Source organism: Streptomyces sp. SS8, assembly GCF_054072955.1.
Genome location: NZ_JBSVCZ010000011.1, coordinates 1 through 115,343, shown reverse-complemented (window position 1 = coordinate 115,343; position 115,343 = coordinate 1). Strand labels below are relative to the sequence as shown.

Below are 115,343 nucleotides of genomic sequence, written 5' to 3'. Positions count from 1 at the left end.
CCGTCCGAGGTGTACTCCTCCGACGAGGTGTTCGACGCGCTGGACACCCTGGTGGCGGAGAAGCGGATCGCGGCGTACGCGGTGAGTGTGGAGACCTGCGCGCAGGCGCTGGAGGCGATCGCGCGGCCGGGCACGGCGAGTGTGCAGATCATCCTCAACCCGTTCCGGCTCAAGCCTGTGGAGGAGGTCCTTCCGGCGGCGGCCGAGGCGGGGGTGGGCGTCATCGCGCGGGTGCCGCTGGCCTCGGGGCTGCTGTCGGGCCGCTACACCCGCGAGACGGTGTTCTCGCCGGACGACCACCGCAGCTTCAACCGGCACGGTGAGGCGTTCGACCAGGGCGAGACGTTCTCGGGCGTGGACTACGAGACGGGGCTTGCGGCGGCGGCGGAGTTCGCCGGGCTGGCGCCGGAGGGGATGACGCCGGCGCAGACGGCGCTGCGCTGGGTGATCCAGCAGCCGGGGGTGACCTCGGTGATCCCCGGTGCGCGCAGCACCGGGCAGGCGCGGGCGAACGCCGCGGCGGCCGGGCTGCCGCCGCTGCCGGGGCAGACGCTGGAGGCGATCGCCGCCCTGTACGACCGCAGGATCCGCGCGCAGGTGCACCACCGCTGGTAGGGGTGCCCGCGCCGTGGACGGGCGGCGGGGCCGGCCGAAGTGGATGGCGGCCGGCCCCGCCGCCCTTTTCTCCCTCTTCACACCGTCGGCACCTTACCTCCGCTTGTCTCCGCCAAGGTCCCCGATGACACCGTGTGAGTGAATGCTCACTGTTGTCCCGGGTAGCCGGAAGGACTCCTGAGGAACCGGCACGAGGGAGTTGTTTCAGTGAGCCAGGCGAACGTCTTCGTCATCGGACTGGACGAGGAGAACATCGAGACGCTGCGCGCGGTGCCGCACGCGGTGGAGTACCGCTTCCACCCCCTGCTGAGCGTCGAGGAGCTCCAGCACGGCGAGATCCCGGTGGCCGACCTGCTGGAGAAGGCGTGCAAGGAGCTGGACGCGTTCGACGGCGGCATCGACGCCATCGTCGGCTACTGGGACTTCCCCGTCAGCACGCTGGTGCCGATCCTGGCCGAGCGCTACGGGACGCGCGCCACCAGCCTGGAGTCGGTGGTCAAGTGCGAGCACAAGTACTGGAGCCGGCTGGAGCAGCGGAAGGTCGTCGACGAGCACCCGCGTTTCGCGCTGGTGGACCTGGAGGGTGAACCCCGCCCGCCCGAGGGCCTGCGTTTCCCGATGTGGCTGAAGCCGGTGAAGTCCTACTCCTCGGAGCTGGCCTTCGGGGTGAAGGACGAGGAGGAGTTCGCGGCGGCGGTGGCCGAGATCCGCGAGGGCATCACCCGTATCGGGCGGCCCTTCGAGTACGTGATGCGGCGCCTCCAGCTTCCGCCGGAGGTGGCCGAGGCCGGCGGGCAGGCATGCCTGGCCGAGGAGTCCCTCAAGGGCGTCCAGGCCGCCGTCGAGGGCTATGTGTACGACGGCGAGGTCACCGTCTACGGCGTGCTGGACTCGATCAACTACCCCGGCACCTCCTGCTTCCTGCGCCACCAGTACCCCGCCTCCCTGCCCGAGCCGGTGCAGCTGAGGCTGCGGGACGTCTCCAGGCGGGTGATCGAGCAGATCGGCATGGACTGGGCCACCTTCAGCATCGAGTACTTCTACGACGCGGCCACCGGCGAGATCAACCTGCTGGAGATCAACCCGCGCCACTCGCAGTCCCACGCCGAGCTGTTCGAGTACGTCGACGGCGTGCCCAACCACCACGCCATGCTCAGCCTGGCGATGGGCCGCGACCCGGACCTGCCCTACCGGGCGGGCCCCTACGCGGTGGCCGCCAAGTGGTACCACCGCCAGTTCGCCGACGGGCTGGTGACACGCGTGCCGACGGCCGAGGAGATCGAGCGCGTGGAGCGCGAGGTGCCCGGTGTGCGGATCACCGTCAAGCCGAGCGAGGGGCGGCGGTTGTCGGACATGCCCGGCCAGGACAGCTACAGCTTCGAGCTGGCACATGTCTTCGTCGGCGCCGACAGCGAGGAGGAGATGCGGGCCAAGTACGACCGCTGCCTGGCGATGCTGCCGTTCGAGTTCGCCGAGGAGAGCGGCGGGGACGGCGGCCGGGAGAGCGGGAGCGAGTCCGAGCAGGCCGCCTGAGCGGGCGGGGAGAGGAGGTGGTCCGGCCGTGCGCCATGTGACCAGCCTGCCGTACGCGATCAAGGAAGAGGAGCACGTGTGGATCCCCGTCTCCGACGGGACCCGCCTGGCGGCCCGGATCTGGCGGCCGGTCTCCTCCGACGGCGAACCGGTGCCCGCGGTGCTGGAGTACATCCCCTACCGCAGGCGCGATCTGACCTCGGTGCGCGACTCGATCCACCACCCCTACATCGCGGGCCACGGCTACGCCTGCGTGCGGGTGGACATCCGCGGCACCGGTGAGTCCGAGGGGGTGCTGCGCGACGAGTACCTGGAGGTGGAGCAGACCGACGCCGAGGACGTGCTGGCCTGGCTCGCCGAGCAGCCCTGGTGCGACGGGCGGACGGGGATGATGGGCATCTCCTGGGGGGCCTTCGCCGCCCTCCAGGTCGCCGCGCGCCGCCCGCCGAGCCTGGGGGCGATCGTCATCTCCTCCTTCACCGACGACCGGTACGCCGACGACATGCACTACATGGGCGGCTGCCTGCTGTCGGACAACCTGGCCGAGGCGGGCACGATGTTCGCCTACGGCACCTGCCCGCCGGACCCGGCGCTGGTGGGCGAGCGGTGGCGCGGGATGTGGCTGGAGCGGCTGGAGAACACCCGGCCGTGGGCGCTGGAGTGGCTGCGCCACCAGCGGCGCGACGACTACTGGCGGCACGCCTCGGTCTGCGAGGACTACTCGGCGGTGAACGTGCCGGTGCTGGCCTCCAGCGGCTGGGCGGACGGCTACTCCAACGCCGTCACGCGCCTGCTGCAGAACCTGGACGTGCCCCGCAGGGGCCTGATCGGGCCGTGGTCGCACAAGTACCCGCACCTGGGGCAGCCGGGCCCGGCCGTCGGCTACCTCCAGGAGGTGGTGCGCTGGTGGGACCACTGGCTCAAGGGCGCCGACAACGGGGTGATGGAGGGGCCGATGCTGCGCGCCTGGATGCAGGAGAGCGTGCCGCCGTCGACCTCGTACGAGGAGCGGCCCGGCCGCTGGGTCGGCGAGCCGTCCTGGCCGTCGCCGCACATCACCCCGACCGTGCTGCCGCTGGGCGCGCACCGCCTCCACCGGCCGGACGAGGAGCCGCACCGGGCGGAGCTGACGGTGCAGTCGCCGCTGTCGGTGGGCCAGTTCGCCGGCAAGTGGGCCTCCTACAACGCGCCGCCCGACCTGCCCTACGACCAGCGAGAGGAGGACGGCGGGTCGATGGTCTTCGACACCGAGCCGCTGACCGAGCGGGTGGAGGTCCTGGGCGCGCCGAGCGTGGAGCTGGAGCTGTCGGTGAGCGAGCCGGTGGCGATGGTCGCGGCCCGTCTGTCGGACGTGGCCCCCGACGGCCGCGCCACCCGCGTCACCTACGGGCTGCTCAACCTCACCCGGCTGGGCGGCCACGAGGCGGAGCCCGCGCCGCTTCAGCCCGGCCGCCGCTACCGGGCGACGGTGCAGCTCAACGGTGTGGCGCAGGTCTTCCCGCCGGGCCACCGCATCCGGCTGTCGCTGTCGACGTCGTACTGGCCGCTGGCCTGGCCGCCGCCGCGCCCGGCGCTGCTGAGCGTGTACGCGCCCGGCAGTTCCCTGACGCTGCCGGTGCGCCCGGTGGCGGAGTCCGACGAGGTGACCGGGGAGCCGTTCGGCGAGCCCGAGGGCGCCGAGCCGATCCGCACCCGCCAGGTCGAGCCGCCCGAGCAGCGCTGGGAGGTCTCCCGGAATCTGGTGGACTACGGGTCGGCGCTGGAGATCGTCAAGGACGGCGGGACGGTCCACTTCGAGGACATCGACCTGGACGTGCACCGCCGCGCCTACGAGCGCTACGACTCGGCGGCCGACGACTTCACCTCGGTGCGCGGTGAGTCGCAGTGGACGATGGAGTTCTCGCGCGGCGACTGGAACGCGCGGACGGTGACCCGCACGGTGCTCAGCTGCACCGAGGAGGAGTTCGTGCTCGACGCCACCCTCGACGGATACGAGGGGGAGCGCCGGGTGTTCTCCCGCACCTGGAACGAGACGCTGCCCCGCGACCACGTCTGACCGCGCCGACCGCGCCCCTCCCCTCCCTCCCGGGCCGGGCTCTCCCGGGCCGGGAGGGAGGGGAGGGAGGGGAGGGGAAGCCGGGTGCCGGGGCTCAGAGCTCGAGCGACCACTGGGCCGGCTCGGTGGTGAAGTCCAGCAGGTCGACCTCGACATCGAGGTTCCCGGCACTGGCGGGGGCGTCGAAGGCGAACCGCGCGGTGGCCTTCCTGCCCGGCAGCAGGGTGCCCTCGAAACCGGAGCCGATCTCGTCGTCGAAGACCTGCTCGGCCTCCACACCGTTCTCGCCGGCGCGGGCGGAGAGGGTGATCAGGCCGATGTCGGTCTTCTTGTCGCCGGTGTTCTCCAGGGTGACGGTGATCTGGTGGGCCTTGTTGCCCTCGGTGTGGCCGAGGGCGTACTCGCCCGGGGTGTAGGAGGAGGCCTCGGAGACGGTGATCCGCAGGCCGCTGCTGTAGGAGGCGGTGTCGCCCGCGGACAGCGGGCCGTCCCCGCGCTCCTGCCCGGCCCCGGAGTCCTTGGCGTCCCCGGCGTCCTTGGAGTCCTCCCCCTTCGAGTCACCGCCGGACGAGGCCTTGGTGACGGCCGGCTCCTCGGCCGCCCCGCAGGCGGTCAGGCCACCCATGGCGAGGACGGCGACGGCCGCGGCGGCGATCAGGCGCTTGCGGGCGGTGCGGGACTGCTGTGCGGGCATGCGGGAACCTTCCGGGCATGCCGGGCCGGGCGGCCCGGACCTTCGAATCGGTGCGACCACTACAGCAAACCTTGTGAATAGAGTCAACCGACGTAGAGTTGCCCGGTGAAGTCAACTCTTGTTGTAGGCGTTCGGGCTGTCACGAACCTGCTCGGGCGCTCGGCGCGGGGAGGAACCGGCCCGATGGCGGACGAGGCGACACGGGCCGGCGGGGCCGCGGCCGCCGGGCCGGCCGGGGGCGAGCACCCGCCGCGCGCCCACGGCGGTCCTCCCGAACCTCCCGAACCTCTCGAAGCGATGTTGCCCGAGCGGGTCTGGCGGGAGATCGCCGGAGCCCCCGGCGGAGCCACCGCCGCCCTGGTGCGCGCCGGCGAGGAGCTGCTGCTGGGCGGCGGGCGGCCCGTTCCCGGCCCGCTCGGTGAACTCGCCGGTGGGCTCGGGGCCTGCGGGGCGTACTCCTTCCTGCTCGACCGCCACCTCGCCCCCGTCCCGCCCGGCGCCGCCGCGCTGATGGCCGCCCTGGCCGGCCCCGCGGCCACCGTGCTCGACCCCGTCTGCGGGTCCGGCGCCCTGCTCGCAGCCGCCTTCGCGTCCGCCGCCCCCGGATCCGGCGGCCGCGCCCGGCCCGCACGGCTGTACGGCCAGGAGGCGGACCCGCATCTCGCCCGGCTCGCAGCCCTCCGCCTCGCGCTGCTCGGCGCCACCGCGCAGGTGCGCGCTGGCGACGCCCTGCGCGGCCCCGGCCCGGGCGCGGACGGCCCCGGCACGCTCGTGGACGCCGTGCTCTGCCGGCCGCCGTCCGGTGAACGTGACTGGGGATACGAGGAGTTGGCGTACGACCCCCGCTGGGAGTACGGGCTGCCCGCGCGCGCCGAGTCCGAACTGGCCTGGGCGCAGCACTGCCTGTCCCGGCTGCGGCCGGGTGGCACCGCCGTGCTGCTGATGCCCCCCACCGCCGCCTCCCGGCGCACGGGCCGCCGGGTGCGTGCCGCCCTGCTGCGCCGGGGAGCGCTGCGCGCGGTCGTCGCGCTGTCCGCGGCGGCCGCACGCCCGGACGATCCCCCGCCGCACCTGTGGGTGCTGCGCAGACCGGGCGGACCGGAGGACGCCCCCGCACCCGTGCCACGGCTCCTGCTCGTCGACGCCGGGGCCCGCCGCCGGGCCGGGGAAGAAGGCCGGACGCCGCCGTGGGAGGAGGCGTGCCGCACCGTGCTGGAGGCCTGGCGGGCCTTCGAAAGCCGCGGTGACATTCCCGGGGAGCCCGGCGTCAGCGCCTGCGCCGCCGTCATCGGCCTGCTCGACGAGCACGTGGACGTATCGCCCGGCCGGCACGTGCCCGCTGCCGGGGGGACCACCGCCCCGGACTGAGGGCCGGGCCGGGACGCGGCCGGGCATCGGAACGGTATCGGCCGGCGAACACCGGACCGTACTGTCCGCGTCGGTGTATACCCTTCGCACCGAACGACGTCGCAACAGGGAGTCAGAGCGCTGATGTACGGTCCGCCGGCCACCCCGCCCCCCGCACCGTCCCGCCGCGGGCCCGGGGCCGGGGGCATCGCGCTGCGAGTGCTCTTCGCCTCCTTCCCGGTGTGGTCGCTGGGGCTGCTGGCCTGGGTCCCGTCGCTGCGCTTCGCGATCATCCGCAGAAGGCCCCTGGACTGGGCGGTCCTCGCGGTGAGCGTGGTGCTGACCGTGGTCTACGTGGTGCTGCTGGTCAACGTCCCCGAGAGCGAGCCGGGCGAGGACGGCACGGCCCAGGCCGGGGCCGGTCTGTACATATTCCTGCTGATCGTCGGCTCCGTGGTCCACGCCGTCCTCGGCGACCGCTTCCCGCGCGATCCCGCCCCGTACCGGGCGGCCGCGCCCGTGCCGGGCGCCCCTCTGCCGGGCACTCCTCCGCGGGGCGGCCCCCACGCATCCGCCTACCCGGCCCCGCCCGCCCCCGGGTTCGCCGAGGCGCCCACCGCCTACGGCCACCCGCGGCCCCCGGCGTACGGCTACCCCCAGCAGCCGCAGGTCCAGCCTCAGCCCCAGTCCCCGCCCGCACAGCCCCCGCAGTCGCCGCGCATGCGCCAGGTCGCCTCCGAGCTGGACGAACTCGGCGAACTGCTGCGGGGGCGCGACGGGCACGAGGACGGACACGGTGGCGGGCACGGCGGCGACGGACGGTACGGCCGGTGAACGGACGCCTGATCTCCGGCCGCTACCAGCTGACCGAACCGCTGGGCCGGGGCGCCATGGGCCAGGTCTGGGGCGGCCACGACCTCGGTCTCGGCGGCCGCCGGGTCGCCGTGAAGCTGATGCACTCCGGACAGGTCGCCTCCCTGTCCGGCGGTACGGACCCGGAGGAGCTGCGCGAGCGGTTCGAGCGCGAGTGCCGCGTCACCGCCCAGATCGACCACCCCGGCCTGGTCGCCGTCCACGACGCGGGCCGGGACGGCGACGAGCTGTACCTGGTGATGCAGCGCCTGGAGGGCAGCGACCTGCGCGACCACCTCGCCGAGCGGGAGCCCTACCCGCCGCAGTGGGCCGTGGCCGTCGCCGCCCAGATGTGCTCGGCCCTGGCGGCCGTGCACGAGGTCGGCATCGTCCACCGGGACCTCAAGCCGGGCAACGCCATCGTGCGGCCCGACGGCCGGGTGGTCATCCTCGACCTGGGCATCGCGGCCGTGCGGTCGGCCGGGGACACCACCCGGCTGACCCGCACCGGCTCCCTCATCGGCACCCCCGTCTACATGGCGCCCGAGCAGGCCATGGGCGGCAGCCCCGTCGGCCCCCGCTCCGACCTGTACGCGCTGGGCGTGCTGCTGTACGAACTCCTCACCGGCCAGGTCCCCTTCGACGCCCCGGAGCCGACCGGGCTGCTGTACAAGAAGCTCCACCACACGCCCCCGCGGGTGCGCGAGCTGCGCCCGGACGCGCCCGCCGAGCTGGACGAGCTGGTGCGGCGGCTGCTGGACAAGGAGCCCGAGGGGCGCCCCGCGGACGCCCACGAGGTGTACGCGTCCCTCGCGCCGCTGCTGCCCCGGCCGGGACAGGGCGGCCCCGCCCTGCCGCTGGACCCGAGCCGCCCGTTCCGCCAGCCCATGGCCCCCTGGCCGCCGCGCGGCCGGGCCGCGGGGCCGCGCCCGGCTTCGGGCCCGGCGCCCACGGTGGTCGTACGGCCCTCCGTGCCCCCGCCCGGCTCCGACGCCGGTCCCGGGTACGGCGCCCCGCCGCCGTCCGCACCCGGCTCCCTCACCGGTCCCGGGCCCGCCCCCGGCTTCGGACCGCCCCCGCCGCAGGCCGGTCTGGGCGCCACCCTGGAGGAGGTCCGCGCCCTGCTCTCCTCCGGCCACTACACGCGTGTCGCCGACCTCCTCGGCGACGCCCTCCCGGCCGCCGTCGCCGAGCACGGGGCGCACTCGCCCGTCGTCCGCAGCCTGCGCAAGCAGTACGCGACGGTGCTGCTGGACACCGGCCAGTACGCGCGGGCGCTGCCCGAGATCAGCCGGCTCGCCCAGGAGTACACCGCCGAACGCGGCCCGCACGACCCGGTGGTCGTCCAGCTCCGCCAGGACGAGGCGCTGTGCCTGGAGCGGCTCGGCCGCTGACCGGCCCGGCCGGACCCCGGCCGGGCGGCTCGCCGGGCAGCCCGCCGGGAGGCCATCCACCGGACGTACGTTCAGAGTTCACCCGGGTGTCCCCTCGACGGCACCCGGCGTGACCGGCGCGTGACTAGCCTCCGCCCGAGGGGCCGGCGGCCGTGGACCGCGGGCGTCCGGCCCGCCGCCCTGTCCGCAGCGTCTGGAAACCACGTGCCGAAGCTCTCAGTGATCGTCCCCTTCCACAACGTCCAGGAGTACGCGCAGGACACCCTGCGCAGCCTCGCGGCCAACGCGCGGCCGGGTACGGAGTTCGTCCTGGTCGACGACTGCTCCACGGACGCCACCGCGGAGATCCTCGACCGGGCAGTGAAGGACCTGCCGCGCGCCCGGCTGGTGCGGCACGAGGAGAACCGGGGGATCGCGCAGGCCCGCAACACCGGCATCGAGGCCGCCGAGGGCGAGTACCTGACCTTCCTCGACGGCGACGACTGGTACGCGCCCGGCCATCTGCGGGAGCTGCTCCACGCCGCCGAGGAGCTGGACTGCGACTTCGTGCGCACCGACCACGTGCAGTCCACCGGACGCGACCGCACCGTCAAGCGGGCCCCGGCGCGGCGGCGGGACGCGGTGCTGAGCACCCGGGACGCCATCGCGCCGGCCGAGATGGAGACGATGGTGGACTATCCCTTCGTCTGGGCCGGGATCTACCGGCGCGGCCTGTTCGAGACCGGCGGCGACGGCCTGGGCATGCGGTTCACCACCCATCTGCGCACCGCCGAGGACCGCGTCTTCGTGTGGCAGCTCCACCTGCGGGCGAAGACGTTCGCGACGGTCGGCCTGCTCGGCGTCTTCTACCGGCGCGGGGTCACCACCTCGCTGACCCAGATCCGCGACGCCCGGCAACTGGACTTCATACCGGCCCACGACCTGATCCTGGCCGAGGTGGCCGCCGACCGGGAGGCGGAGCGCTTCCTGCCCAAGATCGTGCGGACCTACTGCGCCATGATCGCCTTCCACGCGGTGAACGCCCACCGCTACGAGCCCGCCGCCGCGCGGCGGCTGAAGCACGAGTCGGCGGCGGCGCTGCGCCGGATGCCGCGCGAGGTGCTGGAGCGGACCCTGACGTCGATGGACCACGAGCGCGCCAGAACGCTGCGGCGGCTGCTGGGCGGCACGGCACGGAAGGCGGCCTGACATGGCTGGCACCACGGACACCACCGGCACCACCGGCGGCGGGAGCGGAAGCGGCGCGGACGGGGGCGGCCGCGTCCAGATCTTCGAGGTCTCCACCCTCTACGGCGCCGCCACGCTCGCCGCCGCCCTGGACGCGGGCCTGTTCGGGCCGTGGCACCGGACGCGGCGCGTACTGCTGGTCTCCAACAACGCCGAGGTGCCCGAGACCGCCTCCCGGCTGGACGGCATGCGCGGCTGGCGCCGGCTGGCCGCCCGCTTCGACCGGGTGGTCGACTGGAACGACGCCATCCGCCCCCACCACCCCAGCACCTGGGGCCCGGCGGGCAACGACTGCCCGCTGTGGGAGCGGATGTTCCGCGCGAGCTGGGACCTGGGCGACGGGCCGGTCGACCTCGTCGTGGAGTCCGTGCACGTCAGCCCGGCCAGAGCGCTGGCCTCGATTTTCGCGAGCGCCTCCGTCCACGTCTACGCCGACGGCCTGATGAGCTACGGCCCCACCCGCGAGAAGCTGCCGCAGGCCCTGGCCTGCCGCATCCAGCGGCTGCTCCACCTCGATCTGGTGCCCGGCCTGACGCCGCTGCTGCTGACCGAGTACGGGGTGCCGTCCGAACTGGTGCCGAACGAGGTCTTCCGCTCGGTCCTGGACGAACTCGACGACACCGCCGCGGGGGACGACGACCTGGCCGCCGAACTCGACCCGGACGGCGAGGGCATGCCCACCGCCGTGCTGCTGGGTCAGTATCTGGCGGCGCTGGGCATCCTCACCGCGGACGAGGAGGAGGCGCTGCACGAGCGGATGCTGCGCGGCGCCGCCGCGGCCGGGCACCGCACGGTCCTCTTCAAGCCCCACCCCACCGCGCCCGCCCGCTACTCCAGGGTGCTGGACAAGGCCGCCGCCGACACCGGCGTGCGGCTGGTGGTGCCCAAGCGGCCGATGCTGGCCGAGACCGTCTTCCGGCGGTGCCGCCCGAAGCTTGTCGTGGGCTGCTTCTCCACCGCGCTGCTCACCGCCTCCGCCCTGTACGGCGTGCCCGTCGCCCGGGTGGGCACCGGGCCGCTGCTGGACCGGCTGACGCCGTACCAGAACAGCAACCGCGTCCCGCTGACCCTCGTCGACGCCCTCGTGCCCGACCTGGAGGCCCCGGGGGAGGGGGAGGGCCCGCGCGGCGAGGCGGTCACCGGGTCCGCGGAGGCGGTGCGGCGGGCCGAGCCGCTGGTGCGGGCCGTCGGGTACTGCATGCAGGCCGAGCGTTACCCCGCGCTGCGGGCCGAGGCCGAGGCGTGGCTGGCGGCCCATCTGGACGACACCACGGTCCGCTACTTCAAGCGGCGCCGGCTGACCGCGCTCGGCCTGCCCGGGGGGCTCGCGCCCGGTCTGGTGCGCCGTCTGCCGGGCAGTGACCACGCGCTGCGCGCCGCGCGCCGGGTCAGGCGGGCGGCGGCCGCCCGCGCCCGCGGGAAGTGAGCGGACCGGAGACCCGGAACACCGGGGCCGGGCCGGGGCCGTGGTCCGGCCCCGGTCCGGCCCCGGGATTCGTGTGGCCGTGCGGCCGTGAGCCGGGCCCGACGCGCCTTCGAACCGCACCCGGACCGCGCCCGGACAGGACCGCGGGCCACGCGCCGAGAACCGGCACGGGGGCCGGGCCGGCTAACCCAGATACCTGCGCAGCCCCAGCCGCCCCCACAGCAGGCTCGCGCCGAACGACACCACGACCGTGGCGGCCAGCAGCACCACGAACAGCGGCCCGGCCACCGCTCCCGGCACGTCCGCGGAGACCAGCGGCTCCACGATCGCCGAGATCACCATCACATGCACCATGTAGGCGCCCAGCGCCGCCCCGGCCAGCTTCGACAGCGACGGGACCCACCGCCGCGGCACCCGCACCCGGGTGACCATGAGCAGCACACAGCCGGTCATGACGGCGACCAGGAGGTGCGCGTTGGGGATCACGTAGTGGACCCGCGTGTGGTACCAGAGCACCCCGGCCGCCGTCAGCGCCATCGGCACCGCCCACACCCACCGCCGTCCCGCCAGGCGGCCCAGGGCCCCGGCCGGCAGGGCGAACAGCATCGCGCCGCCCAGCGCGTACGCCACCTGGTAGACGCCGAAGCCCCAGCCGAAGCGCGGCAGGTCCCAGCCGGTCCACCGCTCCAGGTCGCCCATCAGGGAGGGCGCCGACGCGAGCACCAGCAGCGCCGCGCCCAGGCCCCACGGCCGCTTCCCGGCCCGCACGAGCACCACGAAGGCCAGGGCGGCGATCAGCGGGATGTAGGCGTACATGAACCACAGGTGGTACGCGGGCCGCACCGACCCGAACAGGGCCTCCACCGCCAGCCGCGACACCGGCCCGTCGTTGGTGCCCCACGCCCGGCCCCACAGCAGGTACAGGGCGCTCCAGACGAACAGCGGCACCGAGTTGCGCACGATCCGCTGCCACATGCGGCGGCTGTCGCGCGGCGGTGCGCCGACCAGCACCGCCCATCCCGCGATGGCGAAGTACATCGGCACCGCGAACGGGTTGAACGCCTCCACGACGTGCCCGGTCCAGTAGGCGCCGGGCCCGTTCGCCTCCTGCCGGTCGACCGCGGCGATGAACACCCCGCCGACGTGGCCCAGCATCACCGCGACCGAGCAGATCAGCCGCATCAGGTCGATGTCGTGCCGGTGCTCGCGCGGTGCGGGCCCGGAAGCGGGCCCGGCTCCGGGAGCGGGGGAGGACGAGTGGGCGGCGGGCGCCGGAACCCCGGGGAGGGCCGCTTCCCGCGTGAGGTCGCTCTGCCCGGAGCCCGCGCCGGCGTCGGGGCCGCGCTCCGGGGACTGCACGGCTGTTTCGTTGGACACGGGGGCCACTCTCGGGCACCCGGGTGTACGGAACGGTAACGACCGGCGAACACTGCCCGAGCCACCCCCGCCCCGCCCCGCCCCGCCGTCCGTCCCGCGGCCCGTACCGCCGTCCGGCCCCGGGACGAGCGGTACGTATCCCCCAGGCCGCCCGCTCGTTTGCCGAAACAGTGCCGAAACGGTGGTGGGAGTCACGCCGACTGCCTAGCATCGATCATCGCCGGGACGGCATTGCACAGGTGTTCCCCAGCACCGTCCACACCACCCGTTCCACAGCCGCACTCAGGAGGCTCAATGTTCCGCCGCAGGACCTCGCTCTCCCTCTCAGCCGCGGCGGCGGTGCTCGTCGCGGCGCCGCTGCTGACCGCGTGCGGCAGCGAAGCCCACCCGGGTGCGGCGGCCGTCGTCGGCGGCGAGCGGATCACCATGGAGCAGGTGCAGTCGCAGGTGCGGGCCGTACGGGCCGCGCAGGGCGAGTCGGACCGTGGCTCCGAGCTGATCCGGAACACCGAGCAGCTCACCCGCGGCACGGTCGGTTCCCTGGTCTTCGAGCGGGTGCTGGAGCGGGCCGCCGAGGACGCCGGGGTGACGGTGAACCGCGGCGAGGTCCAGCGGGCGCGCGAGGAGGCCGAGCGCAACGTGGGCGGTCCCGAGCAGCTGGAGGCGATGATGCTCCAGCAGCGGGCCGTGGCCCCCGACGAGATCGACCAGGCGGTCCGCTCCCAGCTGCTGGTCCAGAAACTGGCCGGGAAGCTGGGCGCCAACCTCCAGACGCCGCAGGGCCAGCAGGAGATCACGCAGGCGCTGACGGAGGCCTCCGAGAAGCTGGACGTGACCGTCAACCCGCGCTTCGGCGCCTGGGACGACAAGCAGATCACCCTGACCGACGCCGAGGAGCCGTGGATCAGGAACGTCTCCGACCCCGAGCCGCAGCAGCCCGCCTGACGGCCGCCTCCGAACCGGCCCGCCGGTCCTCGCCGACGGTTCCGTCACTGTTCACCCGGAAGCCGACGCGGCGTCACGCGCGCCGCGCGGCGGTCGGGCACTGTTCGGCCTCCCGCCGCCGAACAGTGGAGAGACATGAGGACGAAGAGGCCCGGGGCCGCGCCGCGGGCGTGGCCGGGGATCCCGCGCCTGCGGCCGGGCGCCGCGCGCGAGGCCGAGGCGCGCACCGCGCTCACCGGATGCGTCCGCGCCTGTGCGGACCGGCTCGCCGAACTCACCGGGCCGTCCGCCGGGCCCGGCGGACGGCCGGATCCGGGGCGCACCCGTCTGGTCGCCGCGTTCGCCGCCCTGGTCGCCGCGCACACCGCCCGCGCCGAGACCACCGGGCGCTCCTCCGGCCCGGCCGCGGACAGGGCGGGCAAGGAGGCCTTCGACACCCTGCTGCGCGCCGGTGACGCGGCGCTCGACGCGGCGTTCGGCGCGGGGGCGCGCCCGGCGGGGGAGACGGCCGGACGCGCAGCCGGGCACACCGCGGCGGACGCCCGCGACCTCCGGCTCGCCCTCCTCCTGTCCGACACCGCCCTGACCGTCCGCCGCAACTCCAGGGCCGCCTGGCTGCTGCGCGCCCGCGCCCTGGAGGGACTGGGACGCCGCGCCGAGGCCGCCGGGGCGTACGAGCGCCACCTCGCCCTGTCCGAACCGGGTCCGGGCGCCCGTGCCGTCGCCGCCCACCTGGTCACGCTCACCGAGCGGCAGAAGTGCCTGACCGACGCCCTGCGGCTGTTCCCCGCCGACGACTGCTCCCAGGCCCGCGCCTTCGCCGGGGCTGCCGGGGGCGACCTGCCCGCGGCCGAGGTCCGCGCCGCCTTCACCGCCTACATGGACCACCGGCTGCGCGAGCGCGGCGCGGCCGACCCCGCCGTACGGGACCTCGCCGCGCTGTACGCCGCGTACTGCCGACTGGACGGGCGGGACCGGATGCCCGACCCCCTCCTCGGCGGCGGGAGCGGCAGGGGCGAGGGCGCCGGCGACGGGGAGCCGCTCGCGGTGGGCGACCTGCGCAACGCCGTGGCGGGCCGGACGGTGTGCCTGGTGGCGAACAGCCCCCGGCTCGCCGACCACGTGCCGGACGCCGGGATCGACGCCTACGACCTCGTCGTCCGCTGCGACGCCTTCCCCCTGGACGCCCCAGGAGCCGGGGAGCGCACCGACATCCACGCCCTCTCCCACCGCACCACCGCGCGCCTGGACCACCGGGTCGGCGTCCGGCTGGTGTTCGGCGATCCGGCCGAGGAGTGGCTGAGCGCGGTACGGCGGCTGGTCCCCGGCGCGCAGCGCCGTGTCGGCGACGCCTCGCTCCGCCACCCGGTGACCGATCCGGCGCTGATCGGCGAGAGCGCCGCGGACCCCGGCCCGACCACCGCCTTCACGGTGCTGCGGCTGCTGGACTTTCTGGACGTCTGCCCGGTCGTCGACCTGATCGGCTTCGACCTGCCGGGCCCCGGCCGGCTGCGCCCCGCCGAACGTGCCTGGGCCGAGGCCCGGGCCGAGGACAGCACACGGACGAGGATCTCCCTGCGATGACCGCCTCCCGCACCGTCGGCACCGAAGCCGCCGACGCCACCGCCGCCCTGACCGGCAGGCGCCGTATCGCCTTCGCCTGCCACGCCGACGAGGACACCCTCCCCGGCCTGCTGACCCTGCTGCGCAGCCTGGCGCTGACCAACCCCCGCGTCTGCGAGGACTTCCTCCTCCTCCACCCCGGACTGCCCGAATCCGCCCTGGACGCCGCCCGGCGCCTGCACCCCCGGATCACCGCCCGCAGGACACGGCTCGGACGGTGGGAGGCGCTGCGGGCGCACGGGTACGACACCGTGATCGTGCTGGGCCCGGACATGGTGGTGCTGGACGACATCGGCCCCCTCCTGCGGCTGCGCCACGGTGTGGGCGCGGTCCCGCAGCTCCCCATGCCCTCCGGCGAGCCCCGCGTCCAGGCGGACGAGGGCCTGCTGGTCCTCCAGAGGGAGCGTCTCGACGACTCCACCCGCGCCCTGCTGGCCGGCGACGGCGTGCCCGGATGCGTGGTGCCCCTCGACGGCCGCCACGACCTGCCCGTCCGGCGCCTGCACGGCGGTCTGCCCGTGCCCGGGGGCACGGTGGTCCTGCGGTTCGGCGGTGCGGAGGGCACGGGCGCCGGGGACGGGGAGGAGCACGCCCCGGCGGTACGCGCCCGCGCCCGCTACGAGATGGCCGACGACGACTTCCGCACCGCCTACTGCTCCCTGCCCGGCCCCAAGCACCCGGCCCTCCTCACCCACCTCGCCCGCCCCCTGCTGGAGCGTGGCGCCACCGTCGACCTGGCCCGCGCCCTCGCACTCGTCCACACCGAGGAGGGCCGCTACCGCGAGGCCGTCGAGGTGCTGCTGTCGGTCACCCCCCGGGCCGACCAGCCGCGCTTCCACGAGACGCTGGGCAGCGCGCTGATGGCCGAGTCCCGCCACGCCGAGGCCGAGACCCACCTGCTGCTGGCCACCGCCTCGCCCGCGGTCGCGCCGAAGGCGTTCAGCCGGCTCGCGCGGCTGGCGTGGCTGCGCGGCGACGACGACGCGGCCCGCGCGTACGCCCGCGAGGGGCTCGACGCCGAACCCGTCAACCGCACCTGCCGCGACCTGGCCCTGCTGCCCGGCGAGCCCGCGCCCGACGTCCCCGGCGACGGGCAGCTCGCGCATGTGGCGCTGTTCGCCTCCGGCCAGGAGAACGCCGGCGACAAGGTGCTCCCCGAGGCCGTACGGCTGTGCTTCGGCGCCGACACCGGGCCGCGCCGCTGGCTGCCGGTGCCGGTACACCGCCTCTTCGACGAGGTGGCCCTGGAGCGCGTGAACGCCCGCCGCGCCCTGGTCGTCGGCGGCGGCGGACTCTTCCTCCCCGACACCTGGCCCAACGGCAACAGCGCCTGGCAGTGGAACGTCCCCGACGCGATGCTGGAGCGGATCACCGTGCCGCTGGCGGTCCTCGCGGTCGGCTACAACGTCTTCGACGGCCAGGCGTACCGCCGCACCCGGTTCACCAAAAGCCTGCGGACCCTGGTGGAGAAGTCGGCGTTCTTCGGCCTGCGCAACCACGGCTCGGTCGAACGCGTCCGGGTGCTGCTGCCCCCCTCCCTGCGGGAGAAGGTGCGCTACCAGCCGTGCCCCACCACCGTGCTGCGCAGGCTCTCGCCCGGCTGGACCGACCCCGTGCGGCGCGACGACACCGTGCTGGTCAACTGCGCGTACGACCGCGCGGGCCTGCGCTTCGGCCACGACTACGGCCACTTCCTGACCGAGATGGCCGCCGCGGTGCGCGAGCTGGGCAAGCGCGCGGAGGTGCGGTACGCGCCCCACACGCCCGCCGACGAGCGCTTCGTGCACGACCTGCGCCGGGAGCACGGCATCGCGCTGCCCGTCGAGCCGCTCTACGACCTGCCCAACGCCGAGATCTACGAGCGCTTGCGCCGCACCCGCCTGGTCGTCGGGATGCGCGGGCACGCCGGGATGATCCCCTTCGGCTGCGGCACCCCGGTCCTCAGCCTGATCTCGCACCCCAAGCTGGCGTACTTCCTGGCCGACATCGACCGCCCCGGGTGGGGGCTGTCCGTGCACGACCGGGACCTGGGCGCGAAGCTCGCCGAGCGGGCCGCGGCCCTGCTGGACGACCACGACGCGGCGGTGGCCGACGTCCTGGGGAGGCAGCGGCTGCTGTGGGAGACCACCCGCGCCAATCTCGCCGAGCTGGAACGGTGCCTGGGTGTCCCTGTGGAGGCCGCCCGCCTCACAGGCCCCGCCTCACAGACCCCGGCGCACCCGTCCCCGCACGGGGACCGGCCCCCATCGGTTACGTTCGGGGCGTGAACCTCTCCAGCCCCGCGCCGGCCCCCGCCACCGGCCGCATCGTCCTGCTCACCACCAGCCACCGCGTCGCGCCCGGACTGCTGTCCTGGCCCGCCTGGCGGGCGTTGCGCACGGCCGACCGCGTCCTGTGCCCGGACCCCGGCCACCCGCAGCTCCCGTACGTCCGGGAGGCGGGCGTCGAGGTGGAGACCGCCCGGCCCACCGCCCGCGAACTGGTGGACGCCTGCACGGGCGCGGACGGCGGCGGCCCGGCGGGCGGGAGCGGCGACGGCGCCCCGGCGGGCGGCGGGCGGACGGTGGTGGTCCTCGCCGGCGCCGAGGGCGAACCGGAACTGACCGACGGGCTGGCCCGCATGGCCGGCTCCGGCCGTGAGGCGATGCCCGAACTGGAGCTGCTGCCCGGCTCCTACGACCTGCCCGGCGCCCGCCTGCTGGACCTGGTGCAGGTCATGGACCGCATCCGCGCCGAGTGCCCCTGGAGCGGCACCCGCACCGGCGAGGACCTGGTCAAGTACGGCGTCGAGGAGATGTACGAGCTGGTCGAGGCCATCGAGGAGGGCGACCGCGAGGCCCTGCGCGAGGAGCTGGGCGACGTGCTGCTCCAGGTGGTCTTCCACGCCCGCATCGCCCAGGACGACCCCGACGAGCCGTTCTCCGTCGACGACGTGGCCGCCACCATCGTGGAGAAGCTGGTCCACCGCCACCCCCACGTCTTCGGCGACGAGACCGCCGGGACGCCCGAGGAGGTCAAGGCGCACTGGCTGCGCACCAAGGCGGTCGAGAAGCGGCGCGAGTCGGTCACCGAGGGCATTCCGCTGGGCCAGCCCGCCCTCGCCCTGGCCGCGAAGCTGGCCGGCCGGGCCCGCGCCGCGGGCATCGACGCCCTCCCGGCCGGCGAGGGCGCCGGCTACGAACTGCTGGCCCTGGCCGCCCGCGCCGAGGCCGAGGGCACCGACCCCGAGACGGCCCTGCGGGCGGCGGCCCGCACCTACCGGGACGCCATACGGGCGGCCGAGAGCGCGCTCGGGGCGGGCACGGCGGCCCCGGGAGCCGGGGACCGGCAGGAGCCCGCCCCGGGCCGAGTGACCGGGCCGCACGGGGGTACCCGAAGGCCATGAACGGCATCTACGCAGCGGATCACATCCCACTGGCCGCTTCCGATCTGACGATCGGCATCGGTCCCCTCATCGCGGGAATCGTGGTGGCGGGCCTGCTGGTCCTGGCCGTGGTGTACGGGCTGCGCATCCTCAAGCGCGGCGACGAGGGGGTCTCCACCCCGACCGAGCGCCCGGACGAGCCGATCGTCTACGAGGACGGCGTCCGGGACGACGAGGAACTGCCCCGCGACGGCAGGCGCAGGCTCCCGTACGAGCTCCAGGAGCACGAGGACACCCACCCCGTCGACCCCGACAAGCGCCCCACCTGGAGTCCCGGCAGCAGCGGTGGCTTCGGCTCCGGCGGCCCCGGCCACACCTGATCCTCCGGCCGCACCGGGCCGTATCCGGCCGTACCGGGCCGCATCCGTCCGGCCGGGCCATTGAAGCGCGACGCCGGGACCGCCACACTGTGCCCCCATGACGATCTTCGCGACGGCTCTGGAGCGCGGCGCGCGCCGCACCCGCCGGGCGGCGGCCCGGCTCACCCGCCCCGACGGGCACGGCCGGGGCGCGCTGGTCGCCTTCGGCGCGCTCGCGGCGGCCGACCTGCTGGCCACCGCCCGCCGCCCGCGCGGCGCCGCCCGAGCCGGCAAGCCGCTGCTGATGCCGGCGCTGGCCGCCCACGCGCTGCGCCGCCGCGAGACGGCGGACGCCCCCGCCCCGAAGGCCCTGCTGGCCGGGCTGGCCTGCGCCACGGCCGGGGACACCGCCCTCCTCGCCGACGAGTACGAGCCCGCCTTCCTCCTGGGCATGGCCGCCTTCCTGGGCACCCAGGCCAGCTACACGGCCGGCTACGTGCGCCGGGGCGCGCTGAAGGGCCTGCGCCGCCGCCCATGGATCGCGGCGGCCGGCCTGGCCGGCTGGGCCGCGGCCAACGCCGCCATCGCACCGGGCCTGGAGAGGCGGCTGCGCCTGCCGGTCGCGGGCTACAGCCTCGCCCTGACCGCCATGGCCGTCACCGCCCTGGGCACCGGCGCCCGCGCGGGCACGGGCGCGCTGGCCTTCCTCGGCTCGGACCTGCTCATCGGCCTCCAGGCCGCCGGGCACGTCTTCCCCGGCCAGGAGGTCGCGATCATGGCGGGCTACCTCTTCGGCCAGTACCTGATCACCACCGGCTGGCCCGTCACGCCGGTGTGACATGCGCGGCTCATGCCACACCGCATGGCGGGGTTACGGCTAAACCCGGACCCACTGCACCGGGGATGTGCGTCCCGTCGACGCTGCCGCACAGAGCTCGGGTACGTGGGAACCGTCAGAGGAGACGACCTTTACGGGGCCCGTGACACTGGCTGCCGTGGCGACGACCAGTGAATCCACCACGCACTCGTGACCGTCCAGACCGGTTTCCTCCAGCAGAGCGGCTGCCAGGTCCGCGGTCTTCTCGGTCATGGGCGCCACAGTGAGGCGCGATCTCAGCCATCGCAGCCTCTTCTCCGCTTTTCCGGTCCGTCTCACCTCCGCGATCGTGACTGCGCTGATCATCGGTGCGAAGCTCTCCTGACGGGCGATCTCGAGCAATGCGACCATGCGGTGGTCGTCTTCGGCGAGCAGGGAGAGGGGCTGAGCGTCGAGGACGAACCGCGGTCCGGTCAGCATTGCGCTGTGGTCGGTTACTCGCCTCGCCATGCACGCCTCGCATCGTCCAGCGCGGCGTCGGGCAGAGGTCCTGTGCGGCGTTCGTGGTCATCCACGATCTCCTGTGCCCTCAGCAGGGCCAGCCAGTGTTCCGCCGCAGCGTCTATGAAGCTGGAGAACCCGCGGGCTCCGGCGCGCTCCTCGATCTCCTCGGCCACCGACCGCCGCAGGGTGATCGACTTCTTTACCGTCGTCTCATGGGTTCGGGGTTGCTTGGTCGTGCTGTTGGCAGCCATGAAACCACTATGCCACTAGTGGTGGGATTTATCTGCTCGTTGTTCTCTCGGGCGGAGGACCGCACGAGCCGGGTGGGCGGGACTCATGTTCGCCAAGGCGCTTCCGGCTCAGCGCCGCTCCAGCTCGTCGCGGAAGTCCCGCTCGCACTGCTGCTCCTCGGCCGCGCTGCCGGCGTTCCGCAGGCACTCGTCCAGGTTGCCGAACTCCTCGGAGTTCAGGAAGGAGACCCCGGCGGCGATGACGGCGACGGACGCCACCAGCGCGATGGCGCCCGTGATCGCGCCGATCAGGGCCATCGCGCCGTTGGTCGCCTCGCCCCTCTTGACGCGGCGGTGGCCGACGACGCCCAGCACGATGGCCGCGATGCCCAGCAGCACACCGCCGATGAGGGTCCAGAACAGCAGCAGGCCGGCCACGCCGACCACGAGGGCGGCGATGCCCAGCCCGTTGCGGGGCGGCCGCCCGGCCGGCCCCGGGGCGCCGGGGTGGCCCTGCGGAGAGGAGTACGAAGCCACTGCGAGTCCTTTCGGTCGGGTGAGTCGGGTGAGGGGAGGGGAGCGCGTCACCCCGCCGCGGGTTTCCGGCGGCTCTGCCCGGACGGGGCGCCGGCGCGGGAACCCGCTCTCCCCCGCTCATACGGGGAACTGTCAACAGGCCCGTGTGAGAAGCGTGTTGGCTGAACAACCGGCTTCCCTCCGGCCGCCGCCGCAAACGGACGCCCGGCCGGGGCCGGCCCGCGCGTACGACGGCGCGGAGCCGCCACGGGCGCCGGTCCGTGATCCGGGTCCCGCAGGGGGCTGTTTCAGGACGATTCCGCGCGGCGGTGACACGCCGTGGGCGGGTGCGGGCCGGACGCCGGGTGCGCAGGTGGCCGGACCCCTGCCCGGTGACCACGGCTTCGGGGCTCGCGCCGCCGATGGCGCACTTCCGACTTGCGCCGCGCCGCCGGTGGGGACGATGACGGTGGGGGCCGCGCGACGCGGTGCCGTACGGGGAAGGGGAAGGGGGACGGACGGGGATGCGGACGAGGCTGGGGATCCTGGCGCGGACCGCGCTGGCCCTCGTTCTGGTGGGGGGCTTCCACGTGGTGTCGTGGGCGCTGGTGCTGGGCTACGCCGCGCTGTCGGCCGGCGTGCTGTGGGTGCTGGTGGCCGACGGCACCCGCATGACCACACCGGCGCCGCTGTACGCGGTCGCCTTCGGCCTGCCGGCCGTGCTGGCGGTGCTGCGCGGGATGTTCTCCGGCGGCCGCGCCCCGGCCGCCCGCGGGGGCCGGGCGGTCACCCGGCGGCAGGCCCCGCGGCTGTGGGAGACGGTCACCGCTCTGGCGCGTGCGGTCGGCGCGCCCGGACCGACCGAGATCCGGCTGACGCTGGAGGCCAACGCCTCCGTCGCCGAGGACACCCGTCTCGGCGCGGGAGTGGCCGCCCGGCGCATGGAGATCGGCGTACCGCTGCTGGTGGGGCTGAGCGAGGACGAGCTGCGGGCGGTCCTCTGCCACGAGCTGGGCCACTACGCGCGCCGGCACACCCGGTTCGCGGCCACCGCCCACCGGGGCTCGGCCGCCCTGCGCACGGCGCGCGACGGCATCACCGAGGCGGCGGGGGGCAACGTCCTGGTGGCGTCCTACACGGGTTACCAGCGCTGGGTGCTGGGGGTGTACGCGTGGCTGTTCGACGCCGTCACCTTCGTCGTGCGGCGGCGTCAGGAGTTCCAGGCGGACGCGGCCGCGGCGGCCGTCGTGGGGCGGGAGGCCACGGCGTCCGCCCTGACCGCCGTCCACGCCGTCGGCGCGGCCTGGGCCGACTACCGGGCCCGGCTGCTGGACCCCATGGCCGGGCGCGGGCTGACGCCCGACGATCCGCTGCGCCCCTTCGCCGAGATGCTGGCCGACCCCGGGTACGCCGAGGCGCTTGAGGAGTGGCGGCGCAGGATGCCGGAGCCGCCCCGCTCCCGGCTGGACTCCCACCCGCCGCTGAGCCGCCGTCTGGCCGCCCTCGCCCGCGAGGAGGGTGCCGCCGGCGCGCCGCCCGTCCCGGAGACGGCGGTGGCGGCGGACGCCGCCTGCCTCCGGCTCCCCGCGGGGGTGTGGGGCTCCCTGCTGCGCCCGCTCCTGCCGCCGTCGGGACCGTGCGGGCCGGGGCAGCCGTGGCGGGAGTGGCTGGACGACGCCGCCGAGGCGCAGATGGTCCAGGCCCTCGAGGACCTGCGCGAGCCCCTGGCCCGGCTCCGCGGGCCGGACGTCCCGCCGGAGCCCACCGTGGACACCGTACTGGGGCTGCTGGAGGACGGGCGCGGTGCCGAGCTGGCCGAGGCACTGCACCAGACGGGCTGGGGCATGGACCAGTGGGGTCTGCCGGGATCGCCCGCGCAGGCGCTGGAGACCCTGGTGGGTCAGGGGCTCGCGGGCGCCGGGCGGGCGGGGTGGAGCCTGCGCTGGACGGAGCCCAGCGCCCTGGTCGTCCACGACGACGAGGCCCGGGAGACGGTGGAGCTGGCGCGGGCGGCGGCGGCCGATCCCGCGGCCGTACCCCTGCTGCGCACCCGTCTCGTCCTGTGCGGCGTCAACACCGCGGCCCCGCTGGACCGCACCGGGCCGATGGCCCGTCCGCCCGGCTCCGGCCCCGCCACAGCCACCGGCTCCGCCACCGGTTCCGGAGCCGGAACCGGTGGCGGGAAGTCCGGCCGGCTGAACGGCAGGCCGGGGATGCTGGTGGCCGCGGCGCTGGCCACGGCGGTGTTCACCTGGAACCTGCTCACCGGGGAAGACGTCACGGAGCGGCCCCCCATACCGGGCACACCGGTCAACCCCCTCTCCCCGCGCCCCTCCCCGCCCCTGCCGCATCCGCCGGCCCCCGCGCCTCTTCCGACCGGGCCGGCGGCGCGGTGCGGGCCGGGGGAGATCCGGCTGGCGGGCGACTGCGTGCGGATCGGCGACCTCGTCGCCACACCGAAGCCCGTCATCACGCCGGACCCCGGCGCCGCGCTCCGGTCGCCGGGGTGAGCGGGCCGGAGCGGGCGGGCCGCCGGAGGACGCATGCCCGGCGGCCGGTCCCGGGCGGCCGGTGGCGGCTCCTTAGCATGGGTGCCATGGACAAGCGTCCGGCCGAGGCCGAGCAGACCAGGGCGACACCGGCACCCGGCCCGGCCCGGGCGCCGTGGCTGATCGTGCTCGCCGCGTGCGCGGGCCAGTTCCTCGTCGTCCTCGACGTCTCCGTCGTCAACGTGGCGCTGCCGTCCATGCGCGCCGGGCTGGGGATGGACGCCGAGCAGCTCCAGTGGGTGGTCAACACCTACACACTGACCTTCGCCGGGTTCATGCTGCTCGGCGGGCGGGCCGGCGACCTCTTCGGGCGCAAGCGCGTCTTCCTTGCCGGGCTCGGCCTGTTCACCGCCGCCAGCCTCGCCGGCGGGCTCGCGCAGGAGCCCTGGCAGCTGCTGGCCGCGCGGGCCGTGCAGGGGACGGGCGCGGCCGTCCTCGCCCCGTCCACCCTGACCCTGCTGACCACCTCCGTCCCGGAGGGGCCGGCCCGTGCCCGGGCCATCGGCACCTGGACGGCGGTGGGCGCCGGGGGAGGCGCGGCGGGCGGGTTCGTCGGCGGTGTGCTCACCGACGCGCTGTCCTGGCGCTGGGTGCTGCTGGTCAACGTGCCCATCGGCGTGCTCGTGCTGCTCGCGGTGGCGCTCCGGCTGTCGGCGGACCATCCGGACGGTGGCGCCCGGCGCCTCGACGTGCCCGGCGCGGTGCTGGTCACCGGCGGTCTCGGCGCGGTGGCGTACGGCATCGTGCAGACGGAGGCGGCCGGCTGGGCGGAGCCGGTCACGCTCGTGCCCCTGCTGGGCGGGCTGGCGCTGCTGGGGGTGTTCGTCGCGGTGGAGTCCCGGTCCGGGGCCCCGCTGATGCCGCTGCGCCTGTTCCGGCTGCCGTCGGTGTCGGCGGCCAACGCCGCGATGTTCGTCTGCGGCGCGGCGCTGGTCTCCTCCTGGTACTTCATGTCGCTGTACATGCAGAACGTGCTGCTCTACACACCCCTCCAGGCGGGCCTGGGCTTCCTGCCGCACTCGCTCAGCGTCGTCGCCGGATCCAAGCTCGCGCCCCGGCTGATGCACTGGGCCGGGGCCCGGAACACCGCGCTGACGGGCGTGGCGCTGGCGGCGTGCGGCTTCCTGTGGTTCAGCTCGGTCATGGCCGCCGACGGCGGCTACGCGGCCACGGTGATGGGGCCCGGGATGACCACGATGCTCGGCACCGGGCTGCTGGCCACCCCGCTGGCCTCCCTGGCCACCTCCGGCGCCCCGCACCGGGACGCGGGCGTGGTCTCGGCGATGGTGAACACCTCCCGCACCATGGGCGGCTCACTGGGCCTGGCGGTGCTCTCCACCGTCGCCGCCTCCCGGATCACCGGCGAGACCCCGGACGCCCTCGCCCCCGGCTACGCCCTGGCCTACCGCACCGGTGCGGTGGTCCTGGGATGCTGTCTGCTGCTGGTCGCGCTGACGCTTCCGGGGGAGGGCCGCCGGGCCCGGTGAGGCGGCGGGGGCGCGGAGCCACGGGCCCGGCGGCGGGCGGGCGCGGCCCGCGTACGCCGTGTGCCCTCACCAGTACCGGTCGCGCAGGTCGTCCACGCACTCCTGGCTCTCGGCGGAGGTGTCGGCGTTCCGCATGCAGTCGCGGAAGTCGTCGACCTCGTCGGAGTTGAGGAAGGCCACCGCGGCGGCGATGACGGCGGTGGAGAGGGCCAGCCCGAGGAAGCCCGTGATCGCGCCGGTGAGGGCCATCCACCCGTTGGTCGCCTCGCCCCGCTTGACGCGGCGGTGACCGACGACGCCGAACACGATCGCCAGCACCCCCAGGACCACACCGAGCAGGGCGGTCCAGAACATCACCAGGGCGATCAGGCCGAGTACGAGGGCGGCGACGCCCATCCCGTCGCGGGGCCGTGCCGGGGGCTCCGGGGGCGGCGGTTCGGGCGCCGGCTCCCCGTAGTGGCCCCAGTCCTGCGGAGGAGGGTAGGAGTGCGAGGGCACTGTGTCCCCCTTTCGGAGGTTTCGCCGTATCCGTCCTTCCGCCGTACCCGTCCGCCGGGCCGCCATGCCGCCGCGGGTCCGGCCCGGAGCGCGGACTGCCCGGACCCCCTCGGCCGGGCGTGCGCGGGCCGCGTTAGCGTCGAAGGCGTGGACCACGAGAACGCCGGCGCCGACCGCACCCCGCCCCCGCCCGAGCTGTTCTCGCACGAGTTCGCCGACGACCCCTACCCCGCGTACGCGTGGCTGCGCGAGCACGCGCCCGTGCACCGCACCGTGCTGCCCAGCGGGGTGGAGGCGTGGCTGGTGACGCGGTACGCGGACGCGCGCGAGACGCTGGCCGACCCGCGGCTGAGCAAGAATCCCGCCCACCACAGCGAGGCCGCGCACGGCAAGGGGAAGGTGGGCATTCCCGGCGAGCGCAGCGCCAACCTGATGACGCACCTGCTCAACATCGACCCGCCCGACCACACCCGGCTGCGGCGGCTGGTGTCCAAGGCGTTCACCCCGCGCCGCGTGGCCGCCTTCGAGCCGCGGGTGCGGGAGCTGGCCGACCGGCTCGTCGACGGTTTCGCGGAGCGCGGGAGCGCCGACCTCATCCACGAGTTCGCCTTCCCGCTGCCGATCTACGCCATCTGCGACATGCTCGGCGTCCCGGCCGAGGATCAGGACGACTTCCGCGACTGGGCGGGCATGATGATCCGTCACGGCGGCGGCCCGCGCGGCGGGGTGGGCCGGGCGGTGAAGCGGATGCGCGCGTACCTGGCCGAGCTGATCCACCGCAAGCGCGGCGACCTGGGCGACGACCTGATCTCCGGGCTGATCCGGGCGAGCGACCACGGCGAGCACCTGACGGAGAACGAGGCCGCGGCGATGGCCTTCATCCTGCTGTTCGCCGGCTTCGAGACCACCGTCAACCTCATCGGCAACGGCACCTACGCGCTGCTGCGCCACCCGGAGCAGCGGCGGCGGCTCCAGGACGCGCTGACGGCGGGCGACACCGCACTGCTGCGGACGGCGGTGGAGGAACTGCTGCGCTACGACGGGCCGGTCGAGCTGGCGACCTGGCGGTTCGCCACCGAGCCGCTGGAGATCGGCGGGCAGCGGATCGGCGCGGGCGACCCGGTGCTGGTGGTGCTGGCCGCCGCCGACCGCGACCCGGCGCGGTTCGCCGACCCGGACACCCTGGACCTCACGCGCGGTGACAACCCCCACCTCGGGTACGGCCACGGCATCCACTACTGCCTGGGAGCGCCGCTGGCGCGGCTGGAGGGACGGATCGCGCTCACGGCCCTGCTGGGACGCCTTCCCGACCTGCGGCTCGCGGCGGAACCGGCCGATCTGCGCTGGCGGGGCGGCCTCATCATGCGCGGACTGCGCGAACTGCCGGTGGAATTCGAGCCGGTGCGCGAGTGACGCACGGTCATGCATGTGATCTGTGCGTGATCTGCGAGACATTGACTTGTGATGATCGGCCCGGTGGCGCTACGTTCAGCCGTCAACCGCGTAGCCCTGTCATCTGTCCACGTACGAGAGGCCCCACACATGCTTTCCGGGAACGGTAGACACCGCCGCCCCCGCCAGGCTCCCGCCATCTTCGTCACGGCCGGAGTGACCGGCGCGGGATTCGCCATCCCCCTGCTCGGGGCGGCGGGCGCGCAGGCTGCGGACCTCGACACCTGGGACCGGGTGGCGCAGTGCGAGAGCGGCGGCCTGTGGAGCGCCGACACCGGCAACGGCTACTACGGCGGCCTCCAGCTCACCCAGGAGGTCTGGGAGCGGTACGGCGGCACGGCGTACGCCGAGCGCCCCGATCTCGCCAGCCGCAGCCAGCAGATCGCGGTGGCCGAGAAGATCCTCGCCGACCGGGGGCCGGAGGCCTGGCCCTCCTGCGGCGTCAACGCCGGGCTGCGCCACGACACCACCGGCGAGGCCCCGGCCATCGACCCTGACAACCTCCTGCCGGAGGACGGCGGGAGCGGCGGCGGGAGCGGGAAGGGCGGGGGCCTCCTGGACGGCATCCTGCCGGGCGGCGACGCGGAGCAGGAGGAGTCCCCGGCCGAGGGCGAGGGCGACTCCGGGTCCGGCGGCCGTGCGAAGGACGGCGCGGCCGAGGACGGCGACCGGGACGAGCGGAAGGCCTCGGAGCGCGACGGCGCCGAGGACGGCAAGGCCGGGGACGGCGGCGCGAAGGACACCGGCGCCGGGGACGAAGCCCGCGCCGGGGCGGGGGAGGGCACCGGAAAGCACCGCGGCGAGCGCGACCCGCGCGAACTGGAGCTGGAGCGGGGCGCGGAGAGCCGGGCGCCGGAGGGCCGGGAGGCCGCCGGCGACGAGCGGTCCGGGGAGGCGGCCGACCGCTCCGCCCGTGCCGAGCGTCCCGCGCTGGCGGGCACCGTGAGCGGTCTGGGAGCCCGCGCGGCCGGCGAGAGCTATCTGGTGCGCCCCGGCGACTCGCTTGTGACGATCGCACAGGAGCAGAACGTCCCGGGCGGCTGGACCGGGCTGTACGAGAGCAACGAGGACGTCGTGGGCGAGGATCCGGACCTGATCCTGCCGGGACAGGAGCTCACCCTCGGGTGAGCGCGGACGGCCCTGCGGGATGACCCTCCCGGGCGACTGCGGCGTGTCGTTCCTGTCCGGCCTAACGCCCCTGACCTGACCTGCGGGTTCCAGTCATACGGGCGTCAGAAAGGGTGAATTGCCGGTTTCTGACATGCTTTGAGACATATACCCCGGTGTGCTTACCGTCGTCTCGCTCGCACCGCGAGTGCCACCGACCGCAGCGCCGAATCCTGCCGGCGGCCGGTGGGCAGTCGTCGCGTCAGCGCCGAGGGCAGGAGCGGGGGAACCAGGTAGGCGCCGCCCCGGACCGCACGGTCCGGAGCGGCTTGGGGTGAAGTCGCCCGGGGCTCCGCGCCCCGGACGGCCGGGCTTGCTCACTGCCCGAACCCGACAGCTCACCTCGCAGGCGTCGGTGAGATAAGGGACGTCCATGCTGTTCACCGGCAAGGGGCACGACAGTCGCACCGCCAGGGCCGTCCGCGCGGCCGCGCTGACGGGCGCCGCGGGTGCCGCCATCGCCGTTCCGGTGGCGGGCGCGCCGGGCGCCTCGGCCGCGTCCGTCGACACCTGGGAGCGGGTGGCCCAGTGCGAGTCCGGCGGCGACTGGTCCATCAACACCGGCAACGGCTACTACGGCGGCCTGCAGTTCTCCCAGTCCAGCTGGGAGGCCGCCGGCGGCACCCGGTACGCGCCGCGCGCCGATCTGGCCACCAGGGAGCAGCAGATCGCCGTGGCCGAGCGGCTGCTGGCCATGCAGGGTCCGCGTGCCTGGGCCTGCGCCGAGAAGGGCGGCCTCACCGCCGGCGGGCCCGCGGCCGAGGTGGACCCGGACGGCGGCCGCTCCGGCGCCGGGCGGGGGCACTCCGGGGCGCAGTCCCAGGCCCAGTCGCAGAAGCAGTACCAGGAGCAGTCGCAGGAGCAGTCCCGGTCGCAGGGCGCCCCCGAGCGCGCCGACGGCCGCCAGGGCGGCGCCGAGGCCGGCTACACGGTCAAGTCCGGCGACACCCTGCGCGCCATCGCCGCCGCCCACGGCACCACCTGGCAGCAGGTCTACCAGGACAACACCGACGTCATCGGCGACGACCCCAACCTGATCTTCCCCGGCCAGCAGCTCCGGGTCTGATCCCCTGCTGTGCCCGCCCCGGCGCCCCTTCCGTCACCAGGCGGCGCCATCCCGGTGCGGTGTGTCACCTCCCTCGGCGGGGGGCACGCCGCACCGGGTTTATTCAATTTCGAAACAAAATGCTTCCGCCCCCTCTGAGCTGCGATTTCACCCTCCGTTCCGCCGTATGGCACGGGCTGTCGGCGAGGTGGCGTGCGCGGGCCGGATAGGCTCAGGGCACTGAGACCCGACACACACGCCCGACACACACGAAGGAGACCCTCGTGCCGTCCATCGACGTCGTAGTGGCCCGCGAGATCCTCGACTCGCGAGGCAACCCCACGGTCGAGGTCGAGGTCGGCCTCGACGACGGCAGCACCGGCCGTGCGGCCGTTCCGTCCGGCGCCTCCACGGGCGCCTTCGAGGCCCTGGAACTGCGTGACGGGGACAAGGGCCGCTACGGCGGCAAGGGCGTCGAGAAGGCCGTCCTCGCCGTCATCGAGCAGATCGGCCCGGAGCTGGTCGGCTACGACGCCACCGAGCAGCGCCTGATCGACCAGGCGATGTTCGACCTGGACGCCACCCCGGACAAGTCCTCCCTCGGCGCCAACGCCATCCTCGGCGTCTCGCTGGCCGTCGCCCACGCCGCCTCCGAGGCGTCCGACCTGCCGCTGTTCCGCTACCTCGGCGGGCCGAACGCGCACCTGCTGCCGGTGCCGATGATGAACATCCTCAACGGCGGCTCGCACGCCGACTCCAACGTGGACATCCAGGAGTTCATGATCGCGCCGATCGGCGCCGAGTCCTTCTCCGAGGCCCTGCGCTGGGGCACCGAGGTCTACCACACCCTCAAGAAGGTGCTGAAGGAGCGCGGCCTGGCCACCGGCCTGGGCGACGAGGGCGGCTTCGCCCCGAACCTCGGCTCCAACCGCGAGGCGCTCGACCTCATCCTGGAGGCGATCAAGCAGGCCGGCTACACCCCCGGCCAGGACATCGCCCTCGCCCTGGATGTCGCCGCCTCCGAGTTCCACAAGGACGGCCGCTACGTCTTCGAGGGCCAGGACCGCACCGCCGCCCAGATGACCGACTACTACGCCGAGCTGGTCGAGGCCTACCCGCTGGTCTCCATCGAGGACCCGCTGTTCGAGGACGACTGGGACGGCTGGAAGACCATCACCGAGCGCCTGGGCGACAAGGTCCAGCTCGTCGGTGACGACCTGTTCGTCACCAACCCCGAGCGCCTGTCCCGCGGCATCGAGGAGGGCGCCGCCAACGCCCTGCTGGTCAAGGTCAACCAGATCGGCTCCCTGACCGAGACGCTGGACGCCGTGGAGCTGGCCCAGCGCAACGGATTCAAGTGCATGATGTCCCACCGCTCCGGCGAGACCGAGGACGTCACCATCGCCGACCTGGCCGTCGCCACCAACTGCGGCCAGATCAAGACCGGCGCCCCGGCCCGCTCCGAGCGCGTCGCCAAGTACAACCAGCTGCTGCGCATCGAGGAGATCCTCGACGACGCCGCGGTGTACGCCGGGCGCTCGGCGTTCCCGCGGTTCCGGTCCGCGGACCGATGAGCGCAGCCGCTCCGCGGACCGGTAAGCGCAGCCGCTCCATGGAGCGATAGGCGCAGCCGCTCCGCGGAGCGGCGGGCGGGGCCGCCGAAGCGGCCCCGCCGTCACCGCGTCCCCGCCGCCGTCCCGTACGGTGGCGGGGACGCGGCGGCATGGGCGACCACACCGCGACGGCGGCGCGACGGTACGGCGACGACAGGGCAGCAGGGGAGGCGGGGTGGCCGCGGAACGGGACAGGTTCTCCACCGCGACCAGGCTCAGGGCACTGGGCGCACAGGCGGCCGAGCGCGTCTACCGCGCCCAGAACCGCCGGATGCGCGCCCCCCGGCGCAGTCGGCTGACCGGCCGCGCCGCACTGCTGGTCATGGTCCTGTGCTCGCTCGTCGTCGCCCTGGCCTACCCCATGCGGCAGTACGTCTCGCAGCGCGCGGAGATCGAGGAGCAGCGGCGCCTGGTCGAGGAACTGCGCGGCCGGGTCGAGGAGAAACGCGACCTGAAGGCCCGCTGGAAGGACCCGGCCTATGTCGAGCGGATGATCCGCGAGCACCTGCTCTACGTGCGCCCCGGCGAGACCGGCTACGTCCTCCCGCGCGGCACGGCCGGCCGCACCGGTGAGAGCGCCTCCCGTTCCCGCCGCACCGCCGAGCCCGGCCCCGGCGAACAGGCCTGGTACCGGCACCTGTGGGACGGCGTGGACGCGGCGGACGCCTCCGGCGCCGCCGGAAAGCACCCCTGAGCCCCTGAACGGAGCCCCGAACGGCCCGGACGCGCTCCCCTGTCCCGCCCGGCCCCGACCGCCCCGCCGGGCCCCCGCGCCCGGCTCCGACCTTCCTGAGGCATCCTGACCAGATGGAAACACCCCCGCCCCGTACCGAACCCACCGCGCCGACCGAAGCCGACGTCGAGGCATTCCAGCAGCAGCTCGGCCGCCCGCCGCGCGGCCTGCGCGCCATCGCGCACCGCTGCCCCTGCGGGCAGCCCGACGTGGTGGAGACCGCGCCGCGGCTGGAGGACGGCACGCCCTTCCCGACCACGTACTACCTCACCTGCCCGCGCGCGGCCTCCGCGATCGGCACGCTGGAGGCCGAGGGCGTGATGAAGGAGATGACCGAGCGGCTGAGCACCGACCCGGAGCTGGCCGCCGCGTACCGCCGGGCGCACGAGGACTACATCGCGCGCCGCGACGCCATCGAGGTGCTGGAGGGCTTCCCCAGCGCGGGCGGGATGCCCGACCGCGTCAAGTGCCTGCACGTCCTGGTCGCCCACTCGCTGGCCGCGGGGCCGGGCGTCAACCCGCTGGGCGACGAGGCGATCGCCATGCTCCCGGAGTGGTGGCGCAAGGGGCCGTGCGTGAACGCGGCCGGGGACGGCGAGGACACCGGGGACGGCGAGAGTGCCGGGAACGCCGGGGAGGAGGCGCGGTGACGGACACGGCGAACGGTACGGCGAACGGCACGGCGGTCAGGGTCGCCGCCATCGACTGCGGCACCAACTCCATCCGCCTGCTCGTCGCCGACATCGACCCGGCCACCGGCGAACTGACCGACCTCGACCGCCGGATGACCATCGTCCGCCTCGGCCAGGGCGTGGACCGCACCGGGCGGCTGGCCCCCGAGGCCCTGGAGCGCACCTTCGCCGCCTGCCGCGAGTACGCCGAGGTGATCCGCTCACACGGCGTCACCCCGGGGCGCACCCGCTTCGTCGCCACCTCCGCCTCGCGCGACGCCGAGAACCGGGACGACTTCGTGCGCGGCGTCGTGGACATCCTGGGCGTCGAGCCCGAGGTGATCACCGGCGATCAGGAGGCCGAGTTCTCCTTCACCGGCGCGACCAGGGAGCTGGCGGGCGCGGAGCACCTGACCGGGCCGTACCTGGTGGTGGACATCGGCGGCGGCTCCACGGAGTTCGTGGTGGGCGACGACGGGGTGCGGGCCGCCCGCAGCGTGGACGTCGGCTGCGTCCGGCTGACCGAGCGCCATCTGCTGCGCGACGGCGTGATCACCGACCCTCCCGCGCAGGCGCAGATCGCCGCGATGAGGGCGGACGCCGAGGCCGCTCTGGACCTGGTGGAGAAGACCGTCCCGCTGGCGGAGGCGCGGACGCTGGTGGGGCTGGCCGGCTCGGTCACCACCGTCGCCGCCGTCGCGCTGGGGCTGTCCGAGTACGACCCGTCCGCCATCCACCACTCCCGGATCGGCGCGGAGAAGGTCGCGGAGGTCACCGCGCGCCTGCTGGCCGCCACCCACGACGAGCGCGCCGCCATCCCCGTGATGCACCCGGGCCGGGTGGACGTGATCGGCGCGGGCGCCCTCGTCCTCCAGGCGGTCATGGAGCGCACCGGGGCCCGGGAGGTCGTGGTCAGCGAACACGACATCCTCGACGGCATCGCCCACTCCTGCGTCGCGCGCTGACCCGGCGCCCGGTCCACGGCGCCGCGGCCCCGGGCCTCCGACGGCCCGGGGCCTCCGACGGCCCGGGGCCTCCGACGGCCCGGGGTCTCCGACGGCCCGGGGCCTCCGACGGCCCGGGGCCGCGGCCGTGTCGCCGGGGCGAACGGGTGCGGTGAACCGGAACGCGGTGCCCCACCCCGCGCCTCGACCGCGGTCGGTGAACAGGTCCGCCGGCAGTTCGGCCATCGTCACAGTGGGGCCGCCCTCGGCCAGGACTGCTTCCGCCTCCCGGGCCGGCATCACGTCGGCCGCCTCTTCCAGTGCCTCGAAGTCGGAGATCGGCACCACGGCTGCCACCGGACTGCCGTTACGTGCGATCACCGTCGGAGTGCCCTGCCCGGCCCGGTCGATGTGGTCCGCGAGGTGAGCGCGGGCCTCTCGTACGGTCACGGTCCCCGCGGTCGCGGTCTTCTCGGTCATGGGACCAGTGTGGGCATTCCGCACGCATGCCGGTGGCCGGGCTGTGGGAGACCCGCACTCGCGGCCCGCGCTCACGTCCCGCGCGGGAGCGGCCTGTACGGGACCAGGCCCTCGCCCGGCACGGCCCGGAGAGCCGCCTGCCAGACCACCGGCGGGCACTCCTCGCCGTTGGGCGCGCTCCGCTCCAGGGTGACCTCGGCCCGGTCGTCGAGCAGGGTGCGCCCGCCGGGGGCGGTGACGGTGAAGCGCACCGGCACGGTCGCGGGCCCGGCGTCGTCGTCCAGGCGCACGGAGAGCCCTCCGAAGGGATTCCGCGCGGTCGTCTTCCGCTCCGTGCAGTCGTCCCGTACGCACAGCCTGACGGTGGCGCCGCCCCCGGCGGCGTCCGCGGCGAAGTCGGCGGGCTCCCAGGCCACCTGGACTCCGGACTCGGCGTCGACGAGGGTGCATATCCGGCTCTCGCCGGGCAGGGCGCACCCCGCGGCCAGCAGGATCGGCAGCAGTGCGAGACGGCGCATCAGTTCCCCTCCCCGGTGGTGGAAACACGATGTCAGACGCACGTGGACGGTGGTGCCGACCGCTCCCGCGCACCTCTGCGGGAGCGGGATCGGAGGGGCGTGGGAGACCCCGCCGGGAAAGTTCGTGAACTTCTTCACAAGGAAAAGCGCGCAAGCGGACGATGTTACCTGTCGGTAGTGGCGGTTCCGGGTCTCCGTGACCCGGAAGCGGCGATTCCGGAGGTGTCGGAGCGCCGCGCCCCTCCGGGCCGGCGGTGGTGCCGGCCGGTTCGCCCGGAGAGCGATTGCGCAGCTCACAGGGGGTGTTGAACGTACCGTGAGGTGATCCGGTTCCCGGTCGCGGGTGTGGTTCCGGTCACGGGTCGGCGGAGTGTAGCAGAAGAGGGTGAGGTGCTTGTGAAGACCCTCACGAGGGGTCCCCCGAACGGCAGGGGATACTCGAAGGCATGAGCACCACGGAGCGTCCGCGAATCCTCGTAGTGGGTGGCGGGTACGTCGGTCTGTACGCAGCGCGCCGCATCCTGAAGAAGATGCGGTACGGCGAGGCGACCGTCACCGTCGTCGACCCGCGCTCGTACATGACGTACCAGCCCTTCCTGCCGGAGGCAGCCGCCGGGTCCATCTCCCCGCGCCACGTCGTCGTCCCGCTGCGGCGCGTGCTCCCCAAGGCGGAGGTCCTCACCGGCCGCGTCACCAGCATCGACCAGGACCGCAAGGTCGCCGTGGTCTCGCCGCTGGTCGGCGAGTCCTACGAGCTGCCCTTCGACTATCTGGTCGTCGCGCTCGGCGCGGTCTCCCGCACCTTCCCGATCCCCGGCCTGGCCGAGAACGGCATCGGCATGAAGGGCGTGGAGGAGGCCATCGGCCTGCGCAACCACGTCCTGGAGCAGCTCGACAAGGCCGACTCCACGAACGACGAGGCCGTTCGTCGCCGGGCGCTGACCTTCGTCTTCGTCGGCGGCGGCTTCGCCGGGGCCGAGACCATCGGCGAGGTCGAGGACATGGCGCGCGACGCGGCCAAGTACTACAACAACGTCCGCCGCGAGGACATGCGCTTCGTCCTCGTCGACGCCGCGGACAAGATCCTCCCCGAGGTCGGTCCCGAACTCGGCAAGTGGGGTCTGGAGCACCTCCAGAAGCGCGGCGTGGAGGTCTACCTGTCCACGTCCATGGAGTCCTGCGTCGACGGCCACGTGGTGCTCAAGAACGGCCTCGAGGTGGACTCCGACACCATCGTGTGGACCGCCGGCGTCAAGCCGAACCCGGCGCTGGCCCGCTTCGGCCTGCCGCTGGGCCCGCGCGGCCATGTGGACACCGGGGCGACGCTCCAGGTCAAGGGCTCCGACTACATCTGGGCCGCGGGCGACAACGCCCAGGTCCCGGACCTCGTCGGCCGCGACGCGGGCAACGAGAACGCCTGGTGCCCGCCGAACGCCCAGCACGCGCTGCGCCAGGCCAAGGTGCTCGGCGACAACGTGATCTCGGGCATGCGGGGCTTCCCGCAGAGCGAGTACCGCCACGCCAACAAGGGCGCGGTGGCCGGCCTCGGCCTCCACAAGGGCGTCGCGATGATCGCCCTGGGCAAGCGGGTCAAGCTGAAGCTCAAGGGCCGTCTGGCCTGGTACATGCACCGCGGCTACCACGGCCTGGCCGTACCGACCTGGAACCGCAAGATCCGGGTCTTCGCGGACTGGACGCTCGCGATGTTCCTCAAGCGCGAGGTCGTCTCCCTCGGCGCCGTGGAGAACCCGCGCGAGGAGTTCTACGAGGCCGCGGCCCCGGTCTCGGCCGCCGTGCGGGAGTCCCGGCCCAAGGCCAAGGCCTCCTGACCGCACGGTCTCCCGGCCGGACACCGGCACACACAGCACGCGGTACGCACCGCGGGGGCGCCCGCCCCTCCCGCACAGGGAGGGGCGGGCGCCCCTCGGCGTTCCGGGCCCGGCAACCCTGGCGCGGGGCGCGGGGCGCGGGGCGCGGGCCCGGTGTTGCCGGAACACTCACCGCCCGTCCGCCCGTCCGCCCGTACATGCGCACCGGCGCACGGCGGCGCTCGTACGCGCCGGCTCCCGGACGGCGCACGCCCCACCGGGCCACCCGGCCCCCGGCCCCCGGTGAACCCGCCGCGCCCGGCACCGGAACCCATGACCTGCGCGGGGCCGCGGAGCCCGCGGGCCGGGCCCCGTGCCCGCAGGAGCCCGGGCAAACGGAAGGGTCCGGACCGCCGAGCGGTCCGGACCCGTGGCCGGAGTGCGGTGCGCGGCGCACGCCGCGCACCGCGTCATTCGGTCTTGATGGCCTCCAGTACGTTCAGCCTCGCCGCCCGCCGCGCCGGCCACAGCGCGGCCAGCACGCCCACCAGCGCGGCCAGCGCCAGGAAGACGCCGATGCGCTCCCAGGGCAGCATCAGTTCGTAGGTGGGCATCGAGGAGGCGATCAGCTCCCCGGCCGCCCAGCCGAAGAAGACGCCCAGGCCGACGCCGAGCACCCCGCCGAACAGCGAGATCACCAGCGACTCCAGCCGGACCATCCGCTTGGTGCCGCGCCGGTCCAGACCGATCGCCCGCAGCATCCCGATCTCCTGCGACCGCTCGAAGACCGACATGGCCAGGGTGTTGACCACCCCGAGTACCGCGACGACCACGGCCATGGCCAGCAGTCCGTAGAGCATGTTCAGCATCAGCGTGATCATCTGGGCGACGGACTCCGAGACGTCCTCCTGGTCCTGGACGAGGACGGCCGGGTTGTCGCCGAGGGCCTCCTCCAGAGCGGACTTCACCGACTCGCTCGCGCCGCCCTCGGTGCCCACCAGCACCTGCATGCTGGTGACCTTCTCCAGGTGCGGGTCGAGCACGGAGGTGTCCAGCATGATGCCGCGCATCATCTCGTTGGCCCGGTAGACGCCCGATACGGTCAGCTCGCCGCGCTCGCCGTCCTCGTAGACCACCTCGAAGACCGAACCGGTCCGCCAGCCGTGCTCCTTCGCCGTGGCGGTGTCCACCACCGCCTTGCCGTCGGCCAGCCCCTCGAACGAGCCGTGGGTGAAGTCGAGTCCGACCAGTTCGCCGAACGCCTCGCCGTTGACGCCGGTGAGGTACTCGTATCCGTCGCCGACGCGGGAGGGGGAGTTGCGCATCGGGCTGAGGGCCGTGACCTCGTCCTGCTCGGCCAGCGTCCGCTCGATCTCCGGGGACAGGGGCCTGTAGTTGGCCATCGAGACCACGTAGTCGGCCTTGAGCGCCTCCGTGGCCATCTTGTCGATGCCCTTCTGGACGCTGCTCGCTATCACGGTCAGACCGGTGATCAGCGTGAGGCCGATCATCAGCGCCGCGGCGGTGGCGGCGGTGCGGCGCGGGTTGCGCACGGCGTTGAGGCGCGCCAGCCTGCCCGACACCCCGGCCATGCGCATCACCGGCGCGGCCAGGGCTATCACCGGGCGCGACAGCAGCGGCGTCAGCACGAACACGCCGATCACCAGCAGCCCGGCGCCCGCGCCCATCGGGATCTTGCCGTCGTCCATGCCGGTGGCGGCCAGCACCAGCGCTGCCCCCACACCGGCCAGGACGGAGCCGATGGTGTTGCGCACGACCAGGCCGCGGACGGTGGCGGGCGCGTGCACGCTGCCCATCGCGGCGACCGGCGGGACCTTCGCGGCGCGGCGGGCGGGCAGCCAGGCCGCGGCCACGGTGACCTTGATGCCGACGACCAGCGAGGCGATGATCGCGGCCGGGGGGACCACCAGGGGGCCGTCCGGCACGGTGGCGCCGAGGGAGCCCGTCAGCGAGCGCAGCCCGGCGCCGACCCCGATGCCCGCCAGCAGCCCGATCCCCGCGGCGATCGCGCCGACGACCACGGCCTCCACCAGCACCGAGCGGGTCACCTGGCGGCGGCTCGCGCCGACCGCGCGCAGCAGCGCCAGCTCCTTGGTGCGCTGGGCGACCAGCATGGTGAAGGTGTTGGCGATGATGAAGACGCCGACGAAGAGGGAGATCCCGGCGAACACCAGCAGCCCGGTGCGCATGCCCTCCATCTCCGCCTCGATCATCCGCGCCTGGTCGTCGGCGAGCGACTGCCCGGTGACGGCCTCGGCCTGCTCGGGCAGGACCTTCTCGACGCTCTTCCTCAACTCCCGCTGGTCCACGCCCTCGGAGGCGGTCAGCACGATCTCGCTGTACCGGCCGGGCTGGGAGAACAGCTCCTGCGCGGTGGCGGTGTCGAACAGCACCAGGGTGCCGCCGGCGGCGACGTTGCCGTCGTCGGTGTCGAAGACGCCGGTGACCTTCTCCTCGCGGACCGGGCCGCTGACGGACAGCCGCACGGTGTCGCCGACTCCGTAGCCGGTTCGCCCGGCGGTCGCGGAGTCCAGCGCAATCTCGCCGGCACGCTGCGGGGCCCGGCCGTCGCGCAGGTCGTAGCGCGGGTCCTCGCCCGATCCGTCCGGGCCGGTGTCGTAGTTGCCGCCCTGGGTCGACCAGCCCTCGCCGACCAGCTTGCCGTCCTTGCCGGCGAGGGCGGCGAAGCCGGAGACGGCTCCGGTGGCGTGCTCGACGCCCGGCAGCTCCCGCGTCCGCTCCAGCAGATCGCGGGAGAGGTCGGAGGGGCCGCCGGGGTCGGTCTCGTCGCTGGAGAAGTCGGGGCGGACGACCACGTCGACGGCCTCGAAGCCCTTGGCGGAGCTTCTCGCGAAGGCCTCGGAGAGGGTGGCGGTGAAGACCAGGGTGCCCGCGACGAACGCCACGCCGAGCATGACGGCGAGCGTGGTCATCAGCAGTCTGGCCTTGTGCGCGAGCACGTTGCGCAGGGCGGTACGGAACATGGGGTCTCGTGATCCTGGGATAGGTGTGGAGGCGCGGCGGGTCGGGGTGTCGGGGGCCGGGGCCCGGCCGGTCAGCTGGTGCGGCCCCGGGAGTCGAACGCCTTCATGCGGTCCAGCACGCCCTCGGCGGTGGGGTCGGCCATGTCGTCGACGATCCGGCCGTCGGCGAGGAAGACGACCCGGTCCGCGTACGAGGCGGCCACCGGGTCGTGGGTCACCATGACCACGGTCTGGCCCAGCTCCCGCACCGAGTTGCGCAGGAAGCCCAGCACCTCGGCGCCGGAGCGCGAGTCGAGGTTGCCGGTCGGCTCGTCGCCGAAGATGATCTCCGGCCGGGCGGCCAGGGCCCGGGCGACCGCCACACGCTGCTGCTGGCCGCCGGAGAGCTGGTTGGGGCGGTGCTTGAGCCGGCCCGACAGGCCCACCGTCTCCACCACGCGGTCCAGCCACTCCCGCTCGGGCTTGCGGCCGGCGATGTCCATGGGCAGCGTGATGTTCTCCAGCGCCGTCAGCGTGGGCAGCAGATTGAACGCCTGGAAGATGAAACCGATCTTGTCCCGGCGCAGTTGGGTCAGCTTCTTCTCCTTCAGGGAGGACAGCTCGGTCTCGCCGATCCAGGCCGAGCCGGAGGAGAACGAGTCCAGTCCGGCCATGCAGTGCATCAGGGTGGACTTGCCCGAACCCGACGGGCCCATGATCGCGGTGAACGCCCCCCGCCGGAAGTCCACGGTGACGGAGTCCAGGGCCACCACCTTCGTCTCGCCCTGGCCGTAGACCTTGGTCAGGTCCACGGCGCGGGCGGCCGCGGCGCCGGCGGCGGCGGAGGGCGCGGAGAGGGCGTCGGACGGGGTGCTGGTGGTCACGGGAAGGGGCTCCTGTCACAGCGGCTTGACGGGGACCCCTCCATCGTCCGTGCGAAATCGGCCACCGGCGTCCACCCCCGAACCGGTCTCGGAGGGAGCCTGCGGGGGGACCGGGAAGGCCCGTGTCATCCCTGAGGAGGAGAGGACACCCTGATGTCTTCCTGTGGCTGGGCAGCGACTTTCCGTCATTCCTGGCGGCGGGGCGGGGGCGTGTGATCCTCTTTGAAGAGGGGCGCGCGCCGCTGATGCGGCATCAGTTGCCAATAAAATCAGACAACCTGGGGTCGGAGGCCCGTTGTCCGAACGAGCGCCGCGGATAGGCTCGTTGAGCGTCCAGGGGAGGGCCGTAGCCAGTCGTGCGGTCCATGAGCCGGTGCCCGGATGGTGGAATGCAGACACGACGAGCTTAAACCTCGTTGGCCTACAGGCCGTGCCGGTTCGAATCCGGCTCCGGGCACACCGGCCCTTGCGCGGCCCCCGGCGGGGGCATCACCGACGCCGCCCGCCGCCCGGCCCGGGGACGATCCGCTGCCGAAGCCGCCGACCGGCGGGCAGCGAACTTCGCGTTGCCGGTGGCAGTGGCGGCGAGTCTGATGAAGTGTGAGGGAACCTCGCTCGAGTCTCGTGAGCGAGGCACCTTCGTCGTGGCTCGGGGGAATCAGGTATGGGCGAGTTGCCAGGACCGGGCTCGCTCATCGAGGTCGGCGGCGGCGGTGACGCCGCGTCGATGGAAGACGCCGAGCCGGCGGCGGATACCGCCGACCGCGTCGACGGCACGGGCGGACCGCACCCCGCCGAGAAGGTCCAGGGAGCGGCCCCAGGTGTCGCAGGCCGCCTCCACGTGCCCCTGCGCGGCTTGTTCGCTGCCCTGTGCGGCGAGGGTCAGGGCGGTGATGCGCTGGTGTTTCGCGTCGATGCGGGAACGGGCGGATGTGGCGTAGTGCCGTTCGGCGTTGGCGTGGTCGCCGAGGGTGTGGAACGTCTTGGCGGTGTGGCTGGCGACCGTCGCCCGGGGGGCGCCCCACAGGGCGGCCCAGTAGGGCAGCTCCTCGGCGCCGCCCTGGAGGACGAGGTCCTGGGCGGCGCGGATCTGCCGCGCGGCTTCCGGGCTGCGGCCGGCCAGGGCCAGGGCGCGGGCGCGGGTGACGGCGAACAGGGACTCGGTGGCCGGGGCGACCCGCCCTTTCACGCGGGTGAGAGCGGCCTCGGCGAGGTCGAGGGTGTGCTCCGGACGGCGGATGTCCATGCCGTTGTGGGCGAGGATGCGCAGTATCCACGCCCCGTGCACCTCGTCCCCGGCCTCACGGGTGAGGGCGTACGCCTGGAGGTAGTAGCGCTGGGCCAGGCCGTGCTCGGAGGCGTCGTACGCCTTCCAGCCACACAGATAGGCCAAGCACGCGGCGGCGGTCAGGGCCTCGCGGTGCTCGTCCTCGGTGGCGAAGGTCGCGCGGCACAGGTCGGCGACGTCGGTGCGGAGGTACTGCACCACGGCGGAGCGGCCGTGCTGCCCGCCGTGCCGCTCGTCGATGCGGGTGTAGATCTCGACCATGTCGCGGACGGCATCGATCTCGGGTCGGCCTGCGCGGTGCTTGGCGCGGGCCGCGCGCTGCTGGTGGTCGAGGGCTTGCTCCATCCCGAGGGGCAGAGATGCGGCGGCCACCGAGTAGGCCGCGTTGGTCAGGAAGTTCCGCCGGTGAATGTCCGCCTCGCCGATTCGCCGTAGCATGTCCACTGGATCGGGCCCGATACCCAACCCAAGCTGGGGCAGGGACCGGTCCGTTTCTGCGTCCGCCCCTCCTTGGAAGCCGAGGTCGGCGGGCCGCATGTGGCGGTCGAGTCCGCGGGAGACGACTTCGGCAATATACGCGGCCGTTCGCGCGTTCGGTTCCCGGCCACTCACCCAGTGGGCCACGGCGGACTTGTTCGTCTTGAGGACCTCACCGGCTTCGGCGGCCACCGTGCGGACGGCGGCGGCGAGCTGCTCGTACGTCAGATCGGCTTCACACAGGGCTTCTTGCAGTGCCTCGTTACGCGCGTGCGAGTGATTCGGCAATCTCGTCACCCTCCCAAGCAGGGCGTTAAACCCGGTAAACCACCTCGGGCTTGCCGGCGCTGGTCACTCCACCCTAACCGCCTGTGTACTCGGTGTGACAGCGACCACATGGCAGCCGCTTGGGGGCTCTTGAACATGTCAAGTACGACGTCTGAAACCGGCCGGAGCGAACGCACAAGGCCGTTGGCCGGGCGGGCGGTGACCGGTACGGAGCACAGCCGTGCCGTCGAGCAGTGGCTTCTGTCCGCCCTGGACGAGGACCGCCAGGGCAAGGCCCGTGCCCAGTGGGCGGAGACCGGCGTCGCGCTTCTGCCCTGCGGCCGGCTGTTCGCGGCGGTACGGCTCCCGGCCGGGCTGGTGCACGCCGCCGCACGGTCCGCCGAGCCCGAGACGGTGACCGCCTATCTGCGCCGGGCGCTGTGCGACGGACCGGTGTTCGTCGACACATGCCGGTGGCGGTACTACGCATTGGTACCGGTGAGTGTGGCGCACCGGTGGCTGGACCGGGACGCCGAATGCCTCAGTACCGATTCGTACCTGGGAGTGCCGCGCCCGGACCTCACCCTCACCGGGCCGGGACCGGGCCGCGCTTCCTGGGTGGTGCCGATGGGCTCGCCGGGAGAGCTGTGTACCGGCGCGGCCGTGGCACAGCTGGTCTCCGTGGGCCGGCACCGGCAGATGCTCGAGGGGGAGGGCGAAGCGTGAGCACGGGACGGGGGCGGGCGCCGCTCGCGGGCACCACCGGCGGGTGGCCACCGGTGAGTTGGCTGGAAGCGACCGGCCGTGCCCATGCTGTCCTCACCGCGTGGAAGCACGGCCGGTCGGGCGAGGTTCCGGCCGGGGCCGGGTTCGACGCGGTGCGCATCCCGGTGCCGCTGGTCGCGGGCACGGTGTGGCGCACGGCCCTGTCAGGGGTGCCGCTCGGCCCGGTGATCTCCTCGCCGCTGGGCGCGGAGTTCCTGCTGCGGCCTGGCACCGCCGACGGTTGGACGACCGGGGGCGGCGCCGTGCTGCGGCGCGGGACGCTGGTCCTGCTGCCCGCCCCGCACGTGACGGATCTGTCCCCGGTCGCGGCGCGTGGCTGGCGCGTCGGGCCTTCCTTGCCCTTGTGGGCCGGGGAGGTGCTGGAGGCCGCCTGCCGGGAGGCATGCGCGGCGACAGCGGCAGCCGCGGCGGAGGAAGCGGCGGCGGTGACCGCAGCGGCCCTGCCGTGACCGGCGGGCACCGGAAGGCGGGCGGCGACGCCTGCTGGTGGTGCGACCAGGACGACCGGCCGGTTCTATGGGTGGGGGAAGCCCGGAGCGCGTGCGGCGCGTTCTCCGCCCCCGTCTACGCGTGCCCGCGGTGCCTGGCGCTCCTGGAGGAGCGCGTCCAGCGGCACGCGGACTCCCGATACCGCGTGTGACCCCTGTTATGACCCCGCCCCGGGCGCGGTGTCCCCCGTCGTGAGGGGTGGCCGCGCCGCCCCCGGGGCGGTCCGGCCCGGTACACGTCCCGCGCTCTGGTGTGCCGGGCCGTCCACTACGCCGTTGCCTACCGGCACAGCCCACAGAGGGGAGACCCCGGATGGAAACCTTCGAGAGGGCCCGACTGGACGCATTCTTCGGCCGCATCACCGCGGCCGTGGAGTCAGCCGGGCCCGTGGCCTCATTCCTGATCACGCACCTCCTGCCGGAGCGGCCCGCGTTCGTGCGGGCGGTCAGCACGGTCTCAGACCTCAAGGCGGTGCTACCGAAACCCAAGAGCATTGACCCGGTCGCGCGCCGGGAGGTGGAAAAGGTCGTGAGCTGTGACCCGCTGACGCGGGAGATGTTCACCGACCCGGACACGGCGCTGGAGTACGTGGAGTCCCGGGCGGCCGGTCAGGATCTCGTCCTCCTGGATGTCGGCGGCTACTTCGCCCCGTCACTGGAGGAACTGTGCGCCCGGTTCTCCGGCCGTGTTCTGGGCGTGGTGGAGGACACGGAGAACGGGCACAAGCGGTACGCCGAGCTGGACAAGGTGCCGTGTCCGGTGGTGTCGGTGGCGCGGTCACCACTGAAAGATCCGGAGGACTTCCTCGTCGGTCAGTCCGTGGTGTTCTCCGCCGAGGCGCTGATGCGGGGGCGCGGGGACATTCTCCACGGGCGCGGCGCCCTGGTGGTGGGGTTCGGCAAGCTCGGGAGTTCCATCGCGCGGCTCCTCCACGCCAAGGGCGTCAAGGTCACGGTGTGTGACATCGACCCGGTACGGCAGGCGCAGGCACTCAGTCAGGGGTTCAGCGTCGCCCGGGACCGGGACGCGGCGCTCCGTGAGGCGGGCCTCGTGCTCTGCGCGACCGGGGCCGTGTCCCTCCGCGGGGAGGACTTCTCTTCCCTCCGTAACGGCGCCTACGTCGCTACTGTCACATCGTCCGAGGATGAGCTTGACCTGGCCGCTCTTCCGGAGGTGTACAGCCGTACGCCGGTCGGTGATCACGTCACCCGCTATCAGACGACCGGCCACTACTTCTACCTGCTCAACGACGGCAACGCCGTCAACTTCATCCACGGCGCGAGCGTGGGGCCGTTCATCTTCCTCGTCCAGGCCGAAATCCTCGCAGGAGTCCGGATGCTGGCCCGCCGCGACCTCGAGCCGGGCATGCACGACGTCCGCAGGGAAGACCGCGCCACCATCGCGGCGACCTGGCTCAACTACTTCAACAGGTAAGGAACCTCATGACCATCACAGCCGAGCACGTCCGCGCCACGCTGGGCGCCTACCTCGACCAGTACCCGGAGGACAAGACCCGGCTCGCCGGCCTGGTGGACCTCCTGGGCCGGGCCGGGGACGCCATCGCCTCCCGGAACACCCTTCCCGGGCATGTGACGGCCGGTGCCGTCCTCCTCAACGCCGACGGCCGTGTCCTGTTCATCGAGCACCGGGCCCTGTCCAAGTGGCTCCTGCCCGGTGGCCACGTCGAGCCGGGGGACGTGACGCTCGCCGCGGCGGCGCTGCGGGAGCTGGAGGAGGAGACCGGGATCAACCCGGCCGCCGTGGAGCTGGTCGGGGAGGTGCCCGTGCACGTCGATGCGCACGTGATCCCCGAGAGCACGCTCAAGGGTGAGCCGGAGCACTGGCATTACGACTTCCGGTTCCTCCTGAGCACGCGGGCGGAGGTCAGCGGACTCCAGGAGGAGGAGGTCACGGGCTACACGTGGCTGCCGGCGGAGGACATCCCCTCCGCAGAGCTGCGGTATCGGGTGGCCGCCACCCTCTCCTGACCCGGTGGCCGGCCCGGCGCCTTCGCGCAAGGTGCCGGGCCGCCCTCCCCGCCCCGATACCCTCCGCTCCCTCGCGGCGCCCGATGCCGCGTCGCCGGGGAGCGGAGCACCCACCCGGCCCGGCCGGACTGCCCGCAGGGCGTGGGCGTCGCTGGACATGCCGTGCCAGGTGTGCGGCCGGCCCGCCGTGGACGGCGACGGGGAGGAGCGGCACCTGTTCCTGATGCGGGAGGCGGGCCGTCCGATCGGCGAGGGGGAGACGACGAGACCCCCGGTGTGCGTGCCGTGTGCCCGGGTCCCGGTGGAGGCGTGCCCGCATCTGCGGCGCGGCTACGTGGCCGCGTGGGTGGGGTACGTGCCCGCGTGGGGGGCCGGGGTCCTCCATCACCCGGTCGCACTCGAACCGGCGGTCGAGGAGCCGGGGTTGATTCCGTACGGGTCGCCCGATGCGCGGCGGACGGTGGCCACCCGGCAGGTGGTGTCCCCGCACGAGGTGGAGCCGGTCGGTCCCGCCGAGCTGCCGGCGCCCCGCTGACGCACGGGCGCCGCCCCCTCCGCCCGCGCGTCAGCGGAGGGGCGGCCCCTCCGCGAAGACACGAAGGGGTGATTCCTCCGCCGGCCCCGTACGCCTTCCGGCGCGCGGGGCGCGGTTCGCGAGATTCTGCGGCGGCAGCCCCGGCGGCGGGCACCGGCCGCCGTCCCGGGCGCGGATGGGCTCGCCGGCGCACCCCCGGGTGGCCCGCCCTCCTCGCCGGAAGGGAGTGACAGGTGGTCTGGACGGGGCACTGGCACGGGTTCGGCCCGTGGGTCGGCAGCGGTACGGAGTACGCCAAGGAGGGGCCGCGGCGACCCGGGAGCACGCCCGGCGACCCGCGGACGCAGGCATTCCTCGCGTCGGCGGTGCCGCCGACGATGACCGGCCACTGGCTGCTGCGCCGCGCGCAGGCCGCTCGCGGCCGGACGTGGACGGAGGTGGAGGCGGCCGTCACATGGCTGGAGAAGAACCACGCGGACAACCCGCCGAAGGCGCGGGACGACGGCGGGCGGTCGTACGTGGGCGTGGAGACGAAGACCGCGTACGCGCGGGACGCGCTGCCGCGGGGCGTCGACGTCACGTGGGGGTACTGGACCGCGTCCGGGTCGATGGCGTCGTTCTCCGTCGTCTGCTGCCCGAACCGCCACCACCCGCACACCCCCTGCCCCCTCCCGCCGTCCTGACCGTCCGAACGGGCCCGAACGGGTGCGTGGCGGCCCTCTGGCGGGGTATCACCGGCACGCCGCCGGGTACCGGAACAATCACGACTCCTTCCGTCGTTCTTGCCAGTGCACTACCGTGCGGTCTTTGCTAAAGCATTACTCTTGAGGAAGGGCCGCGCGGTGCGGCCATGGAGGAGTGAGATGAGGAGCAGTAACCCGGTCTTCTCGCGACGGGGATTCAGCCGAGACAACGGCTACGCCGGTTTCAACGCCACGCAGCAGCCGCAGGCCGGGAACCCGTACGCCGCCAACCCGTACGCGACCGGCCCCCAGCCCACCAACCCCTACGCCCAGCAGCCCCAGACGGCCGGGCAGCCGGGCTTCCCGCCCGCCGCCCCGCCGCAGGCCGGCCGGATGACGATGGACGACGTCGTCGCCCGTACGTCGATGACGGTCGGCCTGGTCGTCGCCATGGCGGCTGTGGCGTGGATCACGGACCTGTCGCTCGGTCTGGCCCTGGGCGCGATGCTGATCGCCCTGGTCCTGGGCCTGGTGCAGTCCTTCAAGCGGAAGGCGTCGCCTCCGCTGATCCTGGCCTACGCCGCCTTCGAGGGCCTGTTCCTCGGAGCCGTCAGCAACTACGTCGACAGCTACATCGCCAACGGTGCGGCGATGCAGGCGGTGCTGGGCACCATGGCGGTCTTCGCCGCGGTGCTGTTCATGTACAAGGCTCGCATCATCCGCGTCACGCAGCGCTTCTACCGCTTCGTGATGGCCGCGGCCATCGGCTTCGTCCTGCTGATGGGCATCAACCTGCTGTTCGCCGTCTTCGGCGGCGGTGACGGCCTCGGCTTCCGCAGCGGTGGCCTGGGCATCCTGTTCGGCGTCATCGGCATCGTGCTCGGTGCCGCCTTCCTGGCCCTGGACTTCAAGCAGGTCGAGGACGGCATCGCCTACGGCGCCCCCCGTGAGGAGTCCTGGCTGGCCGCCTTCGGGCTGACCCTGACCCTGGTCTGGATCTACCTGGAGTTCCTGCGGCTGATCGCCATCCTGCAGAGCAGCGACTGATCCGGCTGCCCGGCCCCGGCCTCCCTGCCGGACCGGACGGGACCTGTGAGGGGCCCCGGGGCACAGCGCCCCGGGGCCCCTCCGCGCGTTCCGCACACCCCTTTTGCGCCTCCCGCGTGCCACCGTGCGTTCCGCCCGCCGGCGGTCCGTTGGCGGCGGTGGGCGCGGGGCGCATAGGGTTGCGCCGTGCTCGACGTGACCCCCCTGCTGACCGCCGTGGACCGCTTCGCCGACCGGCTGCGGGCCATGCCGCACAGCGCCCTGGCCCGGGGCGCCGCGGCCGAAGGGCTCGCACTGGCCGGGGAGTTGGCCGACCGCGCCCAGCGCCTGGAGTTCCCCGGCCGCACCCCGCACCGGCTGCCCGACGCGGGCCTCTTCGCCGTCGGGGACCAACTCGCGGTGGCCGGGCACGATCTGGCGGAGGCGCTGCGGACGGCCGGGGAACGGGCCGGGTCCGGGCCCCGGGAGCTGGCCGGGGCGGTGGCGCTGGTGGAGGCCGCCGAGTCCGCGGCGCTCGAAGCGGCGCTCAGACCGAGACGATGACCCGGTCGGCCAGGACGTAGACGCTCTCCCGGCCGCACGCGAAGGTGAGGGCGTACGCGCCGAGGACGCCCGATCCGCCCAGCAGCACCGGCTCGGCGCCCTCACGCACCGCGGCGGCGAGCCGCTCGGCGGTCTCGCGGTGGCCGGGCGTCATGCAGACGGTGGTGCCGTCGGCGAAGACGTAGACGTCCAGCGTGCCCAGCGGGCCGGGCCGTACGTCGGCCAGCGGTATGCGGCGCTCGGCCAGTTCGGCCAGCCGCAGGCGGGTGGACTCGTGGTCGGCGGTGTCGGCGGTGTCGGCGGCGCCGGCGGTGCGGTCGGCGCCGCGGCCGGTGGCGTCGGAGTCCTCGGAGTCGTCCGGCCCGGTCGCGGGTTTGGGGACGACGGGTTCGCCGTTCAGGTCGTAGCCGGGGTGGGAGGGGTGGCGGCGGCGTGCCGCGGCCAGCTCCGCGGAGTCGGCCCCCGTCGTGTCCCCGGATGCCCCGGCCTCCCCGGAGTCCTCGGAGCCGGGCGCGGCGGGCCGCCGGAGGCCCGGCTTGGAGGGGGCCCCGTCCCGGTCCGTCTGGTGCGGTACGAACGCCTCGCCCTCGTGCGTGCCGCCGCCCAGGGCGCGCTCCAGCAGCGCGTCGAGCAGTGCCGGGTCGAGGCCGGCGCCCTCGTACTCCGCGCCGCGCCCGTCGGGCAGGAGGCTCTCGGCGCGGTCGTCGCGCGCCTCCTGGGCGGCCCAGAAGGCGCGGGCCTCGGCCAGCTCGCGCTCGCGCTCCTCGGCGAGGGCGTCGGCGACGGCGGACCGGATCTCCTCGGCGTCCGGGGAGGTGCGCGCCGGGGGGACGAAGGCGTGCGCCAGGGCCGCGCGCGCCTCGGCCGCGGCGAGCCGTGCCCGCAGCTCGGCGAGCCGGCGGCGCAGGCCCAGTGCGGTGTGCAGGGCGGCGCCGCTCAGAGCCGCGGCGACGGCGGCGGCCAGCAGCAGAACGAGGGATATGGCGCTCACTGACGTACTCCCGGTTGGAACTCCGATCCCTGAATTCCTATCGCAGCCGGAGGGGAATCTCCTGTCGAGTGGTGTGCCGGGCACCGCCAAAAGGGCGTGCGCGGACCCCCGTGCGGGCCAATGGAACCCCTGTGAGCAGGGAGAACGGCGAGCCCCCAGGACATAGATCACATCCTGGGGGCTCTTCGGTCTCACCGGTGCATCGACGGCGCGTCGACGGTGAGTCAGATCACATCGTGCGCCGGGCGGGTGTGACGCGTGCCACGCCGGGGGTGGGGGCGCCGGGCCCGCGCGGCACGCGTCCGGGGCCGGGGCCGGTTCAGCTCAGGCGCTCGATGACCATGGCCATGCCCTGGCCACCGCCGACGCACATCGTCTCCAGACCGAACTGCTTGTCGTGCCACTGGAGGGAGTTGATCAGGGTGGTGGTGATGCGGGCGCCGGTCATGCCGAAGGGGTGGCCGACGGCGATGGCGCCGCCGTTGACGTTGAGCCTGTCCTCGTCGATGCCCAGGTCCCGGTAGGAGGGGATCACCTGGGCGGCGAACGCCTCGTTGATCTCCACCAGGTCGATGTCGCCGATGGTCATGCCGGCCAGCTTCAGCGCCCGCTTCGACGCCTCTACCGGGCCCAGTCCCATGATCTCGGGGGACAGGCCGGAGACGCCGGTGGAGACGATCCGGGCCAGCGGGGTGATGCCCAGCTCGCGCGCCTTGGTGTCGGACATGATCACCAGCGCGGCGGCGCCGTCGTTGAGCGGGCAGCAGTTGCCCGCGGTGACCAGGCCGTCGGGGCGGAAGACGGGCTTGAGGCCCTGCACGCCCTCCAGGGTCACGCCCGCGCGCGGGCCGTCGTCCTTGGAGACGACCGTGCCGTCGGGCAGCGTGACCGGGGTGATCTCGCGCTCCCAGAAGCCGGAGGCGATGGCCTTCTCGGCGAGGTTCTGGGACCGCACGCCGAACTCGTCCATGTCCTGCCGGGTGACGCCCTTGAGGCGGGCGAGGTTCTCGGCGGTCTGGCCCATGGCGATGTAGACGTCCGGCAGCTCGCCGTCCTCGCGCGGGTCGTGCCAGCCCTCGCCACCGTTCTCGGCGCGGGCGGCGGTGCGCGCCTCGGCGTCGGCGAAGACCGGGTTGTGGGTGCCGGGCATGCCGTCGGAGGTGCCGTTGACCGAGCGGGAGACCGTCTCGACGCCGGCCGAGACGAACACGTCCCCCTCGCCCGCCTTGATGGCGTGCATGGCCATGCGGGTGGTCTGCAGCGAGGACGAGCAGTAGCGGGTGATGGTGCAGCCCGGCAGGTGGTCCATCCCCATCTGGACGGCGACGACCCGGCCGAGGTTGTGGCCCTGCTCGCCGCCGGGCAGGCCGCAGCCCAGCATCAGGTCGTCGATCTCGGTCGGGTCCAGCTGCGGCACCTTGTCCAGCGCGGCCTTGACGATGCCGGCGGTCAGGTCGTCCGGGCGGACGTCTTTGAGCGAGCCCTTGAAGGCGCGTCCGATCGGCGAACGGGCTGCTGAGACGATCACGGCTTCGGGCATCACGGCTCCAGGGAACGAGGGCGGAGGGCTGTGGATGCTTGGAAACTACCGTTCCGTAAGGCGGCGGTCACGACTCGCCACGTGTGATCCGGGCCTCTTTTCTAAGCGCTTGCTCAGTTCCACCCGTCCGCCGGGCCGCCCAGGCCCTCCCACTGCGCGGCGGGCCGTACGGAAGCCCGCCGCGCAGCGGCGCCGTGTGCGCGGTCACCCGGCGCCCGCCGGCTCGGGCGCCCCGGGACGCTCGGCCACCGCGATCACCCCGGCCGCCGGCAGCCGCCTGCGGAGGCGGCGCCTCAGCAGTGCCAGGGGGCCGTGCGTCCCCGAGACCTCGGTGCCGCCCTCGCCGGCCGCCGCGGCCGCCGCGGCCTCGACGGGGAGGGCCTCCTCGGCGGGCAGGGCCCCCGCGCGGCGCGCGGCGCCGGGATCATCGGCGTAACCGGGGGCGCCGGGGCGCTCGTCCTCCTCGGGCCACAGGCCCAGCGCGGCGCAGAGGGTCGGCAGGAAGGCCATGGCCGCGGTCGCGTAGCCCTCCGCCGAGGGGTGGTAGTTGTCGGGGCCGAACAGCTCCCGCGGGTTCGCCTCGAACTCCGGGCCGAGCAGGTCGCCCAGCGAGACCGTCCATCCGCCCCGCTCCACCACCGCGACCGTCTGGGCCGCCGCGAGCCGGCGGCTCATCCGGCGGGCCAGCCAGCGCAGCGGCTGGGCGACCGGCTCGACCGTGCCCAGGTCCGGACAGGTGCCCACCACGACCTCGCACCCGGCCGCCCGCAGCCGCGCCACCGCGTTCCCCAGCAGCCGCACCGAGACGGCGGGCGGCACGCGGTGGGTGACGTCGTTCGCGCCGATCATGACGACGCACACGTCGGGAGCGCCGTCGCCGTCGATGCCGCCGTCCTCCAGCAGCCGGGACACCTGGCGGTCCAGGTCGTCCGAGCAGGCCCCCGACACCGCCACGTTGCGCAGCCGCACCGGCCGCTCCGCCACCGCGGCCAGTCCCGCGGCCAGCAGCGCGCCCGGGGTCTGCCTCGGCCGGTGGACACCCTGCCCGGCGGCGGTGGAGTCCCCGAGCACCGCCAGCCGCAGCGGCGTGGCCTGCGCGCCCGGCCCGACGGATGCGACGGCCGTGCCGTACACCCCGTCCGCCGGCGGGGGCACGTCGTCCGAACCGCCCACCCGGCGCCGCGCCAGCCGTGCCTGGGCCATCAGCAGGCCGACGGCCGCCCCGCCGAGCAGTCCGGCCCCTCCGCCGCCGTACGCCGCGGCGGTCGCGATCCCGCGCGCCACTCTCGCCCCGGACACCGGTCCGGGCACAGCCCTCACCATCGGGCCCTCCGTTCCGCCGCGCCCCCGCAGCCTTCTCGCACCCCGTACGCGCGCCCTGTGCGCCCGGCGCGCGGTCCGTGCGGTGCCCGCACGTCACTATGAGTGTCATGCCCAGTGCAGTGCGCTGCGCAACGCGCGTCAACACCACTCCGGCGTCCCCCTAGGCTGGCTGTACGGGCAGGCGACGGCGACTGCCCCCGAATGCGGAGAACCAGGTGCAGTATCACGATTCGATGATCGAGCTTGTCGGCAACACCCCGCTGGTCAAGCTGAACAGTGTGGCGGCGGGGATCCGGGCCACCGTTCTGGCCAAGGTCGAGTACTTCAACCCGGGCGGTTCGGTGAAGGACCGGATCGCGGTCCGGATGATCGAGGCAGCCGAACGCTCCGGCGAGCTGAAGCCGGGCGGCGTCATCGTCGAGCCCACCTCCGGCAACACCGGGGTGGGGCTGGCGATCGTGGCCCAGCAGAAGGGCTACCGCTGTGTCTTCGTCTGCCCGGACAAGGTGTCCACGGACAAGATCAACACACTGCGCGCGTACGGCGCCGAGGTCGTGGTCTGCCCCACCGCGGTCGACCCCGAGCACCCCGACTCCTACTACAACGTCTCCGACCGGCTGGTGCGCGAGACGCCGGGCGCCTGGAAGCCGGACCAGTACAGCAACCCGAACAACCCGCTCTCCCACTACGAGACCACCGGTCCCGAGCTGTGGGAGCAGACGGACGGCAGGATCACCCACTTCGTGGCCGGAATCGGCACCGGCGGCACCATCAGCGGTATCGGCCGCTACCTCAAGGAGGTATCCGGCGGGAAGGTGCGGATCGTCGGCGCCGACCCGGAGGGATCGGTGTACTCCGGCGGCTCGGGGCGCCCCTACCTGGTGGAGGGCGTCGGCGAGGACTTCTGGCCCAGCGCCTACGACCCCGAGGTGACGGACGAGATCGTCGCCGTCTCCGACAAGGACTCCTTCCGGATGACGCGGCGGCTGGCCCGCGAGGAGGGACTGCTGGTCGGCGGCTCCTGCGGCATGGCCGTGGTCGCGGCGCTGCGCGTGGCCGAGCGCCTCGGGGAGGACGACACGGTCGTCGTCCTGCTGCCGGACGGCGGGCGCGGCTACCTCTCGAAGATCTTCAACGACGAGTGGATGGCCGACTACGGCTTCCTGGAGGAGGGCGAGCCCACCCAGGCCCGCGTCGGCGACGTACTGCGCCGCAAGGAGGGCGGGCTGCCCTCGCTGGTCCACATGCACCCCGAGGAGACCGTCGGCGAGGCCGTCGAGGTGCTGCGCGAGTACGGCGTGTCGCAGATGCCCGTGGTCAAGCCCGGCGCCGGGCACCCGGACGTGATGGCGGCCGAGGTCGTCGGCTCGATCGTCGAACGCGACCTGCTGGACGCGCTGTTCACCGGGCGCGCCAAGCTGGAGGAGCCGCTGGAGGCGCACATGAGCGCGCCGCTGCCGCAGGTCGGCTCGGGCGAGCCGGTCGCCGACCTGATGGCGGTGCTGGAGGGGGCCGACGCGGCGATCGTGCTGGTGGAGGGCAAGCCGACCGGAGTGGTCAGCCGCCAGGACCTGCTGGCCTTCCTCGCCCGGGGCACCGGGGCCGCGAGCGGCGGGGCGGAGTAGGTACCGGGCCGTCACGGCCCGGAAAAACGCGGTTAACACCCGTCGGGCACCGTGGTGTCCAACGGCGCGGAGGGCTTCCGGAGCGGCTCCCGGACCCCTCCAGGCGCCCGGGACGCGGGCCAGGCCCGGTCGCGCGTCCTCGCGGGGACCGCCGTCGTCCCGGCCCCGGTGTCCGCACCGGGGTGCGGCGGTCCCCGCGCGAATCCCCGTGCGGCTTCCCGCGTGCCGCCCCGCCTCCCCCATGGGCCCCCATGGGTCCACCGCGGCCCGGCCCCCGCGGACCGGCCCGGCACTGAATAGGCTTATGCGGAGCAGGAGGGTCCTGAAGAGGGGGCGGAGGGACAGGTGGGCACGGTGAGCGGTGCGGGCGCGCGACTGCTGAGGATGTTCGAGGGGCACCGGCTCACCCCCACCCAGCGGCGGATCGCCCACTGCATGGTGCGGCGCGCGGAGGACGCCCCCTTCCTGTCCAGCGTGGAGCTGGCGGAGCTGGCCGGGGTCAGCCAGCCGTCGGTGACCCGCTTCGCCGTGGCACTGGGCTTCGACGGCTATCCGGCGCTGCGCAGGCATCTGCGCGAGGCCCTGCCCGTGCCCTCGGCGGACGGTGCTCCCGGGGCCGGAGCGCAGGGGGCGGACGGCGGCGGCGCGGCGGGCAACGCGTACCAGCAGGCCGTGCACGCCGAGATCGAGCACCTGCGGCAGCTCGCGGCCCTCCTGGCCGACCCCGCCCCCGTGGCCGAGGCCGGGCGGCTGCTGGCCGCCTCCCGGCCGCTGCCCGTCCTGGGACTGCGGGCCGCCGCCGCGCAGGCCCGCGGCTTCGCGTACTTCGCCGCCAAGGTGCATCCGGACGTACGGCTGCTGGACGAGGGCGGCTCGATGCTGGACGACCGCCTCGACGCCGCGGTACGGGCCGGGGCGAGCGCGCTGCTGTGCTTCGCGCTGCCGCGCCATCCGCGCGAGACGGTGGCGGCGCTGGAGCACGCCCGGGAGGCCGGGCTGCGGATCGTCACCGTCGCCGACAGCGTCTTCGCGCCCGTCGCCCGCCCCGGCGACCTGCTGCTGCCCGCAGCCGTCGGGACCACGCTCTCCTTCGACACCGCCTGCTCGCCCATGATGCTGGGCCGGGTGCTGCTGGAGGCGATGTGCGACGAACTGCCCGAGGCGCAGGCCCGGCTGGAGGAGTTCGACGCACGTGCCGCCCGTCGGGGCCTGTTCGCCGAGTGACCGGGCCGGCCGGCCGGGTCCGGCCGGGGCGGCCGATCGGGTGCCGGGGGATCGCGCCGGAAGCCGGAGGGGATCCGCCGTTCTCTCAGGCGAATCTCATCATCCCTCAGTACGCTTTCGCACCGGGCGAGCCGTCACGCGGTGACGCGGTGGCGGCACACAGCCGAACGGAGAACGTCACCGAAGGGAACGAGGAGGGCTGCCATGGGACGGGGAGCGTACGCGCTGGCGAGGGTCGCGGTGTACACGCGGGTCGCGGGCACCGCGCTGTGGTGGACCGGCCTCGCGGCCGCGGGCGTCGGCCTGGCGGTGCCGGGGCTGACCGGGCGGCGCGTCGGGATCCTGGGCGGGGCCGCGCTCTTCATCCTGGCGGCCGCCGCGGCCTTCCTGGCGCGCCGCCGCCGCTGCACCGGGCTGATCAAGGCGTCGACCGCGGCGGGCAAGTGGGTGGTGCTCCACGACCGGGCGGTGACCGTGCGCGCCTGGCTGCGCAGGCGCCGCTGGTGGCTGGCCGCGGCCTTCCTGGCCGCCGCGGCATCGTCCCTGGCCGCCCCGGCCGCCGGCGGCCTGCTGCTGGCCGGGGCCGGCGCGGGCCTGTGGGCCAAGGCGGTGTGGCTGGGCCGCTGGGAGCGGCGCAACGAGAAGCTGCTGTGGGTGCGCCCGGAGTGGGCGGACGGGCGCAGCCCGTCCCGCGGGGACGTGCGCGGCTGGATGACCACCGGCCCGCTGGCCGGGGACGCCGCGCCGGGCGGCGCCCGCCGCCGCTCCCCGGTGCCGGGCGCCGCCCGGGAGCGCCGCCCCCGGGCGCGGGTCACGGCCGCGGCGCGGTGAGCGCGTCGCGCTGAGCGCCGCCGGACGCGGCGACGAGGTCCTCCAGGGTCTGGGGCGGGCGCACGGTCGCGAAGCGCACGGCGTCGATGCCGATGCCGCCGTCGCCGTCCGCCCCGGCCCCGGGGGCGGAGGCGGTGTCCCCGGTGGTGAAGCCGTACACGCCCGGCCTGGGCAGGCTGTTGTAGTCGAACGGGGTGGAGAAGTAGTACGCCCCCGTGTCCAGCAGCGCCACCAGATCGCCGGAGGCCAGTTCCGGCAGTTCCCGGCCGCGGGCCACGAGGTCGCCGGCGAAGCAGCAGGGCCCGGCGATGTCCTGCACCACGGGCGCGCCCCGCCTGGGCCGGCCCAGCCCGTCGTAGGCGGCGACCCGCAGCGGCCAGGCCTCGGGCGCGAAGACCGTCCGCACGGCGACCTGGGCGCCCGCGTGGGTGACCGCTATCGGCCGGCCCCCGGAGCTCTTGGCGTACTCCACCCGGGCCAGTACCAGCCCGCACTTGGCCAGCACCGACCGCCCGAACTCGGTGACCAGCCCGTAGCGCCCGTCGAACAGGCCGGGGATGGTGTCGCGCAGCAGCCGGGCGTACTCGGCGAAGGTGGGGGAGACCTCCTCGGAGTCGAAGTTGACCGGGAGGCCGCCGCCGATGTCGAGGGTGTCGATCCGCCGTTCCCCGGCGGCCCGGTTGATCTCCTCGGCCAGCTCGTAGGTGGCGGCCACGCCCGCGGCCATCTTCTCCAGCGGCATGCCCTGGGAGCCGACGTGGCAGTGCAGCCGGGTGATCCAGGGGCGCTCCACGCAGGCGCGTACGACGAACTCGCGCGCTCCCTCGTCCTGGAGGGCGAACCCGAACTTCGAGGTGGCCGTCGCGGTGCTCATCGCGCCGATGCTGCCGCCGCCGAGCTGCGGGTTCACACGCAGGCCGACCGGCGAGGCGGACCGGCCTCCGGAGAGGGAGGGCAGGGCGCCGGGGGCCATCAGGGCGTCCAGGCGCTCCAGCTCCTGGCGGTTGTCCGCGTTGAGCGCGATGCCCAGCTCCAGGGCCTCGCGCAGTTCGCCGGTGGTCTTGGCGGGCGAGTCCAGGACGATGCCCTCCGGCCCGACCCCGGCGGCCCGGGCCAGGGCCAGCTCGCCGGGGCTGGCGACCTCGCAGCCCAGCCCGCAGTCGGCGAGCAGCCGCAGCACGGGGACCAGTGAGGAGGCCTTCACCGCGAAGGAGTGCAGCACGGGCTGGCCGGGGGCCGTCACCTCCTCGAAGGCGGCGTGCAGGGCGGCGGCGGTCTCCCGTACGGACGTCACGTCCAGCAGGGCCGCGACCGGGTGCTCGTCCGAGAGCAGCCCGCGGGCGACGGCGGCCCGTACGGCGGCGTCGCGGCGGGCGGCGGCCGCGGCGGCCCGCGGGCTCCCGCAGACCCCGGGGGCGGCGGAGGCGGCGGGGGAGTCCGGGGCCGTGGAGGACTCCGGCTGGACTGCGGCATGGTGCGTGTAGGCCATGCACACAAGACAAACACGGCCGGAGCAGACGGACGACACCACCCGTTGACTAGTTCTATTCAGTGAATAGAGTTGATGTAGTAACCAATTCAGATCCGGAGGCAGGGGACCATGGCAGACCTCTCAGGGCCCTCAGGGCCGCGAACCGTACGGGCCCCGCGCGGCCCCGGGCTGACCGCCCGGGGCTGGCAGCAGGAGGCCGCCCTGCGGATGCTGCGGAACAACCTCGACCCCGAGGTCGCCGAGCACCCCGAGAAGCTCGTCGTCTACGGCGGCACCGGCAAGGCTGCCCGCGACTGGCGCTCCTTCGACGCCATGGCCCGCACCCTCACCACCCTGGGGCCGGACGAGACGATGCTCGTCCAGTCCGGCCGCCCGGTCGGCGTGCTGACCACCCACGAGTGGGCGCCGCGCGTGCTGATCGCCAACTCCAACCTGGTGGGCGACTGGGCCAACTGGGAGGAGTTCCGCCGTCTGGAGGCGCTCGGGCTCACCATGTACGGCCAGATGACGGCCGGCTCGTGGATCTACATCGGCACCCAGGGCATCCTCCAGGGCACCTACGAGACCTTCGCCGCCGTCGCCGCCAAGCGCTTCGGCGGCTCGCTGGCCGGGACGATCACCCTCACCGCCGGGCTCGGCGGCATGGGCGGCGCCCAGCCGCTGGCGGTCACCATGAACGGCGGCGTGGTCATCTGCGTCGACTGCGACCCGCGCGCCATCGAGCGCCGCATCGAACACCGCTACCTCGACGTGCGCGCCGACTCCCTCGACCACGCCCTGCGCCTGGCCGGCGAGGCCCGCGACGCCCGGCGCCCGCTGTCGATCGGCGTGCTGGGCAACGCCGCCGAAGCCGTGCCGCGCCTGCTGGCCATGGGCGCGCCGGTCGACATCGTCACAGACCAGACATCCGCCCACGACCCGCTGGCCTACCTGCCGCTGGGCGTCGACTTCGCGGACATGGCCTCCTACGCGGCCGAGAAACCCGCCGACTTCACCGCGCGGGCGCGGGAGTCGATGGCCCGCCACGTGGAGGCGATGGTCGGCTTCCAGGACGCCGGCGCCGAGGTCTTCGACTACGGCAACTCCATCCGCGGCGAGGCGCAACTGGCCGGATACGAGCGGGCGTTCGCCTTCCCCGGCTTCGTGCCCGCCTACATCCGGCCGCTGTTCTGCGAGGGTAAGGGCCCCTTCCGCTGGGCCGCACTCTCGGGCGACCCGAAGGACATCGCGGCCACCGACCGCGCCGTGCTCGACCTCTTCCCCGAGAACGAGTCCCTGGCCCGCTGGATCCGGATGGCCGGGGAGCGGGTGCACTTCCAGGGCCTGCCCGCCCGCATCTGCTGGCTCGGCTACGGGGAGCGCGACCGGGCCGGGGAGCGCTTCAACGACATGGTGGCCTCCGGGGAGATCTCCGCCCCGCTGGCCATCGGCCGCGACCACCTGGACTGCGGCTCGGTGGCCTCGCCGTACCGCGAGACCGAGGCCATGCTCGACGGCTCCGACGCCATCGCCGACTGGCCGCTGCTCAACGCCATGGTCAACGTGGCCTCCGGGGCCTCCTGGGTCTCGGTCCACCACGGCGGCGGCGTCGGGATGGGCCGCTCGATCCACGCCGGACAGGTCACCGTCGCCGACGGCACGCCGCTGGCCGGGGAGAAGATCCGGCGGGTGCTCACCAACGACCCGGGCACGGGCGTCATCCGCCATGTGGACGCCGGGTACGAGCGCGCCGAGGAGGTCGCCGCCGAGCGCGGGGTGCGCGTCCCGATGCGCGAGGACGGCACGGACGACGGCGGCACGGGCGGTGGCGGCGGCACGGGGGGTGCCGCGGACGACGGCGGATCCGGGAGCGCCTCGTGAGGCCGGGAGCCTCCTTCCACGAGATGTGGCGGGAACTGCTGCCCGTCGGACGGTCGGCGGCCACCGGCGGCTACCGGCGCCACGCCTGGACCGGGGCGGACGCCGAGTGCCGGGCGTGGTTCCGCGAGCAGGCCGAGGCGCGCGGGCTGGCGTACGAGACGGACCGCAACGGCAACCAGTGGGCCTGGCTGGACGGCTCCGGCGGGGACGCCGGGGACGCCGGGGACGCCGTGGTGACCGGCTCGCACCTGGACTCCGTGCCCGACGGCGGCGCCTTCGACGGGCCGCTGGGCGTGGTGTCGGCCTTCGCCGCCCTCGACGAGCTGCACGGCAGGGGAGTGCGCCCGGCCCGGCCGCTGGCCGTGGTCAACTTCGCCGACGAGGAGGGCGCCCGCTTCGGTCTCGCCTGCGTCGGCTCCCGGCTGGCCGCCGGGCAGCTCACCGCCGAGCAGGCCCGGGAGCTGCGCGACGACGACGGGGTCTCGCTGCCGCGCGCCATGGAACGCGCCGGGCACGACCCCGACGCGATCGGGCCCGACCCCGAACGGCTCGCCCGCATCGGCGCGTTCGTCGAGCTCCACATCGAGCAGGGCCGCGACCTCGCCGTGCGGGACGCGTCCGCCGGCGCTCCCGCCGGCGGGAGCGCGGTGGGCGTCGCCTCCGCGATCTGGCCGCACGGCCGCTGGCGGTTCGACTTCCACGGTGAGGCCAACCACGCCGGGACCACCCGCCTGGAGGACCGCCGCGACCCGATGCTCACCTACGCCAACACCGTCCTGGCCGCCCGGAAGAAGGCCCGGCTGGCCGGGGCGCTGGCCACCTTCGGCAAGGTCGCCGTCGAACCGAACGGCGTCAACGCCATCGCCTCCCTGGTGCGCGGCTGGCTCGACTCCCGCGCCCCCGACGAGGGGACCCTGGCCGCCGTCGTCGCCGAGATCGAGCGCTCGGCCGCCGAGCGCGGCGCGCGCGACGGTGTGCGGGTGGACGTCACCCGGGAGTCCGCCACGCCCGTGGTGGAGTTCGCCCACGGGCTGCGCGACCGCATCGCGGCCCGGCTCGGCGGCGCACCCGTGCTGCCCACCGGCGCGGGGCACGACGCGGGCATCCTCTCCGCCGAGATCCCCACCGCCATGCTCTTCGTGCGCAACCCCACCGGCGTCTCGCACTCGCCCGCCGAGTCGGCCGAGGAGGACGACTGCGTCGCCGGGGTGCGGGCGCTGGCCGATGTGCTGGAGGACCTGGCGTGCCCCTGACCCCCGACTCCCCGGCCCCCGGCTCCCCGGCCCCCGGCACACCGCGCCCCGAGGCCGTGTACTGGGCCGAGCACGCCTGGATCGGCGGCACCGTCGAACCCGGCACGGTGATCGAGACGGCCGGCGGCCGGATCACCGCCGTACGCACCGGGGTGCCCGCCCCGCCGCCCGGCGCCGAGCCGCTGCGCGGCCTGACCGTCCCCGGCCTGGCCAACGCGCACTCCCACGCCTTCCACCGCGCCCTGCGCGGCATCGCGCAGATCGGCTCGGGCACGTTCTGGACATGGCGGCAGGTGATGTACTCAGTCGCCGACCGCCTCACCCCCGAGAGCTACTTCGCCCTGGCCCGCGCCGTCTACGCCGAGATGGCACTGGCCGGCATCACGGCCGTCGGCGAGTTCCACTATCTGCACCACGCCCCCGGCGGCACCCCCTACGAGGACCCCAACGCCATGGGGCACGCCCTGATGGCCGCGGCCGCCGAGGCCGGCGTCCGCATCACCCTCCTCGACACCTGCTACCTGGCCTCCGGCCTCCTGTCCGCCCACCGCGGCGGCGCCCTGGACCGCCACCAGCTCCGCTTCGGCGACGGCAGCGCCGCCGCCTGGGCCGAGCGGGCCGCCGCCCTGCGCCCGCAGGGCGCCCACGCCCGCGTGGGCGCCGCGATCCACTCGGTGCGCGCCGTGCCCGCCGCCGAACTGGCCGCCGTCGCCGACTGGGCCCGGGAGCGGGAGGCGCCCCTGCACGTCCACCTCTCGGAGCAGCCCGCCGAGAACGACGCCTGCCTGGCCGTCCACGGCCGCACCCCCACCCGGCTGCTGGCCGACCACGGCGTGCTCGGCCCCCGTACCACCGCCGTCCACGCCACCCACCTCACCGACGCCGACATCGCCCTCCTGGGCGAATCCGGCACAGGTGTGTGCATGTGCCCCACCACCGAACGGGATCTCGCCGACGGCATCGGCCCGGCCGCCGCGCTGATGCGGGCGGGCTCGCCGCTGTGCCTGGGCAGCGACAGCCACGCCGTGATCGACCTGCTGGAGGAGGCCCGCGCCATGGAACTGGACGAGCGCCTGCGCACCCGTGCCCGCGGCCACTGGACGGCGTCGCAACTGCTGCGCTCCGCGACGGAGTTCGGCCAGGCGGCGATCGGCTGGCCGGAGGCGGGACGGCTGGAGGCCGGCCGGCTCGCCGACTTCGCCACCGTCGCCCTGGACACCGTGCGCACCGCCGGGCCGCCGCCCCGGCTGGGGGCGGAGACGGCCGTGTTCGCCGCCACCGCGGCCGATGTGCGCCACACGGTCGTCGGCGGTCGCCATGTGGTGCGCGAGGGGGTACACCGGAGCGTGCCGGACGTCCCCGCGGCCCTGACGGAAGCCATCCAGCAAGGAGCAGCCCGCTGATGAGCACCCCGAGCACCCCCGCCGACACCCCGGCCGGCACCACCCTCGTCACCAACATCGCCACCCTGGTCACCAACGACCACCACTCCTCCGAGGCCGCCCAGGACACCCCCCTGGGCCTGATCCGGGACGCGGCCGTCGTCATCGAGGGCGACCGCATCGCCTGGGTCGGTACGGAAAGTGAAGCACCCGACACCGACAGTCGCGTCGACGCGGGCGGCCGGGCGATGATCCCCGGCTTCGTCGACTCCCACTCCCATCTGGTCTTCGGCGGCGACCGCACCGAGGAGTTCGGCGCGCGCATGTCCGGCCGTCCCTACTCCGCCGGCGGGATCCGCACCACCGTCGAGGCCACCCGGAAGGCCACCGACGAGCAGCTCGCCGCGAACCTTGCCCGCCACGTGCGCGAGGCGCTGCGGCAGGGCACCACCACCCTGGAGACCAAGTCCGGCTACGGCCTCACCGCGAGGGACGAGGCCCGCGCCCTGCGCATCGCCGACGACCACGTGGACGAGGTCACCTACCTCGGCGCCCATGTGGTGCCCCCGGAGTACGCCGACGACCCGGACGGCTACGTGGACCTCGTCACCGGCCCGATGCTGGCCGCCTGCGCCCGCTGGGCCCGCTGGGTGGACGTCTTCTGCGAGCGGGGCGCCTTCGACGGAGACCAGGCCCGCGCCGTCCTCACCGCCGGAATCGCCCACGGCCTGGTACCGCGCGTCCACGCGGGCCAGCTCGGGCCCGGCCCCGGCGTGCGGCTCGCCGTGGAGCTGGACGCGGCCTCCGCCGACCACTGCACCCACCTCACCGACGCCGACGTGGACGCGCTGGCGAACAGCCGCACCGTCGCCACGCTGCTGCCCGGCTGCGAGTTCTCCACCCGCTCGCCCTACCCCGACGCCCGCCGCCTGCTGGACGCGGGCGTCACCGTCGCGCTGTCCACCGACTGCAACCCGGGCTCGTCGTACACCAGCTCCATGCCCTTCTGCGTCGCGGTCGCGGTCCGCGAGATGGGCATGACGCCCGACGAGGCGCTCTGGTCCGCCACCGCGGGCGGCGCCGCGGCCCTGCGCCGTATCGACATCGGCCGGATCACCCCCGGCGCCCGTGCCGATCTGGTGCTCCTGGACGCGCCCTCGCACGTCCACCTGGCCTACCGGCCCGGCGTGCCGCTGACCGCGGCGGTCTGGCAGCGCGGTACGCGCGTGCTGTGAGCGGGCGGCCCGCACCGCCGTACGACCCCCCCCTCGAGCCGGGGCCGCCGTCATGCCGACGGGCCCGTACGGGGTGTGATCCCCGTACGGGCCCGAAGAGGTCCCTCGAAGACTCCTCGAAGGTCAAGGGCGGGTCAAAAAACCGGAAGAGTGATTTCCGTAGGCCATAGGAGTGATGGAACGGGGCACTCGTCCGGTCGGGCGGCTGCGGGTCACTCCTCGACCAGCAGCCCCTTGCGGAGCTTGCCCAGCGTCCGCGAGAGCAGCCGGGAGACGTGCATCTGGGAGATGCCCAGCTCCTCGCCGATCTCGGACTGGGTCATGTTCGCCACGAAGCGGAGGGAGAGGATTCTGCGGTCACGCGGCGAGAGCTCGGCGATCAGCGGCTTGAGGGACTCCACGTACTCGATCCCCTCCAGGCCGTGGTCCTCGTAGCCGATGCGGTCGGCGAGCGCGCCCTCGGTCTCGTCCTCGTCGGGCTGGGCGTCGAGGGAGCTGGCGGTGTACGCGTTGCTCGCGGCCATGCCCTCGACCACCTCCTCCCGGCTCAGGCCCAGGCGGTCGGCCAGTTCGCCGACGGTCGGGGAGCGGTCGAGCTGCTGGGCCAGCTCGTCCCCGGCCTTGGCCAGGTCCAGGCGGAGTTCCTGGAGGCGCCTGGGGACGCGCACCGACCAGGAGGTGTCGCGGAAGAAGCGCTTGATCTCGCCCACGATCGTCGGCATCGCGAAGGTCGGGAACTCGACCCCGCGGCCGATCTCGAACCGGTCGATCGCCTTGATCAGGCCGATGGTGCCGACCTGGACGATGTCCTCCATGGGCTCGCTGCGGGAACGGAACCGGGCGGCGGCGAACTTCACCAGCGCGAGGTTCAGCTCGACCAGGGTGTTGCGGACGTACGAGTACTCGTGCGTGCCCTCCCGCAGCGTCTCCAGACGCTCGAAGAGGGTCTTGGACAGGGCTCGCGCGTCCAGCGGCCCCACCTCGTCGTACGGCGGGACCTCGGGCAGACCGAGCAGGTCGGACAGGTTCTCCGTCTGCTCCGGGCCGACCTCCGGGAACCCGCTTCCGGGCCCTTCGGGCCGGAGGGCCGACGAGGTGACGGGCGATCCGTCGAGCCGGGGTGACATGGTGCCTCCATCGTGTTCGGCATATGGCTGCCGAAGCCGTTCCTGCAGTACGGGGTGCGGCGCCTCCGAGCCGACGTGTTTTAGTGGTCCCTCCTACGCCTACCTGCTCCCGAGGGAGGATGGCAAGTGCTGGATGCCCGAATATGCACCGATGTGCTGGTTGCGCGGCTACCGGTTGCGGCTGTAAGGGCGTAGGGTTCGAACGTCCATCTCCGGACGGCAGTGATCGGTTACTGGGAATGTTGAAGGGGTGTACATGGACCGCGGGGTACCCGGCAGCACCAGCCACCGGGGTCGACTGACGGTCGACGTACAGCGCCACGGCGCGAGCCTGGTGGTGACGCCTGACGGTGAGCTCGACCACCACACCGCCGATCTGCTGCGAGAACCGCTGGAGCGCTCGCTGGAGGACGGGGACAGGCTGCTCGTCGTGGACTGCTCGAAGCTGGAGTTCTGCGACTCCACCGGGCTCAACGTCCTTCTGGGCGCCAGGCTCAAGGCCGATGCGGCCGGGGGCGGGATCCACCTGGCCGGAATGCGGCCGGTCGTCGCCAGGGTGTTCGAGATCACAGGTGCCGACGGCGTCTTCACCCTGCACGAGAGCCTGGCCGACGCGCTGAAGGAGACCGCGCAGCCCTGACTGCGCGGTCCTGACGGTGTGGTCCCGGCGGCGCGGCTCCGGCCGCACGGACGCGGGGCCCGTGCGAACCACCGGTGTTCCGGCCCGTGACCAGAGTGTTACGTCCGAGCACGATTCCGTCCCGACAGACGGGTGTTCTCCTGCCCGCGCAGGGCAGGAGACTTCCTGGAATCCCTCCGAAACAGTTGTTCGCAGACCAGGCGAAGACCGATGTACTGGTCAACCGGTGAGGTGAAGCACTGATGAGCACCACCCGGCCGCAACCGGCGGGCGACCGCGGCCCGGAGCCGGAGGGCACAGCCGCGACCGCAGCCGCACCGGTCGGTCAGGTGCGCGAGATGCGCCAGGTACGGAGGCTGCGGCTGATGGGGGCGAGTGGTGCGGTCCCCCGGGCACGTGACTTCACCCGTCAGGCGCTTCACGACTGGGGTTGGCTGCCCGCGGCCGGCCCCGAGGAGCGTGCTGCCGCCGAGGACGCCCTGCTCGTGGTCTCCGAGCTGGTGACGAACGCCTGCCTGCACGCCGACGGGCCCGAGGAGGTGCGCATAGGCCGTGGCCCCAAACTCCTGAGGATCGAGGTGGCCGACCGCGGTGCCGGCCTCCCCTCTCCCCGTACCCCGCACCGCCCCGGGCGGCCCGGTGGACACGGCATGTTCATCGTCCAGCGGCTCTGCCTGGACTGGGGCGTGGTGCGCCACCCGGACGGCACGGCCGGGAAGACGGTCTGGGCCGAACTGGCCGGACCGGACGCGGACTGAGAGCCCGGCCCGCTCCGCCGCCCCGCTCCGCCGGAAGTACGATCCCCACCGCCGGGTCCCGCTCGGGACTCGGCGCACTCGTGTCCGGGCACGCCCGGCCGGGGCGCGGAGCACGGACGACCAGGGGTGGGGCACATGGAGGGGACGGCGGCCGCCGTACGCGGACGGGCCGGCCTGCCGGCCGCGGCGCTGGCCCTCGCGCTGGCGGTGACGGCCTGCGGCGGTGGTTCCCGGGAAGCCGGTGAGGCGAGACCCTCCCCCTCCTCCGCGGGGGAGGAGACGGGCGGGTCCGCCGCGCGGAAGGCCGCCGGGCGCGAGCGGCTGGAGGCCGCGGCCCTCGAGGCGGGCGGCACGGTGGCCTCCTACTCGGTCTCCCCGGTCACACAGGAGCCGTTTTGGGACCTCATGGAGTACCGCGCCGACCGCGCCGAGTGCCAGCCGCTGGTGAGCCTGGCCGCGGGGGCCGTCGACGACGATCCGGTGGCCGAGGTGCACCGGGAGGTGGAGCTCGACGACTTCGGCTTCGACCCCGACCGGGGTCCGACGGGCCGGGGCGTGGCGGTGCAGCTGCGCTCCTACGGACCGGGTGGAGCGGCCAGGGTGCTCTCGGCGCTGCGCAAGGCGGGCACCGAGTGCGCCGGAGGCTTCACGGAGGAGCGGGTACTGGCCGAGGCCTCCTGCCGGTCCGTCGAGCCGGTCGAGGCGCCCGGGGCGGGCGACGAGGCCGTGGCTTACCGGCTGCGGATCGAGGACGTGAAGGACGGGGGACCGGTCCTGACCGAGTACCTGACGGTGATCCGCTCGGGCTCGACCACGCTCTCCTTCCGGCTGGAGGCGCTCTCCCCCGGTGATCCGGGCCCGGTGCCGGGCGATCTGGTGCGGGCCCAGTGGGAGGCGTTCGAGAGGAGCGGCGCCGGGGCCTGAACCGCGCACGCACGGCCAGGCACCGCACACAGCGGGCGGGCCGACGGAGGCCCCGCGGGACCCCCAGGAGCCCGGGAGCGCTACGACACGCCGCCCATCAGGGCCCGGATCCGCTTCCCGGCCGTCATGAAGGCCAGGCCCGCGGCCACGGCGACCACGCCCCACATGGTGTAGTACGCCGCGTCACCCATCGGCTCGTTGAGCTGGGTCGCCCAGCCGTTGAGGGCGTTGCCGGTGGCGGTGGCCAGGAACCACAGGCCCATGATCTGGCCGACGAACTGCTTCGGGGCCAGCTTCGTCGACAGCGACAGGCCCACCGGGGACAGGCACAGCTCGCCGAGGGTCTGCAGCAGGTAGACGCTCAGCAGCCAGAAGACGGTGACCTTGCCGGTCTCGCTGTTCGCCGCGGCGGCGCCCGCCAGGCCCATCAGCCCGAAGGAGCCGCCGATGAGCAGCATCGCCAGGGCGAACTTCATCGGGGCGCTGGGCTCGCGGTCGCGCTTGGCCAGCCACACCCACATGGTCGCGAAGAGCGGCGCCAGGACGATGATCATGACCGGGTTGACCGACTGGAACCACGAGGCCGGGAACTCCCAGCCGCCGATCATGCGGTCGGTGTCGTTGTTCGCGAAGATCGTCAGCAGTGAGCCGGACTGGTCGTAGATCATCCAGAACAGCACGGCGGTGACGAAGAACCACACGAACGCCTTGACTCGCGGGCGGTCCTGCTCGGTCAGCTCCGGGTTCCGGTACATCGAGGCGAAGTACAGGACGGGGACGACGACGCCGAGGACGGCCAGGAAGTTGACGATGTGCTCGATGTCGTACGTGCCCAGCGCCAGGTCCGCCAGCAGCGCCGCGGCGGCCAGACCGGTCCACAGCGCCACCTTGCGCAGCACCGCGCGCTTCTCCTCCGGCGTGGCCGGAGTGCCGGGGTGGCGGCCCACGTCGCCGAGGTAGCGGCCGCCCAGGACGTACTGGATCACGGCCAGCGTCATGCCGACGCCGGCGACGGCGAAGCCCAGGTGCCAGTCGACGTTCTCGCCGAGGTAGCCGACCACCAGCGGCGCGAACATGGCGCCGATGTTGATCGACATGTAGAAGATCGTGAAGCCGGCGTCGCGGCGGGCACTGGACTGGCCCTCGTAGAGGCCGCCGACCATCGCGGAGATGTTGGGCTTGAGCAGGCCGGTGCCGACCGCGATCAGGCCGAGTCCGACGAAGAACGCCACATCGGACGGGATCGCCAGTGTGTAGTGGCCCAGCGCGATGACGATGCCGCCGACCAGGACGGCCTTGCGTGCGCCCCACAGCCGGTCGGCGACCCAGCCGCCGGGCATGGCCGCCATGTAGACGACGGCGTTGTAGACGCCGTAGATCGCCGCGGCGAGGGCCTCACGGCCCGCGAGGGGGCCTTCGAGCACACCCGCGATCAGGTAGAGGACGAGGATGGCGCGCATTCCGTACCAGGAGAAGCGCTCCCACATCTCCGTCATGAAGAGTGTGGCCAGACCGCGGGGGTGGCCGAAGAAGGTCTTGTCGGTGCTGCCGACGGAGTCCTTCGTCAGGCTGGACGCCATGGTGGTGGTTCCTTGCTCGGTCGGGACGCGCGCGATGTGGTGCGCACGCGCCCGGGTGGGTGGCCGGCCCGGCCCCGCGCCCCCGTCCGCGCGTGCCTGTCACCGGCCGGCAGTTCCTGCGGCGCCGCCGCGCGTCCGGACCCCGCGGGTCACGGACGGACCGGCTTTCCGGGACGGCCTCCTCCGCGTACGGGGTGTGTACGGGGGGTCCTCGGTGGCGGGCCCCGGCGCATCACCGCGCCAAGGGTCACCGGATTCCGGACGGCGCCTCGGCCAGAGTACGACACCGCCTCCCGCGCGACCGGCCCGCGACGGGCGGCGAGAGGCGCATGTCACACGCCCTCCCGGGAACCGGGACGGGCGCCGCACGGGTTCCCGGCGACTCCCCGGACCCGCCGGGGCGAGGTCTACCATCAGGCCATGACCCGAGTACTGCTCGCCGAGGATGACGCCTCCATCTCGGAGCCGCTGGCCCGAGCCCTGCGCCGCGAAGGGTACGAGGTCGAGGTGCGCGAGGACGGCCCCGGCGCACTCGACGCCGGCCGGCACGGCGACATCGACCTGGTCGTGCTCGACCTCGGCCTGCCCGGCATGGACGGACTGGAGGTCTGCCGCCGGCTGCGCAACGAGGGGCACACCTTCCCCGTCCTGGTGCTGACCGCGCGCGCCGACGAGGTGGACACCGTCGTCGGCCTGGACGCGGGCGCCGACGACTACGTCACCAAGCCGTTCCGGCTGGCCGAGCTGCTCGCCCGGGTGCGGGCCCTGCTGCGGCGGGGCGCCGTCGAGCCCGTGCAGCCCGCGGCCACCCACGGGGTGCGCATCGACGTCGAGTCGCACCGGGCGTGGATGGGGGACGAGGAGCTTCAGCTCACGGCGAAGGAGTTCGACCTGCTGCGGGTGCTGGTGCGCGACGCCGGCCGCGTCGTCACCCGCGACCAGTTGATGCGCGAGGTGTGGGACACCACCTGGTGGTCGTCCACGAAGACCCTCGACATGCACATCTCCTGGCTGCGCAAGAAGCTCGGCGACGACGCGGCCAACCCCCGCTACATCGCCACGGTCCGCGGCGTCGGCTTCCGCTTCGAGAAGGACTGAGGGCGGCCGGGTCCCGCACGGGCCCGCCCGGACGGACCCCGCCGAAGACACCGCAGAGACAGAAGACACCGAAGAGACCGAAGGCACCGCGGAGACACCGCAAGGACCGCGGCGACACCACGAAGGGCCGGCGCCGCCATGCGCAGACGTCTGATCAACTCCACGCTGGCCGTGGTCCTCGTCGTGATCGCGGTCTTCGGGGTCTCCCTGGTGATCGTCGAGACCCGCACCATCGAGGAGAGCGCCCGTGAGAGCGTCCGCTCCGACGCCGCACGGCTGGTCTCGGTCGTCGAGAGCCGCCTGGTCGCGGAGGAGAGCGTGACCGCGGCCTCCATGCGCTCCCAGGTCCCCCACGACCGCCACGTCCGCATCGAGCTGCCCGGGCAGCCGCCCATCGAGCTGGGAGAGCGCCCGGGCGAGGGCGCCATCGAGGGACGCGCCACCGAGCCGGGCGGTGTCACCGTCACCGTCCGGCAGGACGACGACCGGGTCCGCGAGGAGGTGGGCCGCACCCTGCTGATCATCCTGGCGGTGGCGCTGCTGGCGGTGATAGCGGCGGTGCTCCTGGCGGTGCAGCAGGCCCGCCGTGTCGCGGCACCCCTGACCGATCTGGCCGAGACCGCCGAGCGCCTCGGCTCCGGCGATCCCCGCCCCCGCCACCGGCGCTACGGCGTGCCCGAGCTGGACCGGGTGGCGGACGTGCTGGACGCCAGCGCCGAGCGGATCGCCCGGATGCTCACCGCCGAGCGGCGGCTGGCCGCGGACGCCTCCCACCAGCTGCGCACCCCCCTGACCGCGCTGTCCATGCGGCTGGAGGAGATCGTCGCGGCGGCCGACGCCATCGAGACCGCCGGCACCACGGACGCCACGGGCGCCACCGGTACCCGAAGCACCGCCTGCACCACCGGCACCGACCGGGCGGCCGCCTCCACCATCCGGGAGGAGGCGCTGGTCGGCCTCGCCCAGGTGGAGCGGCTGACGGACGTGGTGCAGCGGCTGCTGACCAACTCGCGCGACCCCCGCTCGGGCTCCGCGGTGGGCTTCGACCTGGACGAGGTGGTCAAGCAGCAGATCGAGGAGTGGCGCCCGGCGTACCGCAAGGCGGGCCGGGCCGTCGTCCGCTCCGGCCGCCAGGGCCTGCGGGCGGTGGGCACCCCGGGGGCGGTGGCCCAGGTGCTGGCCACGCTCATCGAGAACGCCCTGATGCACGGTGGCGGAGCGGTGGCCCTGCGTACCCGGATCGCCGGGAACCAGGTGGTGGTCGAGGTGACGGACGAGGGGCCGGGGGTCGACCCGGAGCTGGGGGCGAGGGTGTTCGAGCGCACGGTCAGCGGGCGCAACTCCACGGGTCTGGGGCTGGCCGTCGCCCGCGACCTGGCGGAGGCCGACGGAGGGCGCCTGGAGCTACTTCAGCAGCACCCGCCGGTCTTCGCGCTCTTCCTCAGCCGTGAGGCCGACGAGCCGCCGGCGGGGGATTGACGCGGTGCGCCCCTCGCGGCCGCCGGGGATCCGCCGCTCCCCGCGGAAGACCCAGGTGCGGTACGCCCAGAAGCGGAAGACCGTGGCGACGCCGAGCCCGACGACGTTCTTGGCGATGTTGTCGGCCAGCGGCGAGGTCAGGTCCAGCCCGTAGTGCGAGACGGCCAGCGCGCCGTTCTCGATCACCAGGCCGATGCCGCTGAACAGCGTGAACAGGCCGGCCTCGCGGTGCATCCGGCTCTTGTCGGTGTGCCGGTAGGTCCAGTAGCGGTTGCCCAGGTAGTTGGTCCCGATGGCGACCGCGGTCGCTATCACCCCCGAGCGCACCGGTGCCAGGCCCAGGCCGTGGATGCAGAGGTTGAAGACGGCCACGTTGACGAGGAAGCCGAAGGCCCCCACCGTGCCGAACTTCGCCAGCTCGCGCCGTAGCCGCAGCAGCCTGGAGCGCAGTGCGCGCCGTTCACCCATAGTGATCCACTCGCCCCGTTCTCTCGGCTCTCGCGCGGCCCCGCGGGACCCGCCGTCGCGTCCCGGTCCGCCATGCTAGTCACGGCCCCGTACCGCGCCGGGTACCCGCTGTCCGGCCGATAGGCTACGGACGTGACATTTCCTGTGATCGGCATGGTCGGCGGTGGGCAGCTCGCGCGGATGACGCACGAGGCGGGCATCCCCCTCGGCATCAGGTTCAAGCTGCTCAGTGACACCCCGCAGGACTCCGCGGCCCAGGTGGTCCGCGACGTGGTCGTCGGCGACTACCGCGATCTGGACACCCTGCGCGAATTCGCCCGCGGCTGCGACGTGATCACGTTCGACCACGAGCATGTGCCCACCGGGCATCTGCGCGCCCTGGAGGCGGAGGGCATCCCGGTGCGCCCCGGGCCCGACGCGCTGGTGCACGCGCAGGACAAGGGCGTGATGCGGGCGCGGCTGAGCGAGATCGGCATCCCCTGCCCCCGGCACCGGATCGTCGCGGACCCGGCCGACGTCGCGCGGTTCGCGCGTGAGGGAGCCCCGGGGGAAGGGGCCGGGCGGGAGGAGGGCTGGCCGGTCGTCCTCAAGACCGTCCGCGGCGGCTACGACGGCAAGGGCGTGTGGGTGGTGTCCTCCGAGGCCGAGGCCGCCGAGCCGTTCCGGGCGGGCGTGCCGGTGCTGGCCGAGGAGAGGGTGGACTACGCCCGCGAGCTGGCGGCCAACGTGGTGCGCTCCCCGCACGGCCAGGCCGTGGCCTACCCGGTGGTGGAGTCGATCCAGGTGGACGGCGTGTGCGACACGGTGATCGCCCCGGCCCCCGGCCTGTCGCCGGAGCTGTCCGCCCACGCCCAGGAGATGGCGCTGACGATCGCGCGGGAGCTGGGCGTGATCGGGCACCTGGCGGTGGAGCTGTTCGAGACCCGCGACGGCCGCGTCCTGGTCAACGAACTGGCCATGCGCCCCCACAACAGCGGCCACTGGACCCAGGACGGCGCGGTCACCTCCCAGTTCGCCAACCACCTGCGGGCCGTGCTCGACCTGCCGCTGGGCGACCCGCGCCCCCGCGCGCCGTGGACGGTGATGGCCAACGTGCTCGGCGGTGACTACCCCGACATGTACCAGGGCTACCCGCACTGCATGGCCCGCGACCCGCGGCTGAAGATCCACATGTACGGCAAGGACGTGAAGCCCGGCCGCAAGGTCGGCCACGTCAACACCTACGGCGACGACCTGGCGGACGTACGCGAGCGCGCCGCCCACGCCGCCGCCTATCTGCGAGGGACCATCACCGAATGAGCAACGCCCCCAGCCCCGCCCCCGCCCCCCTCGTGGGGATCGTCATGGGATCCGACTCGGACTGGCCCGTCATGGAGGCCGCGGCCGAGGCCCTGGACGAGTTCGAGGTCCCCTACGAGGTCGACGTCGTCTCCGCCCACCGCATGCCGCACGAGATGATCGCCTACGGCGACGAGGCGGCCGGACGCGGGCTGAAGGCGGTCATCGCGGGCGCCGGGGGAGCGGCCCACCTTCCGGGCATGCTCGCCTCCGTCACCCCGCTGCCGGTGATCGGCGTCCCCGTGCCGCTGCGGCACCTGGACGGCATGGACTCCCTGCTGTCCATCGTCCAGATGCCCGCCGGGGTCCCGGTCGCCACGGTCTCGGTCGGCGGCGCGCGCAACGCGGGCCTGCTGGCGGTCCGCCTCCTGGCGGCCCACGACGGGGAGCTGCGCGAGCGCATGGAGCGGTTCCAGGCGGAGCTGAAGGACCAGGCGCGGGAGAAGGGCCGGCGGCTGCGGAGCAAGGTCGCCGCGGGTGGCGCCGGGTTCGGCTTCGGGGGCAGGTGAGATGGGTCACTCCGCCGAGCTGCTGGCCCGGGCCAGGGCGCTGCTGGAGGCCCACCCCGTCGCCGACGGCCACAACGACCTGCCCTGGGCGCTGCGCGAGCAGGTGGCCTACGACCTCGACCGGCGCGACATCGCCGGCGACCAGTCGGCCCATCTGCACACCGACATCCCGCGGCTGCGCGCGGGCGGGGTGGGCGCGCAGTTCTGGTCGGTCTACGTGCGCACCGACCTGACGGGCGACGCCGCCGTCAGCGCCTGCCTGGAGCAGATCGACGTGGTGCGGCGGCTGGCCGACCGCCACCCGGCCGACCTCAGGCTCGCCCTCACCGCCGACGACATGGAGGCGGCCCGCGCCGAGGGCCGCATCGCCTCCCTGATGGGCGCCGAGGGCGGCCACTCCATCAACAACTCCCTGGCCACACTGCGCGCCCTGTACCGGCTGGGCGTGCGCTACATGACGCTCACCCACAACGACACCATCGACTGGGCGGACTCGGCCACCGACGCACCCCGCCACGACGGCCTGACCCGCTTCGGCGAGGAGGTCGTGCGGGAGATGAACCGGCTGGGGATGCTGGTCGACCTCTCCCATGTGGCGCCCGCCACCATGCGCGACGCCCTGCGCGTGACGACGGCGCCGGTGGTCTTCTCGCACTCCTCGGCCCGCGCGGTGTGCGACCACCCGCGCAACATCCCCGACGACGTGCTGGAGCGGCTTCCGGTCAACGGCGGTGTGGCGATGGCCACATTCGTGCCGAAGTTCGTGCTGCCCGCCGCCGTCGCCTGGACCGAGGCCGCCGACGAGAACATGCGCGCCCACGGCCTCCACCCCCTGGACGGAACCGAGAGGGGCCTGGCGGTCCAGCGCGCCTACGAGGAGGCCAACCCGCGCCCGGTCGCCACGGCGGCGACGGTCGCCGACCACCTGGACCACATGCGCGAGGTCGCGGGCATCGACCACATCGGCATCGGCGGCGACTTCGACGGCACGGCCTTCACCCCGTCCGATCTGAGCGATGTGTCCGGATACCCGCATCTGGTGGCCGAGTTGCTGGACCGCCGCTGGTCCGAGGCCGACCTCGCCAAGCTCACCTGGAAGAACGCGGTGCGCGTGCTGCGCGACGCGGAGGCGGTCGCCCGTCACGAGCGGACCAGGCGCGGCCCGTCCATCGCCACCATCGGACAGCTCGACGGGTAGCTCCCCGGCCCCTTCGTGATTCAACTCACGAGCCGGCCCTCCCCGGTGCGTCGCTCTGCGTGCCGGAGGAGGGCCTTTCGCGTTATCCGTCCTGGCAGTGGAGGAAAGTGACGCCGCGTCAGGGATGGATCCCGCCACTCTTCGAGAGGTGAACACAGCGGACGGTGATGATCGGATGATCGTCAAAGCCTTCGAAACGGGCGTCCTGTGATTCATCGGCTTGTATCGGCGGAAACGATGTGTCTACCGTTCTGGCCGTGCCGTACGAATGTGCGGCGGCCCGCTGTCGAACGCCGAATCCTGTCAACGGCGGCGGGCTGGACCATCCACACCACCCGATGGCAGGAGCGGGGGACCCAAGGTAAGTCGCCGTCCCGGGCCGCGAGGCCCGTACGGGACGGCTTGGGGTGAAGCCATGCCGCGGCACGCACCGCGGCGCACATGGCCGGGCAACTCCAGCCCGAACCCGACAGCTCACCTCGCAGGCGTAGGAGAAGGAGCACACCTATGTCCGCACGCGGACGTCACCGTCGTATGCGCAACAGCCGCCTCACCCGTCTGTCGCTGGCCATCTCCGTGGGCGGCGCCGGCATGGCCCTTCCCCTGGTGACCGCCGGCGGGGCCAGCGCCGCCTCCGTCGACACCTGGGACAAGGTCGCCCAGTGCGAGAGCACGGGCAACTGGTCCATCAACACCGGCAACGGCTTCTACGGCGGCCTGCAGTTCACCCAGAGCACCTGGGCCGCCTTCGGCGGCACCGAGTACGCGCCGCGTGCCGACCTCGCCACCAAGGACCAGCAGATCGCCGTCGCCGAGAAGGTGCTGGCGGGGCAGGGCCCGGGCGCCTGGCCCGTGTGCTCGGTCAAGGCCGGCCTGACCAAGGGCGGTCCCGCCCCGGCCGTCTCCCCCGACGGCCGGAGCAACCCGACCGAGCAGAAGGAGCAGGCCCCGGCCGCCGCTCCGAAGGCCGAGGCCAAGCCTGAGGCCAAGCCCGAGAGCAAGCCCGAGGCCGAGCCGAAGCAGGAGAAGAGCGAGGCCGCGCCGCAGCGCGCGGACCGCGGTGAGCGCGCCCACGGCCACAGCCACGACCACGGCACCGGCGAGGGCACCTCCTACGAGGTCGTCGGCGGCGACACCCTCTTCAAGATCGCCGACGCCCAGGGCGTCCAGGGCGGCTGGGAGCGCGTCTACGAGGACAACCGCCAGGTCATCGGCGACAACCCGAACCTGATCTTCCCGGGCCAGGAGCTCACCCTGGGCGGCGCCGCCGCCCAGCAGAAGGCCGCGGCCAAGCCCGAGGCCAAGCCGGCTCCGAAGCCCGAGAAGGCCGCTCCGAAGCCCGAGAAGACTGAGAAGGCCGAGGCCGTGCAGCAGTCGGCCGAGCGTGCCGACCGCAGCGACCGCGGTGCGGTCACCGGCTACACCGCCCCGGTGAACGCCGCCCCGTCCGGCTCCTACAAGGCCGCGGGCGCCCGCTGGTCCAACGGCCACACCGGTGAGGACTTCGCCGCCGCCTCCGGCACCCCGGTGAAGGCCGTCACCAACGGCACCGTGGTCTCCGCCGGCTGGGGCGGTGCCTACGGCAACCAGGTGGTCATCCGCCACGAGGACGGCCGGTACAGCCAGTACGGCCACCTGTCCTCGCTGTCGGTCAGCGCCGGCCAGTCGGTCAGCACCGGCCAGCAGATCGGCGCCGTCGGTTCCACCGGCAACAGCACCGGCCCGCACCTGCACTTCGAGATCCGTACCGCCCCCGGTTACGGCTCGGACATCAACCCGCTGGCCTACCTGCGCGCCAACGGCGTCAGCATCTGAGGGTCCTGACCCTCACCGACCCGGTCCACCCGGGTCCGGCCTCCTGACCGGACCCGGGCCCGGAGCCGGTCGGAAGGCGGGCGGGGCAGGGGTGTTCACACACCCCCGCCCCGCCCGCCTCTTCTTTTCCCGCCTCCGCCCGCGCGCCCGGTTCACCGGCGCGCCCCGCCCCCGCACGCTCCCACGGGCGGCCGGCTCACTCGACGCAGAGGCAGAAGGGGTGCCCGGCCGGGTCGCGGTAGACGCGGAAGTCGCGCTCGCCCCCGTCACCCTGGAGGAGTTCGGCCCCCAGTTCCAGCGCCTCCCGCTCGGCCGCGTCCAACTCCTCGCGAGGCACGTAGAAATCGAGGTGGAACTGCTGCGACCGCTCGGCGCTCGGCCACTGCGGCGGCACATGGCCGCGCGCCTCCTGGAAGGCGAGCCTCCGGCCCTCCAACGCGCCCGAGTCGAACGTCACCTCCACCCACCTGCCCTCGCCCTCGGTCTTCCCGCCCAGCAGCCGTGCGTAGAAGTCGGCGAGCTTCCCCGGCTCGGGGCAGTCCAGTACGAGAACGTCCCGCAGCGTGGTGATGGCCATGGTGCCCTTCCCTCCTGTGTCGTGGATCACTGCCTCTGCTACCCGGCCTGCCGCCTGTTGACGACCTGATCCGGGAACGCGCACCGCGGTGGCCGACGGAACCGGCCACGCCTGGAGGCGCGCGAGGCGCACGACCGCCGCTGGGCGGGCGTACTACGACAGGAGCCCGGCGGGCCTTGGTGCGCCGGCGCACCAAGGCCCGCCGCGGCGGCCGGGCGAAGACGCGGACGTACCGCGCGCGGCGTCGTTCCGCGGCCGAGCCGCCCCGCGAGGGCCCGGCAGGCCCGCCGGCGTAAGCCCGCGGGCGGGGAGCGGCCCTACGCCGTCGGTCGGCCCAGCGCGCGGAAGGACCAGCCCGCCTTGCGCCACAGGGCCGGATCGAGGGTGTTGCGGCCGTCCAGGATGCGCTTGTGCGCCACGGACTGCCCCAGCGCCTCCGGGTCGAGCTCCCGGAACTCGCGCCACTCCGTCAGATGCAGCACCACGTCCGCCCCGCGCACCGCTTCCGGCGCGCTGCCGGCGTAGCCGAGGGTGGGGAAGACCCGCCGGGCGTTCTCCATCCCCTTGGGGTCGTAGACCGTCACCTGCCCGCCCTGCAGATGGATCTGGCCGGCGACGTTCAGCGCCGGCGAGTCCCGCACGTCGTCGGAGTCCGGCTTGAAGGTCGCGCCCAGCACCGCCACGCGCTGCCCCAGGAACGCGCCGCCCACCGTCTCGCGGGCCAGCTCCACCATGTGGGAGCGGCGGCGCATGTTGATCGAGTCCACCTCGCGCAGGAACGTCAGCGCCTGGTCCGCGCCCAGCTCGCCCGCCCGCGCCATGAACGCGCGGATGTCCTTGGGCAGGCAGCCGCCGCCGAAGCCGATCCCGGCGCGCAGGAACTTACCCCCGATCCGGTCGTCGTACCCGATGGCCTCCGCCAGCTTCACCACGTCGCCGCCGGCCGCCTCGCAGACCTCGGCCATGGCGTTGATGAACGAGATCTTGGTCGCCAGGAAGGAGTTCGCGGCGGTCTTCACCAGTTCCGCCGTCGGGAAGTCGGCGACGACGAACGGCGAGCCCTCGGCCACCGGCCTGGCGTACACCTCGCGCAGCAGTTCCTCCGCGCGCGCCGAGCGCACCCCCACCACGATGCGGTCCGGGCGCAGGGTGTCCTCCACGGCGAAGCCCTCGCGCAGGAACTCCGGGTTCCACGCCAGCTCCGCCGCGTCGCCGGCCGGGGCCAGCTCGGCCAGCCGCCGTGCCAGCCGGTCCGCGCTGCCCACCGGCACCGTGGACTTGCCCACCACCAGGGCGGGCCGCGTCAGATGCGGGGCCAGGGAGTCCACCGCGCCGTCCACATAGGACATGTCGCACGCGTACTCGCCCTGCTTCTGGGGGGTGTTCACACAGACGAAGTGGACGTCCCCGAACGCGCCCACCTCCTCCCAGGAGGTGGTGAAGCGCAGCCGCCCGGTCGAGCCCTCCACCCCGGCGACATGGCGGCGCAGCAGCTCCTCCAGCCCGGGCTCGTAGAACGGCACCCGCCCGGAGGAGAGGGTCTCGATCTTCTCCGGCACCACGTCCAGACCCAGCACCTCGAAGCCCAGCTCGGCCATGGCGGCGGCGTGCGTCGCGCCGAGGTAGCCGGTGCCGATCACGGTGATCCTGAGGGCCATGGACTGCTCCTGGTGTACGGGCGAAATGCTGCCCGCGAGCATATCCGGCCGCCACCGGGGCGGGCGGGGGGAGTGCGGGAGCCGGAGCGGCCCGGTGCGCGGGGGGCCGGTGCGGGGCGGTGTCGGCAAACTCATGTATCCGCGGCGACGGTGGGCCACTAGAATTGTGTTACTTAACGGTAGTTAGCAGCAGCGCACCCAGGGAGTGAGACACCGTGGCGGGATCGACCGACTTCGACCTCTACCGTCCGTCGGAGGAGCACGACATGCTCCGGGAATCGGTGCGCTCGCTCGCCGAGGCGAAGATCGCGCCCTTCGCGGCCGAGGTGGACGAGCAGGGCCGCTTCCCGCAGGAGGCCCTGGACTCGCTGGTCGCCAACGACCTGCACGCCGTCCACGTACCCGAGTCCTACGGCGGCGCGGGCGCCGACGCGCTCGCGACCGTCATCGTGATCGAGGAGGTCGCCCGCGTCTGCGCCTCGTCCTCCCTGATCCCGGCCGTCAACAAGCTCGGCTCCCTCCCGGTGATCCTGTCCGGCTCCGAGGAGCTCAAGAGCAAGTACCTCGCCCCGCTGGCCAAGGGCGACGCGATGTTCTCCTACTGCCTCTCCGAGCCGGAGGCCGGCTCGGACGCCGCGGGCATGAAGACCCGCGCCGTGCGCGACGGCGACTTCTGGGTTCTCAACGGCGTCAAGCGCTGGATCACCAACGCCGGCGTCAGCGAGTACTACACCGTGATGGCCGTCACCGACCCCGCCAAGCGCTCCAAGGGCATCTCGGCCTTCGTGGTGGAGAAGGGCGACGAGGGCGTCTCCTTCGGCGCCCCGGAGAAGAAGCTCGGCATCAAGGGCTCCCCGACCCGCGAGGTCTACTTCGACAACGTCCGCATCCCCGCCGACCGCATGATCGGCGAGGAGGGCACCGGCTTCGCCACCGCGATGAAGACCCTGGACCACACCCGCATCACCATCGCGGCCCAGGCCCTCGGCATCGCCCAGGGCGCGCTGGACTACGCCAAGGGCTACGTCGCCGAGCGCAAGCAGTTCGGCAAGCCGATCGGCGACTTCCAGGGCGTGCAGTTCATGCTCGCCGACATGGCGATGAAGCTGGAGGCCGCCCGCCAGCTCACCTACGCCGCCGCCGCCCGCTCCGAGCGCGTCAGTCTCGGCGCCGACGGCAAGGCCGAGGACCTGACCTTCTACGGCGCGGCCGCCAAGTGCTACGCCTCCGACGCCGCCATGGAGATCACCACGGACGCCGTCCAGCTGCTGGGCGGCTACGGCTACACCCGCGACTACCCGGTCGAGCGCATGATGCGCGACGCCAAGATCACCCAGATCTACGAGGGCACCAACCAGGTCCAGCGGATCGTCATGGCCCGCAACCTGCCGTAAGGCGCCCTGCCCTGGGCGGCGCGCCCGGGAACGCGTGTGTGCCCCGGACCGGACGGTCCGGGGCACACACGTTCACATGGCCATGGTGGCGTCTTCCCCGCGCGGGCGGGTTCAGTCGGCCCGGACCGTGACCTTCTCGCCGTTGTTCATCTGCTCGACGAGCTGCTTGACCCTGGCCATGTCCCACTTGAGCGAGCCCTGCGGCGCGGAGCCCGCTATCGGCATGTTCATCGAGGTGCCCTCGCCGCCCGAGACGCCCTTCATGGCCCAGAACATCGAGGCGAGGTCGAACAGGCCCATGTCCTCGTCGACGATCAGGGTGTCCAGGCCCGCGCCCAGCGTCGGGTAGAGCCTGAAGGGGTTGATGACCGTGGAGGGTGTGGCGGCCTGGTTCGCCAGGGCGGAGAGGAACTTCTGCTGGTTCTTGGTGCGCTCCAGGTCGCTGCCGGCCTCGTAGCGGTTGCGGACGAAGGCCAGGGCCTGGGCGCCGTCGAGGGTCTGGCGGCCCTTCTTGAAGTCGGCGCCGGAGTTCTTGTCCTTGATGTCGCGCGGGATGTCCATCTCCACGCCGCCGAGGGCGTCCACGATGGAGGCGAAGCCGCCGAAGCCGATCTCCGCGTAGTGGTCTATGCGCAGGCCGGTGTTGTACTCGACGGTGCGGACCAGCAGGGTGGCGCCGTCCATGGAGTAGGCGGCGTTGAGCTTGCGCGCGCCGGGGGAGGGGAAGGTCTTGCCGCTCTCGGAGCCCTTGAACTCCGGGATGGTGACCCAGGAGTCGCGCGGCAGGGAGACCATCGTGTTCCCCTCGGGGCCCACATGGAGGATGATCATGGAGTCGGTGCGCTTGCCCTCCGCCGAACCGGTGCGCAGCTCCTTGCGCTCCTCGTCCGACAGCCCTTCGCGGCTGTCGGAGCCGACTATGAGGTAGGTGGTGCCCTCGCCCTTCTCGGGCCGGTCCATGACCGCGCTCAGGTCGACCTCCCGGCGCAGCCTGGAGTCGGCCCAGAAGTAGGTGCCGACCGACCACACCAGCAGTACGACGAGCAGTGTGACAAGTCCCACCTTGAACCGGCGGCCCCAGTCCGGCGCGGGTCTCGCGTCGCCGTGAACGGGTGCGGCGGGCCCGGCCGGGCCTCCGCCCGCGTAACCGGAACCGGCGTAGACCTGGCCCGTGTTGTAGCCGGAGTCGTAACCCGCCTGTCCGCCGTAACCGTAACCGCCGCCGGGGTCGTTGCCGTATCCGGTCGTCGGTACGGCGCGGTTGGGAACCGGGCGCGGGCCGACGCCGCCGCTGTTGGGCCAGTCAGTCATGGGAGGCAGTGTGCCCTCCCGGGCCGGTCGCGCCATAGACAGGGGGGCGGAACAGGGGCACGGCTGTTGCAGAGCTGATGCATTGCGGGGGCGGCCGGGGTACGAGGGGGGCGTGCGGGATCACACCGGACCGTGCCGTTCCGCCCGGGACGGGCGGCTTAGGGTGGAAGCATGACCACTCAGGCCCAGGCCACCTCGCACGAACTGCCGGGCAAGCCCACCGCGGCGTCCCGCACCACCCTGTCCCACATCATGACGGGGAACGACACCAATCTCCTCGGCACCGTCCACGGCGGTGTGATCATGAAGCTGGTCGACGACGCGGCGGGCGCGGTCGCCGGTCGGCACTCCGGAGGTCCGGCGGTCACGGCGTCGATGGACGAGATGGTCTTCCTGGAGCCGGTCCGGGTGGGCGATCTGGTGCATGTGAAGGCCCAGGTGAACTGGACCGGCCGGTCCTCGATGGAGGTCGGCGTGCGGGTGCTGGCCGAGCGGTGGAACGAGTCCACGCCCGCCACCCAGGTCGCCTCCGCCTATCTGGTGTTCACCGCGGTCGACGAGAACGGCCGGCCGCGGCCCGTACCGCCGGTGGTCCCCGAGTCCGAGCGCGACAAGCGGCGCCGACAGGAGGCGCAGATCCGGCGCACGCACCGGCTCGCCCGGCGCCGCGCCATCAAGGAGCTGCGCGACCGGCGGGCGGCCGAGGGCATGACGGAGGACTGACAGCCGTACGGTCCGCTCCCGCGGTCACGGGCAGACGACCTCGTCGCCCGTGACCGCTTTTCCGTCCCCGCCCCCGCCCTCCGGGCGCGCGGACTCCTCCGCCCGCTTCCCCTCCGGCGCCGGGCTCGCGGAGGGTTCGGGAGCGTGGCGCACCCGCTGTACCCCGCGGTGAGCGGAGCCCAGCACGACCTCCATGACCCGTCCCTGCCCCTCGACCTCCTCCAGCTCCGCTCCGGGCAGAGCGGTGGCCAGGGCACGCGCCGAGCGGTCCCATTCGGGGTCGTGGCGGATGACCGTGCGCCGTACGTCCTGCTTCTTCGCGCCGCGCGGGGTGCCGGTGGTGTCGAAGCCGGTGGCGCGCAGCTCGCGGTCCACCCGCGCCCCGAGAGCGGCGATCGGCGTGCCGTTCTCGATCTGCACCCGGATCTTCCCCGGGTCCACCCGGACCGGGAGGGGGCCGGACGGACGCGCCGCGGCGCCCGGCTCCTCGTCGAGGTTCTTGCCGTCGTGCCCCGTCCCGTGTCTCCTCTCGTGCCCCGCCGCACGCCCCGTGCCGTGCCGCCCCGTGCCGTCCTCGGCTTTCGCGCCCGACGCGGCGCCGGACGACAGCGGCCGGTCCAGGCGCAGCGCCGCGAACATCTTCCCGGCCTCCTCCTCGTCCCAGGTCACGGTGGAGCCGACGCCGGGCACGCTGTGGTCGGGGTCCTCCAGGGGCACCGAGGCGAACTCCGAGGAGGCCGCGGTGAAGTCGCGCATCGCCCGACCCAGGGCCAGCAGTTCACGGGCGCCGAAGTCCCGGTCGGCGCGCACCGATCCCAGGAGCGCCGAGGCGACCCGGCGCAGCCGGACGGGGTCGGTCAGCACGCCGTCCCCGGTCGCCTCGTCGATCACGGAGGCCAGGAAGCGCTGCTGGCGCTTGATGCGGCCCAGGTCTCCCTCGGCGTCGACCTGCCGGGCACGGACGTACTGCAGGGCCTGCCCGCCGTCGAGCCGGGTGGTGCCGGCGGGCAGGTCGAGCCCGCTGCGGCTGTCGGTCAGCGGCCGGGTGGTGCACACCGGGACGCCGCCCAGGGCGTCGACGGTCCGCATGAAGCTGGTGAAGTCGACCTCCAGGTAGTGGTCGACGCGCACTCCCGTCATCTTCTCGACGGTGCGGACGGTCAGATGCGGGCCGCCGAGCGAGTAGGCGGCGTTGATCTTCCCGGTGCGGCCGCTGCGGAAATCGCCGGTGGCGGGGTCGGTGTACGGGGGGAACTCGGTGTACGAGTCGCGGGGGATGCTCACCACGCTGGCCCGGTCGCGGTCGGCGGACAGATGCACCAGCATGAGCGTGTCGGTGCAGTTGCACGGGGTCCCGCCCAGGGAGTACCGCTGCCGCTCCTCCTCGGTGACGGTGTCGCGCCCGTCGGTGCCGACGACCAGGAAGTTGAGGCCGTCGCCGCCCAGGGGACGGTGGCTGAGCCCGTGGAAGGGGTCCACCCGCTTCAGCCGGCCGTCCAGCCCGGAGACCAGCGCGTGGCCGATGCCGCCGGCCATCAGCACCATCGCCGAGACGGCGGTGGCTGCCCGGAAGCCCCAGCGGGACAGGCCCCGCCGCTTCGGCCGGGGACGGGCGTGGCGACCGCGCTGACGGGACCGTGCGGGCATCGGGGAAGCACCTCCGTGGCGGTGGGGGCCAGGAAGCGGCCAACATAGGCCCATACGATCTACGGACAGCCGGTCCCACGCCGCCCGCCGCCCGCGGCCACCCGGCTGCCGTGCGAGCGCATCACCCGATCGCGGTACCGTGACCCGGTGAGCTCTCCTGTCGAACCCACCTCCCCGGCCGCGGCGCCGCCCGCGGTCTCCGTGATCATGCCGGTGCTCAACGAGGAGCGGCATCTGCGCAGCTCGGTGCGGCACATCCTGGAGCAGGACTACGCCGGCGAGCTGGAGGTCGTGATCGCGCTCGGTCCCTCCGAGGACCGCACCGACTCCATCGCCGCCGAGCTGGTCCGCGAGGACCCGCGGGTGCGCACCGTGCCCAACCCCACCGGCCGCACCCCCGCCGGCCTCAACGCGGCCATCGCGGCCTCCCGCCACCCGGTCGTGGTGCGGGTGGACGGGCACGGGATGCTCTCGCCGGACTACATCGCGACCGCCGTGCGGCTGCTGGAGGAGACCGGCGCGGCCAACGTCGGGGGCATCATGCACGCCGAGGGCGAGAACGACTGGGAGAAGGCCGTGGCGGCCGCCATGACCTCCAGGATCGGGGTGGGGAACGCGGCCTTCCACACCGGCGGCGAGGCGGGCGAGGCCGAGACGGTCTACCTGGGCGTCTTCCGCCGCGAGGTGCTGGAGCGGCAGGGCGGCTACAACGAGGAGTTCATCCGGGCGCAGGACTGGGAGCTGAACTTCCGCATCCGCCAGGACGGCGGGCTGATCTGGTTCTCGCCCGAACTGCTGGTCTCCTACCGCCCCCGGCCCAGCGTCCGCGCGCTGGCCAAGCAGTACCGCAACTACGGCCGCTGGCGCCATGTGGTGGCCCGCTACCACTCGGGCTCGATCAATCTGCGCTACCTGGCGCCACCGGCGGCCGTACTGGCCATCGGGGCGGGACTGGTGGCGGGCGCGCTGGTCACGCCGTGGGCCCTGGTCGTCCCGGGCGGCTACCTGGCGGCCATCACCGCGGGTTCGGTCCCGGCGGGCAGGGGGCTGCCGTTCGGGGCGCGGGTGCGCATCCCGCTGGCGCTGGCCACCATGCACATGTCCTGGGGCTGGGGCTTCCTGACGAGTCCCAGGAAGCTGGCGGAGAAGGTGAGGGCCAGCCGCCGGGAGCCGGTGACGGCCGGCGGCTGACCGGGGTCCGCCCCACACACCACGGGCCGCGCCCCCGTTCCCCGGGGGCGCGGCCCGTTCCCGTCCTCCCGCTCCCTCCCGTCCCGCCGGGGGTGTGAGGTCACCGGGTCACCGGATCACCAGGTGTGGGCGGGGTTGACGTTCATGCACTTCTCCTCGTCGCCGTTGAGCGCGTTCGCGCTCTCGGGGGCACCGCGCTTGTCCTCCTCCTCGGGGGCGGGCCGCCCGGGGTAGGCGTTCCCCTCCCGCCAGTCGGCGCCGATCACCACGGTGACCTGCTCGACCCCGGCGGACTGGCGTGCGGAGCGCTCGGGCAGACCGAGGGCCTTGGCCACGGCCAGGGCGTCACCGCGCAGGTCCCCGCTCGGGTAGGACACGGTGGTGTCGGCCTGGGGGGCCTCCTCCGCGTCGGTTTCGGCCCGGTCGAAGCCGAGCCGCCGCAGCTCCTCGGCGATGGCGCCCGCGCGGCCGTTGACGGGGCCGAGGGTGACGGTGCGGGTGCCGTTGCGGACCTGCACCGGGATCTCGCCGGCCGGAGCGGCGGGGTCGGAGGTCTTCTTCTCCTTCCTGGGCTCGTCCTTGCCGTCGAGGGCGATGTCGTCCCGGATGAGGGAGAAGACCTTCTCGGCGTCGCCGGGCTTGGGCACCACGTAGCTGCCGCCGTCGGAGTACTCCCACGGCATGGTGACCATGGTGATCCGCTCGGTGGGGACCTGTTTGAGTTCGTTGCCCAGGTCGTAGAGGTCCTTGACGCCCTCGATGCCGTCGTCGACGGTGAGCGCCTTGGTGGCGGCCTCGGCGAGCGACCTGAGCTTGCCCGGGTCGGTGAGTTTGGTGCCCGACTTCAGCTGGCGCACCATCGAGTTCATATACATGTGCTGGGCCCGCGCCCGGCCGATGTCGCTGCCGTCCCCGAAACCGTGCCGGGTGCGCAGCCACTGCAGGGCCTGCTCGCCGCGGACGGTGGTCTCGCCCTTCTCCAGGCGCAGACCGGACCTGCTGTCGTGGACGTTGGCGTCCACGCAGACCGGGACGCCGCCCACCGCGTCGGCCATGTCCACCACACCCGCGAAGTCGATCATCATGAAGTGGTCGACGGGGACGCCGGTCAGCTCCATCCAGGTGGCGACCGTGCAGCCGGGACCGCCGTACTGGAGGCTGGAGTTGATCCTGCCGGTGCTCTGCGGGTGGACCGTGCCGTCCTCGGGGTCGGTGCACTCGGGGATGGTCACCTTGGTGTCCCGGGGGACGCTGAGCACCGAGATGCTGTCGCGGTCGGCCGAGAGGTGCAGCAGCATCTGGACGTCGGCGAGCGGCTTGCGCCCCACATCGCCCCGGGAGCCGCCGAGTTCGAGGTTCCGCTCGGAGTTACGGCTGTCGGAGCCCAGCAGCAGGATGTTGAGGGGGGTGCGGCCCTCCGCGTTCTGCCGGTGCTTGAGCTGGTTGTCGCCGAGGGTGAGGGGCTTCCTGGTGAGGTTTTCGTTGAGGTGCTCGTAGTAGAGGTAGCCGGCGCCCGCCGTGCCGAGTATCAGCACGGACAGGGAGAGCGCCGTCCAGCGCAGCACCCGCCTGCCGCGGCCCGCCGGCCGCTTCGGACCACCGGCGAGGCGGCCCGGGCCGGACGCGGGCGTCGCGTCCCCGGGGCCGCCGGCCCCGCCCTCCCGGCTCTCCCCGGACCTCACGGACCCCTCCGGTTCCCCGGATGCGTCCGGCTCGTCGTACATGCTGTCGTTCCAGCCGAAGTCCTCCGGCCGAGGGGCGCGTTCGTGTGCGTCCTTCCCCCCTGCGGTGCGCTGCCCCAACGGGCCCTCTCCCTACGACTCGGCCCGTGCGCGGAAGCGGCGCGCGGGAATCACTTGGCGCATATCTTCTCGTCGGCTTCCACTTTCCCGAGGTCCTCCGGAGCCTTCGCCGGGGCGGCGATGGGGACGCCGGCCTCCTTGAAGTCGGCGCCGAGCGTCAGCACCATCGGTTCCATCGGCCCGGCGTCCACGGAGCCGGGCTTCAGGGCCGAGGCGGGCAGTCCCATGATGTCGGCGAGCTTGCGGGCCTGGTCGGCCTGGTTGGGCCCGTACTCCAGGGTCGTTTTGTCGAGCTGCTCGGGCGCGTTGCCGCCGTTGCTGGACTTCAGCACGCTCTGGGTGTTCTGCAGCCAGGTGAGCGTCGTCTGCGCGGCCCCGGCGATCTCCCCGCCGTTGAGGATCTCCACGCGTACGTCGGAGGCCGCGGCCCGCTCGCCCTTGAGCAGCGCCTCCTGCTCCTTCTTGGCCTTGTCCTTGGCGGCCTTCTCCTTCTTCTCCACCTCGGTGAAGGAGACGTCCTCGCGCAGCATCGCGAAGACCTGGGCGGCCTTGGGCTGCTCGAGGACGACCGTGGCCCTGATCTTCTCCGCGGGGTTGTCCTTGACCGGGACCGTCAGGAAGGAGATGTTCTTGGTCTTGATGCCGCTGAGCTCCCTGCCCAGGTCGCTCAGCTTCTTGATGGTGCCTATGCCGGTGTCGACGGTGAGCGCGTTGGTGGCCGCTTCCGCCAGGTCCCACAGCTTGCCCGGGTCGGTGAGGGTGTCGTTCGACTTGAACTGGCGGATCATCGAACTCAGGAACTGCTGCTGGACCTTGATGCGGTCCAGGTCGCCCTTGTTCCCGAAGCTGCCGCGGGTGCGGACGAAGGCCAGGGCCTGCTCGCCCTCGACGACGCTCTCGCCGGCGGGGAGTTTGAGGTGGGACTTGGGGTCGTCGACCGGTTTCTCCAGGCAGACCGGGACACCGCCGACCGCGGTGGTCAGGGTCTTGACGGCGTTGAAGTCCGCCATCATGAAGTGGTGGACGTCCAGCCCGGTCATCTCCTTGACGGTGCGCATGGTGCAGCCCGGGTCCCGGCCCTCCTGGCCGAGGCTGGTGTTGAACCGGGCGTTCTGCTCACCCGGGATGACCTCGGTGCTGCCGTCATCGTGCTTGGTGGGGCAGTCGGGGATGTCGGTCTTCAGGTCCCGGGGGATGCTCATCACGGTCGCGTTGGTGCGGTCCGCCGAGACGTGGAAGAGGAACGTGGTGTCGGCGTGGCCGGGGCTGTTCTTGTCGCCGTAACCCTCGTTGCCCTTACCGGTGCGCTTGTCGGTGCCGATCAGCAGGATGTTGAGCGGACCGTCGCTGCCGAAGCCCCCCTCGGCGGCGTCACCGACGTCGACGGTGTCGATGTTGCTGTTGAAGTGCTCGTAGGCGAGGTAGGCGGCGACGGCGGTGCCGGTGACCATGAAGGCCGTCACCCCGCCCGTCCACAACAGCACCTTCCTCTTCACGGACTTCTTCGGCCTGGCCTTGCGCCGCGAGGCCGCTCTGCCGCCCGCGGCCTGGCGTGCGGCCGCTCGGCCGCCGGCCGCCCTGCGCGCCGCGGCCCGTCCGGCCGGCTTCTTGGCGTCCGCCGCGCCGTTCTTCACGCCGTCCCCCGGCGTACCGTCGCCCTCCGGACGCCGCCTGCGCTGCCGGGGCACCTCGCCCTGCGGCGTGGCCGTCCGCCGTCCGGCGCGGGGCGCGGCCCCGCCGGACGGCGGGGACGGGCGGGGGGAGGGGGACGGTCGCGCAGCGGGGGCCGACGGTCGCAGCTTGTAGTCGCCCGTCTCCGGGTCGAACACCCACTGGTCTGCGGGATCGATGTCACCCGCCCGCCCACGGCTTTGCGCGTCCACGGTTGCCTGAGTCCTCCGTCGTGCCACGCAGCGCCTTCCCTGCCAGGCATCAAGGCGCTCGGTCGGTCTCCAGTGGTGCGCAGCGTTCATGGGCGAGCGCACCGGATTGCTCACACTATCTGCCGCGGCCCGGTGTCAAGCACCCCTGCAGGCAGGTTACTTTCCTCCTCAAACAGACATTCCATTCCAATCCCTTAAGTGGTTCCCTGTGCTGTTTCTCTCGCGTTCTCCCGCGCTCCGGCACGCCCGCGCTCATCCGCACAGGCCCTCGGTGGCGCCGTCCGCGGACTCCCCGACGGACGGGGAAGCGGACGGAGGGCCGGTGGGCGAACCGGTGGGCGAGCTGCCCGGCTCCGGCGCCCCGGTCCCGGCGTCCGAAGCGGGGATCCCGCCCCCGCCGGACGGCCCACCGGAGGGGGAGCCGGAAGGCGGCGCCCCCTCCTCCGGCACCGGCCGGTCCTCGCGCAGCGCGTCGAACAGCAGGTCCGCGTCCGGCTGCACCAGTTCGTCGCGGTTGGGGTTGTAGGTGTACGGCTGCCGGGGCACGGTCATGAACCGCACCCGCCCCTCGGGTATGCCGCGGACGCCGCTGACCAGGTCGTACAGCTCGGAGAGGGAGTCCAGTCCGGGATCGGCCGTGAGCGACGACGTCACCGCGTCCAGCACCCGGTAGAGCTCGGCCGGGTCGGTCAGGAGCCCGTCGTCGCGCACCTGGCTCAGCATGGTGGCCAGGAACTGCTGCTGCCGCTCCATCCGCTGGGTGTCGCTGCCGTCGCCGATGCCCTTGCGGGCGCGCACGTAGCCGAGGGCCTGCTCGCCGTCGAGCCGCTGGGGGCCGGCGTCCAGGACGAGGTGGGCGTCGGGGTCGTTCACGGGCTCGGTCAGGCACACCTCGACGCCGCCGACGGCGTCCACCAGCTTCTCGAAGCCGGTGAAGTCCACGATCAGATGGTGGTCCACGCGGATGCCGGTCAGGTTCTCGACGGTGCGGATCGTGCAGGCCGCCCCGCCCATCTCGTAGGCCCAGTTGAACTGCGCGAACAGCGGCCCGGAGGTCGTGCCGTCGGGCCCGGGGCACTCGGGTATGTCCACCATCAGGTCACGCGGTATCGACACCCCGGTGGCGCTGGAGCGGTCGGCGGACAGGTGGAGCAGGATCGTGGTGTCGGAGCGCTGGGTGCCGCTGTCCCGCCCGTACCTGCCGTTGTCGCCGCTGCGGTCGTCGGAGCCGATGAGCAGGATGTTCTCCGCTTCGTGCACGACCGAGGCGGGGCGTTCCCGGTCGAAGCGCCGCAGCTGGTCGACGGCCTCGGCGTCGGTGCGGATGTTGCCGTCGAGCCTGTTGTAGAGGGCCCAGGCAGCGCCGCCCGCCGCGAGTACGGCGAGCGACGCGCCCAGCGCGGCCCAGCGCAGCCACCGGCGGCGGGGCCGGGGCGGCGGGTGGGGAAGGCCGGTCTGCTGCGCGTCCTCGGGTCCGGTCACGTATGTGTTCATCCCTCAGCGGTCGGCGGCGGTTCGCGCACAGCCGTGCGGTCGCCGGTCCTCTGTACAGACACCCGGGAGGGGCCGTTGGTTGTATCGGAGGGAGGGAAAAACTCCGCGCGACCGGAAGCCGTGGGGGATGTGCCCGGCTATGGGGTGGGTTCCGGGGCCGGACGGGCGGGCGCGCCCGACGGTGGGTCAGACGGCCGTGTGGGTGATGCGCTCGCTCCGCCCGCGCTCCTCCAGCCCCGCCGCGTCCAGGCGGTCCGGGTGGCGGCAGAGTACGACCGAGCCCCCGGCGGCCAGCGGGGCGAACAGCCCGGCGGACAGCCCCTCCCAGGTGCTGTACGGCAGTCCCGACAGCAGACGCGCGCCGGGGCCGAGTCCGCGCGCCGCGGCGTCGGCGCGGGCGCGTTCGACGATCTGCGCACCGGTCAGCTCCCGGCCGCCGACGGCCAGCGCGGGCGCGTCCGGGTCGACGGGGGAGAAGGGTGCGAAGTGATCGCCCTGGCCCGGCACCTCGACGGCGTAGTCGGTGAAGCCCTCGGGCGGCCGGGGGAAGCGGCCGCCCAGGGGGCGCAGGCTGAGCGCGATGCGCTCGCCGGTGCAGGCGCGGGCCGCCTCCAGGGTGTCCGGGCCGCTGACGACGAGGTCGGCGGACGCGGCGAGGGAGGAGACCGGGTCCGCGCCGGCCGTGCCCGAGGCGCCGGCGGCGTCGGCGGGCAGTTCGGCGACGACTCCGGTGGAGGAGCAGGCCAGCAGCCAGACCGCGGTCTGCCAGTGGGCGGGCAGCAGCAGCGCGAGCCGGTCGCCGGGCTCGGCGGACAGTTCGCCCTGCAGGAGGTTGGCCGTCTTCGCCACCCAATTGGCGAGGGTGGCGACGGAGAGTTCGACGCGCTCGCCGGTCGCGTCGTCGTAGAAGGTCACCAGCGGGCGGGCGGCGTCCGCGGCGAGCGCGGATCGCAGCAGGTCGGCAGGGGTGCGATCGGTGGTGTTCATCGGCGCCAGGGTACGCGGGCCGCCGCTCGGGGGCGCCGGAACGGGGGTGCCCGCGATGCCCGGTGAGCGCGACTCAGGGCGACCGGGTGTCAGCTCCCCGTTAGACAGCCGTACCCCCTGTGTCCAATATCAGATTTATGCGTGCATTCATTGCGTCATCGATCGGCGTCGCGTGCGCAGCGGCCGCGGTGCTGCCGCTGACCGCGCCCGGCGGCCTGGCGAACAGCGCCTCCGCGGCCCCCGCGCCCGCTTCCGAGTCCGTGGCGGCCCCCCGGCTGCCCGGCAGCACCCAGTCGCTGCCGCTCGTCCCCCTCACCCCGCCGCCCACGACCACCCCGCCCGGCTCGTCCGACTCGGTGTCCCTCGGCCTCCCGGCCCGAGAGGTCGAACCCTTCTCGCTGCTCGGCGTGGTCTGGGACGACCCGGAGGAGGAACCGCACGGCCGGATCCAGGTGCGCACCAAGTCCGCGGCCACCGGCGAGTGGTCGTCCTGGCAGGACCTGGAGACCCACGCCGACCGGCCCGACCCGGATTCGGCCGAGTCCCGCGGGGACGAGGTGCGCGGAGCGACGGCACCGCTGTGGGTGGGCGACTCCAACGGCGTACAGGCCCGCGTACTGCCGGAGGAGGGCGCCTCCGGGACGCACCGGCTGCCCGAGGGGCTGCGCCTGGACCTGGTCCACCCCGGCGACGACCCCGCCGCCGAGCCGGGGAAGGAGAACCCCGCGGGCGAGGCGAACTCCGCGCTCGCCCCGGCCGGAGCCCTGGAGATCCCGGCTCTGGACCGGCAGGGGGCCGGCGAGGACCTGCTCGCGGTACGGGCCCCGGGGCAGGCCGGGCAGGCCGGCCGGACCGAACAGGCGGGCACTGGCGAGCAGTCGGGGACCACCGCCGACGCCCCCATCGGCCCCCGGCCCGGCATCGTCACCCGCAAGGGGTGGGGGGCCGACGAGCGGCTGCGCGGACCGTTCCTCTACACCAAGACGGTCAGAATGGCCTTCGTCCACCACACGGCGATGAGCAACGACTACTCGTGCGGCCAGTCCGCCTCCATCATCCGGGGCATCTACCGCTACCACGTCCAGAGCAACGGCTGGCGGGACGTCGGCTACAACTTCTTCGTCGACAAGTGCGGCAAGATCTACGAGGGCCGCGCCGGCGGCGTGGCCAACCCGGTGATGGGAGCCCACACCTACGGCTTCAACCACGACAGCACCGGCATCGCCGTCCTCGGCTCGTACAACAGCACCAACCCCTCCACGGCCGCGGTGGACGCCGTCTCCAAGCTCGTCGCCTGGAAGCTGGGTCTGCACGGCGTCGACCCGCGCGGCACCACCGCCATGACCTCCGGCGGCGGCAAGTACCCCAAGGGCACCACCGTCAGGCTCCACACCGTCTCCGGACACCGGGACGGCTACGTCACCGGCTGCCCGGGCGACCGGCTCTACTCCAGGCTGGGCACCATCCGGGCCACCGCGGCCCGGCTGCAGGGCAGGTAGCGGCAGCGGCGCGGGCCGCGCCGGCCCGCGCCGGCCCGCGCCACCCGCGACGCCGGCGCGGCCCCGGCCTCGGCGGCCGCCGCACCGGGGACCGCCGCACCGGGGACCGTGCCGGCCGGGCCGCCTACACTGGCCCGGCCACCAGGCACGGTCCCCAGCAGGAAGCAGAGAAGAACCGGTGACAGAAGCGATCCTCCTCGTCGGGGGCAGGGGAACCCGGCTGCGGCCGCTGACGGTCCACACCCCCAAGCCCATGGTCCCGGCGGCGGGAGTCCCCTTCCTCACCCACCAGTTGGCCCGTGCCCGCGCGGCCGGGGTCGAGCACGTCGTACTCGCCACCTCCTACCTGGCCGAGGTCTTCGAGCCGTACTTCGGCGACGGCTCGGACCTGGGGCTCCACCTGGAGTACGTCACCGAGGAGGAGCCGCTGGGCACCGGCGGGGCCATCCGCAACGTCGCCTCCCGGCTCCACTGCGGCCCCGGCGACCCGGTGCTGGTCTTCAACGGCGACATCCTCACCGGCCTCGACATCCGCGCCCTGGTGGAGACCCACACCTCCTCCGGAGCCGACGTCTCCCTCCATCTGACGAAGGTCGCGGACCCGCGCGCCTTCGGCCTGGTCCCCACCGACGCCGACGGCCGGGTCACCGCCTTCCTGGAGAAGCCGCAGACCCCCGAGGAGATCGTCACCGACCAGATCAACGCGGGCGCGTACGTCTTCGACCGGTCGGTGATCGACGCCATCCCCGCCGGCCGCCCGGTCTCCGTCGAGCGCGAGACCTTCCCCGGGCTGCTCGCCGAAGGCGCCCATCTGCAGGGCATGGTCGACTCCACCTACTGGCTCGACCTCGGCACCCCGCAGGCCTTCGTCCGCGGCTCGGCCGATCTGGTGCTCGGCCACGCGCCCTCCCCGGCCGTGCCCGGCCGCCGCGGCGAGCGGCTGGTGCTGGACGGTGCGGAGGTGGCCTCCGGCGCCAAACTGACCGGCGGTACGGCGGTCGGCGCGGGCGCGGTGATCGCGGAGGGGGCCCAGGTGCACGGCAGCACGGTGCTGGACGGCGCGGTCGTCGGCCCGGGCGCCGTCGTGCGCGACTCGCTCGTCGGCACGGGGGCGCGCATAGGGGCGCGTACGGTGTTGGAGGGCGCGGTCATCGGAGACGGTGCGGTCGTCGGCGAGGACAACGAACTGCGCGACGGCATCCGGGTGTGGTGCGGCGCCCGCCTGGGGGCGGGCTCGGTCCGCTTCTCCTCCGACTGCTGACCCGGAGCGCCGAACCGTGACCGATTCCGACCTCGACGGCCTCACCGGCCTCGACGACCCCGCCCCCGGATCCGGCCCCCGTCCCGGCCCCGCCCCGGCCGTCCGCCGCTGGGCCCCGCCGCGGCCGTTCGGGCCGCACGACCTGCGCCGCAATCTGCGGGTGCTCCAGCGCGGTCCGTACGACCCCGCCTACCGGGCGGTCGGCGGCGCGGTCTGGCGGGCCACCCGGACCCCCCTGGGCCCGGCCACGCTGCGCGTCGCGCCGGACGCGGGCGCGGGCGAGGTGGTGGGCGAGGCGTGGGGGCCGGGCGCCGAGTGGATCCTCGACCGCCTCCCGGCGCTGCTCGGCGCGGACGACGACCCGTCGGCCTTCGTCCCCCGCCACCGGCTCGTGGCGGAGGCGCACCGCCGCCACCCCGGACTGCGGCTGGTGCGCACCGGGCTGGTGCTGGAGTCGCTGATCCCCTCGATCCTGGAGCAGAAGGTCACCACGGACGAGGCGTACCGCGCCTGGCGGCTGCTGCTGCGCCGCCACGGCGAGCCCGCGCCGGGCCCGGCCGGCCGGCTGCCGGAGCACATGTACGTGATGCCCGGGCCGCGCACCTGGGCGCTGATCCCCTCCTGGGAGTGGCACCGGGCCGGGGTGGACAGCAAGCGCTCCTCGGCGATCCTGCGCGCGGTGGCGCGCGCCCGGCGCATGGAGGAGGCCGCGCGCATGGACCCGGCCGCGGCGGTGACCCGCCTGACGGCGATCCCGGGCATCGGCCCGTGGACGGCGGCCGAGACCCTCCAGCGCGTCAGCGGCGCGGCGGACGCGGTGACGGTCGGCGACCTGCACCTGCCGGGGATCGTGGTCCACGCCCTCACCGGCGCACGCGACGGTGACGACGCGCGGATGCTGGAACTGCTCGCCCCCTACGCGGGCCAGCGCCACCGCGCCACACGGCTGATCCTGGCCACCGGCCGCACCCCGCCCCGCCGTGCGCCGCGCTTCCCGCGCGGCGACATCGCACGCCTGTGACCGCTTCCGCTCCCGGGCCCCCGACCGTGTCCGGGGCCGCGCGTCAGCGGACGACGGTGAAGTCCTCCGCCCGCCGCGGCGGGCGCGCCTTCGGCGGGACGGCGGGACGGCCCACGGCCACCGCGCCCATCGGGTCCCAGCCGCCGGGCAGGTCCAGCACCTCGCGCACCACGTCGCGGCAGAACATGGTGGACGACACCCACGCCGACCCCAGCCCCTCGCCCGCCAGGGCGACCAGCAGGTTCTGCACCCCGGCCCCGGCGGCGACCACGAACATCTCGCGCTCGGCGGCCGAGCGCCGCGCGTCCGGGTAGTCGTGCGCTCCCTCGGTCACCAGGCACGGCACCACCAGATACGGCGCGTTCCGCAGCACGTCCCCGCGCCGGATCCGCTTCGCGACGCTCTCCTCGCTCCTGCCGTCGGCACGCAGATCGGCGATCCACGCCTCCCGCATGGCGTCCAGCAGCCGGGTGCGCGAGGCGGCCGACTCCAGCAGGACGAAGCGCCACGGCGTGGTGTGGTGGGGCGCCGGGGCCGTGACCGCCGCGGCCACCGCCCGCCGCACCGCCTCGCCGTCCACCGGCTCGCCGGTGAACTCCCGCACGGTGCGCCGCAGCGTCACCGCCTCGCGCACGGCCTCGGAGGCGCCCAGGCGGAACATGTCGTCGGCGGCCTGTCGGACCAGCGCCCGCGCTCCGGCGTCCCCGGTCCCCCCGCTCTCCCCGGGGGAGTCCCACAGCACGTGCTGCGGCAGGCCCCGCACCACCGCGACCGGCAGCCCGTCGGCCTTGCCCTTCACCAGCTCCCCGGCCCCGGCCAGTTCGTCGCCGACGGCCGTGACCGTCACGCCCAGCGGGTTGCCGTACATGTCCGTGCCGCCGCGCAGGTCCTGAAGGACCCGGATCCCGGCGGCGCCGATGGCGACGTCGGTCTGCCCCACGCGCCACGGCCGCCCGAAGGTGTCGGTGACCACGACCCCGACCGTCACGCCCAGCAGTTCCCGCAGGCCCTCGCGGATCCGGCGCGCGGAGGCGTCCGGGTTCTCGGGCAGCAGCAGCACCGTCCCGGCCGGGGTGTTGGAGGCGTCCACACCGGCGGCCGCCATCACGAAGCCGTGCCGGCTCTCGACGATCCGCGCCGGGCCGCGCCGGGCGACCACCCGTACGGTCTCGGCGTCGATCGCGGCCTCCCGGTCGGCGGCCTCGGCCACCCGTCCCTCGGCCTTGCTGACGATCTTCGACGTCACCACCAGCACGTCGCCGTGGGCCAGACCGGGCAGGCCCGGGGCGGTGGCCGCGTCCGCGATCAGCTTCACCAGATCGTCGCCGGGCCGCACCTCGGGAATCCCCGGCAGCGCCCACACCCGGTACGCCGGGGGAGTGTCCGCGCCGGTCACATCCGCACCTCCTCGGCGAGGGCGAGCGCCTCGCGCGCCATCCGCGCGGTGGCCTCGACGTCCGTCATCAGCAGCGGCACGGCCCGGCAGCGGATGCCCGCCGCCTCCACCTCGGGCACGGCGCCGGAGTCGGCGGTGTCCACCAGCCAGCCGTCCAGCAGCCCGGAACCGTAGTGCCCGGCCACCGCCGCGGCCGTGGTCTCCACCCCGATGGCGGCCAGCATCCTGTCGGCCATCCCGCGCACCGGGGCGCCCCCGATGACGGGGGACAGGCCCACCACCGGCACCCCGGCGCCGGCGATCGCCTCGCGGACGCCGGGCACGGCGAGGATGGTGCCGATGCTGACCACGGGGTTGGAGGGTGGGAAGAGGACCACGTCCGCCTCCCCGAGGGCCTCCAGCACGCCCGGAGCCGGCTTGGCCTGCTCGGCGCCCACCGGGATCACCGCCTGCGCGGGCACCGACGCCCGCAGCCGCACCCAGTACTCCTGGAAGTGCACGGCCTTGCGGCCGCCGTCCTCGGCCTCGATCACCACATGGGTCTCGACCCGGTCGTCGGTCATCGGCAGCAGCCGCACCCCCGGCCGCCAGCGCGCGCACAGCGCCTCGGTGACGGCGCTGAGCGGATAGCCCGCGCCGATCATCTGGGTGCGCACGATGTGGGTGGCGAAGTCGCGGTCGCCCAGGCCGAACCAGTCGGGGCCGACACCGTACGCCGCCAGCTCCTCCTTCACGGTGAAGGTCTCGTCCGCGCGGCCCCAGCCCTGCTCCTCGTGGATGCCGCCTCCCAGGGTGTACATCACCGTGTCGAGGTCCGGGCAGACCTTCAGGCCGAACAGGTGGATGTCGTCGCCGGTGTTGCCGACGACCGTGATCTCGGCGTCGGGTGCGGCCTCCTTCAGTCCACGCAGGAATCGGGCACCACCGATGCCCCCGGCCAGAACCACAATGCGCTGCATGCGGACAGTCTCTCAGTCCGGAGCCGCTCCGGCGGGGCGGGGCGTCAGCCCGGCAGCGGACTGCGGGGCGCCTTCGCGCCACGCTCCGCCGGGGCGCACGAGAAGGCGTGCGGGGCGTGCATCGGCATCTCGGTGAGGCCGGGGAAGTACACATGCAGGCTGACGGCCGGCTCCAGGGCGTCGTTGACGACCTCGTGGACGTGGCCGGGCGCGAACACCCGCTGTGCGCCGGCGCCCAGCGCGCGCTCCCCGCCCGCGGTCCGCTCGGTCAGCTCGCCGTCCAGGACGGTGAGGACCCCGGAGGAGGGGCCGTGGCCGTGCGGTCCGCTGCCCTGGCCCGGCACCCAGCTCAGCAGCCAGACCTCGTAGCCGGGCCCGGTGCGCAGCCGGTGGTACCAGCGGGTGGTGGCGTCGTACCGCACCAGCGGGGCCCATGCGGCGCGGTCGGCGGCGATCGTACGGGCGAGACCGGCGAACCCGGCGACGGTGGAGGGGTGTTCGGGGACGGGCGGCAGGAGGTGGGGGATGGCGAGCGGGTCGCCGGCGATCTCGACGTCACTGTTCACGGCGGGAAGTTCCTCAGGGGCGCGGTGGGAGGGGGGGAGGGCGGAGCCCGGGGAGGGCACGGGGCCGGGGAGGGGAGGCGGAAGGGGGAGAGGAGGGCGGGGCCGGGGCGGAGGGGTGCTTCCGCGTCACCGGCCGGCCACCGGTGGTCCCGGCCGTCCCGGCGGCTCGGTGCGCCTCGGAACGACGGAGCCCGGGAAGGCCGCGGAGCCCGGAAGATCTCAGAGCCCGGGGAGCCTCGGAACCTCGACCCGGAACCTCAACGACGGCAACAGCGACAGCAGGCCCGGGCAGCGCGAAGGGCCCCGCGGTGGCGGGCCGGGCTGAACGAGCGGATCGCTGGCATGACACCAAGGAGAACGGGTACTTCGTCTCGCTGTCAAACGGCCGTCAACCGGACGGCCCGTTTGGCAGGCGGGTTTCACCACTTCCGGTTGCCCGGGCCGGCGAAAGGTTTATGCGCGCCTGGAGCGGACAAGTGGCGCAACATCCGCACACACAAACGTCGTTGTGGATCTGTGATCAGAGTGTGATCGTGGTCGCTTCGGAGTGCGGAGGGCAACGTGGCCGGGCCCGGGCGCGTCCTTCCGGACGGGAGGGGTCGGTTGGGCGAGATGTCCGGTCCGCCTGTCATGGTTTGTGATGATTTAAACACTTAATGCAAGGGTTTGGTTCCGCAGGGTGAATAACGGGCCCAATAGCAGATCTCGGCTTGACTCGCGTGGATGTACACACTTGTAATTTCACTCGTGTCGTTCGGCCGGGATCGATAACGACAGCATCACGGGGACGTAAAGACTGACGAGGGGCGCGCATGACCGAGCTGTTCGAACAACTGCTGGTCGAAGAGGCGGACGAGGAGCTCGGCTGGCAGGAGCGCGCGTTGTGCGCCCAGACCGACCCCGAGTCCTTCTTTCCCGAGAAGGGCGGTTCCACCAGAGAGGCCAAGAAGGTCTGCCTCGCCTGCGAGGTCCGCTCCGAGTGTCTCGAGTACGCCCTCGCCAACGACGAGCGCTTCGGCATCTGGGGCGGCCTGTCGGAGCGTGAACGCCGCCGCCTGAAGAAGGCCGCCGTCTGACGGACCGGCACCGCCCGTCCCCGCCCTCCCGGCGAAAGTCCGCACGGCACCCCGGCCGCGCGGCCTCCTGACGAAGCGGCGCGAACGGCACAAGCCGCGCAAGCTGTGGAAGAAGAGACACAGGGAACCGGCGGACGAAACGGCACAGGACGCCGCACGGACCACAGAGCACCCGATCCGCCCCCGCGCACCGCGCGGGGGCGGATCGTCGCGCGGGCGACCAGTACCCGGGACCCCGGACGCCGGGGCGCGTACAGCCATTAGTGTGGGGAGCCGTCCACGACGCGGCCGCCGAGCGCACGGCACCCGCGTCCAGCACACTTCCAGCAGTCCGACGCAGCAGCCTTCCGGGGGGCGACCCCCGGACCCCGGCCGGAGGGCCCCTACCCCGATGTCCGTGCACAGCCACCCGGCGGCCCAGTACGAGGCGGCCACATCATCGTTCGCCTCGCCACGGCCCGAGACCGCCCCCGGCGGGCCGCCGGAGTTCCCCAGGCACGTCGTCACCGCGGTGCTCGTCTCCCACGACGGCGAGCGCTGGCTGCCCGACGTCCTGGCCGCGATCACCGGTCAGGAGCGGCCGGTACAGGACGTGATCGCCGCCGACACCGGCAGCGCCGACGACTCCGCGCGGCTGGTCGCCGAGGCGCTCGGCCCCGACCGCGTACTGCACCTCGCCCGCCGTACCGGCTTCGGCGCGGCGGTCGGCGAGGCGGCCCGCACCGCGCCCGTCCTCGGCCCCGAGGACCTGCCCTACCTGAAGCGGCCCAGCGGCTGGGACCCGGTCACCCGGACCTGGCGCGACGACGCCTACGACATGCCCGAACTGCCCTACGGCGAACCCGTCCAGTGGCTGTGGCTGCTGCACGACGACTGCGCGCCCGCACCGGACGCCCTCGCCGAGCTGCTCCGCGTCGCCGACGCCGACGAGTCGGCCGCCGTCGTCGGCCCCAAGCTGCGCAGCTGGTACAACCGCCGGCAGCTGCTGGAGGTCGGCGTCTCCATCGCCGACAGCGGCCGGCGCTGGACCGGCCTGGACCGCCGTGAGCAGGACCAGGGCCAGTACGACCAGGTGCGGCAGGTGCTGTCCGTCTCCACCGCCGGCATGCTCATACGGCGCGACGTCTTCGAGCGGCTCGGCGGCTTCGACCGCTACCTGCCGCTGATGCGCGACGACGTGGATCTGTGCTGGCGGGCCCAGGCCGCCGGGTACCGGGTGCTCGTCGCCCCCGACGCCGTGGTCCGGCACGCCGAGGCATCCTCCCGGGAGAGGCGGCCCATCGACTGCGTCGGGCGCTCGGTCGCCGGCCCGCACCGCGTGGACAAGGCGGGCGCGGTCTACACACTGCTCGTCAACACCCCCGGGAAGAAGCTGCCCTGGGTCCTGCTGCGCCTGGTCGTCGGCACCCTGCTGAGGATGCTCGCCTATCTGGTCGGCAAGGTGCCCGGGCAGGCGCTCGACGAGTTCAGGGGGCTCATGGGCACCCTCCTGCGCCCCGAGCGCGTCCTCGCCGCCCGGCGCGGGCGCGGCAGACCCGCGGTGGCGCACTCGGAGCTGCGCCCCCTCTTCCCGCCCCCGGGCGCGACCGTACGCGCCACCGCCGAGCAGGTGGCGGGCAGCCTCGCCCGGCGCTCCGACCCCGACGCCTCCTCCGGCGCGCGGCACGGCGCCGTCGAGACCGGGCCCGGCGACGACGACGCCGACTTCCTGGAGGTCGAGCAGTTCGCCCGGCTGAAGCGGATCGCCCGCAAGCCGGGGCCCGTTCTCTTCGCCGTGCTCCTTCTGGCCTCCCTGGTGGCCTGCCGGGACCTGCTGGGCGGCGGGGCGCTGGCGGGCGGCGCACTGCTGCCCGCGCCCGGTTCCGCCGCCGAGCTGTGGTCGCGCCACCTGGAGATCTGGCAGCCGGTCGGCACCGGCGCCGCCGAGTCCGCACCGCCGTACCTGGCGGTCCTCGCCACGCTCGCCACCGTCTTCCTCGGCAGCACCGGCTTCACCCTCACCCTGCTGCTGGTCTGCTCGGTGCCGCTGGCCGGGCTCACCGCCTACTTCGCCTCCCGGCCGCTGGTCGGCTCCCGGCTGCTGCGCGCCTGGGGCGCGGTCGCCTACGCCTTCCTGCCCGCCGTCACCGGTGCCCTGGCGGGCGGCCGGCTCGGCACCGCCGTACTCGCGATCGTCCTGCCGCTGATGGCCCGGGCCGCCGTCGCGGCCTCGGGGCTGCGGACGGCCGGGGACGACCGGCCGGGCTGGCGCCCCGTGTGGGCCCTGACGCTGCTGCTCACCCTCACCACCGCCTTCACCCCGGTCGTCTGGCCGGTCACCGTCGTACTCGCGCTGACCGTGCTGGCCCTGCGGGCACGGCAGCGCGTCCACACCGGGGCGTACGCCCTCCGCGCCGCCGTACTGCTGGCGGTGCCGATGGTGCTGCTGGCGCCGTGGTCGCTGGAACTGCTCACCGGGCCCTCGGCCTTCCTGCGCGAGGCGGGGCTGCCCTACGGCGAGGGCGGCGCCTCCGCCACCGGACTGCTGACCCTCGACCCCGGCGGGCCCGGGACGGTGGGCGGGCTGCTCTTCGCCGGCGTCGTGCTCGCCGCCCTCGCCGCGCTGCTGCGCTCCGAGCGGCGCACCGCGATCCTGGCAGCCTGGGCCACCGCCCTGACCGGCCTGCTCTTCGCCGCGCTCACCGGCGGCTCCGGCTGGGCCGGGCCCGCCACCCTCGTCTACGGCCTGGGCCTGCTGGCCGCGGCCGTACTCGGCGCCGAGGGCGCACGCGGCCGGGTCGCGGCCCAGAGCTTCGGCTGGCGGCAGCCGGTCGCGGCCCTGATCGCCCTCGCCGCCGCCGTGGCGCCCCTGGTGGCCGCCGCGGTCTGGACGGCGGCCGGCGCCGACGGGCCGCTGTCGCGGCGCAGCCCGGTGCAGGTCCCGGCGTTCGTCGCCGAGGAGAGCGGCACCCGGGACCGGCCGCGCACCCTCGTCCTCGGCGGGGAGAGCGGCGGCGGGAACGCCGGGGACGGCACCTCCTCCGCGGCGGCCCGGGTCCCGTACACCCTCGTCCGGGGGGCCGGCGCCCGGCTGGGCGACGGCGACACGGCCCGCGCGGTCGGGGGCGACCGGCGGCTGGACGAGGTCGTCGCCAATCTGGTCGCGGGCTCCGGCGCCGACCAGGCCGAGCAGCTCGGCGGCTACGCCGTCCGCTACGTCCTGGTGCGCGACGGGGCGCCCCGCGAGATGAGCGCGGTGCTGGACGCGACACCGGGCCTGTCCCGGCTCAGCCAGGAGGACGGCAGCGCGCTGTGGCGGGTGGACGCCCAGGTCGCCCGGATCACCATCGTCCCGCCCGAGGGGAAGGGCGGCGCGGCGGCCGAGCCGGTGACCGTGGCGGCCGGGCCGGTCGAGGCGCGCGCCGACGTTCCCGCCGGACCTGCCGGGCGGGTGCTGCGGGTCGCCGACGCCGCCGACCCCGGCTGGCGGGCCACGCTGGACGGGCGCCCGCTGAAGCCCGTCACCGTGGACGGCTGGGCGCAGGGCTTCGAACTGCCCGACCGGGGCGGCCGGCTGGAGCTGGGCCACGAGACCCCCGTGACGCACACCGCATGGGTGTGGGCGCAGGGCCTGCTGATGCTGGTGGTGCTGGTCATGGCACTGCCGGGACGCCGCCGGGAGATCGACGACGACCTGCCCGAGACGGCCGAGACGGTGCCGGCCCAGCCGGTGGAGGGCGAGGGCCGGAGGGCCCGCAGGCTGCGCGCGGCGCAGGAGGCGGCGGACGGTCCGCCACCGGGGGCCGCACCGGGGCCCGAGCCGGAACCGGCGCCCGGTCCGGGGTACGAGCCGGCCCCGCAGCCCCAGCCCTCGTACGCGCAGCCGCAGCAGCAGGGCTGGGACGGCTGGGACGGGCAGCGGTACGAGCAGCACGCCGGCCAGGGCGACCCGTACGCGCGGGGCGGGCAGCCCCGGCCCCCGTACGGCGGCACCTACGAGGACGGCACCTACGAGGACGGCACCTACGAGGACGGCACCTACGGGAGCGGCGCGTACGGCGACACCTACGACGGCGGCTCGTACGGCCACGGCGCCCAGGACGGCACGACGTACGGCGACAGGAGCGACCGCGCATGAACCGCACCGCCTACTCCCTGATCGGCGTGGTCGCCGCGCTGGCCGCCGTCACCGGCGTCGCGGCGCTGACCACCCCCTCCGGTGAGCCCGCCGCCGGCCCCGCCGCCGTCCGGCTCCCCGTGGAACGCTCCACGCTGGTGTGCCCGCAGCCGGCCTCCTCGGAGGTGGGCGAGACCACGTACACGGCCTACACCCCCAAGGGCGGCACCGAGCGGAAGGAGAGCGCGAGGAGCGCGGGGAGCGGTGCCGGGCTGCTGCCGGCCGGGGGCACCCTGGAAGGCGGCGGACGCGGCGGCGGGGACGGCAAGAAGGCAGACGAGCCCGACCCCGTCGTCCCCCTGGAGAAGCCCGGTGTCCCGGCCACCGCCGAGGCGGACAGCAGCGGCTCGCCCGCGCTGACCGGCTCGGCCGACGGAAGCCTCGCCCCCGGCTGGACGGTCCAGCAGACCACCCTCGTCACCGCCGGCACCGGCCGCGGGCTGCTGGGCGTGTCCTGCACGGTGCCCGGCACCGAGTTCTGGTTCCCCGGCGCGAGCACCGCGAAGTCGCGCCACGACTACATCCACCTGACCAACCCCGACGACGCCCCGGCCGTGGTCGACCTGGAGCTGTACGGCAAGGACGGCTCGGTGAAGACCGAGAGCGGCGAGGGCCTCAACGTCCCCGGCCGCTCCACGGTCCCCGTGCTGCTCTCCACGCTCTCGCGCGAGCCGGTCACCAACGTGGTCCTGCACGTGGTGGCGCGCAGCGGCCGGATCGGGGCCCAGGTGCAGTCGCTCGACGAGAAGCTCGGCGGCGACTGGCTGCCGGCCTCCGCCGACTCCCGCGGCACCCTGGTCCTGCCCGGCATCCCGGCCGACGCCACCGCCGTACGCCTGGTGGCCTTCGCGCCCGGCGAGAAGGACGTTGACCTGAAGGTGCGGCTGGCCACCCCCACCGGCGCCATCACCCCCGCCGGCCAGGAGACCCTCCACGTCAGGAGCGGCACGACCGCCGCCGTGGACCTCGGGGACGTGACCAGGGGAGAGCCCGGCTCGCTGATCCTCTCCCCGGCCGAGGAGGGCGGCGGCGCCCGGGTCGTGGCGGCGCTGCGCGTGCTGCGCGGCGAGGGGGCGCGGCAGGAGACGGCGTTCATCCCCGCCACCGCGCCAGTCCGGGAGCGGGCGTCCGCGGCCGGGAGCGACGCCGGGGCCAAGAGCGCCGAGGACGGCGGTACGGTCCTGTCGCTCGTCGCGCCGGAGAAGGCCGCGAAGGTGCGGGTGACCGCGTCGGCGGGCAGCGGCGGCGGCGAACCGGTCAGCAGGACGTTCGACCTCAAGGCCGGCACCACGACGGCCGTCGACGACCTGCGGCCCGAGGGCGCCAAGGGGCGCTACGCCCTCACCGTCGAACGGCTGTCGGGCGGGACGGTGTACGCGGCCCGGACGCTGTCCCTGGAGGACGACGGCATCCCGATGTTCACCGTGCAGACGCTCCCGGACGACCGGGGGACGGTGGCGGTGCCGCGGGCCGGGCAGGACCTGTCGGTGCTCGTCGACTGAGCGGGGGTGCGGCGAACGGGCCCGGGCGGCGCTCCACGCGGGACGCCGCCCGGGCCCGTTCCCGTCCCGGTCCTCCCTCAGTCCTGCCCGTAGCGCGGATCGATCGACTCCGGGGCCAGCCCGAGGAGTTCGGCGACCTGCTCGACGACCACCTCGTGGACGAGCAGCGCCCGGTCGTCGCGCGTCCTGGCGCGCAGCTCGATGGGCCGCCGGTAGACGACGATGCGGTCGGGGCGGCCGTCCCGCGCGGCCGCGTACCGGCCGAGCGGCACGCTGTCCGGTCCGTCGAGCCAGCCGTCGATCCAGCCGTCGGGCCCGTCCGCGCCCCCGCCCCCCGGCGCGGCCGGAGGCACCTCCTGCACCACGAACTCCACCCCGGACAGCTGCGGCCACTGCCTCTCCAGCCGGTCGGCGGAGTCGCGCACCAGGTCGTCGAAGGCGTCGGCGCGGCTCATGGCGAGCGGCACCTGGGGCGGCGCGACGGGGCCGCGCATGCCGCGTCCATGGCGATCCCGGCGACGCGGTCGCGGATCGGGCCGGCGGGGCGGTACGGGGTTGTTCATCACCTTGAGAGTAGCCGTCCGGAGGGGACCGGGCAGCGGTGACGACGCGACCCCGCCCTTCCGCGCGGCCCCTTCCGCGCCACCGGCTGCCGGAGACCGACCGGTTCCGTTCTCCAGATTTCCCCAGGGCTCTGTTTCGGACAACTCCCCGATCGATGATCGCTCCTCGATGACGGAATCCGAACGAAGGGGTAACGGCGTCTATGTCCGGCTTCCGTCCCGCCGCCAACCGGACTTTTCCGGCCCGGTCCAGGTCAGCCGGTCCGCCGCCGCGGCACGGGACCCCGGTGGACCGGCACGACACAACAGGGTGACCTCCCGGGGAGTCGTCGCGGCCCGCTCAAGAGTGCGGTACCGTCCAACATCGTGAGCCCTGTACGTCGCTGTTCGCGCACCGCGTGCGGCCGCCCTGCCGTGGCGACGCTGACGTACGTCTACGCGGACTCGACGGCCGTCCTCGGCCCCCTCGCCACCTACGCCGAGCCCCACTGCTACGACCTGTGCTCGGAGCACTCGGAGCGGCTGACCGCCCCGCGCGGCTGGGAGGTCGTCCGCCTCGCCGTGGACGCGGGCCCCGCCCGCCCCAGCGGCGACGACCTCGAAGCGCTGGCCAACGCCGTCCGTGAGGCCGCCCGCACCCCGCAGCGCAGGAAGCCCGCCCCCACCGAGCAGCCCGGCTCCGGCGGCGTGCGCGAGACGGATCTGATGGAGGTGGCTCGACGTGGCCACCTGCGGGTACTGAGGTCCCCCGAGAACTGATCGCCCCGTTACATTTGGGGCGTCGCCAGATACTCCAGAAGGGGTGGACCGTGCCTGACCTGTCACACATCGTGAAGGCGTACGACGTACGTGGTGTGGTGCCCGACCAGTGGGACGAACCCCTCGCCGAGCTGTTCGGCGCGGCGTTCGCGACGGTCACGGGCGCGAGCGCGATCGTGGTCGGACACGACATGCGCCCCTCCTCGCCGGGCCTGTCGCGGGCCTTCGCCCGGGGAGCGGCCGCCCGCGGCGCCGACGTCACCGAGATCGGCCTGTGCTCCACCGACCAGCTCTACTTCGCCAGCGGCCGGTTCGGCCTGCCCGGCGCGATGTTCACCGCCAGCCACAACCCCGCCCGGTACAACGGCATCAAGATGTGCCGGGCCGGCGCCGCCCCCGTCGGCCAGGACACCGGCCTGGCCGACATCCGCGCGCTGGTGGAGGAGTGGGCCGCCGCCGGGGCCCCCGAGTCGGCGGAGAAGCCGGGGACGATCACGCAGCGGGACGTGCTGGCCGACTACGCCGCCCATCTGCGCTCGCTGGTCGACCTCACCGCCGTCCGCCCGCTGAAGGTCGTCGTCGACGCGGGCAACGGCATGGGCGGCCACACCGTCCCCACCGTCCTCGACGGCCTGCCGGTCGAGCTGGACGCCATGTACTTCGAGCTCGACGGCACCTTCCCCAACCACGAGGCCAACCCGCTGGATCCGGCCAACATCGTCGACCTCCAGGCCCGGGTGCGGGAGACCGGCGCCGACATCGGCCTGGCCTTCGACGGCGACGCCGACCGCTGCTTCGTCGTCGACGAGCGCGGCGAGCCCGTCTCCCCGTCGGCGATCACTGCCCTGGTCGCGGAGCGCGAGCTGGCCAAGCACCCCGGCTCCACCGTGATCCACAACTGCATCACCTCCTGGTCCGTCCCCGAGGTCGTCAGGGAGGCGGGCGGCACCCCGGTGCGCACCCGGGTGGGCCACTCCTTCATCAAGGAGGAGATGGCGCGCACCGGCGCGGTCTTCGGCGGCGAGCACTCCGCGCACTACTACTTCCGCGACTTCTGGAACGCCGACACCGGAATGCTCGCCGCCCTCCACGTCCTGGCCGCGCTCGGCGGACAGGGGGGCACCCTTTCGGAACTGGTCGCCCGGTACGACCGCTACGCCGCCTCCGGCGAGATCAACAGCACCGTCGAGGACCAGGCCGGGCGCGCCGCCGCGGTGAAGTCCGCCTACACCGGCCGCGAGGGCCTGACGCTGGACGAACTGGACGGCCTGACGGTCACGGCGCCGGACTGGTGGTTCAACCTCCGCCCCTCCAACACCGAGCCGCTGCTGCGCCTGAACGTCGAGGCACGCGACGCCGAGACGGCCGCCAGGGTCCGCGACGAGGTGCTGGCGATCGTCCGCGCCTGACGGCCGGCCCGCCGGCCACCGCGCGGCGGCGCCGGAACCGGCCACCGGCCACCGGCCACGGCCACCGGTTCCGGCCCCGCCGCGCGGCCCGGCACCCGCCGACGGAGAGCGGACTCCCGGCGGTACGCTGACCGCACGACAGCACCACGAAGCAGCACAGCACACGCCCCGAAGGGACGCACCCAATGCCGCTCGAAGCCGGTCTCCTGGAGATCCTCGCCTGCCCGGCGTGCCACTCCCCCCTCCACGAGGAGGGCGACGAACTGGTCTGCGAGGGCAGCGGATGCGAACTGGCGTACCCCGTCCGGGACGGCATCCCCGTCCTCCTCGTCGACGAGGCACGCCGTCCCGCCTGAGCACGATCGCCCCCGGCGACCGGAGAGGCCGCACATGCTGGACGAGACCCTGCTCGACGCCCCCGACGCCCTGGCCGGAGCCGACAACCACGGCCTGCTGCGCAAAGCCGCCGCCTCCGGCGCCCGCGCTCGTACGGCCCTGCGGCACGCCACCGAGGCGGGACTGACCGAACTGCGTCCCGACGGCCGCCCCCGCGCCATCCTGGTCGCGGGCACCGGACCGGCCGTCGCCTGCGTCGCCGATCTCCTCGCGGCCTTCGGCAACGGGGCCGTCCCCGTCACCCTGCTCCACCCCGCGGGCTCCCTCCCCGACCCCGGCGCGCTGCGCTGGACGCTGCCGGGCTGGGCCGGCCCGCTGGACCTGCTGCTGCTCGCCACCCCGGACGGCCACGAGGGCGGCCTGACCGCACTCGCCGAGCAGGCGTACCGCCGGGGTTGCACCGTCGTCTCCGTCAGCCCCGCCCCCGCCCCGCTGACCGAGGCGACCATCCAGGCGCGCGGTCTGGCCGTACCGCTGGCCGAGGTGCCCGGCGAACACTACGAGGGCCCCGACCCGCGCGACGCCTACGAGCGGCAGACCCCGGCCCCGCCCGCCGCCCCCGGCCTCCTGTGGGCGCTGCTCACCCCGCTCCTCGCCCTGGCCGACCGGCTCGGCCTGGCCGCCGCCGGCCCCGACGGGCTCGCGGCCCTCGCCGACCGCCTCGACCGGGTCGCCGAGCGGTGCGGCCCCGCCGCCCCCACCTACGGCAACCCCGCCAAGACCCTGGCCGCGGAGCTCTCCGACGCGCTGCCGCTGCTGTGGAGCGAGGGCACCGTCGCGGCCGCCGCCGCCCGCCACTTCGCCACCACCCTCACCTCGCTCGTCGGCCGCCCGGCGCTGGCCGCCCTCCTGCCGGAGGCGCTCACCGCCCACGGCGCCCTGCTGACCGGCTCCTTCGCGGGCGCGGAGGACACCGACGACTTCTTCCGGGACAGGGTGGAGGAGTCCGAGACGATGCGCGCCCGGATCGTCCTGCTGCGCGAGGGCCCCCCGGCCGCCCACTCAGCCGCCGTCGCAGCCCGCGATCTGGCGTACGGGCACGGCACCCCGGTCAGCGAACTGGAGCCGGCCGAGGGCAGCACCCCGCTGGAGACCACCGCCGAGCTGCTGGCCACCGTGGACTTCGCCGCCGTCTACCTCGCGCTCGCCGGCGGCGGGCGGCCCTGACGGGGGCGTCCGGCCCGCCGGAGCGACCCGAGCCGCCAGAGCCCGGACGACGAGGTCCGGGCCCGGAACAAGGAACCAAGGACACCATCCCGCATGGACCTCCTCACCAACACCGTGCGCCCCTACGCCTGGGGCTCCACCACCGCCATCCCCGAACTGCTCGGCACCGAGCCCACCGGCGAGCCGCAGGCCGAGCTGTGGATGGGAGCCCATCCCGGCGCGCCGTCGCGGATCGACCGCGGAGGCGGGACACCCCTGTCGGAGGCGATCGCGGCCGACCCCGAGGGCGAACTGGGCCCGGCGGTCGTCGAGGCGTTCGGGCCGCGGCTGCCGTTCCTGCTCAAGGTGCTGGCGGCCGCCTCCCCGCTCTCCCTCCAGGTGCACCCCGACCTCGCCCAGGCCAGGGAGGGCTTCGCCGACGAGGAGGAGCGCGGCATTCCGGCCGACGCCCCGCACCGCAACTACAGGGACGCCAACCACAAACCCGAACTCGTCTGCGCCCTCACGCCCTTCACCGGCCTGTGCGGCTTCCGCCGCCCCGCCCGGGCCGCCGATCTGCTGGAGGCCCTGGACGTCGGCGGCCTCAAGCCGTACGCGGACATCCTGCGCGCCCGGCCCGAGGACGAGGCGCTGAGCGAGGTGCTGACCGCCGTACTCTCCGCCGAGAGGGAGGCGATCGCCGAGACCGTCGCAGCGACCGCCGCGGCGGCACGGCGACTGGCCGCCGGGGAAGGGCCGTACGCCCGGGAGTGCGCCGCCTACGCCGGCATCGCCGGCCACTACCCCGGCGACCCGGGCGTCCTGGCCGCGATGCTGCTCAACGTCGTGCACCTGGAGCCCGGCGAAGCCCTCTACCTCGGCGCCGGCGTTCCGCACGCCTACCTCGGCGGGCTGGGCGTCGAGTTGATGGCCAACTCCGACAACGTGCTGCGCTGCGGTCTGACCCCCAAGCACGTGGACGTACCCGAACTGCTGCGCGTCGTCCGCTTCGAGCCGATGGAGCCGGAGGTGCTGCGGCCACGCACCACCTCCGGGGGCGAGGAGGTGTACGCGGCGCCCGTCGATGAGTTCCGGCTCTCCCGGTACGTCCTGGCGCCCGGCTCGGAGCCGCACGGCCTGGACGACCGCACCCCCCAGATCCTGCTGTGCACGGAGGGGGAGGTCACCCTGCGGGAGGTGACCGCGGGCGGCGCGGGCGGCGAACTCGTCCTCCCCCGGGGCCGGTCGGCCTTCGTACGGGCGGGCGAGCGCGTCGCGGTCCTCGGCAGCGGTACTCTCTTCCGCGCGACCGTGGCCGTATGACCGCGATGTGACCGCACCAACCGAACCACCGCGCCGCGAGGCCCGGGGACCCGCGGGAGAACGAGCCCCGCACCGGCCCCCGGGCCTCGGGCGCGGGAACAGGCCCTGCCGTCTTCCCAGGAGAGTCGACCCTTCATGAGTGCATCAGGCGGAACCAAGGCGATCGTCGCCGCACTGGGCGCCAACCTGTCCATCGCCGTGGCCAAGTTCGTGGCGTTCGCCTTCAGCGGGTCCTCGTCGATGCTCGCGGAGGGCGTCCACTCCGTCGCCGACTCGGGCAACCAGGCGCTGCTGCTGCTCGGCCACAAGAAGGCGAAGAGGAAGGCGAGCGAGGAGCATCCCTTCGGATACGGGCGCGAGCGCTACATCTACTCCTTCCTCGTGGCCATCGTCCTGTTCTCGGTCGGCGGCCTCTTCGCCCTGTACGAGGGCTACGAGAAGATCAGGCACCCACACGAACTCTCCCACTGGTACTGGCCGGTGGGGGTCCTGGTCTTCGCGATCATCGCCGAGATCTTCTCCTTCCGGACCGCGATCAGGGAGTCCAACGAGGTCCGCGGCACGCAGTCGTGGACGGCGTTCGTCCGGCGGGCCAAGGCGCCCGAACTGCCGGTCGTGCTCCTGGAGGACCTCGGCGCCCTGGTCGGCCTCATACTGGCCCTGGCCGGTGTCGGCCTGGCGCTCCTGACCGGCGACCCGGTCTGGGACGGCATCGGCACCATCTGCATCGGTGTGCTGCTCGTCGTCATCGCGATCGTCCTCGCCGTGGAGACCAAGTCCCTGCTGCTGGGCGAGTCCGCCGACCCGGAGGCGCTCGGGAAGATCCGCGAGGCGATCGTCGACGGCGAGCGGGTCACCCGGATCATCCACATGCGCACGCTCCACCTCGGCCCGGACGAGCTGCTGGTCGCCGCCAAGATCGCGGTGGAGAGCCACGAGTCGGCGGCCGAGGTCGCCCGGGCGATCGACGAGGCCGAGCAGCGCATCCGCGCGGCGGTCCCGATCGCCCGCGTGATCTACCTGGAGCCGGACATATACCGGGTGAGCGGGACGGAGGAAGCCGTCAAGGCCCTCTGAACGGCGGTAAGGCGAGGCGGTACGGCGAGCGGCCCGGGGACGAAGGATCTCGTCCCCGGGCCGCTCGCCGTACCGCGGCCGTCCGCACTCACATGGCCGGAACTCCATGGTGCGGTCCGGTCCCCGAGGCCGTCCCGCCCGGACGGCACACCGAACGTGTAGCCTCGGAAAGGCACAGACGTCGCTGCTGATGGCGGTCGGGCGGCCACACGGCCGGCCGAGGGAGAGAGGGCCTCCGACGGACTGCGCTGCGGTCAGGGGACACGTACGTTCGTATGGTGCGTACGGTGACGACGGCACACGACGGCGGACCGCCGGTGTGCCCGTCTCCCGCGCGCCTGCCCGCTGCCGCAGACCAGCCGGCCATACCACCTCGACCGATTCCGAGGAGCAGCTCTCACATGACGACGACCGACGCGTCCACCGGCGCATCGACCGACGCGACCGCCACTTCCACCGGTGCCCCGACCGGCACGGCACGGGACTTCAAGGTGGCGGATCTGTCCCTGGCGGCGTTCGGCCGCAAGGAGATCACGCTGGCCGAGCACGAGATGCCCGGCCTGATGGCGATCCGCCGCGAGTACGCCGCCGCCCAGCCGCTGGCCGGGGCACGGATCACCGGGTCGCTGCACATGACGGTGCAGACGGCGGTGCTGATCGAGACCCTGGTGGCGCTGGGCGCGCGGGTGCGCTGGGCGTCCTGCAACATCTTCTCCACCCAGGACCACGCCGCCGCGGCGATCGCGGTCGGCCCGGACGGCACCCCCGAGGACCCGCGGGGGGTGCCGGTCTTCGCCTGGAAGGGCGAGACGCTCCAGGAGTACTGGTGGTGCACCGAGCAGGCGCTGACCTGGCCGGACGCACCCACCGGCGGGCCGAACATGATCCTGGACGACGGCGGGGACGCCACCTTGCTGGTGCACAAGGGCGTGGAGTACGAGAAGGCCGGGGCGGTGCCGGACGTGTCCACGGCCGAGTCCGAGGAGCACGCCGTCATCCTGGGTCTGCTGGCCCGCACCCTGGCCGAGAACCCCGCCAAGTGGACGGCTCTGGCCTCGGAGATCCGCGGGGTGACGGAGGAGACCACCACCGGGGTGCACCGGCTGTACGAGATGCAGCGCGACGGCGTGCTGCTCTTTCCGGCGATCAACGTCAACGACTCGGTGACCAAGTCGAAGTTCGACAACAAGTACGGCTGCCGCCACTCGCTGATCGACGGGATCAACCGGGCCACCGATGTGCTGATCGGCGGCAAGGTGGCGGTGGTGTGCGGGTACGGGGACGTGGGCAAGGGGTGCGCGGAGTCGCTGCGCGGCCAGGGCGCGCGGGTGATCGTCACCGAGATCGACCCGATCTGCGCGCTGCAGGCGGCGATGGACGGCTACCAGGTCGCCACCCTGGAGGACGTCGTCGAGACCGCCGACATCTTCGTGACCACCACCGGCAACAAGGACATCATCCTGGCCGACCACATGGCGCGGATGAAGCACCAGGCGATCGTGGGCAACATCGGCCACTTCGACAACGAGATCGACATGGCCGGTCTGGCGGCGATTCCGGGGATCGTCAAGGACGAGGTCAAGCCGCAGGTGCACACCTGGACCTTCCCCGACGGCAAGTCGATCATCGTGCTGTCCGAGGGGCGGCTGCTGAACCTGGGCAACGCCACCGGGCATCCGTCGTTCGTGATGTCGAACTCCTTCGCCAACCAGACGATCGCGCAGATCGAGCTGTTCACCAAGCCGGATGCCTATCCGGTGGGGGTGTACGTGCTGCCCAAGCATCTGGACGAGAAGGTCGCCCGGCTGCATCTGGAGGCGCTGGGGGCGAGGCTGACCGTGCTGCGCCCGGAGCAGGCGGCCTACATCGGCGTTCCCGTCGAGGGGCCCTACAAGCCCGACCACTACCGCTACTGAGCCAACGCCACTGACACCGCCACCGGTGTCGGCACACGGCACGTCACACAGCAGGTAGGCGACACCGTCAGGCCCCCGCTCCACGGCGGGGGCCTGACCCGTAAGGATCCCGTCATGCCCCGCGGCCGCTACTCACTCCACGACCCGCACGACCGCGCCCCCCTGGGCGAGGAGCACTTCCAGTGCGCCACCGGCCCGTCCGGCTGGCGGTACGTCTCGCAGCTCACCGCCCCCTCCGGCGACCGCGCGGGCTCGGTCGACCTCACCCTGGACGGCCTCGGCCGCCCCCTCCGCCTCGAACTGACCACCCCCCACTGGCAGGTGCGCGGCGCCGCCCTCGACGGCGTGACCTGGGTACGCGCCGACCCGTCCGGAGAGCGGGCACAGGAGGGCAACGCGCCCGCCCACGCCTTCACCGGCGCGTCCCCCGCCTTCCTCGTCGCCGTCGCCCGGCTGCTGCGCCCCGCGCCCGGCGCGCCGGCCACCCGCGTCCGTCTCGTCGCCTTCGCGCCCCCCGTACTCGCCCCCCGCACCCTCGACCAGGCCTGGGCGCTGGTGGACAGCGAAGCACACGCCACCGACAGCGGCCCGCTTACGGTGGACCACTACCGGGTCGACGATCTGGAGACGGGCGAGCGGCACTCCGTCCACATCGCCGGGGACGTCGTCCTGGCCGCCCCCGGCGTCGAACTGGAGGACCTGGAGTCACCGCCCTCGACGTTCGCCTGACCCGCCCCGGGCCGGGCCGGTCAACAGCTCTGCCCGGCCGGCGTCAGGCCGGGGGGACGAAGCCGGTGCGCGGCCCGTCCGCATCTTTGTCACCGCCACCGGCCGGCGGCGGCGACGGTGGCGCGGGCGCCGGAGGAACAGCGGGAGGACCGGCGGGCGGAGCCGCCGCGGGAGGCGGAGGCGGGGCCGGCCACGCGGAGCCGGGACCGCTCACGGGACCGGCCCCGGCACCGGGAACGCTCGACGCAGGCACGGAGCCGCTCCCCCCGGCCTCCGGCCGGGCGCCTCCCCCGAAGGCCCGCCGCGCCTCCCGCCCCTGCCGCTCGGCCACCACACCGGACAGATATACGCCCGGAGGCATCCCCTCCGGGACGGGAGCCCCGGTGAAGCCGGCCACGTCGGCCGCCAGCCGCTGCGCCATCGACCAGCCCACCTGCGGATCGAGCTGGTCCGCGCGCAGCAGGTACTGCCGCACGGCCAGCCACAGACCGTCCGGCACCCGCGACAGGTCCAGCCCCGCGAAGTGCCCGGCCACCCACGGGGGCGGGGGCGGCACCGGTGCCGGCCGCGACACCGGCACCCGCTCCCGCACCACCAGCGTTCCGGCGAACACGTCGCCGAGCCGCCGGCCCCGCGCGGAGACCAGCGAGGCGATGCAGGCGACGACCCCCACCGTCATCTGGATCTCCACGAAACCCAGCGCCCCGCGCACCAGCGCGTGCCGGAAGCGGATCGGTCCGCCGTCCTCCCGCACCACCCGCAGCCCGCACGCCATCTTCCCCAGCGAACGGCCGTGGGAGAGCGTCTCGACCGCCACCGGCCCGCCGATGAGCACCAGCAACAGCAGCGCGACGGCGATCGCGGCCGTGGCCGCGTCGTCCAGCGACCCGGTGGCCGACAGCACCGCCATCGACAGCGCCAGATAGACGCTCCAGAGCACGACCAGATCTATGAAGACGGCCAGGGCCCGGCTCGGCAGTCGCGCGGGCCGTAGCCCGAGCACCACCGCATCACCCGTCACGAGCTGACTCACCCGGTACGCCTCCTCGCCCTCGCTTCGGACCCGTGTGCGCCTCTTACGCCCTGCGCCGGGTACGTACACAGTCTGCCGCCCGCGGCCGACCGGCCGCCAAGCAGCCCGAGACCGACCGCACCCCATCTGAAAAGCTCTCCCCATGGACCTCGATGTCTTCGTCACCGCCCACCGGGCCGAGTGGGACCGCCTGGAGGAGCTGCTGCGCCGCCGAAGCCGCCTCACAGGGGCCGAGGCGGACGAACTCGTCGCCCTCTACCAGCGCACCGCCACCCATCTGTCGCTGATCCAGTCCGCCGCCCCCGACCCCGCGCTGACCGGCCGGCTCACCTCGCTCGTCGCCCGCGCGCGCAGCGCGGTCACCGGCACCCGCCGCTCGACCTGGCGCGACGTGGCGCGCTTCTTCACGGTCGGCTTCCCGGCGGCCGTCTACCGCTCCCGGCACTGGTGGATACCGACGGCCCTGCTGTCCACGCTGGTCGCCGCCCTCATCGGCTGGTGGATCGGCACCCACCCCGAGATCCAGGCCTCCATCGCGGCCCCGGAGCAGCTGCGCGAGATGACCCGGCCCGGAGGCCAGTACGAGACGTACTACTCCAGCAATCCGGCCACGTCCTTCGCCGCCCAGGTGTGGACGAACAACGCCCAGGCCGCCGCGATCTGCCTGATCTTCGGCGTCTTCCTCGGGATACCGGTGCTGTGGGTGCTGTTCCAGAACATGCTGAACGTCGGAATCGGCATCGGCCTGATGGCCTCGGCGGGCCGCCTGGACGTCTTCCTCGGTCTGATCCTTCCGCACGGCCTGCTCGAACTGACCGCTCTCTTCGTCGCGGCCGGCACAGGACTGCGCCTGGGATGGACGGTCATCGACCCCGGACCGCGCAGCCGGCGCACGGCGCTCGCGGAGGAGGGGCGAGCCGCCATCGGCATGGCGCTCGGCCTGGCCGCGGTGCTCTTCGTCTCGGGAGTCATCGAGGGTTTCGTGACCCCCTCGGGGCTGCCCACCTGGGCCCGGATCACCATCGGGGTGGCCGCCGAGCTCGCCTTCCTCGCCTACGTCTACCTGCTGGGTGCCAGGGCTGTGAGGAGCGGTGAGGCGGGCGACGTGGAGGCCGCCGACCGCTCCGCCGAGGTGCCTCTGGCGGCGTGACACGAGCCGATGTGCATCGAGGCCCCCGGACCTGCTACGGTTCTGATCGTTCCGGAGGGCGCCCTTGACGGGGAGCTCTGCGGGAGGTAGATTTTAGAAGTTGCCCGGAGGGTGGTACCCTCGAGGGTAGACGGATGAAAATCTATCCAGCTTCCATCAGGAGCCCACGGCTCCGGTGAAGCAATCCGAATTCCTGTCGGAAAGCGAAGCCGAATTCGATCGGCGAAAGCGAAT

The 115,343-nt window shown here is 73.9% G+C and carries 96 protein-coding genes, 1 tRNA gene, 1 pseudogene and 2 riboswitches (1 of these 100 running past the window's edge); of the genes and pseudogenes, 67 read left to right on the top strand and 31 right to left on the bottom strand.

Translation table 11 applies throughout. The features are described from left to right. The 3 genes from ACW69E_RS13305 to ACW69E_RS13295 all read left to right on the top strand — a co-directional run. Positions 1–615, top strand: partial view of an aldo/keto reductase gene (locus ACW69E_RS13305; protein ID WP_457498417.1) — the 3' portion only. It extends 369 nt beyond the left edge of the window; 615 of the gene's 984 nt are visible here — the last part of the coding sequence; the start codon falls outside the window, past its left edge; it ends in the stop codon at positions 613–615. 207 nt (positions 616–822) lie between these two features. Continuing rightward, positions 823–2,148: an ATP-grasp domain-containing protein gene (locus ACW69E_RS13300; RefSeq protein WP_457498416.1), complete on the top strand. Its 1,326-nt coding sequence runs from the start codon at positions 823–825 to the stop codon at positions 2,146–2,148. Between the two features lie 28 nt (positions 2,149–2,176). Beyond that, a complete protein-coding gene (locus tag ACW69E_RS13295; protein WP_457498415.1) occupies positions 2,177–4,204 on the top strand; it encodes a CocE/NonD family hydrolase in 2,028 nt (675 codons plus the stop codon). Positions 4,205–4,298: 94 nt separating this feature from the next. Here ACW69E_RS13295 and ACW69E_RS13290 read toward each other — a convergent pair whose 3' ends face one another. Further along, positions 4,299–4,898, bottom strand: coding sequence for a DUF4352 domain-containing protein (locus ACW69E_RS13290; RefSeq protein ID WP_457498414.1), 600 nt, complete (start codon positions 4,896–4,898; stop codon positions 4,299–4,301). Between the two features lie 183 nt (positions 4,899–5,081). On the opposite strand from ACW69E_RS13290, the gene ACW69E_RS13285 reads away from it, so the two are divergent. From ACW69E_RS13285 to ACW69E_RS13265, 5 genes are all read left to right on the top strand, one after another. Next, positions 5,082–6,266, top strand: a complete 1,185-nt coding sequence (locus ACW69E_RS13285; RefSeq protein ID WP_457498413.1) for an N-6 DNA methylase — start codon at positions 5,082–5,084, stop codon at positions 6,264–6,266. A 123-nt stretch (positions 6,267–6,389) separates the two neighbouring features. Next, positions 6,390–7,079: a hypothetical protein gene (locus ACW69E_RS13280; protein WP_457498412.1), complete on the top strand. Its 690-nt coding sequence runs from the start codon at positions 6,390–6,392 to the stop codon at positions 7,077–7,079. After that, positions 7,076–8,491, top strand: coding sequence for a protein kinase domain-containing protein (locus tag ACW69E_RS13275; RefSeq protein ID WP_457498411.1), 1,416 nt, complete (start codon positions 7,076–7,078; stop codon positions 8,489–8,491). Before ACW69E_RS13280 ends, ACW69E_RS13275 begins: the two co-directional genes overlap by 4 nt. A 204-nt stretch (positions 8,492–8,695) precedes the next feature. After that, positions 8,696–9,679: a glycosyltransferase family 2 protein gene (locus ACW69E_RS13270; protein ID WP_457498410.1), complete on the top strand. Its 984-nt coding sequence runs from the start codon at positions 8,696–8,698 to the stop codon at positions 9,677–9,679. A 1-nt stretch (position 9,680) separates the two neighbouring features. After that, positions 9,681–11,144, top strand: coding sequence for a polysialyltransferase family glycosyltransferase (locus ACW69E_RS13265; protein ID WP_457498409.1), 1,464 nt, complete (start codon positions 9,681–9,683; stop codon positions 11,142–11,144). 183 nt (positions 11,145–11,327) lie between these two features. Here the strand turns inward: ACW69E_RS13265 and ACW69E_RS13260 are convergent, their stop codons facing one another. After that, complete coding sequence (locus tag ACW69E_RS13260) at positions 11,328–12,521, bottom strand: acyltransferase (protein WP_457498408.1); 1,194 nt, start codon at positions 12,519–12,521, stop codon at positions 11,328–11,330. 294 nt (positions 12,522–12,815) lie between these two features. Between ACW69E_RS13260 and ACW69E_RS13255 the strand changes: the two genes are divergently transcribed. The 6 genes from ACW69E_RS13255 (at position 12,816) to ACW69E_RS13230 (ending at position 19,650) form a co-directional block, all read left to right on the top strand. Then, entirely contained in the window at positions 12,816–13,466 is a 651-nt protein-coding gene (locus tag ACW69E_RS13255) for a SurA N-terminal domain-containing protein (RefSeq protein WP_457498407.1), read from the top strand. Positions 13,467–13,601: 135 nt separating this feature from the next. Next, entirely contained in the window at positions 13,602–15,050 is a 1,449-nt protein-coding gene (locus tag ACW69E_RS13250) for a hypothetical protein (protein ID WP_457498406.1), read from the top strand. After that, positions 15,047–17,356 carry a polysaccharide pyruvyl transferase family protein gene (locus ACW69E_RS13245; protein ID WP_457498405.1) on the top strand — a complete coding sequence of 770 codons (2,310 nt, stop codon included), beginning with the start codon at positions 15,047–15,049 and terminating at the stop codon, positions 17,354–17,356. The genes ACW69E_RS13250 and ACW69E_RS13245 overlap by 4 nt, the downstream gene beginning before the upstream one ends. Continuing rightward, entirely contained in the window at positions 17,353–18,474 is a 1,122-nt protein-coding gene (locus tag ACW69E_RS13240; RefSeq protein WP_457498404.1) for a MazG family protein, read from the top strand. Before ACW69E_RS13245 ends, ACW69E_RS13240 begins: the two co-directional genes overlap by 4 nt. After that, positions 18,471–18,833: a DUF6479 family protein gene (locus ACW69E_RS13235; RefSeq protein ID WP_457498403.1), complete on the top strand. Its 363-nt coding sequence runs from the start codon at positions 18,471–18,473 to the stop codon at positions 18,831–18,833. The genes ACW69E_RS13240 and ACW69E_RS13235 overlap by 4 nt, the downstream gene beginning before the upstream one ends. Before the next feature lie 97 nt (positions 18,834–18,930). Next, positions 18,931–19,650, top strand: coding sequence for a lysoplasmalogenase family protein (locus ACW69E_RS13230; protein WP_457498402.1), 720 nt, complete (start codon positions 18,931–18,933; stop codon positions 19,648–19,650). A gap of 39 nt (positions 19,651–19,689) precedes the next feature. On the opposite strand, the gene ACW69E_RS13225 is transcribed toward ACW69E_RS13230, so the two are convergent. The 3 genes from ACW69E_RS13225 to ACW69E_RS13215 all read right to left on the bottom strand — a co-directional run bounded on the left by ACW69E_RS13225 (position 19,690) and on the right by ACW69E_RS13215 (position 20,900). Beyond that, positions 19,690–20,109 (bottom strand): type II toxin-antitoxin system VapC family toxin, encoded by a 420-nt coding sequence (locus ACW69E_RS13225; protein WP_457498401.1) that lies wholly within the window; start codon positions 20,107–20,109, stop codon positions 19,690–19,692. Between the two features lie 14 nt (positions 20,110–20,123). Further along, complete coding sequence (locus tag ACW69E_RS13220) at positions 20,124–20,384, bottom strand: hypothetical protein (RefSeq protein WP_457498400.1); 261 nt, start codon at positions 20,382–20,384, stop codon at positions 20,124–20,126. Between the two features lie 108 nt (positions 20,385–20,492). Next, positions 20,493–20,900 (bottom strand): DUF4190 domain-containing protein, encoded by a 408-nt coding sequence (locus tag ACW69E_RS13215; RefSeq protein ID WP_457498399.1) that lies wholly within the window; start codon positions 20,898–20,900, stop codon positions 20,493–20,495. Between the two features lie 503 nt (positions 20,901–21,403). Between ACW69E_RS13215 and ACW69E_RS13210 the strand changes: the two genes are divergently transcribed. Then, complete coding sequence (locus ACW69E_RS13210; protein WP_457498398.1) at positions 21,404–23,389, top strand: M48 family metalloprotease; 1,986 nt, start codon at positions 21,404–21,406, stop codon at positions 23,387–23,389. A gap of 86 nt (positions 23,390–23,475) precedes the next feature. Further along, the gene (locus ACW69E_RS13205; protein ID WP_457498397.1) at positions 23,476–24,915 is read left to right on the top strand and encodes an MFS transporter; all 1,440 of its coding nucleotides are present in this window, start codon (positions 23,476–23,478) and stop codon (positions 24,913–24,915) included. 66 nt (positions 24,916–24,981) lie between these two features. Here ACW69E_RS13205 and ACW69E_RS13200 read toward each other — a convergent pair whose 3' ends face one another. Beyond that, complete coding sequence (locus tag ACW69E_RS13200; protein ID WP_457498396.1) at positions 24,982–25,413, bottom strand: DUF4190 domain-containing protein; 432 nt, start codon at positions 25,411–25,413, stop codon at positions 24,982–24,984. Between the two features lie 147 nt (positions 25,414–25,560). Here ACW69E_RS13200 and ACW69E_RS13195 point away from each other — a divergent pair, with 147 nt between their 5' ends. The 7 genes from ACW69E_RS13195 (at position 25,561) to ACW69E_RS13165 (ending at position 33,059) form a co-directional block, all read left to right on the top strand. Further along, positions 25,561–26,826, top strand: a complete 1,266-nt coding sequence (locus ACW69E_RS13195) for a cytochrome P450 family protein (RefSeq protein ID WP_457498395.1) — start codon at positions 25,561–25,563, stop codon at positions 26,824–26,826. Positions 26,827–27,021: 195 nt separating this feature from the next. Next, positions 27,022–27,993, top strand: a complete 972-nt coding sequence (locus ACW69E_RS13190; protein WP_457498394.1) for a transglycosylase family protein — start codon at positions 27,022–27,024, stop codon at positions 27,991–27,993. A gap of 235 nt (positions 27,994–28,228) precedes the next feature. Beyond that, positions 28,229–28,399, top strand: a riboswitch (cyclic di-AMP (ydaO/yuaA leader). 6 nt (positions 28,400–28,405) lie between these two features. Next, positions 28,406–29,098 carry a LysM peptidoglycan-binding domain-containing protein gene (locus ACW69E_RS13185; RefSeq protein WP_457498393.1) on the top strand — a complete coding sequence of 231 codons (693 nt, stop codon included), beginning with the start codon at positions 28,406–28,408 and terminating at the stop codon, positions 29,096–29,098. 263 nt (positions 29,099–29,361) lie between these two features. Beyond that, positions 29,362–30,651, top strand: a complete 1,290-nt coding sequence (eno, locus tag ACW69E_RS13180; protein WP_457498392.1) for a phosphopyruvate hydratase — start codon at positions 29,362–29,364, stop codon at positions 30,649–30,651. A 214-nt stretch (positions 30,652–30,865) separates the two neighbouring features. Beyond that, positions 30,866–31,384 (top strand): FtsB family cell division protein, encoded by a 519-nt coding sequence (locus tag ACW69E_RS13175; RefSeq protein ID WP_457498391.1) that lies wholly within the window; start codon positions 30,866–30,868, stop codon positions 31,382–31,384. A gap of 113 nt (positions 31,385–31,497) precedes the next feature. Next, positions 31,498–32,073, top strand: a complete 576-nt coding sequence (locus ACW69E_RS13170; RefSeq protein ID WP_457498390.1) for a DUF501 domain-containing protein — start codon at positions 31,498–31,500, stop codon at positions 32,071–32,073. Beyond that, the gene (locus tag ACW69E_RS13165) at positions 32,070–33,059 is read left to right on the top strand and encodes a Ppx/GppA phosphatase family protein (protein WP_457498389.1); all 990 of its coding nucleotides are present in this window, start codon (positions 32,070–32,072) and stop codon (positions 33,057–33,059) included. Before ACW69E_RS13170 ends, ACW69E_RS13165 begins: the two co-directional genes overlap by 4 nt. A 189-nt stretch (positions 33,060–33,248) precedes the next feature. On the opposite strand, the pseudogene ACW69E_RS13160 reads toward ACW69E_RS13165, so the two are convergent. Together ACW69E_RS13160 and ACW69E_RS13155 are read right to left on the bottom strand one after the other, a co-directional pair. Then, positions 33,249–33,518: pseudogene (locus ACW69E_RS13160) on the bottom strand (type II toxin-antitoxin system Phd/YefM family antitoxin); the annotation flags it as partial. 71 nt (positions 33,519–33,589) lie between these two features. Continuing rightward, on the bottom strand, positions 33,590–34,036 hold the full coding sequence (locus ACW69E_RS13155) for a hypothetical protein (protein WP_457498388.1): 447 nt from the start codon (positions 34,034–34,036) through the stop codon (positions 33,590–33,592). Positions 34,037–34,482: 446 nt separating this feature from the next. Between ACW69E_RS13155 and ACW69E_RS13150 the strand changes: the two genes are divergently transcribed. After that, positions 34,483–35,865 (top strand): NAD(P)/FAD-dependent oxidoreductase, encoded by a 1,383-nt coding sequence (locus ACW69E_RS13150; RefSeq protein WP_457498387.1) that lies wholly within the window; start codon positions 34,483–34,485, stop codon positions 35,863–35,865. A 449-nt stretch (positions 35,866–36,314) separates the two neighbouring features. Here ACW69E_RS13150 and ACW69E_RS13145 read toward each other — a convergent pair whose 3' ends face one another. Further along, the gene (locus ACW69E_RS13145) at positions 36,315–38,849 is read right to left on the bottom strand and encodes an ABC transporter permease (RefSeq protein ID WP_457498386.1); all 2,535 of its coding nucleotides are present in this window, start codon (positions 38,847–38,849) and stop codon (positions 36,315–36,317) included. 71 nt (positions 38,850–38,920) lie between these two features. Further along, complete coding sequence (locus ACW69E_RS13140) at positions 38,921–39,712, bottom strand: ABC transporter ATP-binding protein (RefSeq protein ID WP_457498385.1); 792 nt, start codon at positions 39,710–39,712, stop codon at positions 38,921–38,923. A gap of 375 nt (positions 39,713–40,087) precedes the next feature. Between ACW69E_RS13140 and ACW69E_RS13135 the strand changes: the two genes are divergently transcribed. Continuing rightward, a tRNA-Leu gene (locus ACW69E_RS13135) sits at positions 40,088–40,169 on the top strand. Between the two features lie 201 nt (positions 40,170–40,370). Here ACW69E_RS13135 and ACW69E_RS13130 read toward each other — a convergent pair. Next, positions 40,371–41,774, bottom strand: coding sequence for a hypothetical protein (locus ACW69E_RS13130; protein WP_457498384.1), 1,404 nt, complete (start codon positions 41,772–41,774; stop codon positions 40,371–40,373). Between the two features lie 189 nt (positions 41,775–41,963). On the opposite strand from ACW69E_RS13130, the gene ACW69E_RS13125 reads away from it, so the two are divergent. From ACW69E_RS13125 to ACW69E_RS13090, 8 genes are all read left to right on the top strand, one after another. Beyond that, positions 41,964–42,470, top strand: coding sequence for a hypothetical protein (locus tag ACW69E_RS13125; RefSeq protein ID WP_457498383.1), 507 nt, complete (start codon positions 41,964–41,966; stop codon positions 42,468–42,470). Then, positions 42,467–42,979: a hypothetical protein gene (locus ACW69E_RS13120; protein ID WP_457498382.1), complete on the top strand. Its 513-nt coding sequence runs from the start codon at positions 42,467–42,469 to the stop codon at positions 42,977–42,979. Before ACW69E_RS13125 ends, ACW69E_RS13120 begins: the two co-directional genes overlap by 4 nt. Before the next feature lie 352 nt (positions 42,980–43,331). Further along, positions 43,332–44,453 (top strand): adenosylhomocysteinase, encoded by a 1,122-nt coding sequence (locus tag ACW69E_RS13115; protein ID WP_457498381.1) that lies wholly within the window; start codon positions 43,332–43,334, stop codon positions 44,451–44,453. An 8-nt stretch (positions 44,454–44,461) separates the two neighbouring features. Next, on the top strand, positions 44,462–45,007 hold the full coding sequence (locus ACW69E_RS13110; RefSeq protein ID WP_457498380.1) for an NUDIX hydrolase: 546 nt from the start codon (positions 44,462–44,464) through the stop codon (positions 45,005–45,007). Positions 45,008–45,164: 157 nt separating this feature from the next. After that, positions 45,165–45,542: a hypothetical protein gene (locus ACW69E_RS13105; protein ID WP_457498379.1), complete on the top strand. Its 378-nt coding sequence runs from the start codon at positions 45,165–45,167 to the stop codon at positions 45,540–45,542. 233 nt (positions 45,543–45,775) lie between these two features. Continuing rightward, positions 45,776–46,225 carry a hypothetical protein gene (locus ACW69E_RS13100; RefSeq protein WP_093846503.1) on the top strand — a complete coding sequence of 150 codons (450 nt, stop codon included), beginning with the start codon at positions 45,776–45,778 and terminating at the stop codon, positions 46,223–46,225. 180 nt (positions 46,226–46,405) lie between these two features. Next, positions 46,406–47,272, top strand: coding sequence for a Bax inhibitor-1/YccA family membrane protein (locus ACW69E_RS13095; RefSeq protein WP_457498378.1), 867 nt, complete (start codon positions 46,406–46,408; stop codon positions 47,270–47,272). 186 nt (positions 47,273–47,458) lie between these two features. Next, positions 47,459–47,815 (top strand): hypothetical protein, encoded by a 357-nt coding sequence (locus ACW69E_RS13090; protein WP_457498377.1) that lies wholly within the window; start codon positions 47,459–47,461, stop codon positions 47,813–47,815. On the opposite strand, the gene ACW69E_RS13085 is transcribed toward ACW69E_RS13090, so the two are convergent. The 3 genes from ACW69E_RS13085 to ACW69E_RS13075 all read right to left on the bottom strand — a co-directional run bounded on the left by ACW69E_RS13085 (position 47,799) and on the right by ACW69E_RS13075 (position 51,630). Beyond that, positions 47,799–48,806: a hypothetical protein gene (locus tag ACW69E_RS13085; RefSeq protein ID WP_457498376.1), complete on the bottom strand. Its 1,008-nt coding sequence runs from the start codon at positions 48,804–48,806 to the stop codon at positions 47,799–47,801. The genes ACW69E_RS13090 and ACW69E_RS13085 overlap by 17 nt on opposite strands. 319 nt (positions 48,807–49,125) lie before the next feature. Then, positions 49,126–50,346 carry an acetyl-CoA C-acetyltransferase gene (locus ACW69E_RS13080; RefSeq protein ID WP_457498375.1) on the bottom strand — a complete coding sequence of 407 codons (1,221 nt, stop codon included), beginning with the start codon at positions 50,344–50,346 and terminating at the stop codon, positions 49,126–49,128. Positions 50,347–50,550: 204 nt separating this feature from the next. Next, a complete protein-coding gene (locus ACW69E_RS13075) occupies positions 50,551–51,630 on the bottom strand; it encodes an SGNH/GDSL hydrolase family protein (RefSeq protein WP_457498466.1) in 1,080 nt (359 codons plus the stop codon). 254 nt (positions 51,631–51,884) lie between these two features. Between ACW69E_RS13075 and ACW69E_RS13070 the strand changes: the two genes are divergently transcribed. From ACW69E_RS13070 to ACW69E_RS13060, 3 genes are all read left to right on the top strand, one after another. Then, on the top strand, positions 51,885–53,294 hold the full coding sequence (locus ACW69E_RS13070) for a cystathionine beta-synthase (protein WP_457498374.1): 1,410 nt from the start codon (positions 51,885–51,887) through the stop codon (positions 53,292–53,294). Positions 53,295–53,648: 354 nt separating this feature from the next. Next, entirely contained in the window at positions 53,649–54,518 is an 870-nt protein-coding gene (locus ACW69E_RS13065) for a MurR/RpiR family transcriptional regulator (RefSeq protein WP_457498373.1), read from the top strand. Between the two features lie 204 nt (positions 54,519–54,722). Further along, the gene (locus ACW69E_RS13060) at positions 54,723–55,349 is read left to right on the top strand and encodes a hypothetical protein (protein ID WP_457498372.1); all 627 of its coding nucleotides are present in this window, start codon (positions 54,723–54,725) and stop codon (positions 55,347–55,349) included. On the opposite strand, the gene ACW69E_RS13055 is transcribed toward ACW69E_RS13060, so the two are convergent. After that, positions 55,330–56,838, bottom strand: coding sequence for a diaminopimelate decarboxylase (locus ACW69E_RS13055; protein ID WP_457498371.1), 1,509 nt, complete (start codon positions 56,836–56,838; stop codon positions 55,330–55,332). The genes ACW69E_RS13060 and ACW69E_RS13055 overlap by 20 nt on opposite strands. A 111-nt stretch (positions 56,839–56,949) precedes the next feature. Here ACW69E_RS13055 and hutU point away from each other — a divergent pair, with 111 nt between their 5' ends. From hutU to hutI, 4 genes are read left to right on the top strand one after another with little or no spacing between them, the layout of a single operon-like run. Beyond that, complete coding sequence (gene hutU, locus ACW69E_RS13050; protein WP_457498370.1) at positions 56,950–58,701, top strand: urocanate hydratase; 1,752 nt, start codon at positions 56,950–56,952, stop codon at positions 58,699–58,701. A gap of 23 nt (positions 58,702–58,724) precedes the next feature. Beyond that, on the top strand, positions 58,725–59,954 hold the full coding sequence (locus ACW69E_RS13045; protein WP_457498465.1) for an allantoate amidohydrolase: 1,230 nt from the start codon (positions 58,725–58,727) through the stop codon (positions 59,952–59,954). Then, positions 59,945–61,357, top strand: coding sequence for a formimidoylglutamate deiminase (locus tag ACW69E_RS13040; RefSeq protein ID WP_457498369.1), 1,413 nt, complete (start codon positions 59,945–59,947; stop codon positions 61,355–61,357). The genes ACW69E_RS13045 and ACW69E_RS13040 overlap by 10 nt, the downstream gene beginning before the upstream one ends. Further along, the gene (hutI, locus tag ACW69E_RS13035; RefSeq protein ID WP_457498368.1) at positions 61,357–62,571 is read left to right on the top strand and encodes an imidazolonepropionase; all 1,215 of its coding nucleotides are present in this window, start codon (positions 61,357–61,359) and stop codon (positions 62,569–62,571) included. The genes ACW69E_RS13040 and hutI overlap by 1 nt, the downstream gene beginning before the upstream one ends. 212 nt (positions 62,572–62,783) lie before the next feature. On the opposite strand, the gene ACW69E_RS13030 is transcribed toward hutI, so the two are convergent. Continuing rightward, positions 62,784–63,698, bottom strand: a complete 915-nt coding sequence (locus ACW69E_RS13030; protein ID WP_457498367.1) for an RNA polymerase sigma factor SigF — start codon at positions 63,696–63,698, stop codon at positions 62,784–62,786. Between the two features lie 256 nt (positions 63,699–63,954). Here ACW69E_RS13030 and ACW69E_RS13025 point away from each other — a divergent pair, with 256 nt between their 5' ends. From ACW69E_RS13025 to ACW69E_RS13015, 3 genes are all read left to right on the top strand, one after another. Then, positions 63,955–64,338, top strand: a complete 384-nt coding sequence (locus tag ACW69E_RS13025; protein WP_457498366.1) for an STAS domain-containing protein — start codon at positions 63,955–63,957, stop codon at positions 64,336–64,338. 242 nt (positions 64,339–64,580) lie between these two features. Then, positions 64,581–65,096 carry an ATP-binding protein gene (locus ACW69E_RS13020; protein ID WP_457498365.1) on the top strand — a complete coding sequence of 172 codons (516 nt, stop codon included), beginning with the start codon at positions 64,581–64,583 and terminating at the stop codon, positions 65,094–65,096. 135 nt (positions 65,097–65,231) lie between these two features. Then, on the top strand, positions 65,232–66,020 hold the full coding sequence (locus ACW69E_RS13015) for a hypothetical protein (RefSeq protein ID WP_457498364.1): 789 nt from the start codon (positions 65,232–65,234) through the stop codon (positions 66,018–66,020). A gap of 80 nt (positions 66,021–66,100) precedes the next feature. On the opposite strand, the gene ACW69E_RS13010 is transcribed toward ACW69E_RS13015, so the two are convergent. Next, positions 66,101–67,600, bottom strand: a complete 1,500-nt coding sequence (locus tag ACW69E_RS13010; protein WP_457498363.1) for a peptide MFS transporter — start codon at positions 67,598–67,600, stop codon at positions 66,101–66,103. A 420-nt stretch (positions 67,601–68,020) separates the two neighbouring features. Here ACW69E_RS13010 and ACW69E_RS13005 point away from each other — a divergent pair, with 420 nt between their 5' ends. Together ACW69E_RS13005 and ACW69E_RS13000 are read left to right on the top strand one after the other, a co-directional pair. Next, the gene (locus ACW69E_RS13005) at positions 68,021–68,698 is read left to right on the top strand and encodes a response regulator transcription factor (RefSeq protein ID WP_457498362.1); all 678 of its coding nucleotides are present in this window, start codon (positions 68,021–68,023) and stop codon (positions 68,696–68,698) included. 138 nt (positions 68,699–68,836) lie between these two features. Continuing rightward, positions 68,837–70,177 (top strand): ATP-binding protein, encoded by a 1,341-nt coding sequence (locus ACW69E_RS13000; protein ID WP_457498361.1) that lies wholly within the window; start codon positions 68,837–68,839, stop codon positions 70,175–70,177. Here ACW69E_RS13000 and ACW69E_RS12995 read toward each other — a convergent pair. Next, positions 70,103–70,645 (bottom strand): GtrA family protein, encoded by a 543-nt coding sequence (locus tag ACW69E_RS12995; RefSeq protein WP_457498360.1) that lies wholly within the window; start codon positions 70,643–70,645, stop codon positions 70,103–70,105. The two genes, ACW69E_RS13000 and ACW69E_RS12995, sit on opposite strands and share 75 nt — an antisense overlap. Before the next feature lie 132 nt (positions 70,646–70,777). Here ACW69E_RS12995 and ACW69E_RS12990 point away from each other — a divergent pair, with 132 nt between their 5' ends. The 4 genes from ACW69E_RS12990 to ACW69E_RS12975 all read left to right on the top strand — a co-directional run bounded on the left by ACW69E_RS12990 (position 70,778) and on the right by ACW69E_RS12975 (position 75,505). Further along, positions 70,778–71,944 (top strand): 5-(carboxyamino)imidazole ribonucleotide synthase, encoded by a 1,167-nt coding sequence (locus ACW69E_RS12990; RefSeq protein WP_457498359.1) that lies wholly within the window; start codon positions 70,778–70,780, stop codon positions 71,942–71,944. Then, positions 71,941–72,492 (top strand): 5-(carboxyamino)imidazole ribonucleotide mutase, encoded by a 552-nt coding sequence (purE, locus tag ACW69E_RS12985; protein ID WP_457498358.1) that lies wholly within the window; start codon positions 71,941–71,943, stop codon positions 72,490–72,492. The genes ACW69E_RS12990 and purE overlap by 4 nt, the downstream gene beginning before the upstream one ends. A gap of 1 nt (position 72,493) precedes the next feature. Next, positions 72,494–73,690 (top strand): dipeptidase, encoded by a 1,197-nt coding sequence (locus ACW69E_RS12980; protein WP_457498357.1) that lies wholly within the window; start codon positions 72,494–72,496, stop codon positions 73,688–73,690. A gap of 284 nt (positions 73,691–73,974) precedes the next feature. Further along, a riboswitch (cyclic di-AMP (ydaO/yuaA leader) is annotated at positions 73,975–74,193 on the top strand. Between the two features lie 4 nt (positions 74,194–74,197). Then, positions 74,198–75,505 (top strand): transglycosylase family protein, encoded by a 1,308-nt coding sequence (locus ACW69E_RS12975; RefSeq protein WP_457498356.1) that lies wholly within the window; start codon positions 74,198–74,200, stop codon positions 75,503–75,505. 196 nt (positions 75,506–75,701) lie between these two features. Here the strand turns inward: ACW69E_RS12975 and ACW69E_RS12970 are convergent, their stop codons facing one another. Together ACW69E_RS12970 and ACW69E_RS12965 are read right to left on the bottom strand one after the other, a co-directional pair. Then, positions 75,702–76,082, bottom strand: coding sequence for a VOC family protein (locus ACW69E_RS12970; protein ID WP_457498355.1), 381 nt, complete (start codon positions 76,080–76,082; stop codon positions 75,702–75,704). Between the two features lie 317 nt (positions 76,083–76,399). Then, on the bottom strand, positions 76,400–77,740 hold the full coding sequence (locus tag ACW69E_RS12965; protein ID WP_457498354.1) for a UDP-glucose dehydrogenase family protein: 1,341 nt from the start codon (positions 77,738–77,740) through the stop codon (positions 76,400–76,402). Between the two features lie 215 nt (positions 77,741–77,955). Between ACW69E_RS12965 and ACW69E_RS12960 the strand changes: the two genes are divergently transcribed. Then, a complete protein-coding gene (locus ACW69E_RS12960) occupies positions 77,956–79,134 on the top strand; it encodes an acyl-CoA dehydrogenase (RefSeq protein ID WP_457498353.1) in 1,179 nt (392 codons plus the stop codon). A 111-nt stretch (positions 79,135–79,245) separates the two neighbouring features. On the opposite strand, the gene ACW69E_RS12955 is transcribed toward ACW69E_RS12960, so the two are convergent. Then, positions 79,246–80,445, bottom strand: a complete 1,200-nt coding sequence (locus ACW69E_RS12955; RefSeq protein WP_457498352.1) for an LCP family protein — start codon at positions 80,443–80,445, stop codon at positions 79,246–79,248. Positions 80,446–80,616: 171 nt separating this feature from the next. Here ACW69E_RS12955 and ACW69E_RS12950 point away from each other — a divergent pair, with 171 nt between their 5' ends. Then, positions 80,617–81,168, top strand: a complete 552-nt coding sequence (locus ACW69E_RS12950; RefSeq protein ID WP_457498351.1) for an acyl-CoA thioesterase — start codon at positions 80,617–80,619, stop codon at positions 81,166–81,168. A gap of 24 nt (positions 81,169–81,192) precedes the next feature. On the opposite strand, the gene ACW69E_RS12945 is transcribed toward ACW69E_RS12950, so the two are convergent. Then, positions 81,193–82,815, bottom strand: coding sequence for an LCP family protein (locus tag ACW69E_RS12945; RefSeq protein ID WP_457498350.1), 1,623 nt, complete (start codon positions 82,813–82,815; stop codon positions 81,193–81,195). A gap of 147 nt (positions 82,816–82,962) precedes the next feature. Here ACW69E_RS12945 and ACW69E_RS12940 point away from each other — a divergent pair, with 147 nt between their 5' ends. After that, positions 82,963–84,006: a glycosyltransferase family 2 protein gene (locus ACW69E_RS12940; protein ID WP_457498349.1), complete on the top strand. Its 1,044-nt coding sequence runs from the start codon at positions 82,963–82,965 to the stop codon at positions 84,004–84,006. A 116-nt stretch (positions 84,007–84,122) separates the two neighbouring features. On the opposite strand, the gene ACW69E_RS12935 is transcribed toward ACW69E_RS12940, so the two are convergent. The 4 genes from ACW69E_RS12935 to ACW69E_RS12920 all read right to left on the bottom strand — a co-directional run bounded on the left by ACW69E_RS12935 (position 84,123) and on the right by ACW69E_RS12920 (position 90,172). Then, positions 84,123–85,808, bottom strand: a complete 1,686-nt coding sequence (locus tag ACW69E_RS12935; protein WP_457498348.1) for an LCP family protein — start codon at positions 85,806–85,808, stop codon at positions 84,123–84,125. Positions 85,809–85,858: 50 nt separating this feature from the next. Further along, entirely contained in the window at positions 85,859–87,691 is a 1,833-nt protein-coding gene (locus tag ACW69E_RS12930; RefSeq protein WP_457498347.1) for an LCP family protein, read from the bottom strand. A gap of 252 nt (positions 87,692–87,943) precedes the next feature. Continuing rightward, on the bottom strand, positions 87,944–89,173 hold the full coding sequence (locus ACW69E_RS12925) for an LCP family protein (protein WP_457498346.1): 1,230 nt from the start codon (positions 89,171–89,173) through the stop codon (positions 87,944–87,946). A 198-nt stretch (positions 89,174–89,371) separates the two neighbouring features. Beyond that, positions 89,372–90,172 (bottom strand): TIGR03089 family protein, encoded by an 801-nt coding sequence (locus tag ACW69E_RS12920; protein ID WP_457498345.1) that lies wholly within the window; start codon positions 90,170–90,172, stop codon positions 89,372–89,374. Positions 90,173–90,309: 137 nt separating this feature from the next. Here ACW69E_RS12920 and ACW69E_RS12915 point away from each other — a divergent pair, with 137 nt between their 5' ends. From ACW69E_RS12915 to ACW69E_RS12905, 3 genes are all read left to right on the top strand, one after another. Continuing rightward, positions 90,310–91,671, top strand: a complete 1,362-nt coding sequence (locus ACW69E_RS12915; RefSeq protein WP_457498344.1) for a peptidoglycan recognition protein family protein — start codon at positions 90,310–90,312, stop codon at positions 91,669–91,671. 178 nt (positions 91,672–91,849) lie between these two features. Continuing rightward, entirely contained in the window at positions 91,850–92,932 is a 1,083-nt protein-coding gene (gene manB / locus ACW69E_RS12910) for a mannose-1-phosphate guanylyltransferase (RefSeq protein ID WP_457498343.1), read from the top strand. 16 nt (positions 92,933–92,948) lie between these two features. Beyond that, positions 92,949–93,953, top strand: a complete 1,005-nt coding sequence (locus tag ACW69E_RS12905) for a DNA-3-methyladenine glycosylase family protein (RefSeq protein WP_457498342.1) — start codon at positions 92,949–92,951, stop codon at positions 93,951–93,953. A gap of 43 nt (positions 93,954–93,996) precedes the next feature. On the opposite strand, the gene ACW69E_RS12900 is transcribed toward ACW69E_RS12905, so the two are convergent. Genes ACW69E_RS12900 through ACW69E_RS12890 form a run of 3 tightly spaced genes read right to left on the bottom strand, consistent with a single transcriptional unit; the run spans position 93,997 to position 96,874 of the window. Further along, positions 93,997–95,349, bottom strand: coding sequence for a coenzyme F420-0:L-glutamate ligase (locus ACW69E_RS12900; RefSeq protein WP_457498341.1), 1,353 nt, complete (start codon positions 95,347–95,349; stop codon positions 93,997–93,999). Continuing rightward, entirely contained in the window at positions 95,346–96,308 is a 963-nt protein-coding gene (gene cofD / locus ACW69E_RS12895; RefSeq protein ID WP_457498340.1) for a 2-phospho-L-lactate transferase, read from the bottom strand. The genes ACW69E_RS12900 and cofD overlap by 4 nt, the downstream gene beginning before the upstream one ends. Before the next feature lie 44 nt (positions 96,309–96,352). Next, positions 96,353–96,874: a cysteine dioxygenase gene (locus ACW69E_RS12890; protein ID WP_457498339.1), complete on the bottom strand. Its 522-nt coding sequence runs from the start codon at positions 96,872–96,874 to the stop codon at positions 96,353–96,355. Between the two features lie 812 nt (positions 96,875–97,686). Here ACW69E_RS12890 and ACW69E_RS12885 point away from each other — a divergent pair. From ACW69E_RS12885 to ACW69E_RS12875, 3 genes are all read left to right on the top strand, one after another. After that, positions 97,687–97,950, top strand: a complete 264-nt coding sequence (locus ACW69E_RS12885) for a WhiB family transcriptional regulator (RefSeq protein WP_003950432.1) — start codon at positions 97,687–97,689, stop codon at positions 97,948–97,950. Between the two features lie 391 nt (positions 97,951–98,341). Beyond that, a complete protein-coding gene (locus tag ACW69E_RS12880; protein ID WP_457498338.1) occupies positions 98,342–102,067 on the top strand; it encodes a glycosyltransferase in 3,726 nt (1,241 codons plus the stop codon). Then, the gene (locus ACW69E_RS12875) at positions 102,064–103,608 is read left to right on the top strand and encodes a DUF5719 family protein (RefSeq protein ID WP_457498337.1); all 1,545 of its coding nucleotides are present in this window, start codon (positions 102,064–102,066) and stop codon (positions 103,606–103,608) included. The genes ACW69E_RS12880 and ACW69E_RS12875 overlap by 4 nt, the downstream gene beginning before the upstream one ends. 77 nt (positions 103,609–103,685) lie before the next feature. Here the strand turns inward: ACW69E_RS12875 and ACW69E_RS12870 are convergent, their stop codons facing one another. After that, positions 103,686–104,171 carry a metallopeptidase family protein gene (locus ACW69E_RS12870; protein WP_457498336.1) on the bottom strand — a complete coding sequence of 162 codons (486 nt, stop codon included), beginning with the start codon at positions 104,169–104,171 and terminating at the stop codon, positions 103,686–103,688. Between the two features lie 363 nt (positions 104,172–104,534). On the opposite strand from ACW69E_RS12870, the gene ACW69E_RS12865 reads away from it, so the two are divergent. From ACW69E_RS12865 to ACW69E_RS12830, 8 genes are all read left to right on the top strand, one after another. Further along, complete coding sequence (locus ACW69E_RS12865) at positions 104,535–104,930, top strand: DUF3499 domain-containing protein (RefSeq protein ID WP_237880924.1); 396 nt, start codon at positions 104,535–104,537, stop codon at positions 104,928–104,930. 50 nt (positions 104,931–104,980) lie between these two features. Continuing rightward, positions 104,981–106,339: a phosphomannomutase/phosphoglucomutase gene (locus ACW69E_RS12860; RefSeq protein ID WP_457498335.1), complete on the top strand. Its 1,359-nt coding sequence runs from the start codon at positions 104,981–104,983 to the stop codon at positions 106,337–106,339. 185 nt (positions 106,340–106,524) lie between these two features. Then, positions 106,525–106,695 carry a Trm112 family protein gene (locus ACW69E_RS12855; RefSeq protein WP_101258606.1) on the top strand — a complete coding sequence of 57 codons (171 nt, stop codon included), beginning with the start codon at positions 106,525–106,527 and terminating at the stop codon, positions 106,693–106,695. A 34-nt stretch (positions 106,696–106,729) separates the two neighbouring features. Further along, on the top strand, positions 106,730–107,902 hold the full coding sequence (locus tag ACW69E_RS12850; RefSeq protein WP_457498334.1) for an SIS domain-containing protein: 1,173 nt from the start codon (positions 106,730–106,732) through the stop codon (positions 107,900–107,902). A 93-nt stretch (positions 107,903–107,995) separates the two neighbouring features. Beyond that, the gene (gene manA / locus ACW69E_RS12845) at positions 107,996–109,204 is read left to right on the top strand and encodes a mannose-6-phosphate isomerase, class I (RefSeq protein ID WP_457498333.1); all 1,209 of its coding nucleotides are present in this window, start codon (positions 107,996–107,998) and stop codon (positions 109,202–109,204) included. Between the two features lie 135 nt (positions 109,205–109,339). Next, positions 109,340–110,281, top strand: coding sequence for a cation diffusion facilitator family transporter (locus ACW69E_RS12840; RefSeq protein WP_457498332.1), 942 nt, complete (start codon positions 109,340–109,342; stop codon positions 110,279–110,281). Positions 110,282–110,682: 401 nt separating this feature from the next. Further along, complete coding sequence (ahcY, locus tag ACW69E_RS12835; RefSeq protein ID WP_457498331.1) at positions 110,683–112,197, top strand: adenosylhomocysteinase; 1,515 nt, start codon at positions 110,683–110,685, stop codon at positions 112,195–112,197. 114 nt (positions 112,198–112,311) lie between these two features. Continuing rightward, entirely contained in the window at positions 112,312–112,926 is a 615-nt protein-coding gene (locus ACW69E_RS12830) for a hypothetical protein (RefSeq protein ID WP_457498330.1), read from the top strand. 43 nt (positions 112,927–112,969) lie between these two features. On the opposite strand, the gene ACW69E_RS12825 is transcribed toward ACW69E_RS12830, so the two are convergent. Beyond that, entirely contained in the window at positions 112,970–113,959 is a 990-nt protein-coding gene (locus tag ACW69E_RS12825; RefSeq protein WP_457498329.1) for an RDD family protein, read from the bottom strand. 142 nt (positions 113,960–114,101) lie between these two features. On the opposite strand from ACW69E_RS12825, the gene ACW69E_RS12820 reads away from it, so the two are divergent. Beyond that, the gene (locus tag ACW69E_RS12820; protein WP_457498328.1) at positions 114,102–115,109 is read left to right on the top strand and encodes a stage II sporulation protein M; all 1,008 of its coding nucleotides are present in this window, start codon (positions 114,102–114,104) and stop codon (positions 115,107–115,109) included. Positions 115,110–115,343: the final 234 nt, after the last annotated feature.

Bases quoted from the DNA above. Each gene is read 5' to 3' on its own strand.
- ACW69E_RS13290 (WP_457498414.1), bottom strand. From the start codon at position 4,898: ATGCCCGCACAGCAGTCCCGCACCGCCCGCAAGCGCCTGATCGCCGCC.
- ACW69E_RS13285 (WP_457498413.1), top strand. From the start codon at position 5,082: ATGGCGGACGAGGCGACACGGGCCGGCGGGGCCGCGGCCGCCGGGCCG.
- ACW69E_RS13280 (WP_457498412.1), top strand. From the start codon at position 6,390: ATGTACGGTCCGCCGGCCACCCCGCCCCCCGCACCGTCCCGCCGCGGG.
- ACW69E_RS13265 (WP_457498409.1), top strand. From the start codon at position 9,681: ATGGCTGGCACCACGGACACCACCGGCACCACCGGCGGCGGGAGCGGA.
- ACW69E_RS13255 (WP_457498407.1), top strand. From the start codon at position 12,816: ATGTTCCGCCGCAGGACCTCGCTCTCCCTCTCAGCCGCGGCGGCGGTG.
- ACW69E_RS13250 (WP_457498406.1), top strand. From the start codon at position 13,602: ATGAGGACGAAGAGGCCCGGGGCCGCGCCGCGGGCGTGGCCGGGGATC.
- ACW69E_RS13245 (WP_457498405.1), top strand. From the start codon at position 15,047: ATGACCGCCTCCCGCACCGTCGGCACCGAAGCCGCCGACGCCACCGCC.
- ACW69E_RS13235 (WP_457498403.1), top strand. From the start codon at position 18,471: ATGAACGGCATCTACGCAGCGGATCACATCCCACTGGCCGCTTCCGAT.
- ACW69E_RS13230 (WP_457498402.1), top strand. From the start codon at position 18,931: ATGACGATCTTCGCGACGGCTCTGGAGCGCGGCGCGCGCCGCACCCGC.
- ACW69E_RS13225 (WP_457498401.1), bottom strand. From the start codon at position 20,109: ATGCTGACCGGACCGCGGTTCGTCCTCGACGCTCAGCCCCTCTCCCTG.
- ACW69E_RS13220 (WP_457498400.1), bottom strand. From the start codon at position 20,384: ATGGCTGCCAACAGCACGACCAAGCAACCCCGAACCCATGAGACGACG.
- ACW69E_RS13210 (WP_457498398.1), top strand. From the start codon at position 21,404: ATGCGGACGAGGCTGGGGATCCTGGCGCGGACCGCGCTGGCCCTCGTT.
- ACW69E_RS13205 (WP_457498397.1), top strand. From the start codon at position 23,476: ATGGACAAGCGTCCGGCCGAGGCCGAGCAGACCAGGGCGACACCGGCA.
- ACW69E_RS13185 (WP_457498393.1), top strand. From the start codon at position 28,406: ATGCTGTTCACCGGCAAGGGGCACGACAGTCGCACCGCCAGGGCCGTC.
- ACW69E_RS13170 (WP_457498390.1), top strand. From the start codon at position 31,498: ATGGAAACACCCCCGCCCCGTACCGAACCCACCGCGCCGACCGAAGCC.
- ACW69E_RS13155 (WP_457498388.1), bottom strand. From the start codon at position 34,036: ATGCGCCGTCTCGCACTGCTGCCGATCCTGCTGGCCGCGGGGTGCGCC.
- ACW69E_RS13150 (WP_457498387.1), top strand. From the start codon at position 34,483: ATGAGCACCACGGAGCGTCCGCGAATCCTCGTAGTGGGTGGCGGGTAC.
- ACW69E_RS13145 (WP_457498386.1), bottom strand. From the start codon at position 38,849: ATGTTCCGTACCGCCCTGCGCAACGTGCTCGCGCACAAGGCCAGACTG.
- ACW69E_RS13115 (WP_457498381.1), top strand. From the start codon at position 43,332: ATGGAAACCTTCGAGAGGGCCCGACTGGACGCATTCTTCGGCCGCATC.
- ACW69E_RS13110 (WP_457498380.1), top strand. From the start codon at position 44,462: ATGACCATCACAGCCGAGCACGTCCGCGCCACGCTGGGCGCCTACCTC.
- ACW69E_RS13105 (WP_457498379.1), top strand. From the start codon at position 45,165: ATGCCGTGCCAGGTGTGCGGCCGGCCCGCCGTGGACGGCGACGGGGAG.
- ACW69E_RS13095 (WP_457498378.1), top strand. From the start codon at position 46,406: ATGAGGAGCAGTAACCCGGTCTTCTCGCGACGGGGATTCAGCCGAGAC.
- ACW69E_RS13080 (WP_457498375.1), bottom strand. From the start codon at position 50,346: ATGCCCGAAGCCGTGATCGTCTCAGCAGCCCGTTCGCCGATCGGACGC.
- ACW69E_RS13060 (WP_457498372.1), top strand. From the start codon at position 54,723: ATGGGACGGGGAGCGTACGCGCTGGCGAGGGTCGCGGTGTACACGCGG.
- ACW69E_RS13055 (WP_457498371.1), bottom strand. From the start codon at position 56,838: ATGGCCTACACGCACCATGCCGCAGTCCAGCCGGAGTCCTCCACGGCC.
- hutU (WP_457498370.1), top strand. From the start codon at position 56,950: ATGGCAGACCTCTCAGGGCCCTCAGGGCCGCGAACCGTACGGGCCCCG.
- ACW69E_RS13045 (WP_457498465.1), top strand. From the start codon at position 58,725: ATGTGGCGGGAACTGCTGCCCGTCGGACGGTCGGCGGCCACCGGCGGC.
- hutI (WP_457498368.1), top strand. From the start codon at position 61,357: ATGAGCACCCCGAGCACCCCCGCCGACACCCCGGCCGGCACCACCCTC.
- ACW69E_RS13030 (WP_457498367.1), bottom strand. From the start codon at position 63,698: ATGTCACCCCGGCTCGACGGATCGCCCGTCACCTCGTCGGCCCTCCGG.
- ACW69E_RS13025 (WP_457498366.1), top strand. From the start codon at position 63,955: ATGGACCGCGGGGTACCCGGCAGCACCAGCCACCGGGGTCGACTGACG.
- ACW69E_RS13020 (WP_457498365.1), top strand. From the start codon at position 64,581: ATGAGCACCACCCGGCCGCAACCGGCGGGCGACCGCGGCCCGGAGCCG.
- ACW69E_RS13015 (WP_457498364.1), top strand. From the start codon at position 65,232: ATGGAGGGGACGGCGGCCGCCGTACGCGGACGGGCCGGCCTGCCGGCC.
- ACW69E_RS13010 (WP_457498363.1), bottom strand. From the start codon at position 67,600: ATGGCGTCCAGCCTGACGAAGGACTCCGTCGGCAGCACCGACAAGACC.
- ACW69E_RS13005 (WP_457498362.1), top strand. From the start codon at position 68,021: ATGACCCGAGTACTGCTCGCCGAGGATGACGCCTCCATCTCGGAGCCG.
- ACW69E_RS13000 (WP_457498361.1), top strand. From the start codon at position 68,837: ATGCGCAGACGTCTGATCAACTCCACGCTGGCCGTGGTCCTCGTCGTG.
- ACW69E_RS12995 (WP_457498360.1), bottom strand. From the start codon at position 70,645: ATGGGTGAACGGCGCGCACTGCGCTCCAGGCTGCTGCGGCTACGGCGC.
- purE (WP_457498358.1), top strand. From the start codon at position 71,941: ATGAGCAACGCCCCCAGCCCCGCCCCCGCCCCCCTCGTGGGGATCGTC.
- ACW69E_RS12980 (WP_457498357.1), top strand. From the start codon at position 72,494: ATGGGTCACTCCGCCGAGCTGCTGGCCCGGGCCAGGGCGCTGCTGGAG.
- ACW69E_RS12975 (WP_457498356.1), top strand. From the start codon at position 74,198: ATGTCCGCACGCGGACGTCACCGTCGTATGCGCAACAGCCGCCTCACC.
- ACW69E_RS12970 (WP_457498355.1), bottom strand. From the start codon at position 76,082: ATGGCCATCACCACGCTGCGGGACGTTCTCGTACTGGACTGCCCCGAG.
- ACW69E_RS12965 (WP_457498354.1), bottom strand. From the start codon at position 77,740: ATGGCCCTCAGGATCACCGTGATCGGCACCGGCTACCTCGGCGCGACG.
- ACW69E_RS12955 (WP_457498352.1), bottom strand. From the start codon at position 80,445: ATGACTGACTGGCCCAACAGCGGCGGCGTCGGCCCGCGCCCGGTTCCC.
- ACW69E_RS12950 (WP_457498351.1), top strand. From the start codon at position 80,617: ATGACCACTCAGGCCCAGGCCACCTCGCACGAACTGCCGGGCAAGCCC.
- ACW69E_RS12945 (WP_457498350.1), bottom strand. From the start codon at position 82,815: ATGCCCGCACGGTCCCGTCAGCGCGGTCGCCACGCCCGTCCCCGGCCG.
- ACW69E_RS12920 (WP_457498345.1), bottom strand. From the start codon at position 90,172: ATGAACACCACCGATCGCACCCCTGCCGACCTGCTGCGATCCGCGCTC.
- ACW69E_RS12915 (WP_457498344.1), top strand. From the start codon at position 90,310: ATGCGTGCATTCATTGCGTCATCGATCGGCGTCGCGTGCGCAGCGGCC.
- cofD (WP_457498340.1), bottom strand. From the start codon at position 96,308: ATGCAGCGCATTGTGGTTCTGGCCGGGGGCATCGGTGGTGCCCGATTC.
- ACW69E_RS12885 (WP_003950432.1), top strand. From the start codon at position 97,687: ATGACCGAGCTGTTCGAACAACTGCTGGTCGAAGAGGCGGACGAGGAG.
- ACW69E_RS12880 (WP_457498338.1), top strand. From the start codon at position 98,342: ATGTCCGTGCACAGCCACCCGGCGGCCCAGTACGAGGCGGCCACATCA.
- ACW69E_RS12875 (WP_457498337.1), top strand. From the start codon at position 102,064: ATGAACCGCACCGCCTACTCCCTGATCGGCGTGGTCGCCGCGCTGGCC.
- ACW69E_RS12870 (WP_457498336.1), bottom strand. From the start codon at position 104,171: ATGAACAACCCCGTACCGCCCCGCCGGCCCGATCCGCGACCGCGTCGC.
- ACW69E_RS12855 (WP_101258606.1), top strand. From the start codon at position 106,525: ATGCCGCTCGAAGCCGGTCTCCTGGAGATCCTCGCCTGCCCGGCGTGC.
- ACW69E_RS12850 (WP_457498334.1), top strand. From the start codon at position 106,730: ATGCTGGACGAGACCCTGCTCGACGCCCCCGACGCCCTGGCCGGAGCC.
- manA (WP_457498333.1), top strand. From the start codon at position 107,996: ATGGACCTCCTCACCAACACCGTGCGCCCCTACGCCTGGGGCTCCACC.
- ACW69E_RS12840 (WP_457498332.1), top strand. From the start codon at position 109,340: ATGAGTGCATCAGGCGGAACCAAGGCGATCGTCGCCGCACTGGGCGCC.
- ahcY (WP_457498331.1), top strand. From the start codon at position 110,683: ATGACGACGACCGACGCGTCCACCGGCGCATCGACCGACGCGACCGCC.
- ACW69E_RS12830 (WP_457498330.1), top strand. From the start codon at position 112,312: ATGCCCCGCGGCCGCTACTCACTCCACGACCCGCACGACCGCGCCCCC.
- ACW69E_RS12820 (WP_457498328.1), top strand. From the start codon at position 114,102: ATGGACCTCGATGTCTTCGTCACCGCCCACCGGGCCGAGTGGGACCGC.